Source organism: Rhizobium nepotum 39/7, assembly GCF_000949865.1.
GTDB lineage: Bacteria > Pseudomonadota > Alphaproteobacteria > Rhizobiales > Rhizobiaceae > Agrobacterium > Agrobacterium nepotum.
This window is the reverse complement of sequence record NZ_JWJH01000006.1, coordinates 1-115,102: the sequence shown is the minus strand read 5'-3', so window position 1 is coordinate 115,102 and position 115,102 is coordinate 1. Positions and strand designations below refer to the sequence as shown.

Annotated in this window: 101 protein-coding genes, 1 tRNA gene and 2 pseudogenes (1 of these 104 cut by a window edge); 47 read left to right on the top strand and 57 right to left on the bottom strand. The window is 59.4% G+C overall.

Features of this window, described 5'->3' with window-relative positions:
* Positions 1–309, bottom strand: partial view of a MaoC family dehydratase gene (locus RS75_RS07885; protein WP_045019022.1) — the 5' portion only. It extends 165 nt beyond the left edge of the window; only the first 309 of its 474 coding nucleotides appear in the window; it begins with the start codon at positions 307–309; its stop codon lies beyond the left edge, outside the window.
* 325 nt (positions 310–634) lie between these two features.
* Positions 635–1,738 (bottom strand): redox-regulated ATPase YchF, encoded by a 1,104-nt coding sequence (gene ychF, locus RS75_RS07880; RefSeq protein WP_045019020.1) that lies wholly within the window; start codon positions 1,736–1,738, stop codon positions 635–637.
* Positions 1,739–1,954: 216 nt separating this feature from the next.
* Between ychF and clpS the strand changes: the two genes are divergently transcribed.
* Positions 1,955–2,266 (top strand): ATP-dependent Clp protease adapter ClpS, encoded by a 312-nt coding sequence (gene clpS, locus RS75_RS07875; RefSeq protein WP_045019018.1) that lies wholly within the window; start codon positions 1,955–1,957, stop codon positions 2,264–2,266.
* A 5-nt stretch (positions 2,267–2,271) separates the two neighbouring features.
* On the opposite strand, the gene RS75_RS07870 is transcribed toward clpS, so the two are convergent.
* The 5 genes from RS75_RS07870 to RS75_RS07850 form a co-directional block, all read right to left on the bottom strand.
* On the bottom strand, positions 2,272–2,730 hold the full coding sequence (locus tag RS75_RS07870; RefSeq protein ID WP_045019015.1) for a GNAT family N-acetyltransferase: 459 nt from the start codon (positions 2,728–2,730) through the stop codon (positions 2,272–2,274).
* A 6-nt stretch (positions 2,731–2,736) separates the two neighbouring features.
* The gene (gene pth, locus RS75_RS07865; RefSeq protein ID WP_045019009.1) at positions 2,737–3,453 is read right to left on the bottom strand and encodes an aminoacyl-tRNA hydrolase; all 717 of its coding nucleotides are present in this window, start codon (positions 3,451–3,453) and stop codon (positions 2,737–2,739) included.
* Positions 3,454–3,571: 118 nt separating this feature from the next.
* Positions 3,572–4,285 (bottom strand): substrate-binding periplasmic protein, encoded by a 714-nt coding sequence (locus tag RS75_RS07860; protein WP_045019007.1) that lies wholly within the window; start codon positions 4,283–4,285, stop codon positions 3,572–3,574.
* A gap of 14 nt (positions 4,286–4,299) precedes the next feature.
* On the bottom strand, positions 4,300–6,687 hold the full coding sequence (locus tag RS75_RS07855) for an EAL domain-containing protein (protein WP_045019003.1): 2,388 nt from the start codon (positions 6,685–6,687) through the stop codon (positions 4,300–4,302).
* Positions 6,688–6,987: 300 nt separating this feature from the next.
* Positions 6,988–7,593, bottom strand: a complete 606-nt coding sequence (locus RS75_RS07850) for a 50S ribosomal protein L25/general stress protein Ctc (protein WP_045019000.1) — start codon at positions 7,591–7,593, stop codon at positions 6,988–6,990.
* A gap of 306 nt (positions 7,594–7,899) precedes the next feature.
* On the opposite strand from RS75_RS07850, the gene RS75_RS07845 reads away from it, so the two are divergent.
* The 3 genes from RS75_RS07845 (at position 7,900) to exaC (ending at position 12,740) form a co-directional block, all read left to right on the top strand.
* Positions 7,900–9,981 carry a putative bifunctional diguanylate cyclase/phosphodiesterase gene (locus RS75_RS07845; protein WP_045019196.1) on the top strand — a complete coding sequence of 694 codons (2,082 nt, stop codon included), beginning with the start codon at positions 7,900–7,902 and terminating at the stop codon, positions 9,979–9,981.
* Positions 9,982–10,089: 108 nt separating this feature from the next.
* Positions 10,090–11,049: a helix-turn-helix domain-containing protein gene (locus RS75_RS07840; RefSeq protein ID WP_045019194.1), complete on the top strand. Its 960-nt coding sequence runs from the start codon at positions 10,090–10,092 to the stop codon at positions 11,047–11,049.
* 173 nt (positions 11,050–11,222) lie between these two features.
* Positions 11,223–12,740: an acetaldehyde dehydrogenase ExaC gene (gene exaC / locus RS75_RS07835; protein ID WP_045018999.1), complete on the top strand. Its 1,518-nt coding sequence runs from the start codon at positions 11,223–11,225 to the stop codon at positions 12,738–12,740.
* A gap of 145 nt (positions 12,741–12,885) precedes the next feature.
* On the opposite strand, the gene RS75_RS07830 is transcribed toward exaC, so the two are convergent.
* Positions 12,886–15,153: a methyl-accepting chemotaxis protein gene (locus RS75_RS07830; RefSeq protein ID WP_045018998.1), complete on the bottom strand. Its 2,268-nt coding sequence runs from the start codon at positions 15,151–15,153 to the stop codon at positions 12,886–12,888.
* 188 nt (positions 15,154–15,341) lie between these two features.
* Between RS75_RS07830 and RS75_RS07825 the strand changes: the two genes are divergently transcribed.
* The 4 genes from RS75_RS07825 to RS75_RS07810 are packed head-to-tail and all read left to right on the top strand — an operon-like array spanning position 15,342 to position 18,810.
* Positions 15,342–16,181 carry a glycosyltransferase family 2 protein gene (locus RS75_RS07825; RefSeq protein ID WP_045019193.1) on the top strand — a complete coding sequence of 280 codons (840 nt, stop codon included), beginning with the start codon at positions 15,342–15,344 and terminating at the stop codon, positions 16,179–16,181.
* Between the two features lie 20 nt (positions 16,182–16,201).
* The gene (locus RS75_RS07820) at positions 16,202–16,489 is read left to right on the top strand and encodes a lipid-A-disaccharide synthase N-terminal domain-containing protein (protein ID WP_045018997.1); all 288 of its coding nucleotides are present in this window, start codon (positions 16,202–16,204) and stop codon (positions 16,487–16,489) included.
* Complete coding sequence (locus RS75_RS07815) at positions 16,464–17,972, top strand: ArnT family glycosyltransferase (RefSeq protein WP_045018996.1); 1,509 nt, start codon at positions 16,464–16,466, stop codon at positions 17,970–17,972. Before RS75_RS07820 ends, RS75_RS07815 begins: the two co-directional genes overlap by 26 nt.
* Positions 17,962–18,810, top strand: a complete 849-nt coding sequence (locus RS75_RS07810; RefSeq protein ID WP_045018994.1) for a phosphatase PAP2 family protein — start codon at positions 17,962–17,964, stop codon at positions 18,808–18,810. Before RS75_RS07815 ends, RS75_RS07810 begins: the two co-directional genes overlap by 11 nt.
* A 310-nt stretch (positions 18,811–19,120) precedes the next feature.
* Here RS75_RS07810 and RS75_RS07805 read toward each other — a convergent pair whose 3' ends face one another.
* The 6 genes from RS75_RS07805 to lgt form a co-directional block, all read right to left on the bottom strand.
* Complete coding sequence (locus tag RS75_RS07805) at positions 19,121–20,053, bottom strand: ribose-phosphate pyrophosphokinase (RefSeq protein WP_045018991.1); 933 nt, start codon at positions 20,051–20,053, stop codon at positions 19,121–19,123.
* Between the two features lie 219 nt (positions 20,054–20,272).
* Positions 20,273–21,013, bottom strand: coding sequence for a hypothetical protein (locus tag RS75_RS07800; RefSeq protein WP_045018990.1), 741 nt, complete (start codon positions 21,011–21,013; stop codon positions 20,273–20,275).
* 90 nt (positions 21,014–21,103) lie between these two features.
* Positions 21,104–22,255 carry a M24 family metallopeptidase gene (locus RS75_RS07795; RefSeq protein WP_045018988.1) on the bottom strand — a complete coding sequence of 384 codons (1,152 nt, stop codon included), beginning with the start codon at positions 22,253–22,255 and terminating at the stop codon, positions 21,104–21,106.
* A 1-nt stretch (position 22,256) separates the two neighbouring features.
* Positions 22,257–23,051, bottom strand: a complete 795-nt coding sequence (pgeF, locus tag RS75_RS07790; RefSeq protein WP_045018986.1) for a peptidoglycan editing factor PgeF — start codon at positions 23,049–23,051, stop codon at positions 22,257–22,259.
* 150 nt (positions 23,052–23,201) lie between these two features.
* Positions 23,202–24,302 (bottom strand): class I SAM-dependent methyltransferase, encoded by a 1,101-nt coding sequence (locus RS75_RS07785; RefSeq protein ID WP_045018984.1) that lies wholly within the window; start codon positions 24,300–24,302, stop codon positions 23,202–23,204.
* Between the two features lie 15 nt (positions 24,303–24,317).
* On the bottom strand, positions 24,318–25,130 hold the full coding sequence (gene lgt / locus RS75_RS07780; protein ID WP_045018982.1) for a prolipoprotein diacylglyceryl transferase: 813 nt from the start codon (positions 25,128–25,130) through the stop codon (positions 24,318–24,320).
* Between the two features lie 310 nt (positions 25,131–25,440).
* On the opposite strand from lgt, the gene RS75_RS07775 reads away from it, so the two are divergent.
* From RS75_RS07775 to RS75_RS07760, 4 genes are all read left to right on the top strand, one after another.
* A complete protein-coding gene (locus tag RS75_RS07775) occupies positions 25,441–25,704 on the top strand; it encodes an accessory factor UbiK family protein (protein ID WP_045018979.1) in 264 nt (87 codons plus the stop codon).
* Between the two features lie 431 nt (positions 25,705–26,135).
* Positions 26,136–26,636, top strand: coding sequence for a type III secretion system chaperone family protein (locus RS75_RS07770; RefSeq protein ID WP_006311131.1), 501 nt, complete (start codon positions 26,136–26,138; stop codon positions 26,634–26,636).
* Positions 26,637–26,638: 2 nt separating this feature from the next.
* A complete protein-coding gene (gene proC, locus RS75_RS07765) occupies positions 26,639–27,457 on the top strand; it encodes a pyrroline-5-carboxylate reductase (protein ID WP_045018977.1) in 819 nt (272 codons plus the stop codon).
* Positions 27,458–27,479: 22 nt separating this feature from the next.
* Positions 27,480–27,821: a tRNA-binding protein gene (locus tag RS75_RS07760; protein WP_045018976.1), complete on the top strand. Its 342-nt coding sequence runs from the start codon at positions 27,480–27,482 to the stop codon at positions 27,819–27,821.
* 80 nt (positions 27,822–27,901) lie between these two features.
* Here RS75_RS07760 and RS75_RS07755 read toward each other — a convergent pair whose 3' ends face one another.
* The 4 genes from RS75_RS07755 to RS75_RS07740 form a co-directional block, all read right to left on the bottom strand.
* Positions 27,902–29,281 carry an ATP-binding protein gene (locus tag RS75_RS07755; RefSeq protein WP_045018974.1) on the bottom strand — a complete coding sequence of 460 codons (1,380 nt, stop codon included), beginning with the start codon at positions 29,279–29,281 and terminating at the stop codon, positions 27,902–27,904.
* A 31-nt stretch (positions 29,282–29,312) separates the two neighbouring features.
* Positions 29,313–30,026: a response regulator gene (locus RS75_RS07750; protein ID WP_045019192.1), complete on the bottom strand. Its 714-nt coding sequence runs from the start codon at positions 30,024–30,026 to the stop codon at positions 29,313–29,315.
* Between the two features lie 2 nt (positions 30,027–30,028).
* Positions 30,029–30,571 (bottom strand): MarR family winged helix-turn-helix transcriptional regulator, encoded by a 543-nt coding sequence (locus tag RS75_RS07745; protein ID WP_045019191.1) that lies wholly within the window; start codon positions 30,569–30,571, stop codon positions 30,029–30,031.
* Positions 30,572–30,791: 220 nt separating this feature from the next.
* Positions 30,792–31,397 (bottom strand): DUF1236 domain-containing protein, encoded by a 606-nt coding sequence (locus tag RS75_RS07740; protein WP_045018972.1) that lies wholly within the window; start codon positions 31,395–31,397, stop codon positions 30,792–30,794.
* A gap of 232 nt (positions 31,398–31,629) precedes the next feature.
* Between RS75_RS07740 and RS75_RS07735 the strand changes: the two genes are divergently transcribed.
* Positions 31,630–32,274: an MBL fold metallo-hydrolase gene (locus RS75_RS07735; protein WP_045018971.1), complete on the top strand. Its 645-nt coding sequence runs from the start codon at positions 31,630–31,632 to the stop codon at positions 32,272–32,274.
* 90 nt (positions 32,275–32,364) lie between these two features.
* Here the strand turns inward: RS75_RS07735 and RS75_RS07730 are convergent, their stop codons facing one another.
* The 4 genes from RS75_RS07730 to RS75_RS07715 form a co-directional block, all read right to left on the bottom strand.
* Entirely contained in the window at positions 32,365–32,580 is a 216-nt protein-coding gene (locus RS75_RS07730) for a cold-shock protein (RefSeq protein ID WP_003494703.1), read from the bottom strand.
* Positions 32,581–33,023: 443 nt separating this feature from the next.
* Positions 33,024–33,926 carry a DMT family transporter gene (locus tag RS75_RS07725; RefSeq protein ID WP_045018970.1) on the bottom strand — a complete coding sequence of 301 codons (903 nt, stop codon included), beginning with the start codon at positions 33,924–33,926 and terminating at the stop codon, positions 33,024–33,026.
* A 155-nt stretch (positions 33,927–34,081) separates the two neighbouring features.
* The gene (locus tag RS75_RS07720) at positions 34,082–34,393 is read right to left on the bottom strand and encodes a hypothetical protein (protein ID WP_084686591.1); all 312 of its coding nucleotides are present in this window, start codon (positions 34,391–34,393) and stop codon (positions 34,082–34,084) included.
* 146 nt (positions 34,394–34,539) lie between these two features.
* On the bottom strand, positions 34,540–35,469 hold the full coding sequence (locus RS75_RS07715; RefSeq protein WP_045018966.1) for an EAL domain-containing protein: 930 nt from the start codon (positions 35,467–35,469) through the stop codon (positions 34,540–34,542).
* Between the two features lie 209 nt (positions 35,470–35,678).
* Here RS75_RS07715 and RS75_RS07710 point away from each other — a divergent pair, with 209 nt between their 5' ends.
* Positions 35,679–36,881 carry a pyridoxal phosphate-dependent aminotransferase gene (locus RS75_RS07710; protein WP_045019190.1) on the top strand — a complete coding sequence of 401 codons (1,203 nt, stop codon included), beginning with the start codon at positions 35,679–35,681 and terminating at the stop codon, positions 36,879–36,881.
* A gap of 217 nt (positions 36,882–37,098) precedes the next feature.
* Here RS75_RS07710 and RS75_RS07705 read toward each other — a convergent pair whose 3' ends face one another.
* Positions 37,099–38,208, bottom strand: a complete 1,110-nt coding sequence (locus RS75_RS07705) for a calcium:proton antiporter (protein WP_045018965.1) — start codon at positions 38,206–38,208, stop codon at positions 37,099–37,101.
* Between the two features lie 195 nt (positions 38,209–38,403).
* Between RS75_RS07705 and RS75_RS07700 the strand changes: the two genes are divergently transcribed.
* The gene (locus tag RS75_RS07700) at positions 38,404–38,670 is read left to right on the top strand and encodes a DUF2188 domain-containing protein (RefSeq protein ID WP_045018964.1); all 267 of its coding nucleotides are present in this window, start codon (positions 38,404–38,406) and stop codon (positions 38,668–38,670) included.
* A 109-nt stretch (positions 38,671–38,779) separates the two neighbouring features.
* Here RS75_RS07700 and RS75_RS07695 read toward each other — a convergent pair whose 3' ends face one another.
* Entirely contained in the window at positions 38,780–39,724 is a 945-nt protein-coding gene (locus tag RS75_RS07695) for a LysR family transcriptional regulator (protein WP_045018963.1), read from the bottom strand.
* Between the two features lie 90 nt (positions 39,725–39,814).
* Here RS75_RS07695 and RS75_RS07690 point away from each other — a divergent pair, with 90 nt between their 5' ends.
* Together RS75_RS07690 and RS75_RS07685 are read left to right on the top strand one after the other, a co-directional pair.
* The gene (locus tag RS75_RS07690; RefSeq protein WP_045018962.1) at positions 39,815–40,852 is read left to right on the top strand and encodes an NAD-dependent epimerase/dehydratase family protein; all 1,038 of its coding nucleotides are present in this window, start codon (positions 39,815–39,817) and stop codon (positions 40,850–40,852) included.
* Positions 40,852–41,232: a DUF6220 domain-containing protein gene (locus RS75_RS07685; protein ID WP_045018961.1), complete on the top strand. Its 381-nt coding sequence runs from the start codon at positions 40,852–40,854 to the stop codon at positions 41,230–41,232. The genes RS75_RS07690 and RS75_RS07685 overlap by 1 nt, the downstream gene beginning before the upstream one ends.
* Before the next feature lie 56 nt (positions 41,233–41,288).
* Here the strand turns inward: RS75_RS07685 and RS75_RS07680 are convergent, their stop codons facing one another.
* The 4 genes from RS75_RS07680 to trxB all read right to left on the bottom strand — a co-directional run bounded on the left by RS75_RS07680 (position 41,289) and on the right by trxB (position 45,317).
* Positions 41,289–42,401, bottom strand: a complete 1,113-nt coding sequence (locus RS75_RS07680) for an alkene reductase (RefSeq protein ID WP_045018960.1) — start codon at positions 42,399–42,401, stop codon at positions 41,289–41,291.
* Between the two features lie 127 nt (positions 42,402–42,528).
* A complete protein-coding gene (locus RS75_RS07675) occupies positions 42,529–42,819 on the bottom strand; it encodes an ArsR/SmtB family transcription factor (protein WP_045018958.1) in 291 nt (96 codons plus the stop codon).
* 602 nt (positions 42,820–43,421) lie between these two features.
* Complete coding sequence (locus RS75_RS07670; protein ID WP_045019189.1) at positions 43,422–44,318, bottom strand: LysR family transcriptional regulator VtlR; 897 nt, start codon at positions 44,316–44,318, stop codon at positions 43,422–43,424.
* Positions 44,319–44,342: 24 nt separating this feature from the next.
* The gene (gene trxB / locus RS75_RS07665) at positions 44,343–45,317 is read right to left on the bottom strand and encodes a thioredoxin-disulfide reductase (RefSeq protein ID WP_045018956.1); all 975 of its coding nucleotides are present in this window, start codon (positions 45,315–45,317) and stop codon (positions 44,343–44,345) included.
* Between the two features lie 251 nt (positions 45,318–45,568).
* On the opposite strand from trxB, the gene RS75_RS07660 reads away from it, so the two are divergent.
* Complete coding sequence (locus RS75_RS07660) at positions 45,569–46,036, top strand: Lrp/AsnC family transcriptional regulator (RefSeq protein WP_045018954.1); 468 nt, start codon at positions 45,569–45,571, stop codon at positions 46,034–46,036.
* 21 nt (positions 46,037–46,057) lie between these two features.
* On the opposite strand, the gene RS75_RS07655 is transcribed toward RS75_RS07660, so the two are convergent.
* Positions 46,058–47,110, bottom strand: a complete 1,053-nt coding sequence (locus RS75_RS07655; protein WP_045018952.1) for a glycosyltransferase family 4 protein — start codon at positions 47,108–47,110, stop codon at positions 46,058–46,060.
* A 146-nt stretch (positions 47,111–47,256) separates the two neighbouring features.
* Positions 47,257–47,733 (bottom strand): transcription elongation factor GreA, encoded by a 477-nt coding sequence (greA, locus tag RS75_RS07650; RefSeq protein WP_045016726.1) that lies wholly within the window; start codon positions 47,731–47,733, stop codon positions 47,257–47,259.
* A 455-nt stretch (positions 47,734–48,188) separates the two neighbouring features.
* Here greA and RS75_RS07645 point away from each other — a divergent pair, with 455 nt between their 5' ends.
* Positions 48,189–49,328, top strand: coding sequence for a GGDEF domain-containing protein (locus RS75_RS07645; protein ID WP_045018950.1), 1,140 nt, complete (start codon positions 48,189–48,191; stop codon positions 49,326–49,328).
* 108 nt (positions 49,329–49,436) lie between these two features.
* Here RS75_RS07645 and carB read toward each other — a convergent pair whose 3' ends face one another.
* Positions 49,437–52,925, bottom strand: coding sequence for a carbamoyl-phosphate synthase large subunit (gene carB, locus RS75_RS07640; protein ID WP_045019187.1), 3,489 nt, complete (start codon positions 52,923–52,925; stop codon positions 49,437–49,439).
* A gap of 156 nt (positions 52,926–53,081) precedes the next feature.
* A pseudogene (locus RS75_RS07635) lies at positions 53,082–53,345 on the bottom strand (LytTR family DNA-binding domain-containing protein); the annotation flags it as partial.
* 1 nt (position 53,346) lies between these two features.
* Here RS75_RS07635 and RS75_RS27525 point away from each other — a divergent pair.
* Both RS75_RS27525 and ypfJ read left to right on the top strand, forming a co-directional pair.
* Positions 53,347–53,502: pseudogene (locus RS75_RS27525) on the top strand (DUF2306 domain-containing protein); the annotation flags it as partial.
* Positions 53,503–53,598: 96 nt separating this feature from the next.
* Positions 53,599–54,531, top strand: coding sequence for a KPN_02809 family neutral zinc metallopeptidase (ypfJ, locus tag RS75_RS07625; protein ID WP_045018948.1), 933 nt, complete (start codon positions 53,599–53,601; stop codon positions 54,529–54,531).
* Between the two features lie 42 nt (positions 54,532–54,573).
* Here ypfJ and RS75_RS07620 read toward each other — a convergent pair whose 3' ends face one another.
* Positions 54,574–55,053, bottom strand: coding sequence for a DUF2938 domain-containing protein (locus RS75_RS07620; RefSeq protein WP_045018946.1), 480 nt, complete (start codon positions 55,051–55,053; stop codon positions 54,574–54,576).
* A gap of 377 nt (positions 55,054–55,430) precedes the next feature.
* Positions 55,431–57,521 carry a methyl-accepting chemotaxis protein McpU gene (gene mcpU, locus RS75_RS07615; protein WP_045018945.1) on the bottom strand — a complete coding sequence of 697 codons (2,091 nt, stop codon included), beginning with the start codon at positions 57,519–57,521 and terminating at the stop codon, positions 55,431–55,433.
* 335 nt (positions 57,522–57,856) lie between these two features.
* Here mcpU and RS75_RS07610 point away from each other — a divergent pair, with 335 nt between their 5' ends.
* Positions 57,857–59,254 carry an MATE family efflux transporter gene (locus RS75_RS07610; protein ID WP_045018943.1) on the top strand — a complete coding sequence of 466 codons (1,398 nt, stop codon included), beginning with the start codon at positions 57,857–57,859 and terminating at the stop codon, positions 59,252–59,254.
* A 39-nt stretch (positions 59,255–59,293) separates the two neighbouring features.
* Here RS75_RS07610 and carA read toward each other — a convergent pair whose 3' ends face one another.
* Positions 59,294–60,499 (bottom strand): glutamine-hydrolyzing carbamoyl-phosphate synthase small subunit, encoded by a 1,206-nt coding sequence (carA, locus tag RS75_RS07605; RefSeq protein WP_045018941.1) that lies wholly within the window; start codon positions 60,497–60,499, stop codon positions 59,294–59,296.
* A 338-nt stretch (positions 60,500–60,837) separates the two neighbouring features.
* On the opposite strand from carA, the gene RS75_RS07600 reads away from it, so the two are divergent.
* Positions 60,838–61,287, top strand: a complete 450-nt coding sequence (locus tag RS75_RS07600) for a GatB/YqeY domain-containing protein (protein ID WP_200893620.1) — start codon at positions 60,838–60,840, stop codon at positions 61,285–61,287.
* Positions 61,288–61,630: 343 nt separating this feature from the next.
* Here the strand turns inward: RS75_RS07600 and RS75_RS07595 are convergent, their stop codons facing one another.
* Both RS75_RS07595 and RS75_RS07590 read right to left on the bottom strand, forming a co-directional pair.
* Positions 61,631–61,966, bottom strand: coding sequence for a BrnA antitoxin family protein (locus RS75_RS07595; RefSeq protein ID WP_045018939.1), 336 nt, complete (start codon positions 61,964–61,966; stop codon positions 61,631–61,633).
* Positions 61,917–62,210, bottom strand: a complete 294-nt coding sequence (locus tag RS75_RS07590; protein WP_045019180.1) for a BrnT family toxin — start codon at positions 62,208–62,210, stop codon at positions 61,917–61,919. Before RS75_RS07590 ends, RS75_RS07595 begins: the two co-directional genes overlap by 50 nt.
* Before the next feature lie 196 nt (positions 62,211–62,406).
* On the opposite strand from RS75_RS07590, the gene dnaG reads away from it, so the two are divergent.
* The 3 genes from dnaG (at position 62,407) to RS75_RS07575 (ending at position 67,958) form a co-directional block, all read left to right on the top strand.
* Positions 62,407–64,392 carry a DNA primase gene (dnaG, locus tag RS75_RS07585; RefSeq protein WP_045018937.1) on the top strand — a complete coding sequence of 662 codons (1,986 nt, stop codon included), beginning with the start codon at positions 62,407–62,409 and terminating at the stop codon, positions 64,390–64,392.
* A gap of 393 nt (positions 64,393–64,785) precedes the next feature.
* Positions 64,786–66,840, top strand: a complete 2,055-nt coding sequence (rpoD, locus tag RS75_RS07580) for an RNA polymerase sigma factor RpoD (protein ID WP_045018935.1) — start codon at positions 64,786–64,788, stop codon at positions 66,838–66,840.
* A gap of 197 nt (positions 66,841–67,037) precedes the next feature.
* On the top strand, positions 67,038–67,958 hold the full coding sequence (locus RS75_RS07575) for a DUF930 domain-containing protein (RefSeq protein ID WP_045018934.1): 921 nt from the start codon (positions 67,038–67,040) through the stop codon (positions 67,956–67,958).
* Between the two features lie 44 nt (positions 67,959–68,002).
* On the opposite strand, the gene RS75_RS07570 is transcribed toward RS75_RS07575, so the two are convergent.
* Positions 68,003–70,555: an HWE histidine kinase domain-containing protein gene (locus RS75_RS07570; RefSeq protein ID WP_045018932.1), complete on the bottom strand. Its 2,553-nt coding sequence runs from the start codon at positions 70,553–70,555 to the stop codon at positions 68,003–68,005.
* A 251-nt stretch (positions 70,556–70,806) separates the two neighbouring features.
* Here RS75_RS07570 and RS75_RS07565 point away from each other — a divergent pair, with 251 nt between their 5' ends.
* Both RS75_RS07565 and RS75_RS07560 read left to right on the top strand, forming a co-directional pair.
* A complete protein-coding gene (locus tag RS75_RS07565; protein WP_045018930.1) occupies positions 70,807–71,232 on the top strand; it encodes a secondary thiamine-phosphate synthase enzyme YjbQ in 426 nt (141 codons plus the stop codon).
* Between the two features lie 150 nt (positions 71,233–71,382).
* The gene (locus RS75_RS07560) at positions 71,383–71,760 is read left to right on the top strand and encodes a hypothetical protein (protein ID WP_045018928.1); all 378 of its coding nucleotides are present in this window, start codon (positions 71,383–71,385) and stop codon (positions 71,758–71,760) included.
* 175 nt (positions 71,761–71,935) lie between these two features.
* On the opposite strand, the gene RS75_RS07555 is transcribed toward RS75_RS07560, so the two are convergent.
* Positions 71,936–72,679, bottom strand: a complete 744-nt coding sequence (locus RS75_RS07555; protein WP_045018926.1) for an SIMPL domain-containing protein — start codon at positions 72,677–72,679, stop codon at positions 71,936–71,938.
* 180 nt (positions 72,680–72,859) lie between these two features.
* Between RS75_RS07555 and RS75_RS07550 the strand changes: the two genes are divergently transcribed.
* A tRNA-Ile gene (locus RS75_RS07550) sits at positions 72,860–72,935 on the top strand.
* Between the two features lie 155 nt (positions 72,936–73,090).
* On the opposite strand, the gene RS75_RS07545 is transcribed toward RS75_RS07550, so the two are convergent.
* Both RS75_RS07545 and RS75_RS07540 read right to left on the bottom strand, forming a co-directional pair.
* On the bottom strand, positions 73,091–73,462 hold the full coding sequence (locus tag RS75_RS07545; protein WP_045018924.1) for a hypothetical protein: 372 nt from the start codon (positions 73,460–73,462) through the stop codon (positions 73,091–73,093).
* A gap of 214 nt (positions 73,463–73,676) precedes the next feature.
* Positions 73,677–74,309 carry an outer membrane protein gene (locus RS75_RS07540; RefSeq protein ID WP_045018922.1) on the bottom strand — a complete coding sequence of 211 codons (633 nt, stop codon included), beginning with the start codon at positions 74,307–74,309 and terminating at the stop codon, positions 73,677–73,679.
* A gap of 455 nt (positions 74,310–74,764) precedes the next feature.
* Between RS75_RS07540 and RS75_RS07535 the strand changes: the two genes are divergently transcribed.
* Both RS75_RS07535 and RS75_RS07530 read left to right on the top strand, forming a co-directional pair.
* Complete coding sequence (locus tag RS75_RS07535) at positions 74,765–75,217, top strand: hypothetical protein (RefSeq protein WP_045018920.1); 453 nt, start codon at positions 74,765–74,767, stop codon at positions 75,215–75,217.
* A 199-nt stretch (positions 75,218–75,416) separates the two neighbouring features.
* The gene (locus RS75_RS07530; protein ID WP_045018919.1) at positions 75,417–75,977 is read left to right on the top strand and encodes a dual specificity protein phosphatase family protein; all 561 of its coding nucleotides are present in this window, start codon (positions 75,417–75,419) and stop codon (positions 75,975–75,977) included.
* Positions 75,978–76,177: 200 nt separating this feature from the next.
* Here the strand turns inward: RS75_RS07530 and RS75_RS07525 are convergent, their stop codons facing one another.
* On the bottom strand, positions 76,178–77,437 hold the full coding sequence (locus RS75_RS07525; protein WP_045018916.1) for an AGE family epimerase/isomerase: 1,260 nt from the start codon (positions 77,435–77,437) through the stop codon (positions 76,178–76,180).
* Positions 77,438–77,616: 179 nt separating this feature from the next.
* On the opposite strand from RS75_RS07525, the gene metH reads away from it, so the two are divergent.
* Positions 77,617–81,390: a methionine synthase gene (gene metH / locus RS75_RS07520; RefSeq protein WP_045018914.1), complete on the top strand. Its 3,774-nt coding sequence runs from the start codon at positions 77,617–77,619 to the stop codon at positions 81,388–81,390.
* Positions 81,391–81,570: 180 nt separating this feature from the next.
* Here the strand turns inward: metH and RS75_RS07515 are convergent, their stop codons facing one another.
* The 6 genes from RS75_RS07515 to RS75_RS07490 form a co-directional block, all read right to left on the bottom strand.
* The gene (locus RS75_RS07515) at positions 81,571–82,614 is read right to left on the bottom strand and encodes a zinc-dependent alcohol dehydrogenase family protein (protein WP_045019178.1); all 1,044 of its coding nucleotides are present in this window, start codon (positions 82,612–82,614) and stop codon (positions 81,571–81,573) included.
* Positions 82,615–82,688: 74 nt separating this feature from the next.
* Positions 82,689–83,747, bottom strand: a complete 1,059-nt coding sequence (locus RS75_RS07510) for an ABC transporter ATP-binding protein (RefSeq protein WP_045018912.1) — start codon at positions 83,745–83,747, stop codon at positions 82,689–82,691.
* Positions 83,748–83,760: 13 nt separating this feature from the next.
* Entirely contained in the window at positions 83,761–84,543 is a 783-nt protein-coding gene (locus tag RS75_RS07505; protein ID WP_045018910.1) for an ABC transporter permease, read from the bottom strand.
* On the bottom strand, positions 84,540–85,424 hold the full coding sequence (locus tag RS75_RS07500) for an ABC transporter permease (RefSeq protein WP_045018908.1): 885 nt from the start codon (positions 85,422–85,424) through the stop codon (positions 84,540–84,542). Before RS75_RS07500 ends, RS75_RS07505 begins: the two co-directional genes overlap by 4 nt.
* A 205-nt stretch (positions 85,425–85,629) precedes the next feature.
* The gene (locus RS75_RS07495; RefSeq protein ID WP_045018906.1) at positions 85,630–86,736 is read right to left on the bottom strand and encodes an ABC transporter substrate-binding protein; all 1,107 of its coding nucleotides are present in this window, start codon (positions 86,734–86,736) and stop codon (positions 85,630–85,632) included.
* Positions 86,737–87,023: 287 nt separating this feature from the next.
* On the bottom strand, positions 87,024–87,902 hold the full coding sequence (locus RS75_RS07490; RefSeq protein ID WP_045018904.1) for a MurR/RpiR family transcriptional regulator: 879 nt from the start codon (positions 87,900–87,902) through the stop codon (positions 87,024–87,026).
* Positions 87,903–88,077: 175 nt separating this feature from the next.
* Between RS75_RS07490 and RS75_RS07485 the strand changes: the two genes are divergently transcribed.
* The 9 genes from RS75_RS07485 (at position 88,078) to RS75_RS07445 (ending at position 97,782) form a co-directional block, all read left to right on the top strand.
* The gene (locus RS75_RS07485) at positions 88,078–88,851 is read left to right on the top strand and encodes an N-formylglutamate amidohydrolase (RefSeq protein ID WP_045018902.1); all 774 of its coding nucleotides are present in this window, start codon (positions 88,078–88,080) and stop codon (positions 88,849–88,851) included.
* A gap of 208 nt (positions 88,852–89,059) precedes the next feature.
* Complete coding sequence (locus RS75_RS07480) at positions 89,060–90,574, top strand: amino acid permease (RefSeq protein ID WP_045018900.1); 1,515 nt, start codon at positions 89,060–89,062, stop codon at positions 90,572–90,574.
* A 63-nt stretch (positions 90,575–90,637) separates the two neighbouring features.
* On the top strand, positions 90,638–92,002 hold the full coding sequence (locus tag RS75_RS07475) for a glutamine synthetase family protein (RefSeq protein WP_045018898.1): 1,365 nt from the start codon (positions 90,638–90,640) through the stop codon (positions 92,000–92,002).
* A gap of 18 nt (positions 92,003–92,020) precedes the next feature.
* Positions 92,021–93,409 carry an aldehyde dehydrogenase family protein gene (locus RS75_RS07470; protein ID WP_045018896.1) on the top strand — a complete coding sequence of 463 codons (1,389 nt, stop codon included), beginning with the start codon at positions 92,021–92,023 and terminating at the stop codon, positions 93,407–93,409.
* Positions 93,406–94,551, top strand: coding sequence for an iron-containing alcohol dehydrogenase (locus RS75_RS07465; RefSeq protein WP_045018895.1), 1,146 nt, complete (start codon positions 93,406–93,408; stop codon positions 94,549–94,551). The genes RS75_RS07470 and RS75_RS07465 overlap by 4 nt, the downstream gene beginning before the upstream one ends.
* A gap of 9 nt (positions 94,552–94,560) precedes the next feature.
* Positions 94,561–94,944, top strand: coding sequence for a hypothetical protein (locus RS75_RS07460; RefSeq protein ID WP_045018893.1), 384 nt, complete (start codon positions 94,561–94,563; stop codon positions 94,942–94,944).
* Positions 94,945–95,105: 161 nt separating this feature from the next.
* Entirely contained in the window at positions 95,106–95,822 is a 717-nt protein-coding gene (locus tag RS75_RS07455; RefSeq protein WP_045018891.1) for a ParA family protein, read from the top strand.
* Positions 95,823–95,882: 60 nt separating this feature from the next.
* Entirely contained in the window at positions 95,883–96,530 is a 648-nt protein-coding gene (locus RS75_RS07450) for a TetR/AcrR family transcriptional regulator (protein WP_045018889.1), read from the top strand.
* A gap of 46 nt (positions 96,531–96,576) precedes the next feature.
* A complete protein-coding gene (locus RS75_RS07445) occupies positions 96,577–97,782 on the top strand; it encodes an MFS transporter (RefSeq protein WP_045018886.1) in 1,206 nt (401 codons plus the stop codon).
* Between the two features lie 90 nt (positions 97,783–97,872).
* On the opposite strand, the gene RS75_RS07440 is transcribed toward RS75_RS07445, so the two are convergent.
* The gene (locus RS75_RS07440; RefSeq protein WP_045018884.1) at positions 97,873–99,261 is read right to left on the bottom strand and encodes a L,D-transpeptidase family protein; all 1,389 of its coding nucleotides are present in this window, start codon (positions 99,259–99,261) and stop codon (positions 97,873–97,875) included.
* Positions 99,262–99,416: 155 nt separating this feature from the next.
* On the opposite strand from RS75_RS07440, the gene RS75_RS07435 reads away from it, so the two are divergent.
* The 3 genes from RS75_RS07435 (at position 99,417) to RS75_RS07425 (ending at position 101,100) form a co-directional block, all read left to right on the top strand.
* Entirely contained in the window at positions 99,417–100,244 is an 828-nt protein-coding gene (locus tag RS75_RS07435; RefSeq protein ID WP_084686587.1) for an aldose 1-epimerase family protein, read from the top strand.
* A 128-nt stretch (positions 100,245–100,372) separates the two neighbouring features.
* Positions 100,373–100,711: a TIGR01244 family sulfur transferase gene (locus RS75_RS07430; protein ID WP_045018880.1), complete on the top strand. Its 339-nt coding sequence runs from the start codon at positions 100,373–100,375 to the stop codon at positions 100,709–100,711.
* 47 nt (positions 100,712–100,758) lie between these two features.
* Complete coding sequence (locus RS75_RS07425; RefSeq protein ID WP_006310481.1) at positions 100,759–101,100, top strand: RidA family protein; 342 nt, start codon at positions 100,759–100,761, stop codon at positions 101,098–101,100.
* Positions 101,101–101,365: 265 nt separating this feature from the next.
* On the opposite strand, the gene RS75_RS07420 is transcribed toward RS75_RS07425, so the two are convergent.
* The 4 genes from RS75_RS07420 to RS75_RS07405 all read right to left on the bottom strand — a co-directional run bounded on the left by RS75_RS07420 (position 101,366) and on the right by RS75_RS07405 (position 106,135).
* Positions 101,366–102,130, bottom strand: a complete 765-nt coding sequence (locus tag RS75_RS07420) for a HugZ family pyridoxamine 5'-phosphate oxidase (RefSeq protein ID WP_045018875.1) — start codon at positions 102,128–102,130, stop codon at positions 101,366–101,368.
* A gap of 67 nt (positions 102,131–102,197) precedes the next feature.
* Positions 102,198–103,865, bottom strand: a complete 1,668-nt coding sequence (locus RS75_RS07415) for a thiamine pyrophosphate-binding protein (RefSeq protein ID WP_045018873.1) — start codon at positions 103,863–103,865, stop codon at positions 102,198–102,200.
* Positions 103,862–105,064, bottom strand: a complete 1,203-nt coding sequence (locus RS75_RS07410; protein ID WP_045018871.1) for a CaiB/BaiF CoA transferase family protein — start codon at positions 105,062–105,064, stop codon at positions 103,862–103,864. Before RS75_RS07410 ends, RS75_RS07415 begins: the two co-directional genes overlap by 4 nt.
* Before the next feature lie 99 nt (positions 105,065–105,163).
* Positions 105,164–106,135, bottom strand: coding sequence for an alpha/beta fold hydrolase (locus tag RS75_RS07405; protein WP_200893619.1), 972 nt, complete (start codon positions 106,133–106,135; stop codon positions 105,164–105,166).
* Positions 106,136–106,262: 127 nt separating this feature from the next.
* Here RS75_RS07405 and ettA point away from each other — a divergent pair, with 127 nt between their 5' ends.
* The 3 genes from ettA to metF all read left to right on the top strand — a co-directional run bounded on the left by ettA (position 106,263) and on the right by metF (position 109,984).
* The gene (gene ettA, locus RS75_RS07400) at positions 106,263–107,912 is read left to right on the top strand and encodes an energy-dependent translational throttle protein EttA (protein ID WP_045018869.1); all 1,650 of its coding nucleotides are present in this window, start codon (positions 106,263–106,265) and stop codon (positions 107,910–107,912) included.
* A gap of 163 nt (positions 107,913–108,075) precedes the next feature.
* Positions 108,076–109,089, top strand: a complete 1,014-nt coding sequence (locus RS75_RS07395) for an ArsR/SmtB family transcription factor (RefSeq protein WP_045018867.1) — start codon at positions 108,076–108,078, stop codon at positions 109,087–109,089.
* Between the two features lies 1 nt (position 109,090).
* Complete coding sequence (metF, locus tag RS75_RS07390; protein ID WP_045018864.1) at positions 109,091–109,984, top strand: methylenetetrahydrofolate reductase [NAD(P)H]; 894 nt, start codon at positions 109,091–109,093, stop codon at positions 109,982–109,984.
* A 465-nt stretch (positions 109,985–110,449) separates the two neighbouring features.
* Here metF and RS75_RS07385 read toward each other — a convergent pair whose 3' ends face one another.
* The 4 genes from RS75_RS07385 to RS75_RS07370 form a co-directional block, all read right to left on the bottom strand.
* Positions 110,450–111,676, bottom strand: coding sequence for a lytic murein transglycosylase (locus RS75_RS07385; RefSeq protein WP_045018862.1), 1,227 nt, complete (start codon positions 111,674–111,676; stop codon positions 110,450–110,452).
* A gap of 122 nt (positions 111,677–111,798) precedes the next feature.
* The gene (locus RS75_RS07380) at positions 111,799–112,578 is read right to left on the bottom strand and encodes a glycoside hydrolase family 25 protein (protein ID WP_045018860.1); all 780 of its coding nucleotides are present in this window, start codon (positions 112,576–112,578) and stop codon (positions 111,799–111,801) included.
* Between the two features lie 262 nt (positions 112,579–112,840).
* Positions 112,841–113,557, bottom strand: coding sequence for a class I SAM-dependent methyltransferase (locus RS75_RS07375; protein WP_045018858.1), 717 nt, complete (start codon positions 113,555–113,557; stop codon positions 112,841–112,843).
* Positions 113,554–114,804: a DUF3419 family protein gene (locus RS75_RS07370; RefSeq protein ID WP_045018855.1), complete on the bottom strand. Its 1,251-nt coding sequence runs from the start codon at positions 114,802–114,804 to the stop codon at positions 113,554–113,556. Before RS75_RS07370 ends, RS75_RS07375 begins: the two co-directional genes overlap by 4 nt.
* Positions 114,805–115,102 lie beyond the last annotated feature (298 nt).

The window sequence follows — 115,102 nt, the reverse complement described above, 5'->3', positions numbered from 1 at the left end:
AAGCGTGTCGCCCGCCAGAACCGGCTTTTTCCAGTCGACATAATCGATGCCGGGGCTGCCCTGCGAGGTTGAACTGGTGATGTAGCTCTCCGCCATCATCCGCATCAGCAGGGCGCAGGTGTGCCAGCCGGAAGCCGCCAGCCCGCCGAGAATGCTCTGGCGGCCAGCCTCTTCGGACAGATGCATGGGCTGGGGATCGAACTCGCTGGCGAATTCGATGATTTGTTCTGCGGAAATCGATTGCGGTCCGAGGGGGAATTCCCGCCCAACGGAAAAATCCTCATAGGCATATGTCGCGACCGGCGCCATGGTTTCCTCCCTTCGCACAGTCAATATCGCCGGCATCTAAAATGATTTTTCCCTTTACGTAAAGGTCAAATCGGGGGATGCGGGTACGGCGTAGGGAGATGTTATGGAGCGAGCTAGTGCGGCATGTCGCCTTCTCCGGGCCGGGGAGAAGGTCGCGACAGCGGATGAGAGGGCAAGCTCTCAGTCTACGGCTAACCTCGCCCCTCATCCGACCCTTCGGGTCACCTTCTCCCCGGCGGGGAGAAGAAACAAGCCGCAAGATCTGGGGCACTTCGATCAGCGCTTCAAAAGAAGCGGTGGAACCACCAACCGGCTCCAGTCCCGATCAGGTATTGAAACGGAAGTGGATGACGTCGCCGTCCTGGACGACATATTCCTTGCCTTCGTCGCGCCCCTTGCCGGCTTCCTTGGCGCCGACTTCGCCCTTGTAGGCGACGTAGTCGTCAAAGCCGATGGTGAATGCGCGGATGAAGCCGCGTTCGAAATCGGTATGGATGACGCCGGCGGCGGCGGGCGCTTTGGTGCCGCGCACGATCGTCCAGGCGCGCGTTTCCTTCGGGCCGACGGTGAAATAGGTAATGAGATCGAGCAGGTGATAGCCAGCGCGGATCAGTCGGTCGAGACCGGCTTCGGTAAGCCCCAGCGCCGAGAGGAATTCCTCGGCTTCATCGGCCGGAAGCTGCGCGACTTCGGCCTCGATCGCCGCCGAGATGATCACGCATTCGGCACCCTGTTGCTTTGCCATCTCTGCCACGGCCGCGGTGTGCTCGTTGCCGGACGATGCGTCGGCTTCCGAGACGTTGCAGACATAAAGCACCGGGTGCGACGTCAGGAGATTGAGGCCCTTGAGGATTTCGATTTCCTCGTCGGCCAGCGTCTTCAAAAGCAGACGTGCTGGTTTTCCGTCGTTGAGCAGCGCGATTACGGCTTCCATAACGGGCAGTTGGGCTAAGGACTCCTTGTCCTTGCTGGTGGCGCGCTTGCGCGTCTGCTCGACGCGGCGCTCCAGGCTTTCGAGGTCGGCGAGCATCAGCTCCGTCTCGATCGTGTCGGCATCGCCGACCGGATTGATGCGGCCTTCCACATGGGTGATATCGTCGTCTTCAAAGCAGCGCAGCACATGCACGACGGCATCGACTTCGCGGATATTGGCCAGGAATTTGTTGCCGAGGCCTTCACCTTTCGATGCGCCGCGCACCAGGCCGGCGATGTCCACGAAGGAAATGCGGGTCGGAATGATTTCCTTCGATCCGGCGATGGCCGCGAGCTGCTGCATGCGCGGGTCCGGCACTGCAACCTCGCCGGTGTTCGGCTCGATGGTGCAGAAGGGATAGTTGGCGGCCTGTGCGGCCGCTGTTTTCGTCAGCGCGTTGAAGAGGGTGGACTTGCCGACATTCGGCAGCCCGACGATACCGCATTTGAAGCCCATGGCTTAAAACCTGTCCGTTTGAAAGAATTCGTTGAGGAGCCTTTTGCGGAAAGGGCAGTGCAAGGTCAAGCCCGCAGGCCGATTTGGGCGGGCAAAGCCCCGCGAATGGCGCGGAATTTCACGCGAGCGCCGCGCCTGGGGTTGTCGATAGTGCAGTTGCGGCGCAATATATGCGGGGTCAAGCGACCGATCTTTCGTCATCACGGGGATTTTCCGATGAGTGACAGTCCTGTCGACCTCAAGCCCAAACCGAAAGTCAAACCGAAGCTGGAGCGGCCGAAGCTCTATAAGGTCATCCTGCTGAATGACGATTACACGCCGCGCGACTTCGTGACCCTAGTGCTGAAGTCGGTCTTCCACATGGGCGAGGATACCGGCCGCCGGGTGATGATGACGGCGCACCGCTTCGGCAGCGCTGTCGTGGTTGTCTGCGAGCGCGATATTGCCGAGACCAAGGCCAAGGAAGCGACCGATCTCGGCAAGGAGGCGGGATTTCCGCTGATGTTCACCACCGAGCCGGAGGAGTGATGGTTTTATGCCGAACCTTGACGGATCTGGAAACCGGTCTTGTTCTGCACGAAACCGCAGCTTTCGTAAAAGGCATGGACCTCCGGGCGCTGGCGGCCGGTCAGCAGCATCACCTTGTAGCAATTCGCAGTAAAGGCGACCTCGACGGCATGGCGCACCACTGCACGGCCATATCCCCGGCCACGATGGGTTTCCAGCGTCACCACGTTTTCAATGAGTGCATAGGGGCTGGCGGCGCGCGTCAGGTTCGGAACGACCAGAAGCGTGGCGGTCGCGACGGGTTTTCCGCCATCCGTTGCGAGAAACACGGTCAGGCCGGGCTGGTCGAGCATGGCGGTGAAAGCCGCGTTCGCCTCTTCCACCGTCAATTGCGGGTCGGATGGATTGAGCGCCCGATAAAGTTCAAGCAGGCCGGGCAGATCGCCGGGACCGGCTTCACGCAGGGCGACGGTCGCTGAAGACATAGCGATCTAATCCTTCTTGCCGAACATCCGCTTCAGCATTTCGGCCATTGGTCCGGTTTCCGGCAGCTTTTTCGGCTGGGCGCTGTTGCGCGCCTGATGGATGTGGGACTGCGCGGCGGGTTTGGCCGCCTTGGCCGGTTTTTCGGCATCCGGTTTGCTGCCCGTGGCAAGCGCCAGCTTGTTCATCAGCTGCGAATCCTCTCCCTTCAGCAGCATCGCGACGTTGTCGGCGATGGCGTCCAAAAGAGGATCGAGCCAGACCCGGTCGGCTTTGGCGAAATCGCCGAGCACATGGCCGTGCACCCGCTCCTTGTCGCCGGGATGGCCGATGCCTAGGCGCAGGCGGCGATATTCCTTACCGCAATGGGCATCGAGCGATTTCAGGCCGTTGTGGCCGCCATGGCCGCCGCCCGTCTTGATGCGCGCGCGGCCGGCGGTAAGATCGAGTTCGTCATGAATGGCGATGATGTCGGCCGGTGCAAGCTTGAAGAAGCGCATGGCCTCGCCGACGGACTCGCCCGACAGGTTCATGTAGGTCAGCGGCTTCATCAGCAGGACCTTTTCGCCATCGATCTCGCCTTCGGAAATCTCCGCCTTGAATTTCCTCGCCCATGGCGAGAAAGAGGGCAGGCGTTGCAACGCATCGAGCGCCATGAAGCCGATATTGTGACGGTTTCCCGCATATTGCGCGCCGGGATTACCAAGTCCTGCGATGATCTTCATGGGGCATGTCCGAGTTTTGCCTGACGATGCTGTTGTCACCACCCCGAAATCCGTCGGCTGTCAATCTATTTATGGACTTTGGGCCTTTTATGGATTTACGGGGAGGCGGAGCGACCGCTCAGGGGCTGACGAGATTGTAGCGGTCGAATATCCGCTGTTGCGTTCCATCGGCGATCAGCCTGTCCAGCCGGGCCTGCAATTTTGCGATGATCTCGTCGGGAACGCTTTTGTTGCACGCAAGACCCAGTTGTTGCCGCGACAGTGTCGTCACTTCCTTGAAGGTGTTCGCGGGCAGGCTTTTGAAGGTGCTTTCCGACATCGGCATCAGGTCGATGCGCCCGGCTTTCAGCTTGTGAAGCGTGATCTGGAAGTCCGCGCCAACATCTACATGCGGGAAACCGAGCGTTTCCAGAAGGGTTTCGGTATAGTCGCCGCGCTGGGTGCCGACCCGGTATTTCTTCGCGCCCTCCAGACTGGAGACATCGATATCCGCATTGTGGCGCGCCACGAGAATGTTGCGGTCGCTGTGGATCGGTGAGACCCATTTGAAAAGCTTTTCCCGTTCGCGGGTTCTCGCCGTGGCGAAAACGCAGTGCATGGCCTGCGTTGTGGCCAGCGCGATCGCCCGCGCCCAGGGCATGACGGCGACCTCGTATTCGGTGCCGGTTTCCTCGAGCACGATCTTGAGCTGGTCGATATAGACACCCCCGACACTGCCATCGCTGGCCTGCAGATTGTAAGGGGGGTAGACCTCGGTCGTGAGGAAAAGCTTGGCCGCGCCGGCCGGACTGGCGAGGGCAAGAAAGATCAGGCAAAAGCGGATCAATCCCATGGCTGCTCCGTGCCTCATGCTTGTCGCGCCGCAGCGAGGCCCGCGCCGGAAGCCGCGTTCAATGCGGCGATCAGCGCCTCGATGGGCTGCGGCCGCGCAAAATAATAGCCCTGTCCATAATCCGCGCCTATCGCTGCCAGAAGCGCCATCTGTTCTTCCGTCTCGACGCCCTCGGCGATGACGGCGCAATTCATCTTGTGCGAGATCGCGGCGATGCCTTCGACCAGCATGCGGCTGCGTTGCCTTATCTCAACCGTGTCGTCGCAGATCGAGCGGGTGAAGGACTGGTCGATCTTGACGATATCGACCGGAAAACGGCTGAGATAGCTCAGCGACGAATAACCCGTGCCGAAATCGTCCAGCGCGATGCGGCAGCCCAGTTGGTGAATGGCATTGAGGATCGCCCGGATTTGCGGATCGTCCTTCATGATGACGGCCTCGGTTATCTCGATGACCAGCCGTTTGGGAAGAATGCCGTGCCGGTGCAGCACGCCGGCGATCCGTGTCGGCAATCCCGGCTCGAATTGCAATGGTGAGAAATTCACCGCCACATAGGCTTGTTCCATGCCCGGCAGGAGTGACAGCCTGGCGAGATTGGCGATCGATTGATCGAGGATGAGATTGCCGATGCGATGGATGGTGCCGTTTTCTTCCGCAAGGTTGATGATGGCGGCGGGAGGAAGCAATCCCTTTTTCGGATGGTTGAGACGCAGAAGCGCCTCGAAACCCGCCGTTCGGCCGGTTGCAAGTTCTTGAATCGGCTGGAAATACGGCTCGAACCAGCCATCGGAAAGCCCCTGCGCGATATCCCGCTCCAGCTCCGCACGTTCGCGCGCCCGGTCCATGATCGAGCTGTCGAAAATCTGCGCGCCGTTCTTGCCCGTTCTTTTGCGGCTATACATGGCCATGTCGGCATTCTGCAAAAGTTCGGCCGCGCTGGAAGCGTGCAGAGGATAGACCGCCATGCCGATGCTGGCGCTGAGGCGGATGCTGTTGCCCTCAAACTCGAAGGGCGTGTCCAGTATCATGCAAATCCGCTCGCAGAACAGCAGGCCGCGTTCCTCGACCTTGTCGCCGGCCAGCAGAATGGCGAATTCGTCGCCGCCGAGCCGCGATGCGCTGTCCAGCGGCGTCAGCAGGGGTTCGAGCTTCAGCGTGAATTCCCGGAGAACCGCGTCACCTGCGGCATGGCCGAGATTGTCGTTGATGGCCTTGAACCGGTCGAGGTCGATGAACAGGCAGGCGAGCTCGCTGCCGTTCCTGTCCGCATCGCGGATTTGCAGGTCGAGAATGGCCTCGAAACCCTGACGATTGAAGAGGCCGGTCAGATGGTCGGAAATGGCCTGCTGGCGGTTGCGTTTTTCCGACTGGCGCAGTTCGGTCACATCCGTCATGACGCAAAGACATGTGCTCTGATGCGCGGCATCGCCGGACTCGAGGGCTTTTTCGAGGATGAGGGCGTCCATCACGCTGCCCTGCCTGCAATGAAACCGCACGGTGATGCCGGCATGTGCGGCGTCCGGCGCTTGTGACGCCGCCTTGCGTTGCTGGAACAGGGACCTGTCACCCGGGTGGATGAGATCGGCGAAGTTGAGGCCGAGTATTCTGGCGCGATCATAGCCGGTCGCCTGTACCCAGTAGTCGCTGACCGCCGCAATCCTGTCGTATCTGTCGAGCGAGAACAGCATGGCGGGCGTCCGGTTGTAGATTTCCGTCTTCCGCGCATGGGCATGTTTGATTTCCAGCTCTTCCTTTTCAAGCTGGGTCTGCATTTCGTTGAAGCTTTTCGCCAGCCTGCCGATCTCGTCCTTCGACCGCCAGTCGACGTGGTGGCGCGAACCGAGGCGACGGGTCGCCTCTATCGCTGCCGTGAGCCGCATCAGCGGGCGGATGACCATGAAGCGGTTGCCGGCGATGGCCGCAAGAACGGTGGTGAGGATGGCGAGGATGAAAATCGTGATGAATGCCAGTTCGGACCGGCTGAGGGAGGTAAGAAGGCCGATATCGTCGTAATAGACGGTCAGTTGCCCGACGGTGACGACCCCGTTCGTGCTCTTGTAGGTGACCTCCCGCGTCGTGGAGGACGCATCCTGAATGATGTCGCTACCGGCCGTCTGGACGATATCGAGCTGGCCGGAGGTATCCTTGACCTCGACCATCCGGATCACGGGGTCGGAAACGAGGGTTCCGGTAATCTGGTTTATGGTGTCGTCGTCGAGATCCCACAAGGGACGGGCAAGCGCCTGCGCATTTGTCGACAGCAGAATTTCAAGGTGATTGCGCTGGCTACGAATAGCCTCGTGATAGGAGAGCGTCAGCAAAAGCGTGAATAACGGGGCGACGACTGTAAGAAGCGCACCGGAAACAATCGCGATAAAGCGACTTTCGACGGAATGAGCCATGTTCGATTGCAGCTACCCTCTACCCCAGAATGACCGCGTTCGTTTTGCCATCCGGAGAGATCGGTGAGGTTTCCGGCGAAAGCCCTGTTCCCCACTATATTTTCTCAACCCGCCCGGTGTTTTCACGACAGCGCAACGAGCATCGTTTCATGGAATTGTTAATCGACGCTGAAGCGGGTCCCGCATGATGCACGCAGCGGCCGGTTTCTGTTTTTAAAGTTCATAAAAACTAAAAGGCCCGTTCCGAAAACGGAACGGGCCTCAAAGCTCAAATCTGTCCGGCCTTGCGGCCACAGATCATTATGCAGAAGCTTCGTCGGTTGCTTCTTCAGCAATGCCGCCAGCCGGAGCAACGATCGTTGCGATCGTGAAATCACGGTCGGCGATCACAGGCGTGATGTTCTTCGGCAGCTTCACATTCGAAATGTGAACGTTGTCGCCGATCTTCAGACCGGTGAGATCAACGGTGATGAATTCCGGAATGTCGTTGGCCGGGCAGTGGAATTCCACCGTGTGGCGAACGATGTTCAGAACGCCGCCGATCTTGATGTCCGACTTTTCTTCGTTTTCGAAGTGAACCGGAACTTCGACGTTGACGAGCGTGTTGCCCGTAACGCGCAGGAAGTCGACGTGCATGGTGAAGTCGCGGACCGGATCAAGCTGGTAGTCCTTCGGGAGGACCTTGATCTTCTGGCCGTCGACGTCGATTACCGCAACCGTCGTCATGAAGCCGCCGGCGTGGATACGCTTGGTTACTTCGTTGGTCGACAGAGCGATGGAAATGGGGGCCTGCTTGTCACCATAGATGACAGCGGGAATCAAACCGTTGCGGCGAAGTTCACGAGAGGACCCCTTACCAACTCGTTCGCGCGCCTCGGCCTTGAGCTCATACGATTCTTTGCTCATGGCAATTCCTTTCGAGGTTATATGGAGAGTTCATGCCAAACAAAGCGGCCTGAACTGGAGAGGCGCTTGCGCCATCCCGCCCGCGTTGCCTCCAAGGGTGTCTACACGGGTGCGGGCGCTATAATACAAACCGAAGATAAAGACAAGAGCGGCCCGTTTTTCGAGGGCACTGCGTTATAATTTCATTAGATTTGCCTAATGCATCCATGAATTGCAACTTTTAATATGTGCTTATCCATTCATATAAACCCGCTGCAAACCTGGCAAATGATAAGGCTGCCTGGAATTCCAATTGTGTAGATGATAATGTTAAAAGTTCTTCAGTGCCTCACCGTCGATCATGACTTCCGATACACCATAGCAGCGGTCTTCGTCTGCATGCTGGGAAGCTTCGTCACCATGCGTCTTTTTTCGAGAGCGCGTCTGGCGACGGGGTTGCAGAAGGTCAACTGGCTGTTTCTGGCCGGGGTCAATGGCGGCGCGGCGATATGGACCACCCATTTCGTGGCGATGCTGGGTTATGTCGCTGCCGGCGAGGTGGGGTACGATCCCTATCTGACGGGGCTTTCGCTTCTTATCGCCATTATCACGACGACCACCGGCTTTGCCATTTCCGCCTATGGCGGGCGCAGCGCTCTGGTGGAAGCGGGCGGGGCGATACTCGGTCTCGGTATTGCGGCCATGCATTATACCGGTATGGCCGCCTATCAGGTACAGGGCATGATTTTCTGGAACCAGGCCTATGTCATCGCCTCGCTGGTACTGGGAGCCGCGTTTGGCGCGATCGCGGTCAATCGCATTGCGCGGCCGATCAACCGGTTCTGCCAGTTCAGCGCGGTAGCGTTTCTCATCCTGGCCATCGCCTCGATGCATTATACCGGCATGGCCTCGATGTTGTTCGAGTTCGATCCACGCATCATCATTTCGGAAAATCTGCTGCCGCCGGCCATCATGGGTGGAAGCGCCATCGCGGTGACCCTTCTTCTGCTGGCGCTGGGGCTATCCACCTATGTCATCGACGCCCAGTCCACCCAGCAGGCGGTTGCCCGCTATCGCCATCTTTCGCTGCACGATCCGCTGACGGGCATTCCCAACCGGGCGGCATTTATCGAGCACCTCAATCGCCGCACGCGTCATGTCTCCATGGGTGCGCATACGGCGCTTCTGTCGATCGATCTCGACCGTTTCAAGGAAATCAACGACGTTCACGGCCACGCGGCGGGCGATGCCGTGCTGCGCGCCATCGCCGACCGGGCGAGTTCCGTTCTGAAAACCGGGGAGTTTCTGGCGCGCATGGGCGGGGATGAGTTCGTGGCGATGACCCATTCCTATTATACCCGTGCCGATGGTGCGGAATTTGCCCAGCGATTGATCGAGCAGATCAGCAAGCCCGTGGAATGGAACGGTCAGACATTTTCAGTGGGCGCGAGTGTGGGTATATCGATCCGCAATACCGGCTCCATCGATGCCGATACGCTAATGGCGCAGGCCGATGTCGCCATGTACCGGGCAAAAAGCGGGACATCGGACACGATCTGTTTCTACGACAAATCCATGGATGAGGCCGCGCGGGAGCGCAATGCGCTTGCCATAACCATGCGCAGCGGCCTCGCCAACAACGAATTCGAGCTATATTATCAGCAACAGAACGATACCAAGAGTGGCAGCATCGTTGGTTTCGAGGCGCTTTTGCGCTGGAAACATCCCGAGCGTGGCATGGTCTCTCCGGTCGAATTCATTCCGATTGCCGAACAGACCGGCTTTATCGTTGAACTGGGCGAGTGGGTTCTGCGGGAAGCCTGCGTGCAGGCCGCTCTCTGGAAGAAATCGCTTTCGATCGCCGTGAATGTCGCGCCGCAGCAGCTTGCGGACAATGATTTCCCTGACAAGGTCGAGAGAGTTCTTCAGGAGACGGGGCTTGCGCCGGAAAGGCTCGAGCTGGAAATCACCGAAGGCAGCATCATCGCGGATCATCGCCATGCGTTGGTCGCGATCCGCAAACTCAAGGCGCTCGGCGTCAAGATCGCCATGGACGATTACGGCACAGGCTATTCCTCGCTGTCTACCCTCCAGAGTTTTCCCTTCGACAAGATCAAGATCGACCGGGCCTTCATCGACGGCCTTTCGACCAACGTGCAGTCGGAGGCGATCGTTCGCTCCACGCTCATTCTGGCGCATAGCCTCAACATTCCGGTGCTCGCGGAAGGTGTAGAGACCAAGGCGCATATCGAGTTCCTGCGCCGCGAAGGCTGTCTGCAGGTGCAGGGCTTCTTTTTCGGTAGGCCCGGCCCTTTGAACTCTATCGCCAATCTCGTGGACGACACGTTTCTCTCGGCCGAAGACGAGCCGGAAGTCACTCTCGGGCAGCGTTATTTCAAGGCGGTATGATATTCAGGCGCAGCCTGAGGTTGCGTTGACAAATGCCGGCCGCGAAGTTTTTAGTTGAAACGTGAACGCTTCCAGCGCACCATCGCCGAAAAGCTTTGGGAGGAGCGAATGCCGACAGACATCGCCCATGCGGACCGCGTGTATGAAACAGCGCGCCAACGTTCCGCAGCCGCAAGTTCTCCGATTGTCGCTTCCTGGCGCCGCTGCATGGTCAAGCACCACCTTGCGCCGGAGGAAAACCGCAAACCGATCTTTCTCAGCGACTTCGAATTTCGCCGCGCCCGTGAAAGTGCCGCCGGCCTGATCGCTGAAAGCACCGATGAACTCGACCGTATTTTTCACAGCGTCGGCAAGGCCGGCTGCTGCCTGCTTTTGACCGATGCGCAGGGCGTTGCGCTGGAGCGCCGGGGTGCCGCCGGCGACGACCGCGATTTCCGGGCGCTCGGCCTCTGGTCCGGTGCGGTCTGGAGCGAGGCGAGCGTGGGCACCAACGGCATCGGCACGGCGCTGGTCGACGAGCGTTCTGTGGTGGTCTACCGCGACCAGCATTTTTTCACGTCGAACACGGAACTCTGCTGCACGACCGCACCCATTCGCGACCACACTGGCCGGGTGACTGGTGCTCTCGATATTTCCACCTGCCGCGACGACATCAACGAGATGACCTTTTCTTTCGTCACGCAGGCGGTGAGGGATGCGGCGCAACGTATCGAGGGCAATCTTTTCCGTCGGGCCTTTCCCGGCGCGCGCATCGTCGTCGTGCCGACCGGTTTCGGCGCCGCCCTTTCGCTGTTGGCCGTTGATCAGGACGATCTCGTTTTGGGGGCGACACGCGCGGCGCGTCTTGCGCTGAAACTGGACGACAATTCCATCGCGCAGGGGCTGCCCGCCGCCGATATTCTGCAGGAACAGCGTCACGATGGCGGCTCCGACCTTGCGGAAGCGGAGCGTTCGGCGTTGCGGCGGGTTCTATCGCGCACCAACGGCAATGTCACGCAGGCCGCGTCCCTGCTTGGTATCAGCCGCGCCACGCTTCACCGCAAGATGAAGAAACTCGCGGTGCATTGAGGTGACCTGAAACGAGATCCGGGCAAGATGGCCGGATCGGCGTGGGTTTGTCGCAGATGTGAGACAATGTGCGATGCGGAACCACGCCGTGCCACTACCCCCCACTGTCATCTAGGCCCACCTTCCTCCCATGCGGTCCGTCGCGGATCGTTTTCATCAGGGAGGATGAAATCATGAATATTCAGGTTCAGCAGAAAGCGGGCGAAGCGCCCTTCAAGCTGAAATACGGCAATTTCATCGGCGGCAAATGGGTGGAACCGAAATCCGGTCGCTACATGGACAATCTGTCGCCGGTGACGGGCCACAAGATTTGTGAAGTTCCGCGCTCGGATGCGGCCGATATCGAACTCGCACTGGATGCCGCCCACAAGGCGAGGGAGAAGTGGGGCAAGACGAGCGTTACCGAGCGCTCCAACATCCTGCTCAAGATCGCCCAGCGCATCGAGGACAATCTCGATCTCATCGCGCGGGCCGAAACCTGGGATAACGGCAAGCCGCTGCGCGAGACGACAAATGCGGATATTCCGCTGACGGTCGACCATTTCCGCTATTTCGCAGGCTGCATCCGCGCACAGGAAGGCACGATCGGCGAAATCGACAACGATACGGTCGCCTATCATTTCCATGAACCGCTCGGCGTTGTCGGCCAGATCATCCCGTGGAACTTCCCGATCCTGATGGCCGCGTGGAAGCTTGCGCCGGCACTCGCCGCCGGCAATTGCGTGGTGCTGAAGCCTGCGGAACAGACACCGGCGTCCATTCTGGTGGTGATGGAGCTTATCGAAGACCTGCTGCCGCCGGGCGTTCTCAACATCGTCAACGGCACTGGCATTGAAGCGGGCAAGCCGCTGGCGCAAAGCAAGCGCATCGCCAAGATCGCCTTCACCGGCTCCACCCCGGTCGGCAAGGAAATCATGCGTTATGCGGCCGACAACGTCACCAACATCTCGCTGGAACTGGGCGGCAAGTCGCCGAACATATTCTTTGCCGATGTGATGAACGAGGATGACGCATTCCTCGACAAGGCGCTCGAAGGTTTCGCCTTCTTCGCGCTCAATCAGGGCGAGGTCTGCACATGCCCGTCGCGTGCGCTGGTTCATGAATCGATCTATGACCGTTTCATGGAAAAGGCGATCAAGCGCGTTCAGTCCATCAGCCAGGACGATCCGCTCAATCCGTCGACCATGCTGGGCGCACAGGCCTCGCAGGAACAGTTCGACAAGATCATGCGCTATCTGGAGATCGGCAAGAAGGAAGGCGCCAAGGTGCTGACCGGCGGCGACCGCAAGACACTCACGGGCGACCTGAAGGACGGCTACTACATTCAGCCGACGGTCTTCGAAGGCAACAACAAGATGCGGGTTTTCCAGGAGGAAATCTTCGGTCCGGTCGTTTCCGTCACCACCTTCAAGACGGTTGAGGAAGCGCTCGAAATCGCCAATGACACGGTTTACGGTCTGGGTGCAGGTGTGTGGAGCCGCGATACCAATGTCGCCTATCGGGCGGGCCGGGGTATCGAAGCGGGTCGTGTGTGGACGAATTGCTACCACGTCTATCCGGCGGGCGCCGCCTTTGGCGGTTACAAGCAATCCGGCATCGGTCGCGAGACCCACAAGATGATGCTCGATCATTACCAGCAGACCAAGAACCTGCTCGTATCCTACAGCCCGAACAAGGTTGGCTTCTTCTGAGGTCCTCCCCGGAAGCCGGCGGCGGATCGCCATGATCGCAAGCCGCCGGTGTGCTCCCAGGGGCTTCGGCTCCTGGGAGCCCGGATCGAGTTTTCAAGCAAAATAAAAAGCCGGAGGTTCTGCCTCCGGCCTTTGTCGTTGCGGATTATGCCGCGTAGCGCTGGTCCCGCTGCCCGATAGCACTGAGCGAGAATTGGCCCACCTGTTCGGTGAGGCCATCCGCCTCGCTTGCCAGCGAGAAGGCAGCGGCCGTCGTTTCCTCCACCATCGCCGCGTTCTGCTGCGTCACATGGTCGAGTTCGTTGACGGATGCGTTGATTTCGCCAAGGCGGCCGGATTGTTCGCGCGATGCGGTGGCGATCGCGCCGATCTGGTCGTTGACCGACTGGATGCGTTTCTGGATCTGCTCCAGGCTTTCGCCGGTCTTCAGCACCAGCGCCACGCCGCTTTCAACATCGCCCGCGGAGGTGGCGATTAGCGTCGTGATGTCCCGTGCGGCGGCCGCCGATTTCTGGGCGAGTTCCCGCACTTCCTGCGCCACGACCGCAAAGCCTTTTCCAGCTTCGCCGGCACGGGCCGCCTCGACGCCGGCATTCAGCGCGAGGAGATTGGTCTGGAAGGCGATCTGGTCGATGACATCGATGATCTGGCGGATCTTGGACGACGAGGTCTCGATGCGTTCCATGGCGACGATGGCTTCCTTGACAACGGCCGTGGATTTGTGGGCGTCCTGCATGGTTTCCGCCGTTGCCTCGACGGCGACGTTGCAGCGCGAGAGCGAGACATTGACGGCCTGCGTCATGTCCCCAAGGGCAGCGGCGGCTTCCTCAAGGGCTGCCGCCTGACGTTCCGTACGCCGCGACAGATCTTCCGATGCGCTTTTCAGCTCGCCGGAGCCGGAGCGGATGGCATTGGCGCTTTCGCCGATGTTGGAAATCGTCGCTTCCAGCCCAGCGATGGAGTTGTTGAAATCGATCCGCAGATGGTCGAGCGACGGCACGAAGGATTTTTCGATGCGAAGATCGAGCCTGCCGGTCGCAAGATTGGCAAGACCGGTCGCAAGCGCGTCGACGGCTTCTTCCAGTTCCTCGGCGCTTCTTGCCTTTTCCATCTCGCGCTGGGCGCGTTCCTCGTCCAGTTCCTCGCTCTTGCGATGGGACTCGGTCTCCATGCGCTGCTTGTCCAGAATGCCCTGGCGGAAGGATTCCAGCGCACGCGCCATGGTGCCGATCTCGTCGCCACGGGAAACGGCCTTGATCTCGATATTGTTGTCACCGCCGTTCAGGCGTTCCATCAATCCGGCAAGGCCGGTCAGCGGCTTGGTCAGGCTGGCGGAAACGAAAATGCCGACCAGCGTCATGACGGCGAGAACCGCAAGTGTCGCAAGCGTTGCCCAGAAGGCCAGATCGTTGGCTGCCGCCAGCACCTTGCTTTCCTGCTGGCCGATTGCCAGAAGATGTTTCTGTCCGAAAACGGAGACCGGGCGATAGGCGTAAAAGATATTGCCCGCAGGTGTCTGCGCCATTACCGTTCCGGCTTCGCTTGCGCCCGAAAGGGCTGCGAGGCTTTCGGAAACAGCGGCATCCGCCCCGGCCGAGAGTACGCCCGCCCGGCGTTTGCCTTCGGCGCTCAGAAGAACGGCGTCGTCGATGGACTTGCCGGTTTCCTCAGGCGTTACCACTGCGCCGATGCGGTCGGGTGAAATGCGCATGATGACGGCGCCCTTACGCTGGAGCTGGCCCCAGTTCGAGACCGCGAGCGGCATGCCGATCATGGCTGCATCATCGGCACCGCCACCGCTGAACCCGGTGGTGCTGACGACACCGTCCTTGCCGGCTTCGATGCGATCGAACAATTCCTTGATCGCGCTGTTTTGCGGTTCCGCCACGTTGGTCAGGAAGTTCTTGCCCTTGGTCACGGAATAGATAATGAGACCCGCCTTGTCGACGACGTAGATGTCGCTGACCCGGGTATTGCGCCAGACGCTGGCAATGGCCGCGTTGATCGTGGCGTGGCGGATGGCGTAAAGCAGCCGCAATCCTTCGCCGTTGAAGGAAGCGCGCTCCTCCTCGGATACGCCCTCGCGGCGGAAAGCCTCGATGATCGCATCCTTTTCCGTCGGCACGACGGTGGTCATGGTTTCCAGCGCCTGTGCGATCGCAGCGTTCTGCGACAGCTCGGAAATGCTCTGTTCGACGCGCAGCGTATAGGCGTCAAGCTGTTTGGACTGGTTTCCCGCAACCGTCTCGAGCCTGATCTTGCTGGCGTCGATCAGGCCGGATTTGCCCATTTCGTAGGACAATAACCCAACGGCCAGGCACGAAACCAGCGTCGCGCCCGTGACGAGCGCTGCAAATTTGGCCTTGATTGACAATGATTTAGCTTTGACAGCAGTCGGATTTACACCCGGCATCCTGTTTCCTCCCCCAAAAAAACGTGGCCGTACCGTCGCAACAATTGTTTACGGTCACGTTAAAGGGCGAGGAATTGTATGATTATTTCCCGCATACCGTGAAAAAATCTCCGGCCTTCGCCGACGCGTTTTCCGTAATAAAACTGCAACAGAACAAGCGCATACCGAGCGAAGTTCAACGGCTGTTCATATTCATGCAAGCTTTCCGCGCTCCTGCTCTCGCCACTATCGATGATGTTTGCGGAACATCCGCAGACGGATATGACGGAGCGCCTTTGAGATCGACCCCGGATTTCGCCGTTATCGTGCCCATGCACAATGAGGAAGCGAGTGTTGAAACGCTCGTGGCGGAGATCGTTGCCTCCTGCAAGCCGGTCGGCCCGTTCGAGATCATCGTGGTGGACGATGCCTCCTCCGACCGCACGGCGGATGTGGCGCTTTCGCTCGCCGGGCGTTTTCCCATGCTGCGGCTGGTTCGGCACGACCGTCAGGGCGGGCAATCGGCGGCGATCCACAGCGGCGTGCAGGCAGCGCGCGCGACCATCATCTGCATGCTTGATGGAGACGGGCAAAACCCGCCGGACAATCTGCCGGCACTTCTCGCACCGCTTCTTGCCGCCAATTCTGAGAGCCGGCTTGCGCTTGTGGCCGGCCAGCGTGTCGGCCGGCGCGATACGCTTGGAAAACGTCTTTCGTCGCGCTTCGCCAACGGCTTGAGGGCGCGGATATTGAAGGACGGCACTCGGGACACAGGCTGCGGCCTCAAGGCTTTCCGCCGCGATGCCTATCTCGCCTTGCCCTATTTCGATCACCACCACCGCTATTTTCCGGCGCTGTTCAATCGCGACGGCTGGCAGGTCGCCCATGTCGACGTCACGCACCGGGCGCGCCTGCATGGCAATTCCCATTACACCAATATCGGCCGCGCGCTTGTCGGCATCCACGATCTGATCGGCGTCGCCTGGCTGCTGCGTCGGCGCAAGCGGGCAAGCTGGGCCGAAACCTTCAAAACGGAGACATCGCCGTGAATGTACCGGCCTTATGGTCCATGCTGCATGTGAGCAGCTGGAAGGAATTTCTGTGGGTCTGCACCGGCTTCATGGGCCAGATGTTGTTCACCATGCGTTTTCTGGTTCAGTGGATTTCGTCGGAACGGGCGAACCGTTCGGTCATTCCCGTGGCCTTCTGGTATTTTTCCCTCGGCGGCGGTCTGGTGCTGCTGTTATACGCGATCTGGCGTCGCGATCCGGTTTTCATTATGGGGCAGGCATCCGGCCTCTTCATTTATGCCCGAAATCTCTGGCTGATCCATGCAGAACGCCGCCAGCATGCATGAGGGCGCAGTCCTGCCCCATGCGCAGGCGAGCGAGCAGCGGCAATGGATGACGCTTGCGCTTGCGGCAATCGTGCTCGTCACGGTGCTGCGCGTCCTCGGGCTTGCCTTCAACCGCACCGATCTTTTCGTCGATGAGGCGCAATATTGGCTGTGGGGCCGCGAGATGGCGTTCGGCGCCTATTCCAAGCCGCCGCTGATCGGCTGGATCATTCGCGCTGCCAGCATTCTGAGCGGCGGCGAGAGCACCTTCGATGTGCGGCTGGCCGCACCGATCATTCATGGTGTGGCGGCAGCGGGGATTCTTGCGCTTGGGCGCATGATATACGATGCAAAACTCGCTTCGCTGGCCGCTGTCGTCTATCTGACGCTGCCCGCCGTGACGCTCGGCAGCCTGTTGATCTCGACCGATACGCCGATGATGCTGTTCATCGTGCTGTCGATGATCTGTGCGCGCAAACTGGCGCAGGCGCGCGCCGCCGGCACATCTGCGACGCTCTGGAGTATCGCGCTCGGTCTCTGTTTCGGCCTCGGGCTGATGTCGAAATATGCGATGATCTATTTTCTGCCCTGCTTCATCGCCGCTGGATGGCTTTGCGTGGGCTGGCGCATCCGTTGGCGTGATGCCGGTATCGCGGCTCTTGTCTGCGCCGCCGTCATCGCTCCCAATCTGTGGTGGAACGCTGCGCATGATTTCATGACCGCGCGCCACACGGCGGATAATGCGAATTGGCATGGCATTCAGCTGAAAATCGGTCCGGCGCTCGAGTTTTTCTTCTCGCAGGCGGGCGTTGTCGGGCCGTTCGTTTTCGTCGGCATGATCATTGCGACGTTCCGGGCGAAAACCGCCGAAACCCGGGCGCTGGTCGCCCTTTCTGTGCCGATCGTGCTTCTGATTACCGCACAGGGGTTGATGTCGCGGGCGCTCGCCAACTGGGCGGTGGGGGCCTATGCGGCGGGTGTGCTTCTGGCGGTGCCGGTCCTGGCATCCCGGCGCTGGCTCACCGTTTCCACCCTTGTGCTCGGCGGTATCGTCGCTATCGCGCTGCCGCTGATGACGATCGCCGGAACGGAATTGCGCCTGCCGAGCGGCGAACTGGCGATGAAGCGTTATCTTGGCCGCTCGGAGCTGGTGTCGACCGGCTTCGCACGGGCACGAGAGGTTGGAGCGGATGCTATCGTTGCTTCCGATCGCTCCATTCTGGCCGAGCTTTTCTACCAGCTGCGGGACGAGAAGCGGATCATGCTGCGCGCGCTGCCCGAAACCGGCGTCCCTTCCAGCCACTATGCACTGCTCTACCCGCTAGAATCCGGCGAGGCGACAAATCCCGTGTTTCTGGCAACTGCTGATGGCCTGCCGTCTTGCCTTGCCGGCGAGACGCCGCTTTCGCGCTGGGTCGCCGGGCCGGGCTTTCTGGAAGGCAAGGAAATCGGGATCTGGCGGCTGCCGTCGCAATGCATTCCAGGGGCGGCCAATGGACAATGATCTTTCGCATATGCGGATCACGATCTGGGTGACATTGGCCACATTGGCGCTGGTCATCCTGTTCGCGACCTTCCCGTCCATCGATCTTGGCTTTTCCGCGTTGTTCTTTTCTCCTGATGGGAACCTGTGGTCCGGCCGCGAGCCGCTTCCCGAGTGGTTGCGGGATACGTTGCGCGAGGGAACGGAACTGGCAACTCTTCTGGCCTTCATCCTCCTGATCGGCAACCTCCGGCTCGGCTCCTTGCAACGCACCGGCTGGCGTGTCTGGGCCTTCCTCTGTGGACCTGTGGTTTTGTGTGCCGGACTTCTGGTGAACGGGGTGCTGAAGGCCAATGTCGGGCGCGCCCGGCCATTCAGCGTCAGCGATTTCGGCGGGCATCAGCTTTTCACGCCGCCTTTCCAGTTCAGCACGCAATGTTATTCGAACTGTTCGTTTTCCTCCGGGGAAACGGCGCTCATAGCCAGTTTTTTCCTGCCGCTTTGCGCGCTTGTCTGGCACCGCCTGCAATGGGGCGGGCGTCTTGTCATCGGCGGCACCACCGCCGGAGCCATCATCCTCATGTCGGGCCTGCGTATTGCCGCCGGCGGGCATTTCCTGAGTGATGTGGTGATGTCGGTACTATTTTCCGCGCTGACGACGCTGTTTCTTTATCGGGTGCTGGCGATTGCCCGTCACCGTCAGCTCTTCACCGGCGATGCCGTTACGGCCGATGCGACCAGCCTGTGGCGCAATGGCAGCCATGCTGTCCGCGCCCGTGTTCGGCGCTGGTGGCCGAAAATCAAGGCTGCGGCCACACGCCTGCAACGGCCTCCGGATGCGGGCGCGGCGTCTTCCTGAGCCGCAGTTAAGCGCGTTGCGGCTGATGCGGCCCCATATGGTTAGAATTTGATGGCGAACGTTGCGAATTATCTCGACGTCATCCTTGGGCTTGTCCCAAGGATCTAAACACGCCGATAAAATCAAGACGTTGCAGATCCTCGGGACAGGCCCGAGGATGACGGAGGAGTGGTTTTCGGATTTTGCCGCCATCCGGCACCTGCGTCCGGCAGACCGAGCTTGAAAATGCGCCTCCGTTTGCCCGGCCGCGCATTTCTCCCGTCCATAATCGATCCCGGTTCCCGGTTGGATAAACGGGACCGAGGGCGTATCAGTCGAACAGGCCGGAAACCGACTGTTCCTGCGCGGTGCGGTTGATCGCCTCGCCCAGAAGGCCGGCCGTGCTGATCACGCGGATATTGTGTGCGGACTGGACGCCGGTAGTGGGCTGGATGCTGTCGGTGATGACGAGTTCGCGCAGCTTCGAGGAGGCCACGCGGGCAACCGCGCCGCCGGAAAGCACACCATGCGTGATATAGGCGGTGACGCTGGTCGCGCCCTTTTTCAGCAGTGCTTCCGCCGCGTTGCAGAGCGTGCCGCCGGAATCGATGATATCGTCGATCAGGATGCAATCTTTTCCGGAAACATCGCCGATGACGTTCATGACTTCGGATTCGCCCGGACGATCGCGGCGTTTGTCGACGATTGCCAGCAGACAGTCCAGACGCTTCGACAGGGCGCGGGCGCGGACCACGCCGCCGACATCAGGCGAAACGACCATGACGTTGTTGGTGTCGTAGTGGTCCTTGATATCGCGGGCCAGAATGGGGGCTGCGAAGAGGTTGTCTGTCGGAATATCGAAAAAGCCCTGGATCTGACCGGCATGAAGATCGAGCGTCAATACGCGGTCAGCACCGGCTTCGGTGATCAGATTGGCGACGAGTTTGGCGGAAATCGGTGTGCGGGGGCCTGCCTTGCGGTCCTGACGGGCGTAACCGAAATAGGGGAGCACCGCCGTGATGCGCTTTGCCGAGGAGCGGCGCATGGCATCGATCATGATGAGCAGTTCCATCAGATGATCGTTTGCCGGAAACGATGTGGACTGGACGAGAAAAACGTCCTCGCCGCGCACGTTTTCACTGATTTCTACGAAAATTTCCTGGTCAGCAAACCGCTTTACGGTGGCATTTCCGAGAGGTACGTTGAGATACTTGCAGATCGCTTCGGCAAGGTGCCGGTTCGAATTGCCTGCGAAAACCTTCATTGCGGCCGCCTGTTTCCATGCAATCGCCTTGCGCCACGGGAAAGTGTTGCCGTAACCAAGCGTCGTTCAAGGGGAGGAACGTCCGGCTGCAAAACCTTTGCCGGACACACCTTGTTGCCATGCGCGCCTTAATAGCGTTGTTGCTTCCGATTGCAAGAGGACTCAGTGCTTTCGCAATGATTTTCATGAAATCTCTGTGACTTCTCCCGTCGTTTCATCTCATCCCCTGTGAGACTGCTTCCATGACGAATACTCGTTGAGTGTTTTTGCGGCGATATCCTGCATGACCCTGTCGGTCACGGCGGCCCATGGATCGCTGCCTTTGGCGGCCACCGCTTCCTGTCCCTGCAGGCGGTGAAGCCTGGTTCCATTGGCATCCAGAATGTCCCAGACGTAAACGACATTGACCTTGCCGCCATCGGCGAAGGCGGAGAAATATCCTTTCAGGATGTTGTCGGCCGAATTGTCGTTGGAGGCGCGGATGGTCAGACCCTTTGCCCGCGCTTCGGCACCCAGTTGCCGCGAAAGCGGCGTGACGGCCTGAACGGGCGCGCCGATGATCGGCAGGAAGCGGATGGAATTGCCGGAAGCGGCAGGCGCAAGTGCAGCCGTCTGCTGCGAGGGCGGCGGCTGACTGTTGCCGGGGGAGCGGGATTGGCCGGGAGACTGGTTCTGGCCAAGCGGCTCGCCATACTGGTTGCCGTTGGAAAGCGCCTGTGCCTGCGCCTGCAAGGAGTTCTGCGGCGCATAGGCGGGCACGGAAGATGCGGTTGCCGGCGCGCCCGCAGGCGCGCGGTCGGCTGCGGCGGCCATCTGGTCGAGATCGCCCTGCGTCACCGGTGTCGATTGCGAGCCATTGTGACCTACATTCACCTGCGGCGTCAGCGCCTCCGTGGTGTTGCAGGCCGACAGGGCCAGCACCAGCGCCGGAATGACGAGGAAAAACCCCGTCCGGCTCATGCGATGTTCTCTCTCATGTCCCGCTCCTTCTTGCCCAAGGTGGCGGCAATGTAGGGCTGGTTTTCCCGCTCTGTCAAACCCGGTGGCGATTTAAGCTGTGAGAAGATCGAGGCTGTGACGGGAGAGCGGCTCCGGCGCGCCGTCCGTGGTCAGATAGGTCCGGCCGAGTGTCATGGCTGTGCCGGAATCGGAATCCATCACGATCATGTGCACGAACAGCGTCATGTCGCGTGTGATCTCCTGCGGATTGCCGGCGTGGAACATCTGATGCTCCATCCAAGACGGGGAGAAACGCGCGCCCAGCGAATAACCACAGGAGTTCAGCCGGTGGCGGGTCAAGCCGCGTTCGTCCATGACGCGGGCATGCACGTCGAAGACATCGCCGAAGGTCTTGCCCGGCTGCAAAACGTCCTCGATGGCGGTGAGGTTTTGCAGGCAGGCGCTGTAAAGCTCCTTCTGGCGGAAATCCTGTTCGCCGATCACCACCGTGCGCATCATCGCGGCATGGTAATGGGCGCTGACACCGGCCCATTCCAGCGTCAGCTGATCCTTGGCATCCAGCCTGCGGCGACCGGCCTTGTAACGGCACAGCAGCGCATCTGCGCCGGAACCGATGATGAATTCATTGGCGGGATAATCGCCGCCGCCGGCCAGAACCGCACCCTGCATCGCCGCCAATATCGCGGCTTCGTCCGCGCCCGGCTTGATGAGTTCCAAAGCCGCGTCCAGAGCATCGTCGGCGAGCCTGCCTGCATTCTTCGCATAAGCGATCTCGGCGGGGCTTTTGGTGAGGCGCAGGTTGCTGACCAGATAGGAGGCGTCGATCATCTGGCAGAAGCTGGCGAGCTGATTATCCAGCAGGCGGGCGACGCGTCCGGTCATGCCGTGGGTGTCGTATTCCACGCCGATCTTGGCACCCAGGAGATCGAGATCGCTGAGGAGGTTTTTAAGATCGAGCGTCGGGTCGGCATTGGGCCGGTCGACCCAGATGAGAATATTGTCGATCGTCGAGGTGTTACGGGCCTGCCGCATGTCCGCCGAACGGGTTAGAAGCGTCATGGAGCCGTCCGATTTGACCACCAGCGTCTGGAAGAAGCAGTAGCCAAACGTGTCGTAACCGGTCAGCCAGTACATGCTCTCCTGGGCGAAAAGCAGAATGGCGTCCAGCTTCTCCTCGGTCATTTTGGCAATCAGCCGTTCGCGGCGGGCATCGAATTCCGAAAGCTCGAAATGCAGGGCCATGTCAGTCCTCCAGAATTGCGATTGCGGAAATCTGCCGCCCATAATCGGGTTCGGCCCGGTGGGTCGTGCGGCGGTAGGAGTAGAAGCGGTCCTCGTCGGGATAGGTGCAGAGGCCGAGGTTTTCCGCCCTCACGCCCGCGTTGACCAGACGATCCACCGTAAATTGCTTGAGGTCGAACAGCGCATGTCCGCCTTTGTCAGAGGCGGTGAAATAGGCCGCATAGGCGGGATCGAAATCGGTGAAGCGCGCCACATATTCCGGCCCGACTTCATAATTGGCCTGACTGATGGAGGGGCCGAGCGAGGCTGTGATGCGTTCGCGATTGGCGCCCAGTTTCCTCATGGTCTCGATGGTGTTTTCGAGCACGCCGAACAATGCGCCCTTCCAGCCGGCATGGGCGGCACCAACAACGCCCGCTTCGGCGTCAGCAAAAAGAATCGGGCCGCAATCGGCGCTCAGCACGCCGAGCACGAAACCCGGCGTCGCCGTCACCATCGCATCGGCCTGCGGGCGGCTGCCGTCATAGCTTTCATCGACCACGAGCACGTCGGGGGAATGGATCTGGTGCACGGTGGCAAGGCGTTCTGCCGAAACACCGAACCATTGCGTGACGCGACGGCGGTTTTCATGCACCAGCTCCGGTTCGTCTTTCGAGCCAAGGCCGACATTGAGGCCCTCGTAAAGCCCCTGCGAGACACCGCCCTGCCGGGTGAAAAAACCGTGGCGGACGCGGTTTTCACTCAAGGCGGCGAGCAGGGGGCTCTGGATCGGGAGCGGCAGCGTTTCGTTCTGCATGGTGCGGGAGTTCCTTGGAGAATGTCGCTGTTGCCAGTGGGATGCGTTAAGCAAGATGTTTCCTGGTGCCGCGGCGTTGCGCGACGTTTGTCTGATGCAGTGCGTCTGCTTCGTTCTGGGGCCGATGTTGGCCCAGAGGTGATTGCACTGTCAATCCACCGTGCGAAACGGCAGGAGATGGAGTGCGGGACTTGAAACGGCGATGACCTTGAAAAGTTCCCCCATCTTGCCGGCTCCTTCGCCGGCGAGGCGGTTGACTGCTTCGGCGATTTCAAGCGTCTGGTCGGGTGTCGCCTTGGCGGCAAGAGCGGCTGCCCGCTCCTTGAGGCCGAGACCATAGAGAAAGTCGCCTTGCCGCAGGGTGCCATTGACGTGCACGCCGGTTGCCTCGGCTGTCCTGACGAGGCTTTCGAAATCGACATGACTGGTCAGATCGGCTTGCCCTGGATGCGCAAGCGGCGGGTCGAAGGCGTGGTCGCGCATGGCCTGCAATGTGTCGCCAAATCCGGCGACCAGATGGCCGTAATCGATGGCGAGCGCCGTGCCGCCATATGCGGACAGGCGCTGGCAGATAGCCGTCATCACGGCCTCACGGGCGGGTGAAATCTCGAATATGGTGCCCAGCGGCTGCTGCTCGGGCAGGGGCGGCAGCAGTGACGGATCGATGCTGGCAAGCCCCGTCGAGAAGACGAGTTCGCCATTTGCATCGAGGCTGACGACGCGTTCGCGAAAACCCTGCGGCGTCCTGACGAATTGCCGGATGGGGATGGCGTCGAAAAGCTCGTTGGCGACGACAAGCAGGAAACCTTCCGGCACATCATCGAAACTTTCGTGCCACGCCAGCCGGCCGCCATGCGGGGCGAGCGTTTCTTTCTGGATGGTCGAAAGGCGAGGGCTGGTCTCCACCAGATGCACCCGCATCGTCTCGTAAAGAGGCGGGGCGATGCGGCGGATGACACGCAGCATGTCGGACATCATGGTGCCGCGGCCGGGACCGATTTCCACCAGCCGGGTCTCTGTGGGCGCGCCGTGCCGCTGCCAGGCATGGACCACGAAAACGCCGAGCATTTCGCCGAAAAGCTGGCTGACCTCCGGCGCGGTGATGAAATCGCCCGAACGGCCGAAGGGTTCTCTGCTCCGGTAATAACCGTGCTCAGGATCGGCGAGGCAAAGCGAGAAGAAATCGGTGACGCTGAGCGGACCGTTGAGCCGGATAAGGGATTTGATGCGTTGCGCAAGCGGTGTCGTCATGGCAGGTCATACCGCTTAGGCGCTTTGTTTCGTGCGGCGTGCACGCAGGACCGCCCAGAGGCCCAGAAGGAACATCGGCGTCGAGAGCACCATGCCCATGGTCAGCCAGTTGCCGGCGAGATAACCGATCTGGGCATCCGGCTCACGGAAGAATTCCACGAAGATACGCGACAGCGCATAACCGCAGACGAAGATGCCGGTGACGATGCCGGGTGTTTTCAGCGCCTTGAAGGCGTAGATGGCCACCGCCAGAATGGCGACGAGCACGACGCCTTCGAGGCCCGCTTCGTAAAGCTGGCTCGGGTGTCGCGCAAACGGACCGCCGGTCGGGAACACGACCGCCCAGGGAACGTCGGCGATACGGCCCCACAATTCGCCATTGATGAAATTGGCGATGCGGCCGAACAGCAGGCCGATGGGCGCGACGGCTGCGACGACGTCGAACATGCTCCAGACCGGGATGCCGTTCTTGCGGGCAAAGAGGATCATGGCGGCGGTCGTGCCGATCAGTCCGCCATGGAACGACATGCCGCCGTTCCATATTTCGAGCGCCCTTATGGGATTGGCGGCGACGGCGCCAAGATCGTAAAACAGGATGTAGCCGATACGCCCGCCAAGCACGATGCCGCCGGCCGCCCACAGGATGAAATCGTCAAGATGCTGCACAGAGATCGGGGACGTATCGTTTGGCCAAAGGCGAGCCGTCAGCGTAAGGCGGCGGGCATAAAACCAGCCGAGCATGATACCGGCGACATAGGCGATGCCATACCAGTGGATCGCCAAGGGCCCGATGGACAGGGCAATCGGATCGATGTTCGGAAATGGCATGATGGCAAGTTGGGTGGGAGCGGCTAACAATCCGTATATTCCGTCATCGTTGCTGGGCGGACAACGGAATGATCCATTGCCTCAAAGGGGCCGGGCGATGATGCTCACCGGTCTCCCTGACGCCAAGGAAAATGGCGATTGCCGCAGCGGCGGTCAAGGTGATTCTTTGGGAGGGGCTTCGAGACGCGGAAGGCCATCGCCACGGCTTGCGATTTTTCGATTTCGCTTGCAAGGCGGCTGTCGAGTGCCTACCTGAAAGGCATCAACAGCAGGGAAGGAATGCTCCCTGAACCGACGAAGGAACAGCGCCATGAGCACGACAGGCACCAATCGTATTCTGGATGAATTCGCCAAGCTGATGACCGATGCGGCGGGCGCGGCGCAGGGCGTGCGCAAGGAAGCGGAAGCGGCCTTTCATGCGCAGACGGACCGCTGGCTGAACAGTCTGGACGTGGTACGCCGCGAGGAATTCGAGGCCGTGCGCGAAATGGCCATCAAGGCGCGCGATGAAAACGATGCGCTGCGCGCCCGCATCGAGGCTCTGGAAGCGAAGCTTTCGGCCGCCAAGGACTGATTCTGTAGCGCTTTTTCCTGACCGGTCCCGGATCGCTTGCGATTCCGGGACTTTTTGTTTGTGGGTCATGTGGCCCGAAATTATTCCCGGTCGATCCGGATCGGCCTCTATCGTTAATTTTTTGAGGCCTGTGGACACTGCCAAAAAACGCAATTGCCAGAGTCGGTTATGTATCTCGCCTGAGGTGATGGGGGAGAAGATATCCACTGCTCAAAAAGCAAAAATGGCGCCTGAGGGGTGGCAGCAGGACTCGGCCATTATACACTGATTTTAAATGATGATTCGAAACGAACCTGGTAAGCTCCACACAGGGTGAATGTGTTAACTCTGTTGGTGTCGGGCAATCGTCTCAAGTATTGAATCCGGTTTGTGTGTGCGTTTTGTGCCCGGCGTTCAAAACAGAACATCCATACCGGATGAGAAGGTGCCGCATGAGCCTGATAGAATTTGAAATTGAGCGCCAGTCCAATCCCGTGGACATGATCGAGATTGTCGCCGCCTCGAACGACTGGTCGTTCGAGCGTTCCGGCGAAGACGAGATCGCCATGACGGTGGCTGGCCATTGGGCCGATTATCACGTTTCCTTTTCGTGGATGGAAGACTTCGAGGCGCTGCATCTGGCCTGTGCCTTCGACATCAAGGTGCCCGACCAGCGCGTCAATGAAGTCATTCGCCTGCTGTCGCAGGTCAACGGCCAGGTGCTGATGGGTCACTTCGATCTGTGGCGGCAGGAAGACGTGGTGATCTTCCGCCAGTCCCTGCTTCTGGCTGGTGGCGCCGAACCGAACAACCAGCAGGTGGAAGTGCTGCTTTCCAGCGCGCTTGAGGCTTGCGAACAATATTATCAGGCATTCCAGTTCGTCGTCTGGTCGGGACTGGATGCGAAAAGTGCAATTGAAGCGGTCATGTTCGAGACCGTCGGAGAAGCTTGAGCATGGTCTACAAGGCTTCCGGTCCGCTCGTCCTCGTGGGAGCGGGCAATATGGGCGGCGCTCTGCTTTCGGGCTGGCTGAAAAAAGGCGTGGCGGGATCGCAGGTGGTCGTTATCGATCCGCGTCCCTCCGATGCCATGCGCGCGACGATTGCGGAGGCCGGCGCCATGCATAGCGAAAGCGTGCCTGCTGGCGTCAAGGCTGGCATTCTTTTCGTGGCGGTAAAGCCGCAGATGATGGAGGCCGTACTGCCTTCTCTCAAGCCCTTGCTGGGTTCAGATACCGTCGTCGTTTCGATCGCGGCCGGTACCACCATCGGGACTTTCCTCTCGCATTTCGGTGCGGTTGCCGCCGTACGGGCGATGCCGAACACACCCGCCATGGTGGGTCGCGGTGTGACGGGGGCCTATGCCAATGAGTTGGTGACGCCGGCGCTCAAAGCCGTGGTGGACGGGTTGCTGAAGGTCAGCGGTCCGGTCGAATGGGTGGAAACCGAAAGCGATATCGACGCGGTGACAGCGGTTTCGGGAAGTGGCCCGGCCTATGTTTTCTATCTGGTGGAATGCATGGCGGAAGCCGGCCGCAAGGCGGGTCTGCCGGCTGACATAGCCATGCGCCTGGCGCGCGAAACCGTGGCCGGTGCGGGCGAGCTGCTGCATCAGTCCCCAGACGAGGCGGCGCGCCTGCGCCAGAACGTGACCTCACCGGGCGGCACGACGGCCGCCGCACTTTCAGTGCTGATGGCCGAAGACGGCATGCAGCCCCTGTTCGACAAGGCGATCGCTGCGGCGAAAAAACGCGCCGAAGAACTGGCTGGTTGAAGCGGGTTGGCAGGAGCGGGACATGAGCGGTGAAATTTCCTATGCCGATTTCGAGAAGGTCGATATTCGCGTCGGCACTATTGTCGAAGCGGAGCCTTTTCCGGAAGCGCGCAAGCCTGCAATCAAGGTGAAGATCGATTTCGGACCGGAGATCGGCATCAAGAAATCTTCGGCGCAAATCACGGTGCATTATACGCCGGAAAGCCTTGTCGGTCGGCAAGTGCTGGGCGTGGTGAATTTTCCGCCGCGTCAGATCGGCCCGTTCCGTTCCGAGGTTCTGACGCTGGGTTTTGCCGACGGCAACGGCGACATCGTGCTTGCCGCCGTCGAGCGGCCGGTGCCGAACGGCGAGAAGATGTGCTGAGAGAGCACCTCTTTCCGCTCTACCTTTTGGTTTGAATACCGGATTTTCCGAAGACTGCGCTACGCTTCCGGTCCGGTGTTCTACGCCGGTATTTTCACGACCACCCGCAATCCGCCCATCGGGCTGTCGTGCAGCGACACGTCGCCGCCATGACTGCGGGCGATGTCGCGGACGATGGAGAGGCCGAGCCCCGTGCCCGAGGCGTTTAGGTTGCGCGCCTCGTCCAGCCGGAAGAACGGCTTGAAGACATCTTCCCGTGCCGTTTCCGGAATGCCCGGCCCGTCATCATCGAAGGTCATGACGATGGAGCGCGGCGCCTTGCGGATGTCGACATGGAGTTTGCCGGCATAGCGCCGTGCATTCTCCGCCAGATTGGCGACGAGGCGGGAGAGGGCGTTGGGACGCGCGATGATCCGTTCGATATTATAAAGCTCGTAGCTGAATTTCTTGCCGTGCAACTCGAAATCATGGTCGATTTTTTCCAGAAGCTCCGGAAGCTCCAGCGTGCCGACATCCTCCTCGACATCGGTGCGGGCAAAGGTGAGATAGGCCTCCAGCATCGACTGCATGTCCTCGACATCCTTGTCCAGACCCTCGATGTCCGGATTGTCACCCGCCAGGGCAAGTTGCAGCTTGAAGCGGGTGAGGATGGTGCGCAGGTCATGGCTGACGCCGTTCAGCATGGCGGTGCGCTGTTCCATTTGCCGCTCGATGCGTTCGCGCATCAATATGAAGGCGAGACCGGCCCGCCGCACTTCGTCCGCGCCGCGTGGGGAATAGGCGCTGATCCTCTGGCCCTTGCCGAAATCCTCGGCTGCCTTGGCAAGCGCCTCGATGGGCTTGATCTGTCCGCGCAGGAACAGGATGGAAATGGCGATCAGGACCAGCGATGCGCCAACCATCCAGACAAGGAAGATATGGGTGTTGGAGGCATAGGCCGCGCTGCGGCTGGTGAAGACGCGCAGCGTCTTGTCCTCAAGCTGGACGCGGATTTCGACCAGCGAACCATTGCCATAGGTATCGATCCAGAACGGCCGGCCGATTTGCTGGGTCAGCTGACTGGCGAGGATCGTATCCAGAATGGAAAATAATGGCTCGGGCCTGGGGGCCGGTAAATCCGCCTTCGGTTCGATATAGACGCTGAGACCCAGCTTCTCGCGGGCGATGCGGATAACGCGCTGATAGTCGTCTTCTTCCTCATCGGTTTGCAGAAGCTCGATGATCGCGGCGATATCGCGCGTCACGGCGGAGGAGAGGCGCTCCGTCACCAGCTGCCAGTGGCGCTCCATGAAGACGGCGGCGACGATGCCCTGAAGCAGGATCATCGGCAGGATGATGATAAGCAGTGAACGTGTGTAAAGCCCGGTGGGCAGCCAGTGGCGAAGCGATCTGCCGAACATGCGCCAAGCCTTCGCTATGCCGCTTCTTTTAACCGTGCTCAGAAAATCGAGGCTCGCCATGCCGTCAGCCCGCCTTTCGTTGGTGCTTGTGTCAGTCCACGCTCAGCCGGTAGCCGATGCCGCGTACCGTTTGCAGATAGACCGGGTTGGCAGGGTCGTCCTCGATCTTGCGGCGAAGGCGGTTGATCTGCACGTCGATGGTTCTTTCGCCCACTTCCGATTCCGCTTCGACCAGTTCGTGCCGTGGAATGGTGTCGCCGGCGCGCAGCGCAAAAAGCAGCATGATCTCCTGTTCGCGATCCGTCAGGCGGATCGTTTCAGGGCCGCGTCGCAATTCCTTTTTGGGAATGGAGAAGCTGTAGGGGCCGAACATGATCTGCTCGATCTTGGGCGTATCGGGCGAGGTGTTGCGCCGCAGGATATTGTTGATGCGCAGGACAAGCTCGCGCGGATCGAACGGCTTGGCGAGATAATCATCCGCGCCGGCCTCCAGCCCCTCGATGCGGGAATCCGCTTCCGAGCGGGCGGTCAGGAGAATGACCGGCACGGACTTGTTCTCGTTCAGCGAGCGGGTGAGCGAAAGCCCGTTTTCCCCGGGCATCATGACATCGAGAATAAGGAGGTCGAAACGGATGCCGATCATCTTGCGCCGGGCTTCGGCCGCATCTGCGGCGACGGTAATGCGGTATCCCTTGTCGCTCAGAAAGCGTTGCAGAAGATTGCGAATGCGGGCGTCGTCATCGACGATCAGCAGGTGGGCAGCATCGTCATCCGTCGGTGGAAGCTTTGTCGTCGCTGTGGCCATCGTCATTCACCTTCCGCCGGTGCCGGGCTGCGCATCTGTGCCAGAAACTGACGGATGCAGGCGCGGGCGTCGGGTCCAAGCCCTTCCAGCGCGCGGTCGATCCGCCGCGATTGCGGCTCGCTCAGCGCCAGCGCCAGTTCGCGCCCCGTCAGCGTCGGATAGAGCCTGCGCTGTCGGCGGTCTTCGGGGCCTGCCATCTGGCGGATATAACCGTCGTCGATCAATTGCTTGAGTACGCGGGCAAGGCTCTGTTTGGTAATCTGCAGGGTGTCGAGCAGATCCGCCACCGTCATGCCGGGCTGCCTGCTGACGAAATAGACCACTCGGTGGTGCGCCCGTCCATATTCCAGTTTCGAAAGAATGACATCGGGATCGGAGACGAAATCGCGATAGGCGAAAAACAGCGCCTCTATCGTGTCGAAGTCGATCTTGCCGTCGTCAACCTTCGGGAGTGCTGGCTTCGGAAGTGCCGGTGTCTGCCTGGTGGCTGCGGTTTTGAGCGATTGCGGTGGCACTGCGGTTCCTTCATATTCTGCGGCTGACATACGTCGATGCGCCAATATTCTGTAAACATAGCCGAAAATGCGTCCGCTCGGGAGAATGCCGCTGATCATTTTCTGTTGCGGTGGATAATATGCTGCGGGTGCCGGTGCAACTGGAAACCTGAGTGGCCTTACCGCAAATAGAAAAGAGCGCGGCAAGCCCGCGCTCTTCATTGGTTTGATGCCGTCGTCATCGATCCGACGGTGAGAATACCGGTTGCCTCTACTGATAGACGTAGACGATCCGGTGCGTCGATGGTTCGACCAGAACCGGCACGTCGTTCACCCGGACATAACGATACTGGTAGTCCGGAATTTCGACGAGCCGTGTATCGGAGGGCAGGGTGCTGCCGACGACCACATCGCCATCGAAGGTGATGGTGTCCGCAGGGTGCTCATCCATGTAAGTTATCACCGATTCCGGTGGAGTAATGTCCACATCGCCGACACGACCGAGGTTCGGGTCGCCGGGATTGGGTTCGGCCTGCACGCTCGACGTTTTCTCGTATGTCACAACCGGCACGCTGAGTTCCGTGCGGCGCTCCTCGAGAATGACGGGAGAGCCTTCATACAGGACGTTCAGGTACTCGGCGTGCGCCCAGCCACGCAGACCGTTGACCTGAATGCGGCACCAGCTGCTGCCTTCCATGCAGCCATCCAGAACCGCATTGCTGCCGCGGGTGGCAAGCCCGACTTCGGGGTAATCTTCACCGGGGCCTGAGCGAATGGAAACATCCGATGCGGTGGTGGCGACCATGGCGGCGTTTGCAAAACCGGCCATCAGGGCGAAAGCGCCGCCAGCCATGAGCATTTTTAGCGTCTTGTCCATGTGTCTCACTCCTTTCAAGACTGGAACTAAAACGTGATAGCCACCCGGGCGTTCCACATTTTTCGGGAAAACTCACTATCCCGGCCGAAATATTTCCATTATCTCATTGAATTTTATCGATTTTTTAAAGATGACTGAGGTTCCTGAAAAGCAACACCTTTTCCGTCGCCATTGTGCCGGAACCGGTCGCAGGCTATAGGAGGCCAGATTGTCAGACAGGGAGACGCGGGATATGGGAAAATTGCAGGCGGGCATTATTCCGGTCACGCCGTTCGAGCAGAACTGCACCATTCTCTTCGATGAGGACACGAAGGAAGGCGTCGTCGTCGATCCCGGTGGGGATGTGGATGTCATTCTTCAGGTGGTTTCCGAAAACGGTATCACGCTCAAGGAAATCTGGCTGACGCACGGCCATCTCGACCACGCCGGCGGTGCCAAAGAACTGCGCGAGAAGCTCTCGCTGCCGGTGATCGGCCCGCATGAGGACGACCGGCCGCTGCTCGAGAGGATCGAGACGCAGGCCGAAAAATACGGCATCAGCGGTCTTCAGAACGTTTTGCCGGACAAATGGCTGAATGAGGGCGACAGGGTTTCCTTCGGGGAGCATGTGTTTGAGGTCTACCATTGCCCGGGCCATGCCCCTGGCCACGTCATCTATTATAATCGCGACCAGCAATTCGCCCATGTCGGCGACGTCCTGTTTGTCGGTTCGGTGGGGCGCACGGACCTTCCCGGCGGAAACCATGAGCAATTGATGGCGTCCATTCGCGACAAGCTGCTGCCGCTCGGCGATGAGGTCGGTTTTATTTGCGGCCATGGCCCCGGAGGTCGGCTGGGCGAAGAGCGGCGGACCAACCTCTATCTCAAGGGAATCTGAGTTTCCGGCGCATATGATGCGGATCGACCAGACACAAAAAAACCCGGCATTCCTGCCGGGCTTCAACTAGAAATGAAAGTCGTTATAGGGTTAGCCAGCAATCTGCAGATTGACTGCTTTCGGGCCCTTGCCGCGACGATCCGGTTCCGTGTCGAAGCTCACTTTCTGATTTTCTGAAAGTCCGGACAGGCCGGAAGCCTGTACAGCAGAGATGTGAACAAAGATATCAGCGCCACCATTGTCTGGCTTGATGAAGCCGAAGCCTTTGTCTGTGTTGAAGAATTTTACGGTGCCAGTTTCGGCCATGCATCAGGTCCTTTTCGCTCCGCCCGCGTTCAGCTACAGGCAGCATTACAGTTTTGCCCCGCAAGGGCGTTGGCAGGCAGTTCTTGACTATTGAGAAAAAGGACCTTCACAGCGGGAAGTAATGGCGTTCTCATCCAACGTTTTTCGTCCCACCGCCCGAGGTTTATAGCGTCCCCGGTGCGCAAAATTATAGGCCTTCCCATGCTCGCAAATTGCCCGAACGGCGGTAGATTGCTGCGTTTATAGAAAATTGGCAAGCAAAAGTTTTCGCGGGCTTTTTGTCAGATAAAAACCTGCGGTAGAATTAACGTGCGTAGTCGCACATTTTTTCTGCATATTTGGTAATTGATGAAATAATTGCCGGTCGCGTTCGGTTTTCGCGGTAAAATTTTGAATGCGGGGGCGAGATTTTTCCTGAAAAGAGAAAAATCGGTTCTTTCGCCTCAGGTCGTTCCAGCGATGGTTTTCTGCCGCTTGCGCGCCAGTTCCGGCACCAGTTCCACGATCAATATGGCGACGAAAATGATCACGCAGCCGATATAACCGGCGCTGGAGATGGTTTCTTTCAGAAACACAGACGCCAGCAAAGCGCCGAAAAGCGCCTCTGACGAGAGAAATATCGCAGCCTGCGGCGCCGTTGTATAACGCTGGGCAACGACCTGCAGGACGAAGGCGAGCCCTGAAGATACGAGGCCGACATAGAGAATTTCCGCCAGCGATCCCTCTATGGACGCCATGCTGATGGGTTCGACCGCAAGGCCGATCATGCAACTCAGGAGAGAGCAAATTGCGAACTGGGTGCAGGAAAGCGCCAGTGGCCGCCCGCTCTCGGAGACAAAGCGTCCAGCGAGCGTGATCTGGATCGCCCAGAAGAAGGCGCAGATGATGCTGAGAATATCGCCCCGTGTCAGCGTCTCGAACGCACCGCCGGAAAGCAGGAATATGCCGCCTAGCATCATCAGGGCGCAGGGCCAGATGATCCAGTGGGGATGGCGCCGGTAAAGGACGACGGCGATAACGGGCACGAAGATGACGTAAAGCCCGGTCAGGAAGCTGGAATTGGTGACGGTCGTGGTCAAAAGCCCGACCTGCTGGGTGGTGGCGCCGCCGAACAGCGCGAGGCCCACGAGGATGAAGCCGCCGATTTCCTGGCGGCGCGGCGCAGACTTTTTCGAACGGGTTTCCATCATGGCGAATGGCGCCACGGCGATTGCGGCAATGGCGAAACGCAGGCCGACGAACCAGAACGGGCCGATCGAGGCCATGGCGGAGGATTGTGCGACGAAGCCGCCTCCCCAAATTGCTGCGGCGAGCAGAAGCAGCATATTGGCCTGAATACGCGTCATGATTGGCACCAGCACAGCGGGGCCAGGGGGATCACTCCGTCGCGGCCCTGGCAATTCGGGGATTTTTTGAAATGTCGAACCACGATTTTAGGACGACGGTTTCCCGGGTGCTTTAGCAGCAACATGCCGACGCCGCAAGTCGAGGACAGCGCCGCTTATTTGTAGCGGCGGGCCTCGTCCTTCAGGCTTCTTCGGGTGAGTATCAGACCACCGATGCCGAGGCCTATGAAGGCCGCGACCGAAAAGACGATGAGCAGCAGGTGCCCGCCTGCCTGCGAGGTTGCCGCCACCTGCGGAATGGCGGATGTGTGCAGGGTGTCGACCGCCTGAATGGCGGCATCGGCCGAGGTCGCGATCCCGGCGGCCATGGTGACGACGACAAGAAAGGCTGCAATTGCCATCCAGAGAGAAAACAGCGTTCTTTGCGTCCTTAACCTTTCAACCGAAGTCCTGTCGTTGGTAAACATGGCGATCGCCTCTTGTCGCTGTTGTCGAAGGACAAAAGAGGCTTCGAAATGGACGGCTTGGAGACCGAATTCAGGCGTTCCGCAGCATTTATTGCGGCGATATTGTGGCGGAGCCGGTTGCGGGCCTGTTTCGCTCTAAAAGGGCGTCAAAGGCCGCGTTTTCCAAAGGTTCTGATCTGGCGCGGGGTATGCGGCTCTGCGGATCGTTCTTCCCGCACAAATGCCGGTGACGTTGCGCTCCTGTCCGACCTTGGCAGAGGGGAGAAATAGCCGCTGCCGAGTTCCGGAAAACGTGTGTCGAAACTTGTCGGCGCGAGTTCAGGTTTTGCCAGCGCGTAACCCTGCATCAGCAGGACGCCGACTTCCTCGCAGATATCCACCTGCCAGCCGGTTTCCAGCCCTTCGAACACCGGCTCTATTCCATCGTCACGGAACTGGCTGACGATGACGCGCAGAAGGGCGGCGCCCGCCGAATTCTGCATGAAATCGCGCACCCAGCCCGCTTCGAATTTCACATAGTCGGGCTTGATGAGCTTCACCCGGTCAATGTCGGAATCGCCGGCACCATAATCATCCAGCGCCACGCGAAAGCCGATGTCATGCATATGGTAGGCGAAGTCGGCCACCATCTGCGTGTCGGACGCTTTTTTCTCCGAGATTTCGCAGACGATGCGGTCCGCCGTCATGCCGGCCTCGTGGGCGGTAAGGCGCATGCGCTCTACCTCCTGGCGCATCTTGGCCGGCGTCTGGAACAGGCCCGGATGGAAGTTGACGAAGATGCGGGCGCGGGACCGATTGAGCCTGCCGGTATTGAGAATGTGGATCGTGCGCAGGATGCTGTCGATATTCTCGATATCGTCCGGCTCCACCAGCGAGAAAAATTCACCCGGCGTTACCGGCTCGCCGTTGCGGTGGGGACGCACCAGACCCTCGAAGGAATCGATGTCGAGTGTGCCGTTCATCGTTCGGCGAAAGATGGGCTGCAGGGCAGATTTCAGGTTGAAGGTGCTGTAGGCCGTGGACCATGTGCCATCGACCTCACGGACAAGACTGGAAAAGATGCTTTTAGGCGCCATTTTTCCACCAGCTATAGAGAGACGACCTCTAGCTGATGATTTTAGCGCATCAAGCGTTACTTCCGGGTTAAGGAAGGTTTAAATTCTTCTCCATGCCACATATGCTGCTTTTGACCTTGAAAGACCGCCTGTCTTTCGACATAGAAAATGCCGCAGAAGACAAGTTTTCCTGCCTCTGCCGATGTCAACCACAACAGGACCGATTAAAAATGGCCTTCCTTGCCGACATTCTCTCCCGCGTAAAGCCATCCGCCACCATCGCCGTTACCCAGAAAGCCCGCGAGCTTAAAGCGAAGGGCCGCGATGTGATCAGCCTTGGCGCCGGCGAGCCGGATTTCGATACGCCTGAAAACATCAAGGAAGCCGCCATCGACGCCATCAAGCGCGGCGAAACGAAGTACACGCCCGTTTCCGGCATTCCGGAACTGCGCAAGGCCATCGCCGACAAGTTCAAGCGCGAAAACGGCCTGGACTACAAGCCGGAGCAGACGATCGTCGGCACCGGCGGCAAGCAGATCCTTTTTAACGCCTTCATGGCCACCCTCAACCCGGGTGACGAAGTCGTCATTCCCGCACCTTACTGGGTCAGCTATCCGGAAATGGTCGCCATTTGCGGCGGTACGCCGGTTTTCGTCGACACCACGCTTGAAGACAATTTCAAGCTGAAGCCGGAAGCGCTTGAAAAGGCGATTACGCCGAAGACCAAGTGGTTCGTTTTCAACTCGCCTTCCAACCCGTCCGGCGCTGCCTATTCGCATGACGAGCTGAAGGCGTTGACGGACGTGCTGGTCAAGCATCCGCATGTCTGGGTGTTGACGGATGACATGTACGAGCACCTGACCTATGGCGATTTCAAATTCGTCACGCCGGTCGAGGTTGAGCCTTCGCTCTATGACCGAACGCTGACGATGAACGGCGTTTCCAAGGCCTATGCCATGACCGGCTGGCGTATCGGCTATGCGGCCGGCCCGCTGCCGCTCATCAAGGCCATGGACATGATCCAGGGCCAGCAGACCTCGGGCGCCAGCTCGATTGCGCAATGGGCGGCTGTCGAAGCGCTGAACGGCACGCAGGATTTCATTCCGGCCAACAAGAAGATTTTCGAAGGCCGTCGTGATCTCGTCGTCTCCATGCTCAACCAGGCCAAGGGCATCAATTGCCCGGCACCGGAAGGCGCATTCTACGTCTATCCGTCCTGCGCCGGCATGATCGGCAAGACCGCGCCGTCGGGCAAGGTCATCGAAACGGATGTGGATTTCGTCTCCGAGCTTCTGGAAGCCGAAGGCGTCGCCGTCGTGCAGGGATCGGCTTTCGGCCTCGGCCCGAACTTCCGCATTTCCTACGCCACTTCGGAAGAGCTGCTTGAAGAAGCCTGCAAGCGCATCCAGCGCTTCTGCGCCGATTGCCGCTGATCGGTTGATACGATCTTGAAGGAAGCCCGGCAGCGATGCCGGGCTTTTTTGTTTCAAAGTCCCGCAAGCTCTCTGCCGTCATGCTCGGACCTGTCCCGAGCATCTGCAACGCCAGATTTATTTGGATGTGATTAGATCCCTGGGACAAGCCCAAGGATGACGTTGTGCGGGAGGGCAGCGTTGTCATCACCCTCGGCCCGGCAGCTTACCGGGCTTTTTAAAGCCCGAGAAACAACAGCATAATGAAGGTGGCGAAGAGGATGAAATGCGTCATCCCCTCGATCGCGTTGGTTTCGCCGTCATTTAAATTGATGGCGGCCGCGATGAGGGTGATGAAGACCATGACGGTCTGGACCGGTGTCATCGCCATCACGAATGGCTGGCCGGTGTAAAGCGCGATGCCCTCCATCACCGGCACCGTCAGGATTACCGTTGAGAGCGAGGCGCCCATGGCGATATTGACCACGGCCTGCATGCGGTTGCGCAATGCGGACCTGAGTGCGGTCAGGATTTCCGGCGATGCAGAGATCGTCGCGACCACCACTGCCATCAGCGCTGGTGGCGCGCTTGTGCCTTCGAGGCTCTCGCTTAAGAAGGCGGCCATGAATTCCGCCAGCACGCCGATCAGCACCACGCCTGCGATGATGAGACCGATGGAGAGGGATGCGCTGCCTTCCTCTCCCTCTTCTTCCGCATGGCTGTCGGATGGTTGACCATCCGGGCGCGCCTTGCGCGGATAGGCGTAGCTGAAGAAATAGCTGTGTGTGCCGACCTGCATTTTGAGAAACAGGGCATAAAGCGCGATCATGGCGACGATGGTGAAGGCGGAATAGACGTGCCAGCTTTGATCGGGAATGAATTCCGGCACGATCATCGAGATGCCCATGGCGGTGAGGATCATGACGCCGTAGGTCTTGCCGGAATCGTCATTATAGGGCTGCTCGCCGTGGCGAAGGCCGCCGAGCAGGGCGGCCAGGCCCAGAATGCCGTTGATGTCGATCATCACGGCGGAATAGATCGTGTCGCGCACCAGGGTCGGCGAACTGGATTCGCTCATGATGATGGCGAGGATCAGCACTTCCACCGCCACCGCCGAGAGTGTCAGGATCATCGTGCCATAGGGGTCGCCGACTTTGGTCGCCAGGATTTCGGCGTGATGCGCAACCCGCACCGACACCAGAATGATCATGCCGATGAGCGCGATCGCAGCAATGAGCGAGGCCGTTTTGCCGGCCTCGAATACTGCATGTTCGGCCATGTAGGCGACGATCGCCGCAGGTATGGCCAGGAGCAGCATGCGCTCCTGTTTCAAAATAGACCCCACCATCGATTTCCCCTCTCCTGACAATGTGAGGCTGTGACGTATCGTCGTGAAGATCAAGCAGGATTTGCGCTTGAGTGCTTTTGGTAGGATAGTGATGTCGTCTGGACATGCTGCTCGTGCCGCGGTGTCCCCCTCGGGTGCAATGCTTGAAGCGCGGTTGTGGTTGCCATGTCACCTACTGAAACAGGAGGAACATGCATGACCAAAGTGGTATATGAAATCGTCGAACATGACGGGGGCTTCGCTTACCGCATGAACGGCGCTTATTCCGAAACATTTCCGTCCTATGCCGATGCCGTCGAGGCCGCGCGCATCGTTGCCGCCGAACAGCAGGTGGGCGGCGATGACGAGGAAATCAGCTATCAGGACGAGCGCGGCCAGTGGCATGAAGAATATAGCCAGGGCGGCGATCGGCCGGAGGCGGAGGTGGTCGACAAGGTTTCGCCTCCCGCCAGGCCGTTTTGATGAAGGGTTTCAGCATTTCCGGTGAAAACGGCATCATCCTCCATGCTTCGCCGGTTTGTTTCATGCAAGTGCGGACGCAAGGTCGCGCGGCATCGATGGCGCAATGACGTCAGCGCCGTTGTGGCGGTGCGCCCGGATCGGTTTCCTTGAGATGGGCCTTGAGGCCTTCGACAAGGGCGCTGAACAGGGCACGGCATCGCGGCGAGGTCTTGAGATTTTCATGCATCGCGACCCAGGTGTGCAGCGGGATGTCGATTTTCGGAAGGACCTGGACAAGCCGAGGGTCCTTGCGCGCCAGACCGATCTGACAGACGCCGATGCCCGCGCTGGCGCGGATCATGGCAAGCTGAGCAAGATTGCTATCGGCGCGGATTGCAAAGGAAATTTCTTCCGTGTCCGGTATCTCCGGATCGATTGAACGCATGCGCTGCACGGCCGCGCGAATGAAGGGCGTCTTGCGGTCGAAACCGATGAGGCGATGATCTTCAAGGTCGCCCATGTCTTTCGGAGTGCCGGCTTTCGCCAGATAGTCGCGCGTCGCGTGAAATCCCAGACGGAAATTGCCGATATAACGCATCACGATCGCATCCTGCTGCGGTTCGGTCATGCGAATGGCGATATCGGCCTCGCGCCGCAAAAGATCTTCCAGCGAATCGGAGAGCGAAAGCTCGATTTCAAGCCGGGGATGAACCTCCTGCATGGCCGTAATGATCGGCGGCAGCATTTCCACGCCGATGATATCCGAGGCGCTGATGCGCACCGTGCCTTCGATCTTGCCGACTTCGCCGGAGGCGGCGCGCATGAGGGCTGAGGCCGTCGCTGCCAGATTTTCCGCATAGGGCCGGAGCGCCAGTGCGGCTTCCGTCGGCATCAACCCGTGCGGCGAGCGGATGAACAGCGGAAAGCCAACGGTTTCTTCCAGCGCGCTGATGTGGCGCCCAGCCGTCGGCTGGGTGATGCCGAGTTCGCGGGCAGCGGCGGAAAGCGAGCCGTCACGCAGCACGCTGAGGAAGGTCCGGTAAAAATCCCAACTGACATTGCGGCTTTTGAACATAAGATTTTGTATAGCTGTTCCACTTATTTCGACAATTTCGTATATCGCCTGATGGGTCGATACTCCAGCCCACAGGAAGGAGTGACCACCATGATATATGAAAATCAGGCAAATACAGCAGGGAATGACCAGCCTCTAGCCTTGATCATCGGGGCGAATGGCGGTGTCGGCAGCCATGTTTCGAAGATGCTGCTGCAGCGCGGCTGGCGGGTGAGGGCGATGACACGACAACCGGTGTCGACCGACGCCACCGATGGCGTCGAGCGTGTGACTGGTGACGCCATGAACCGGCAGGATGTGGTGACGGCGGCAAACGGCGCCAAGCTCATCGTCCATGCGGTCAATCCTCCGGGATATCGCAACTGGGACAAACAGGTGTTGCCGATGCTTGACAACACCATTGCCGCCGCCGAGGCCTGCGGGGCGAGGATCGTGTTTCCGGGCAGCGTCTATAATTTCGGCTCTGACGCTTTTCCGCTCTTGACGGAGGACAGTCCGCAAAGGCCTTTCACCCGCAAGGGCGTCCTGCGCGTGGAAATGGAGCGGCGGCTGAAAATGGCGTCGATGCGCGGCGTGCCCGTGCTGATCGTCCGTGCCGGGGATTTTTTCGGCCCGGATGCGAAAAACAACTGGTTTTCGCAGATGCTGGTGCGGCCGGGCAAGCCGGTCCGCAGCGTTCAGAACCCGGCACATCCCCACGCGGGGCATCAATGGGCCTATCTGCCTGATGTTGCGGAGACGATCGGACGGCTGCTTGATCGCTCGGACGAGCTTCAGACTTTTGCCGTCTACCACATGGAGGGTGTCTGGGATTTCGACGGGTTGGAACTGGTCGCGGCAATCGAGCGCGTGGTGGGCCATCCGGTCAAGATGCGGCAGCTTTCCTGGTGGGCCATGGGGCTGGCCGCGCCTTTCATGCCATTGTTCCGTGAAGTCCTGGAAATGAAATATCTCTGGCAGATGCCGATCCGGATGAGCAATCGCAAGCTTGTGGATTTTCTCGGGGCGGAACCGCAAACGCCGATCGATGTTGCGGTAGCGGCGACACTGGCGAGCCTCGGCTGCCTTGAACAGGTGCCGCAACCGGCGAACCTTCGTCGTCCGGCCGATGCCGGGAGTAGGGTGTGATGGTGACAACGGTGAATGGATTGTCCCGCATGTTTGCAGCGATTTCGGCAAGCGTGCCGGTGCTGATTTTCGCGCAGGTGCTGCTGGCCGGACTGTCGATCTATTATGACGGATCGCTGCTTTCGATCCATAAGGGGCTTGGCATTTTCATTGCCACTCCCATCGTGTCGCTGGTGGTCTTTGCCTTGCGCTACGATAACCTCCGGCCGAACCTTGGCCGCGCATTGGTGCTGCTCGGCCTCTACTGTCTTCAGGTGGCGCTGATGAGCATCGGCCGGGAAACGGGCAATGGCTTTTTGCAGGCGCTGCATGTCGCCAATGCGTTCGTCATGGGCGCATTTTCCGATTTTGCCGCGCGGCAGGCGCGAAGCCTGCGTTAAAACAGCGAAACGCCGCACCGCTGTGGAGCGGTGCGGCGTTTTGGATTTATCACTTATCAGCCAAGCGCCGGATAGTCGGTATAGCCTTCGGCCCCGCCACCATAGAAGGTCGGCTGGTTCGGCTCGTTCAGCGGCGCATCGTTTTCAAAGCGGCGCACCAGATCGGGATTGGCGATGAAGGCCTTGCCGAAGGCGACGGCATCGACCTTGCCGCTTTCAACGGCTTCGATTGCGCTTTCACGGTCGTAACCATTATTGGCGATCCACAGCCCCTTGCCGCCGGCGTTGCGATAAGCGGCTTTGAAGGCGGCGTAATCGAAGGGCTTGTCGCCCTGCTTGAAGTCGCGCGGACCACCCGTCGCACCTTCAACGACATGGATGAAGGCGAGACCCCGCTTGCCGAGTTCTTCCGCCACGTAATTATAGAGCGGCTGCGGATCGGCCTCGAAAATATCGTTGGCGGGGGTGACGGGGGACAGGCGGATGCCGGTGCGGCCCGCGCCGATCTCTTCGGCAACCGCATCCACTGCTTCCAGCAGAAAACGGGCGCGATTTTCGATCGAACCGCCATAGTCGTCGGTGCGCTGGTTGGTGCTGGATTTCAGGAACTGCTCGATCAGATAGCCGTTGGCGGCATGGATTTCGACGCCGTCGAAACCGGCCTCAAGTGCTGCGCGTGCACCGGTGCGGTAGTCTTCGAGGATAAGGCCGATATCGTCAATGGTCAGCGCACGGGGTTCGGAGGTTTCCGCAAAGGTGCCGGTGCCATCATCATTGATGATATAGGTCTTGGACTTGGCCGGAATGGCGGAAGGGGCGACGGGCTGGCCGCCATGTGGCTGGAGCGACGTGTGGGAAATACGCCCGACATGCCATATCTGCGCGACGATCTTGCCGCCTGCCGAATGCACGCCATTCGTGATCTTTTTCCAACCCTCGACCGCTTCCCGCTTGTAGAGGCCCGGAACGTCCGCATAACCCTGACCCTGCTGGGAAATCGGCGTGCCTTCCGTGACGATCAGCCCGGCTGTTGCGCGCTGTTCGTAATAGGTGGCGTTGAGGTTGTTGGGAATTGCCCCCGGCGAGCGGTTGCGGGTGAGGGGAGCCATGACGATACGGTTGGCGAGTGCGATATCGCCGGCCTGTGCCGGTTCGAAAAGACTGGTCATGCGACTTCACTTTCTGGTCGGTTGGCAAAATTGCGCGGCTGGCGCGCTGTCTTTTTGTCTGGGCATCGGAGAGAAAACCGCCTTGCAGCTTTCGGTCCGACGCCCCGGTCTTATAAGCTTGGGAGGCTCAAAGATTGGCTTGCAGATAATTGCGGAAGGCGTCGATGGTTTCCTCGTCGCGTTCGAAAAACACCCATTGCCCGACTTTCTTCGACCTTATCAGGCCGGCCGCCTGCAAAACCGCCAGATGTGACGACACCGTCGATTGCGACAGGCCGCTGATCTGGAACTGGTTGGCGCATACGCCCATGCTGAGCGGATGGTCTTGGCAGAAGTGACTTTCCGGGCTTTTCAGCCATTCAAGGAACTTCAGCCTTGCAGGATGTGAAAGGGCTTTGAGGATTTCCTCCGGGTTCATCAGCGTTTCTCTAATATCTGGTGTTTCCGATATTTATATCGATGATTTACGATATACAATTCACGTCTCCGTGAGGGCCTTATCGGCGGCGACGAAGCGTCTTCCAAAAAAGAAGGCCGCTGGATTTCTCCGCGGCCTGATAAGTTTGAAGGTTAAAACCTCCAGAGGGGAACAGCTGTCGCGTGCATAGGCAAGCGTGACAGCTAACTAAAATATGGGAGCGGCAAGAATACAAAACAAGGTTGCATCGTGCGATATTTCGCCAAATTGGAGAAAATTCTTGCGGGTAAAAAAAGAGGGCCGCCGGATAGATCCAGGGCCCTTTAAGTGTGAAGGTTAAAAACCTCCAGAGGGGAACAGCTGATGCGGTGGAACTGGGAGGAAAAGCCACCGTGTGCATCAACTGAGAGCGATATGGTGCTTTTTTGTGCACGAAACAACTCTTCTTTGTGCAGGTCAGGCATGCGCTTGATGCAGGTCTAGATATTTCCGGTATATTTTATGTGCAAAGCTGGAGAGCGGCATCTATGTGCCGCTCTCACGCACCATTGTGCAAGTTATTGAATTTAAACAATTATATCCGCTCGTCGGCTATTTAAACGTCAGAAGTTCCAGTTCCGTGCCTTGGCAACGACGAAATCCCGGAAGACTTTCAGTTTTGCAGCGTTTTTCATCTCGTCGGGATAACAGAAGTAGGTATCGAACGAGGGAATATCGGCGGCAAGCGACAGCTGAATCAGTCCCGGGTCGCGCCCGACGATATAATCGGGCAAACAGGCGATACCTATCCCCAGAAGGCAGGCGCGCTTGATCGAGGTCTGGCTGTTGATCTGCAGATGTGGAATGCGCGTGTTGTCCGACGAGCGCCCCGCATTTTCCAGCCAGTTGACATCGAGCAGGTAGTTGGGCGCCGGTTCGCCGAAGGAGATGATGCGGTGATTGTCCAGATCCTCGATCGACTGCGGCTCGCCATGGCGGTTGATATAGGAGGGCGCCGCATAGACGTGCATGTGGACCGTAAACAGCTTGCGCTGGATGAGGTCCGATTGCTGCGGCTGGCGCAGGCGGATGGCGCAATCGGCGTGCCGCATGTTCACATCCAGCTCCTCATTGTCGAGGATGAGCTGGATCGACATTTCCGGATAAAGTTGCAGGAATTCCTGCACCTTGTCCGTCAACCAGCCCTGGCCGAGACCGACGGTCGTCGTCACGCGCAGCTTGCCGCTCGGCTTCTCCGTCGTTTCGGTCAGCTGCATCTTGACGGTTTCAAGCTTCAGCAGCACGTCATGGGCGGTGCGATAAAGCAGTTCGCCCTGCTCGGTGAGGATCAGACCTCGGGCATGACGGTGAAACAGCTTGACGCCGACATCCTGTTCCAGCGCGCTGACCTGACGGCTGATGGCCGACTGGGACAAATGCAGCTTGTCGGCAGCGTGGGTAAAAGACCCCGCTTCGGCTGCGGCATGAAAAATGCGCAGTTTATCCCAGTCCAATGGCATTGCCATGCCTATCCTGCCTTTCGGTTATTCCGCTGCTACCGCGAGCGGTTGTTGCGCGGTGAGATACCGTTCTGCTTCAAGGGCTGCCATGCAGCCCATGCCGGCGGCGGTGATTGCCTGGCGGTAAATATCGTCGGTGACGTCGCCGGCCGCGAAAATACCTTCCACGTCGGTCGCCGTGGAATCGGGTGCGGTCCACATGTAACCATTATCCTTGAGCTTCACCTTGCCGTTGAACAGTTCGACCGCCGGCGCATGGCCGATGGCGACGAAGACGCCGTCGATCGGCGTGTCGCTGATCGCACCGGTCTTGGTGTCACGCAGCCTCACGCCCGAGACGGAGGGCGGCATGGGCGGCTTGGCGGGTGCGCCGGTGATTTCGGCGATTTCCGTGTTCCACAGGATCTTGACGTTTTCCTTGGCGAAAAGCCGTTGCTGAAGGATCTTCTCCGAGCGGAAGCTATCGCGGCGATGCACGACGGTCACTGATTTCGCGATATGGGCGAGATAGAGCGCTTCTTCCACGGCGGAGTTGCCGCCGCCGACCACGATCACATCCTTGTTGCGATAAAAGAAACCATCACAGGTCGCGCAGGCCGAAACACCGAAGCCCTGAAATTGCTGTTCGCTCTCAATTCCGAGCCACTTTGCCTTGGCGCCGGTGGCGATGATCAGCGTGTCGGCGGTCCAGACCTGACCGGAATCGGTCTTGACCACGAAGGGGCGCGTGTTGGTTTCGACTTCGGTCACGAGGTCGCTGACGATTTCAGCGCCCACATGCGTTGCCTGTTTCAGCATCTGGTCCATCAGCCAGGGCCCCTGGATCGGATCGGCGAAGCCTGGATAGTTCTCGACATCGGTGGTGATCATCAGCTGGCCACCCTGTTCCATGCCGGCAATCAGCACGGGTTTCAGCATTGCGCGGGCCGCGTAGATCGCAGCCGTATACCCGGCGGGACCAGAGCCTATGATCAATACCTTGGTATGGCGGGCAGACATGGAAACATTCCTTTCAATAGCGGGGCCTTTCGGCAGCAGAGCCTTCCAGCCGCAAGACGGCGGACAGGCCACAACCCCTTCGTTGGCAGGTATTTAAGGTTGTCTAGTGCCTTTATTCAAGGGCAGCCTTGCGTTACCAACAAGGCAGTTGTGGATGCGCGCGCAATTTTGTGACCAGCCGGCGGCATATTGTTGCGAATCCCGTACCAAATAGTACAAGGAAGTTCTCCAGCTAAACGAGGAACTTCTCCGTGACCAGCGTCGAACTCGATGCCATCGATCTGAAAATCCTGCGCGAATTGCAGCGTGACGGGCGCATGACCAATGTGGAGCTGGCCGAACGGGTCGGGATTTCCGCTCCGCCCTGCCTCAGGCGCGTCCGCAAGCTGGAAGAAGCTGATGTGATCGAGGGGTATCACGCCATGTTGAACGCGCCGAAGCTGGGTTTCGATCTCGTCGCCTTCTGCATGGTCGGTCTCAAGCGCCAGTCGGACAGCAATCTGAAAGCCTTTGCGGCGGCGACGGGTGGATGGTCGCTGGTGCGGCAGGCATGGATGGTGTCCGGCGAAAGCGATTTCCTGCTGCATTGCATCGCCAGAAACCTGACCGAGTTCCAGGATTTCGTCATCGAGGTTCTGACCGCGGATGAAAACGTCGATACGGTGCGCACCATGCTCACCATCCGTCAGGTCAAGCGCGTCGGTCTCGTGGAGATCTGAACGGCGACGCCTTGCCGCCGCTTACCCGCGCAGCACGTCGTAGATCGTGCCGAGGCTTGTCGCCTCTTTTTCCAGCGGGAATACATTGCGCACATGCGCAAGCCCGGCACGGGCATGGTCCCTGGCGAGGGCCGGGTCGGCAAGATAGGGTTTTATCGCATCCCGCAGGGATGGGTAGTCGCCGGCTTCGACGACCATGCCGGTCTCGCCCCTGACGATCATCTCCTCATAGGCCCCGGCATTGCTGGCGACGACGGCCGTTTCCGAAGCCATGGCTTCGAGCGGCGTCAAGCCGAAACCCTCGTTGCGCGACGGCGCGACGTAAAGCGTCAGCCGCCGGTACCAGGGCTTGATGTCGTCCACTTCGCCTTGAAACACGATGCGGTCCGAGAGGCCGGCGGCTGCGACATCGGCTGTGAGCTTATCGGCGAAGGCTTTGTGTTCCGGGGTTACGCGGCCGGAAACGACCGCCGTCCATTCGGGGTGGGCGGGCAGAAGCTCGATCATGGCGCGCACGAAAAGGTCGGTACCCTTCTGGTGGCGCACCCGTCCGAAACAGCCGATCAGATACTGGCCCGGCAGGCCGGTCGAGGCGATCGTGTCTTCGGGACCGTTTCCCGGATGAAACAGGTCGGTATCGACGCCGTGCATGACAACACTATGGGGAACTTCCAGAAACGAGCCGGAACGGCCGCTTGTCGCGACCACCGCATCCATCTTCGAAATCAGAAAGCGGGTATAGGCCGAATGCCGCCTTTGCGCGGCCGAGGTGAAGAGCAGCTTCACCTTCATGCGCAGCACATCACGCATAAAAATGCCCGGCAGCATTTCCAGATTGCGGCGGGCGTGCCATATGCGCGGGCCGCCGAGCGGACCGTTCTGCCAGAGCCGCCACAGATCGCGGAAACGCACATGCGGCAGATGCTGGGGCAGGCCGGGTCCGATGACGGCTACCTTCTGCCCCAGCCGGTTTTGCACCGGGATAAGCTGGACGATGGTGGAGGTGACGCCGGAGAGCCGGCGTTTGAAGTTCGGCGCAAGCACCTGCACATCTTTCAGACTGGCGTGGGGCAAGATGGGCTTCCGTCTTTGCGGCAGATTCGAAGTGCTAGAGCGTTCTTGTGCAACGTCGTTTCGGACGCAGAGCGCTCCAGGGCGCGTTCAGTTCGATACGTCGGAAAGCAATGCGCCCGCAGCGGGCGCATTGCATTTGAGGGCAATCAGCCCCACTGCACCGCGAGAATCTCGTAACCCTTGGCGCCGCCGGGAGCGTTGACTTCAATGCTGTCGCCGACTTCCTTGCCGATGAGGGCGCGGGCGATGGGCGAGGAAATGGAAATACGGCCAGCCTTCACATCGGCTTCCTGGTCGCCAACGATCTGGTAGGTTCTTTCCTCGTCGCTATCCTCGTCGATCAGCTTCACAGTGGCGCCGAATTTGATCTTGGAACCGGACATCTTGGACAGGTCGATGACTTCCGCGCGTGCGGTCAGATCTTCGAGTTCGGTGATGCGGCCTTCATTGTGGCTCTGTGCTTCCTTGGCAGCGTGGTACTCGGCATTTTCCGAAAGGTCGCCATGGGCGCGCGCTTCCGCAATTGCCTCGATGATACGGGGACGCTCCTCCTGCTGACGAAAGCGCAGCTCCTCCTGCAGCTTGATGAATCCACCGTGCGTCATCGGTACTTTTTCTACCATTTTTTTATCCTTCGCAGTCCTGTCGCTTTACTTGCAGACACAAAAAGAAACAGGTTCCGGAGAGGAACTCCGGAACCATGTCAAAATCACAACTGAGCCGACTATATCAGAAGACGGCAGGGAAATGCCAGCAAATTTGAAACAGGTATATTTCTAATTTAATTCAAATAGTTAGATGGAACGTTTGATCTCTTTCGAGGGGACATAGAGTGAACATGACCATTGGGAAGGCAGCGCGCAACGGTTGGCCATCTTTTCCAATGCGGCGAAATACGATGTGTCCTGCGCTTTCAGGGCATGCCGAGATCTCCGGGGGCACCGCCCCGCAGAGCGAATGGGCATATTCCCAATGTTGGAGTAATATTTTAATGTCTATTAAATTTGGAATTTTATTGTATTTTTATACTTCATAATTTAATTGTGTCGTTTCAATTTATCTATTGCGTGGGCATGTTATGTTTGGCGAACTCGATCTTACGACCGTCATATTGATGCAAAAATGTTCTTACATCGTCGGATTGTTGAGTTTCATCTACCTCAAATTGACAAATCGCGGTTTGCCTGGCCCGGCTGTTCTTGCTGCTGGCTTTGCAGCGATGGTAATCGGCTCGACACTTGCCGGTTACGGTGAATGGGGAATGGTTTCGCCCGCCTTATGGCAGCTCGGCAGCGTCGTCTTCGGTATTGCGGGTTATTCGCTGATCTGGCTCGGTCTGAAAATCTTGTGCGATGGACGTTCGCCCGTAAAGTGGACCGTTTTCGTTACCTGCGTCATCGCCATGATGGCGATTGTCGTTGCGCAGCAAATCGCTGACAATAACGCGTTTCGCGCGGCCCTGTTCAACGGTTGCGCGGCTCTGGCCTATCTTGCGGGCGCGGTCGTTTTTCTCGCCAACTGGCGCAAGGAGCCGCTTCTTTCCCGGCTGGCGCTTGCGGCTATCACGGGCATTTCCGGGCTCATATCGCTGTTGGTGATGAAAAGCATGCTTTTCCCCGATTATGCCAGCATCAATATCGTCGATGCGTTCTTCTTCATCATCACACTGAACTTCGCAATCGCCCTGTTCGTGATGATCCTGGTGGCCGAGCGCTCCGAGCGGAAATTGCTGGTTCTCGCAAACACCGATCCGCTGACGGGCGTCAAGAACCGGCGTTTCTTTTTCCAGGCCATGCCTGCGGTGCCAAATCCTGCGGATGCCGCCATGTTGCTCGATCTCGATCATTTCAAGGCGATCAACGACCGTTTTGGCCACGCCGTCGGCGATAGCGTTCTTCAGGAAGTGGCGAAGCGAATCGGTGGCAGCATACGCGGCGGTGACGTGCTGGCGCGTTATGGCGGCGAGGAATTCATCATCTTCCTGCCGGGCGCCGGCGTTCAGAAAGCCTGCATGATCGGCGAACGCATTCGCGATGCGGTTGCGATAACCGAGGTCGATTGCGGCAGTTTGCGCGTCGGCGTGACGATCAGCATCGGCGTCGCGATCAGCGGCGAGATGCGCTGCGATCTCCAGACATTGGCGGAAATGGCGGACCGCGCCCTTTACCGCGCCAAGACCGAAGGGCGCAATTGCGTGCGCGAGGCTATGGCGGCGTAAGCTTCAGGGTCCTTTATGTGGCAAAGCAAAACGCCGCAGGCATGGTGACCTGCGGCGTTTCAATTGTCTTCACTACCGGAAAACCTTGAGGTTTTCCGCGCCGGAAGCTTACTGGAAATAGCTCTGCAACGGCTTGACTTCGAGGTTGCCGGCCTTCAGCGCCTTGATGGCAAGGGCTGCTGCTTCCGCACCGGCCATCGTGGTGTAATATGGCACCTTCTGCATCAGCGTCGCGCGGCGCAGCGACTTCGAGTCCGAAATCGCCTTGTTGCTGTCGGTGGTGTTGATGACGAGGTGGACCTGACGGTTGCGAATGGCGTCCTCGATATGCGGACGGCCTTCCTGCACCTTGTTGATCTTTTCGGCATTGACGCCCTGTTCGGCGAGGAAACGCTGGGTGCCGCCGGTTGCCAGTACCTTGAAGCCGCTTTCCACGAGAATGCGAATGGCCGGCAGGACGCGTTCCTTGTCGTCGTCGCGCACCGATACGAACACCGTGCCGGAGCGCGGCAGATCGACGCCCGCGCCGAGCTGGCTCTTGGCGAAAGCCAGCGCGAAATCGGTGTCGAGGCCGATGACTTCGCCGGTCGAGCGCATTTCCGGGCCAAGCAGGATATCGACGCCGGGGAAGCGCGCGAAGGGGAAGACGGCTTCCTTGACGGCGATGTGCTTCAGGTTGCGCGGATCGGGTTTTGCGCCATAGGCGGCGATTGCCGCGTCAAGCTTCTCACCCGCCATGATGCGGGCGGCGATCTTGGCGATCGGCGCGCCGATGGTCTTGGCCACGAAAGGCACGGTACGCGAGGCGCGCGGGTTGACCTCGAGAACGTAGATCGTGCCATCCTTGATGGCATATTGCACGTTCATCAGGCCGCCGACATTAAGCGCCTTGGCAAGCGCCGTTGTTTGGCGTTCCAGCTCGTCGAGGGTCTCCTCGCTGAGCGAACGCGACGGCAGCGAGCAGGCCGAGTCGCCCGAATGGATGCCGGCCTCTTCGATATGCTCCATGATGCCCGTGACGAAGACGTTTTCGCCATCGCACAGCGCATCGACGTCCACTTCGACGGCGTTGGTCAGGTAGCTATCGAACAGAAGCGGGTTCTTGCCGAGCAGGGTATTGATCTGGCCGGTCTTGTCGTTCGGGTAACGCTGCTTGATGTCCTCAGGTACGAGGCCCGGAACCGTATCGAGCAGATAGGTCTGGAGCTGGCCTTCCGAATGGATGATCTGCATGGCGCGGCCACCCAGAACGTAGGAGGGGCGCACGACCAGCGGGAAACCGATTTCGGAGGCGACGAGGCGCGCCTGCTCGACCGAATAGGCGATGCCGTTATTCGGCTGGGCAAGATCGAGCTTCATCAAGAGCTTCTGGAAGCGGTCGCGGTCTTCGGCAAGATCGATCATATCAGGCGCGGTGCCGAGGATCGGGATGCCGTTCTTTTCCAGCGCTTCGGCAAGCTTCAGCGGGGTCTGGCCGCCGAACTGCACGATGACGCCGACCAGCTCGCCGCGCTCCTGTTCGGCGCGCAGGATTTCGATCACGTCTTCGGCCGTCAGCGGTTCGAAATAGAGACGATCGGAGGTGTCGTAGTCAGTGGAAACCGTTTCCGGGTTACAGTTGATCATGATCGCTTCGAAGCCGGCATCCTTCAACGCGAAGGCGGCATGGCAGCAGCAATAATCGAACTCGATGCCCTGGCCGATGCGGTTTGGGCCACCGCCGAGGATGACGACCTTTTTGCGGTCGGAGACCTGTGCTTCGGAGCGCGCGGCGCCAACGAAGGGAACTTCATAGGTCGAATACATGTAGGCGGTGGGCGAGGCGAATTCGGCAGCACAGGTATCGATGCGCTTGAACACCGGGCGAACATTGAGGCTGTTGCGCAGTTCGGCCACTTCCTTCGGGCGCTTGCCGGTAAGGCTTGCAAGGCGGGCATCGGAGAAGCCCATGGCCTTCAATGTCCGCAGGTTTTCAGCGTCCTGCGGCAGGCCATGTTCGCGGATGCGGGCTTCCATATCCACGATCGCCTTGAACTGGGCGATGAACCAGGGATCGATCTTCGAGTTTTCGTGAACTTCCTGCTCCGTCATGCCCATGCGCAGCGCCTGTGCGACCATGCGCAGGCGATCCGGCGTCGGGGTGCCGATGGCGGCGCGTATGGCGTTCTTGGAGCCTTCGCCTTCCTCGAAACCGGGGATTTCGATTTCATCGAGACCGGTGAGACCGGTTTCCATGCCGCGCAGCGCCTTCTGCAGCGATTCCGCGAAGGTGCGGCCAATGGCCATGACTTCACCGACCGACTTCATGGCGGTGGTGAGGATCGGCGAGGCGCCGGGGAATTTCTCGAAGGCGAAACGCGGGATCTTGGTGACGACGTAGTCGATCGACGGTTCGAACGAGGCAGGCGTCGCGCCGCCGGTAATGTCGTTTTCCAGCTCGTCAAGTGTGTAGCCGATGGCGAGCTTGGCGGCGATCTTGGCGATCGGGAAGCCGGTTGCCTTGGAAGCCAGCGCCGAGGAGCGCGAGACGCGCGGGTTCATTTCGATGACGACGAGGCGGCCGTCCTTCGGGTTGACGGCGAACTGCACGTTCGAGCCGCCGGTCTCAACGCCGATCTCGCGTAGCACCGCGATCGAGGCGTTGCGCATGATCTGGTATTCCTTGTCGGTCAGCGTCAGCGCTGGCGCAACAGTGATCGAGTCGCCCGTGTGGACGCCCATCGGATCGATGTTTTCGATGGAGCAGATGATGATGCAATTGTCCGCCGTGTCGCGGACCACTTCCATCTCATATTCCTTCCAGCCGAGAACCGATTCCTCGACCAGTACTTCGGTGGTCGGCGAGGCGTCGAGGCCGCCGGAGACGATGTCGAAGAATTCCGAGCGGTTATAGGCAATGCCGCCGCCGGTGCCGCCAAGCGTGAAGGAGGGGCGAATGATGGCGGGCAGGCCAACATGATCAATGGCCTGTGCAGCAATTGCAATCGCATGCGCCATGTAGCGCTGCTTGCGGTCGGTCTCGCCAAGGTTCCACTGGTTTTCAAGATCGTCCAGCGCCTTGTCCAGATCGGCACCGGAAAGCTTCGCCTTGAGTTCGGCGCGGGCGGCTTCGTGCTTCTTGCGGTCGGCGTCCTTGATCTCTGTCGCATTGGCGAGCATGGACTTCGGCGTTTCGAGGTTGATGCGGGCCATCGCTTCGCGGAACAAAGCGCGGTCTTCTGCCATGTCGATGGCTTCGGGCTTCGCGCCGATCATTTCCACGTTGTAGCGGTCGAGAACGCCCATGCGCTTCAGGGAAAGCGCGGTGTTGAGCGCCGTCTGGCCGCCCATGGTGGGAAGCAGCGCGTCCGGGCGTTCCTTGGCGATGATCTTGGCGACCACTTCCGGCGTGATCGGCTCGACATAGGTCGCGTCGGCAAGGCCGGGATCGGTCATGATCGTCGCCGGGTTGGAGTTGACCAGAATGACCCGGTAACCCTCTTCCTTCAGCGCCTTACAGGCCTGCGTGCCGGAATAGTCGAATTCACATGCCTGACCGATAACGATCGGTCCTGCGCCAATGATGAGGATGGACTTGATATCTTGGCGCTTCGGCATGGCTCTCTCGTTCCGCGTTTTGGTTGCGCAAAACACCAGCCAGGGTGAAAAATCACCGGCCGGGGCGCGCAATTCAAAGTTTTCAGGCTAGAAGCGGCTTATAGGCAAATGTTTTTGAGAACGGAACCCCATAAATTCCGGAATCGACAGAAACTCTTAACGGATAGTGGAACGCGCGGCGAAACGGGCCTGCACCGCCGTATTATGGGAGCAGCTGACGGGGATTTCCGAGCCGTCTCTTGTCACGACATGCAGACGACCCGCCTGTTTACGCAACGAGGCGACGTCGGCATCGGCAATCCAGTGGGAACGATGCACCTGCAAGCCTTCCGTTTGGCCGATTTCCTTCATCGCATCGGCAAAACGCAACAGCACCAGCTGACGTCCTCGCGTCGTTACCAACTCGGTGTAGTGATCCTTCGTGATCGCCGGGGGCTTCACCTTCGTTCTGGGGCGCATCATGCACGAGATTGTTTTCGGTGACGGTAAGCCCGGTTTCGTGGTGCTTTTCGCCGGTGTTCTCGTATTTGCCCTGCTGTTTTTGACCGTCTTCAGGCAAAGGCGGAGAACCGCCTGAGCGAATGCGCTCACCTCCGCTTTCTTCCGGAACAAGATGTACTATAGTGCCTTATAAGGTTGCCTGTTGAGGCGACGTTTGCGGGGAGATCAGATCATGGAATGGAGAGGGCGCCGCCAGTCGGACAATATCGAGGACCGGCGCGGCATGTCGGCCGGATCGGGGCCTTCGGGTACCGATCCGTTTTCCCGTGGCGGAATGCGCGTGCCGATCGGGCGTCGTGGTGGCGGCATCGGCATTGGCGGAATTCTGCTGATCCTTCTGATCAGCTGGGTTCTCGGCATCAATCCGCTCACGCTGCTTTCAGGCGGTGACATTTCGCTGGATGGCGGCGGCACAACGCAGCAATCCGGCAGCCAGCAAGCGGGCGCACGTCCGCAAGGTCAATCGGCCGACGAGACGACGGCTTTCGTGCGCACGGTGCTGGCCGAGACCGAGGATACGTGGAGCGGCATTTTCCAGTCCGCCGGACAAACCTATGAAAAGCCGACGCTGGTTCTATTTTCGGGACAGGTCTCGTCTGCCTGCGGATATGCTTCGGCCGCCAGCGGCCCGTTCTATTGCCCTGGTGACCGCAAGGTCTATCTCGACACCGCTTTCTTCGCAGAACTGGACAAGCGTTTTGGCGCGGCCGGTGATTTTGCGCAGGCTTACGTGATTGCGCATGAGGTGGGCCACCACATCCAGAACCTGACCGGCGTCCTGCCGGAGTTCAACCGACGCCGCCAGTCCATGAGCCAGGTGGACGCCAACAAGATGTCGGTCAAGGTAGAGCTTCAGGCGGATTGCTATGCGGGCATCTGGGGAAAGTTCACGGAACAGAAGGGCATTCTGGAAACCGGCGACCTCGAGGAAGCACTCACCGCCGCCCACCAGATCGGCGACGATACCCTGCAGAAGCAGACTCAAGGATATGTGGTGCCTGATAGTTTCAACCACGGCACCTCGGCGCAGCGCATGGAATGGTTCAAGCGCGGCTTCCAGAATGGTCGTGTCGAGGATTGCGACACCTTCTCGGCGAATATCTGAGGTCAAACAGACGAGGGGGCTTTTGAGGCCCCCTTTTTTTGTTCAGCGCATCAGCAGCGCCACGGCATACATGCCGAGTGCGAAGACCGTGTGCGCAACAAGGTTGAGAAAGCGGACCTTGTTGGGGTTCGGCGTTTTCGATGCTGCCCAGCCGATGCCAAGCCCCGGTTGCAGCAGGAACCAGCCGGCACCGACCGTGATGATGCCGACGATCCATGGCTGGATGAAGGACGGCGCGGAAAACCACGAGGCCGGCACTATCAAAGCGAGAACGACGCCGTAGAGAATGCCGACGGCATAATGCGAAACCCAGCCGAGCGCCAGTTCGTGCTCGTAAGGTGCGGCCGTGGCGATGCTGTCGTGAAATATCCTGCCCTTTGGCACATGCCAGAACCAGCGGCCGACCGGCGCCCAGTTCGGGGCGGACTGGCCGAAAAACCGGTGCAGCACGATTGCCCATATATCCATAAACACGGTGCCGCCAATGCCCATGGCAATGCCGCGCCAAATCAGTTCCAGCATAGATCCCTCCGAAAATCATGATCGATCAAGCTCTACCGGATCGAGCCGGGAGAGAGAACCGGGTATCGTTCGCGCGGCAAATAAAAATGGCCGGATAGCTCCGGCCATGGGGGAGGTTGAAACCTCTCGTCCGTCATCCTCGGACTTGACCCGAGGATCCATCTCCCGGCGCACCATGGATCCTCGGGTCAAGCCCGAGGATGACGTCGCGCGTGTAGAGACCTAGAGCACGTCCAGTTTAAACGGAATCGTTGGACGTGTTCTAGCTCTTTGTTTTTACGCATTTTCCGGACGTAAAACCGCTACGCACTTTTACTGGAAATGCTCTAGCCGATGCAGCGATGGTCGGGTCGCTCCGGCCAGCTCTGTCCTTGCTATCACGCAGCACGCCCATATTCCGCCTGCCGCCGCGTTGCCGTGGTGAGCTGGAATTGCGCGAGCAGCTCGTTGAGCGCCGCCGCTTCCGAGGCGAGACCATGGCTTGCGGCTGTCTGTTCCTCGACCATGGCGGCGTTCTGCTGGGTGCCCTGATCGATGGTGTTGATGGCGGTGTTGATTTCCTGAAGTCCGGTCGACTGTTCGCGCGACGACGTCACGATGGCGTCGATGTGGCGGTTGATCTCCTGCACTTCGCGGACGATGGTTTCCAGTGCCTTGCCGGCATTACCGACGAGATCGACGCCGGACTGCACCTGTGATGTCGAGGCGTTGATCAGCGTCTTGATCGCTTTGGCCGCATTGGCGGAGCGCTGGGCAAGCTCGCGCACTTCCTGTGCGACGACGGCAAAACCCTTGCCAGCCTCACCAGCGCGGGCGGCTTCGACACCGGCGTTCAGTGCAAGCAGGTTGGTCTGGAAGGCGATTTCGTCGATCACGCCGATGATATTGCTGATCTCCGACGATGATTTTTCGATGCCTTCCATGGCGCGGACGGCGTCTTCGACGATGATGCCGGACTGTTCGGCATTGTTGCGCGTACGGTCGACGAGACGGCCTACCTCTTCGGCACGGCGGGCGGAATCCTTGACCGTCGTGGTAATTTCCTCAAGCGCTGCCGCAGTTTCCTCCACGGAGGCTGCCTGCTGCTCGGTGCGCTTGGCCAGATCGTCGGCGGACTGGCGGATTTCTCCAGCGCCGGCATCGATTGCCCGTGCGTTCTGGCCGACGGTGCTCAAGGCCGCATTCAGTTTGGCGACGGAATTGTTGAAATCGTCGCGCAGGCGGTCGATGCGGGTCACGAATGGCGTCTCGATGCGGTAGTTGAGGTCGCCATTCGAAAGATGCGCCAGTCCCCTGGCAAGCGAATCGACCGCGAACTGGATGTCGGCCGCGTCTTTCGCCGCCAGTCTTTCGCGGTCGTTGCGCTCCTGTTCGGAAAGTGTGCGGTTCTGTTCGGCGTCCCCTTCGAGACGCAGACGTTCCGTGGCGTTCGATCTGAAAACAGCGACTGCCGCGGCCATCGAGCCGATCTGGTCGCTGCGTTCCTGACCCGGAATGACAACGTCAAGATTGCCGGCGGCCAGGCCTTCCATGGCTGATGTCATCTGCGTGACGGGGCGAACGATGAAGCGGGAGAGAACGGTTGCGAGCAGGACAATCATGATCGCTGCCGCAAGAACCGTGGCGATGGTTGCCGCGAGGCGAAATTGGCCGACCGCGCTATAGGCGACGTCGGAATCGACGACGAAACCGAGATACCATTCGACCGAGGGCAGGCCGGCGACGGGAATGAAGCTGGTGATCTTGCCCTTGCCGTCGATTTCGGTTTGCAGGATTGCAGACGAAATCGCCGGCGTGTCGACCGTAAAGAGATCGGTGAGCCGCTTATCGACGAATTTCGCATCCGGATGGATGAGGATCTTGCCGTCCCTGTTGACGAGGAAGGCGTATCCGTCCTTGCCGGCATCGACCGCCTTGATCATAGCGACCAGGGAATCCAGCGAGAAATCGCTGCCTGTGACGCCCGCCAGCTTGCCGTTGACGGAAACGGGAATGGCAGCGGTGATGACGAGGCCGCCGGTCGATGCGTCGTTGTAAGGTTCGGTCAGCACCGGCTTGCCGGCCTTGACGGCGTCCAGATACCAGGGGCGCTTGCGCGGGTCATAACCTTCCGGCAGCGGCAATCTCGGAAATGTTGTGAAACTGCCATTTTCGGCGTTGCCGAAATAGGTGGACATGAATTGCGCCGTCAGCACGTCGTTCTGCAGGAACTGCACCTTGGCGTCGTCTTCGGGAAGCTTGGCGAGCGTCTTTGCCACGGTGTCGGTCAGCATGATGCGGCCGTTCAGCCAGTTGGCGATGCTTTGGGCGGCCTGTTTACCGGAAGAATCGATGTTTTCCGTCACGGCTTCCGTCGTCACCCGGTGCTGGAGACTGTCGATGTAGAAAGAGAATCCCGCAAAGGCGGCGACGACAAGCGATGACGCCGCAAACAGGATGCGCGTCATGAGATTGGTTTTTTTGGGCAAGCTACACGTCCTTGGACCAGATGCGCCGGTTCGGCTCATCTTGAAAAATGATGGGAAAGACATGCCTCAATGGCGGGTATATTCTGCATCATGCAGCTTACGGTTTGAAAGAACTACGCGATATTCTAATAGGTAAAGGGAAATGGTAAAATTCGGCTAAATTTGTTTGATGTCCTGCCATTTCAGCCGATATCCAGCCAATGCCGCAGGATGGCCGTTCTGCATAAATTTTGATCATTGATCTGCAAAGGTTGCGTGCAGGAAGGGAATATTTTATTCATCACCTGCTGCCGTTGCGCAATTCGCGGCAATGGCCAAGATTCAGGTGAATTACAATGTCTTCGTCGATTGTTGCAGAAACCGTTCCCTCCGGATCGGGGTCGTGGTTTTCGCATTTTCGGGCTACGCTTGCGCTGGGCATCCCGCTGGTGGGGGCGCAGCTCGCACAGCTTGGTATACACACCACGGATATGGTCATCGTCGGCCAGCTGGGGGCTGAAAAGCTGGCAGCCATGGTGCTGGCCGGGCAGTTCTTCTTCGTCGTCTTCATTTTCGGCTCGGGATTTTCCGTGGCCGTGGTGCCGATGGTGGCGCAGGCCTACGGGCAGGGGGATGCGACGGCGGCCCGCCGCTCGCTGCGCATGGGCATGTGGGTGGCGATCGCCTACTGGCTGCTCACCTTGCCGATATTCTTCAATGCAGAGCGCATTCTGATTTATCTCGGGCAAAACCCCGATGTAGCGGCGCTGACCGGCCATTATCTCGCCATCGCCAAGTTCGGCCTGCTGCCGGCGCTGCTTTTTTACGTGCTGCGCGGGCTAGTCAGCGCCATCGGCCGTGCGGGCATCATTCTCTATGTCACCATCATCATGCTGGTGATGAACGGTTTGATGGCTTACGCGCTGGTGCTGGGGCATATGGGACTGCCGGCGATGGGCATGAACGGTGCGGCCGTGGTTGCCGTCATCGTCAACGCCTTCAGTTTTATCTTCATCGTCGCTTATGTGCAGACGCGTGAGGAAACCAAGAAATATGAACTGTTCGTGCGCTTCTGGCGGCCGGACTGGCATGCGCTTTGGGACGTGCTGCGCCTTGGCCTGCCGATCGGCATCACCATTCTTGCGGAAGTAACGCTGTTTGCCGCCGCTTCGATCCTGATGGGTCAGATCGGCACCGTGCAACTGGCGGCGCATGGCATTGCGCTGCAGCTTGCCTCCATCGCCTTCATGATTCCGCTCGGCCTGGCCCAGGCGGCAACCGTTCGCGTGGGAATAGCGCGCGGTCAGGGCGATTTCAAAAACCTCGTGCGCGCCGCTATCATGATCTATGCGATTGCATGCGGCATCGCCATTTGCGGCGGCATCCTGTTTGCGGCATTCCCGGAATTCCTGGCGAAATGGTTTCTTGACGCAAAGTTGCCGGAAGCGGCGGAAGTGCTTGCCTATGCCAGCAGCCTGGTGGTGATCGCCGGTATTTTCCAGCTTGTCGATGGTATTCAGGCCGTGACGGCAGGCTTGCTGCGCGGGCTGAAGGATGCGCGCATTCCAGCGATACTGGCCCTTATTTCCTATTGGCCGATCGGGCTGGCGCTTGCCTGGACCATGGCCTTTCCGCTCGGTTATGGCGGGCGCGGTGTGTGGTTCGGCTTCGTGATCGGCCTTTCGACGGCAGCCGTTCTGCTGACCGTGCGCTTCGTCCTTCTGGTGAAGCGCGAAATGAAAACGGCCCGCTAAAAAGCGGGCCGCATATTCTTCCTGATTGTCCGAAGGTTATCAGCGCTCGGCGAGCGCTGCCTCACCTTGTCTCTCGCGCAGCAGGTTAACGAAGCGGCGGAAGAGATAGTGGCTGTCCTGCGGGCCGGGCGATGCTTCCGGATGGTGCTGGACGGAGAAGACCGGCTTGCCCGTGATGCGCAGGCCGCAATTGGTGCCGTCGAACAGCGATGTGTGAGTTTCCTCGATACCATCAGGCAGCGACTTGGCGTCAACAGCAAAGCCGTGGTTCATGGAGACGATTTCCACCTTGCCGGTGGTGAAGTCCTTGACCGGATGGTTGGCGCCGTGATGGCCCTGATGCATCTTTTCGGTCTTGGCGCCGACGGCGAGGCCAAGCATCTGGTGGCCGAGGCAGATGCCGAAGATCGGCAGATCGCTTGCGATGAGGTTCTGGATGACCGGCACGGCATATTCGCCTGTTGCGGCCGGGTCTCCCGGACCGTTGGACAGGAACACGCCGTCCGGCTTCAACGCCAGGATGTCTTCGGCCGATGTCTGGGCCGGAACCACGGTGACCTTGCAGTCAAGACCGGCGAAGAGGCGCAGGATGTTGCGCTTGACGCCGAAATCGACGCAGACGACGTGATACTTGGCGTCGGCTTCACTGAGCGTGCCGTAACCCTCGTTCCATACCCACGGCGTTTCCGTCCAGGTGGAGGATTGCCCGGATGTGGCTTCGATGGCGAGGTCGAGGCCGACGAGACCGCTCCATGCCTTTGCTTCCGCCTTCAGCGCCTCGATATCGAAGACGCCGTTCGGATCATGCGCGATCACCGCGTTCGGCGCGCCGTTTTCGCGGATCCATGCCGTCAGCGCGCGCGTGTCGATGCCGCAAAGGCCGATGACGCCGCGGGTCTTCAGCCAGGTGTCCAGATGTTTGGCGGCGCGGAAGTTCGACGGGTCGGTGATGTCTGCCTTGAAGATGACGCCGACCGCGCCGCGCCGGGCGGCGGGCGTCAGGTCTTCGATGTCTTCCTCATTGGTGCCGACATTGCCGATGTGCGGGAAGGTGAAGGTGACGATCTGGCCGAGATAGGACGGATCGGTCAGGATTTCTTCATAACCGGTCAGCGCGGTGTTGAAGCAGACTTCGGCCTGTACCTTGCCGGTTGCGCCGATGCCCGTTCCCTCGATCACTGTGCCATCGGCAAGAACAAGCATTGCGGTCGGTTTGCGGGTAGTCCAGGGCGCTGTCTCGGTCATCTCGTTCCGTTTCTGCCGCTTCGCACCCCGCCTCTTGAAAGGCAGGGGGAGAGGGGCCATTTTTTGTGCAGGCTTCGTGACATAAAGGGGCGCGCGATAAACTCGCGTTCCGACCCTTCGTTAAAATCTCGTGCAGGTGCCGGAAAATAACGAAAGCTGCTTAAACGGTCAACCGCAGGCTCAAGATTTACGCGGAATTAAACCTTCGCACATTCAAGGGCTTATGCATTTGATTTGCTTGAGCGGGTTTGCTCGGTTATGTCGTTTCGAAAAATAAGGTGGAAAGTTTCCCTGTAGATATGCTGCGGAATGCACTTTCCCAAGGAGAAGAAGAAATGATGCGCGACACGTTCGCTAATACTCTGAAAGACGCGCTGAAGGCTCGCGATACCCGACGCACATCGACCGTGCGTCTGATCCAGGCAGCCATAAAGGACCGCGATATCGCCAATCGCGGCGTGGGCAAGGACCCCGTCAGCGACGACGAAATCATGCAGATTCTGACCAAGATGGTGAAGCAGCGGGAGGAGTCCGCCACCATCTACGAAGGTGCCGGCCGTCCCGAGCTTGCCGCGCAGGAGCGCGAGGAAATCGTCATCATCAAGGAATTCATGCCGGAAGAGATTCCGGCCGAGAAAGTGCGTGAACTGTGTCAGGTCGTCATCACCGAAACCGGCGCCTCCGGCCTGCGCGACATGGGCAAGTGCATGAATGCGCTGAAAGAACGCTATCCCGGCCAGATCGACTTCGCGAAGGCTTCCGGCGTCGTCAAGGATTTGCTGAAGTAAGGGCTTGCTGGAGCAGGCTTCTGCCGTTCAGAAAAAGTAAAGGCAGGGTAGCCATGGCTACCCTGCCTTTTTGCTGCCGACGAAGGTGCATTTCGGCGGATCAAAATGCGGTCCCGCGCAGGCTTTTTTCGGGGGACGTGCCTGCGGGCGTCAGCAGCTTTATGGGAATGCTCAAGCGCTGCCTTTAAATATGTTTTATATCGCCGCGACGGGCGGCTCAAATTACAAAAACATAATTTTTAGTGATGCTGCGCTGCCATAAATTTGCCCCAAGCGGGCGGCAGCAGGCGATCTGCGGCCTTCTGCCCGTTTGCAGAAAGCGATCGCCAATTGTTCCGGGCCTTTAACCTTGCCGCTTCTTCTGCTGTTCATGCACATAGTGACGCAGAACGGCATTCATGCGCGTCTGATAGCCTTTGCCGGTGGATTTGAAGAAGTCCACGACATCCTGGTCGACGCGGATGGAGATGGATTTTTTCGCCGTGGGGAAAACCACTTCGGCCTTCGACCAATCGATGTCCTCGAAGCCGGCCCAGTCCGGATCGTCGCGCACGGCGCGTTCGATATCTTCATCGGTCATGGCATCGACACGCGCCCAGTCGCTCTCGCTCTTCTCGCCGCGAGCCCGCTTAGCGCGTATTTCGTCCAGGGTTGTTCGCGTAATAGAGTTGTTGCTCATTTTTTCGCGCCGCGCGCACCGATATGACCCGGCATGTCTCGCCTCGCATCGTGTAGATGACGGTTATCAGGCGCTCCATGAAAGGACAAATGGCGCGTATGCGAACCTCTCCGTTTTGGTCGGCCGATATTTCGATATGTGGTTCATACAGTGCCTCGACTGCATCCTCAAAATCGATACCGTGCTTTTGAATGTTAATCTGTCGCTTATTTTCATCCCATTCGAAGGAAATGAAATCTTTCATCACGATATCCATGAGCTACCTACAACTGATTTCAGCTCATAAGCACTCATACACCGTGTATGTATATACGGTCGTATATTCATCTGTATATACACCAATGTCAACGCGCCTGTGAATATCGGGTATTGTTTGCTGAGTGTTTTGTATTGCGGCTTTTATGCGCTTATATGAAAGACTGGCCTCGAACAGGTAACCCATGCGCTTTTCCAATTCTTTTCTCGATGAGATACGCGACCGCGTGAACATCTCCGATGTGATCGGCCGACGTGTGTCCTGGGACAAGAAGAAGACCAACACGCCGCGGGGCGATTATTGGGCCTGCTGCCCGTTTCATGGGGAAAAAAGCCCGAGTTTCCATTGCGAGGACCGCAAGGGGCGATACCATTGTTTCGGCTGCGGTGTTTCCGGCGATCATTTCCGGTTTCTGACCGATCTTGAGGGCTTGAGTTTCCCCGAAGCGGTACAGCAGATCGCCGACATGGCCGGCATTTCCATGCCGCAGCCCGATCCGCAGGCCGAAAAGCGCGAACGCGAGCGTACGTCGCTTCAGGACGTCATGGAAATGGCGACGCTGTTCTTTCAGGATCAGTTGCAGACGGCCCTTGGCGCGCGGGCGCGAGCCTATCTGCGCGATCGTGGGCTGACCGGGCGCACCATCGAGACGTTCAGGCTCGGTTTTGCGCCTGATAGCCGCAATGCGCTGAAGGAGCATCTGGCGAGCAAGGGTGTGGCGCGTGAACAGATGGAAGCCTGCGGGCTGGTGGTGCATGAAAACGTGCCGGTCTCCTATGACCGCTTCCGCGACCGCATTATGTTCCCCATCCTGTCGTCGCGCGAAAAGGTGATTGCTTTCGGTGGCCGCGCCATGGCGGCGGATGCCGTGGCCAAATATCTGAACTCCAACGAGACCGAGCTTTTCCACAAGGGCAACGTTCTTTACAATTTCGCCCGCGCGCGCCGGGCCTCGCAGGCTTCCGGCGGCACCGTCATTGCCGTCGAAGGTTACATGGATGTCATCGCGCTCTATCAGGCGGGTGTCGAGAATGTGGTGGCGCCGCTCGGTACGGCGCTGACGGAAAGTCAGCTCGATCTTTTATGGAAGATGTCGCCGCAGCCGGTTCTCTGCTTTGATGGCGACGGTGCGGGCATTCGCGCCGCCAACCGCGCGGCGGATCTGGCCCTGCCGCATATCAAGCCGGATCGCTCCGTCAGCTTTGCGCTTTTGCCTGATGGCAAGGACCCGGACGATCTCGTGCGGCTGGAGGGGCGTGCGCCATTCGATCGGGTGCTGTCCGAGGCAAAGCCGCTCGCCGCGATGATCTGGAGCCGCGAGACGTCGTCGGTTACGTTCGATACGCCTGAAAAGCGCGCCCAGCTTGAAAGCCGCCTGCGGCAGATCGTTGCCGTGATCGGCGACGAGGCGGTGCGACGTTTTTACCAGCAGGATGTGCGCGACAGGCTGAATGCCTTCTTCCAGCCGCGTTTTCAGCAAAGCGGATCGCAGGGCGGAAATTTCCGCCGCGATGGCCAGCAGGGGAACGGGCGCGGCTTCCAGCGAAACGCTCCCGGACGGGGCGGGGCGATGACCGCGCCGACCAGCAGCATCTCGGACCGGCTGACGCAGTCGGGTCTGGTCAGGGGACATCAGACCAAACCTTCGCTGAGGGAAAGCGTTCTCGCCATCACCATCGTCAACCACCCCGAACTGCTGCTCGAGGAATATGACGAGATCGCCGCGATCGATTACGAGAACCGCGATTTGCAGCGCCTGTGGTCGACGGTGCTGACCTTTGCGGCGGAAAGTGCAGCGGACATATCGCGGGCAGGGCTGATCGAGCGCCTGTCGCTGCAGGGTTTCGAGGTGCTTTTGAAAACCATGGACCAGCAGGTGCGCAATGCGCGCCTGTGGACGGCCACAGAACAGGCGGCGCTGGAAGATGCGCGCGAGGGATATGTGCAGGCGCTTTCCTTGCATAAAAGGACGAAATCGCTGCTCTGGCAGAAGCGGGAGCTGGAACGGGAAATCGGCGAGGCGACCGATGACGAGCGCGGCACGCTTCTGGTGCGGGCGCTGGCCGAGGTTCAGCTGGAAATTGGCCGTATGGAAAATCAGGAGGCGATCATCGATGGTTTCGGGGTCATGTCCGGCCGTGTGAAGGGACCGGCCTTCGGTCACGGCTAAGTGCTGCAGGCAAGAATTGAAAGACGTGTGGGGTTGCCTTTTGCGGCAGGCGACCTAAATAGGGGAGTAGTCTGGTGATAACCCGCAAAATGCGGCCTTTTTTAAGAATTTCCGTGGCTGTCTCGCCCTCAAAGGCTTGACGGGGCGGGAAATAGCGGGAATCACCATTTCAGGAATAGTAAAGTGGAATGAGCCTTGGCGGATAGAAATTGCATGAGCAAGCATTTCCGGGTGCACTGTCTTTGCATTCTATCTGAGGCTGCCGTGGTTAATCGGCAATTAAAGATCACTCCGTTAGGTGTCTGACAGTGATTCGCTGATCAGCCGGATGCTCGAAAGGCGGACGGCGATGCGGCGGAACAGGTGTTAGCGTCAGGGAAAGCGACGAGATAGATGGCAACCAAAGTCAAAGAAAACGAAGAAGCAGAAAACGAACGCGACGGTGCGACGGACGGTCCGCTTCTCGATCTTTCGGATGACGCGGTCAAAAAGATGATCAAGGCCGCCAAGAAGCGCGGCTATGTGACGATGGACGAGCTGAATTCCGTCCTGCCGTCCGAAGAGGTGACCTCCGAGCAGATCGAAGACACGATGGCGATGCTGTCCGATATGGGCATCAACGTTATCGAGGACGAGGATGCCGAGGAAGCGCCGAGCGAGGCCGAAAGCGACGATTCCGATAATGAAGAGTCCGAAGGCGGCGAACTGGCACCTTCCAGCGGCACCGCGCTTGCGACCGCGAAGAAGAAAGAGCCGACCGACCGCACCGACGATCCCGTGCGCATGTATCTGCGCGAAATGGGTTCCGTCGAGCTTCTGTCGCGCGAAGGCGAAATCGCCATCGCCAAGCGCATCGAGGCTGGCCGCGAAACGATGATTTCGGGCCTTTGCGAAAGCCCGCTGACGTTCCAGGCGCTGATCATATGGCGCGACGAACTGAACGAAGGCACGACGCTGCTGCGCGAGATCATCGATCTCGAAACCACCTATTCCGGTCCGGAAGCCAAGGCTGCACCGCAGTTCCAGAGCCCGGAAAAGATCGAGGCTGACCGCAAGGCCGCCGAAGAAAAGGAAAAGACCCGCAGGCTGCGTTCGCCGACCGGTGACGAAGATGTGACTGATGTGGGCGGCGATGGCCTTCCGCCGGAAGAGGAAGAAGAGGACGACGACGAGTCCAATCTTTCGCTTGCCGCGATGGAAGCCGAACTGCGCCCGCAGGTCATGGAAACGCTTGATACCATTGCCGACACCTACAAGAAGCTGCGCAAGCTTCAGGACCAGCAGGTCGAGGCTCGCCTTGCCTGCACGGGAACCCTGTCTTCCGGTCAGGAGCGTCGCTACAAGGATCTCAAGGACCAGTTGATCACGGCGGTGAAGTCGCTGTCGCTGAACCAGAACCGTGTCGACAGCCTTGTCGAGCAGCTTTACGACATTTCCAAGCGTCTGATGCAGAACGAAGGCCGGCTGCTGCGCCTTGCCGAATCCTACGGCGTCAAGCGCGACAGCTTCCTTGAGCAGTATCACGGTGCCGAACTCGATCCGAACTGGATGAAGTCGATTGCCAATCTGGCCGCACGCGGCTGGAAGGAATTCGCGCGCGAGGAAAGCAACACGATCCGCGAAATCCGTCAGGAAATTCAGAATCTCTCGACGGAAACGGGCATTTCGATTGCTGAATTCCGCCGCATCGTTTCCATGGTGCAGAAGGGTGAGCGCGAAGCGCGTATCGCCAAGAAGGAAATGGTTGAGGCCAACCTGCGTCTCGTGATTTCCATCGCCAAAAAGTACACCAATCGTGGCCTGCAATTCCTCGATCTCATTCAGGAAGGCAATATCGGCCTGATGAAGGCGGTGGATAAGTTCGAATATCGCCGTGGTTACAAGTTCTCGACCTATGCGACATGGTGGATCAGACAGGCTATCACCCGTTCGATCGCCGACCAGGCGCGCACGATCCGTATTCCGGTTCACATGATCGAGACGATCAACAAGATCGTTCGCACCTCGCGCCAGATGCTGCACGAGATCGGCCGCGAGCCGACACCGGAAGAGCTGGCGGAAAAGCTGGCCATGCCGCTTGAAAAGGTGCGCAAGGTTCTGAAAATCGCCAAGGAGCCGATTTCGCTCGAAACCCCTGTGGGTGACGAAGAGGATTCGCATCTCGGCGACTTCATCGAGGACAAGAACGCTCTGCTGCCGATCGACGCCGCCATTCAGGCCAACCTGCGCGAGACGACCACCCGCGTTCTGGCCTCGCTGACCCCGCGTGAAGAACGTGTTCTACGCATGCGTTTCGGCATCGGCATGAATACCGACCATACGCTGGAAGAAGTCGGCCAGCAGTTTTCGGTCACGCGCGAACGTATCCGCCAGATCGAGGCGAAGGCGCTGCGCAAGCTGAAACATCCGAGCCGCTCCAGAAAGCTCAGAAGCTTCCTCGACAGCTAAGCTTTCCGCTTCCTTTAAAATTGAACCCGGTCAGTCACCTCTGGCCGGGTTTTTTGTTTCACGCACTGGCGATCTCTGCGACAAGCCTTATGTGTGAAAATAAAGCGTTCCGTTTTTGCCGGAAATGCTCAGGTTCGATCTGGTTCGATGACATGCAACAGGTTTCAGCAAGCAGATGGCGTGGGAAGGGATGGGCTGTGCCCATCTCCGTGCTGCTGCATCTGGCCGTCGTTGCGATCTTTCTTTTCGAGTTGCCCAAAGGGATAACCGAACCGCAGGAACCGGAAAGCATCAGCGTCGATCTGGTGCCGCCGCCCGAGGAGAAGAAGGCGGAAGAGCAAAAGCCGCCCGCCGCAGAGGAGGCGAAAGAGGAAAAGCCGCAACCTCCACCGCCGCCACCGCCACCCCCGGCGGAAGAAGCAAAACCTTCGCCGCCTATGCCGGCGACGCTGCCGGCTATCGCCATGAGGCCGGAGGAGACGCAGGCGGATCCCGAGGACAAACCGGGAAAGGCGGAGGAAGCGGAAAAGACAGAGCCTTCCAAGGAGCCAGAAAGCCAGCCCGAGAAGACCGCTGAGGACAAACCCGCGCCAGCCGCCGCCAATAGCGATCTCCAGGCTTCCGCCGAGCAGGGAGAAATTGCGGTCTCACCCGTCAAGGAGGAGATTGAGCGGGAACAGGCAGCGGTGCCGCAGGCCAAGCCGACTGATGAAAAACCTGCCGAAGTGGCTAAAGAGAAGCCCGCGAAGCTTCCCGCCGCCAAGCAATTGTTGTCTTCGTCGCTGCTGTCTCCGGCCCAGAGACGCCAGATGTTCGGCGATCTGCCGCCGCGTCGCCGTGTCGTGCAGCTTTGCAGTACGGAAGCTCTGGCGCAAATTCAGGGTGCGGGATTTGCTGCCCGTGGCATGATACCCTATTCGGACACCGGGGGCAGGATTTCCGGTAGCTCGATCGACGCTTCCGGCGGCGCGTTCAACATCGGCAATACCTGGCATGATGTTTCGTTCCAGTGCGAAGTCGATCTGGACAATTACGCGGTGACGGAGTTCCGGTTTAAAATCGGCAATGCCCTAACTCCGGATGAGGCGAAAAAGCGGGGCTTTACGCGGTTTCAATGAGGGCGATGTCGAGGTTGGGGAAGTCTCGTTTTCCTGAAGGACGCTCACGCCCTCTCCCTGTCGCCCACCAGCAGCCCGATGCCGGCCATCAGCGCGTCCTCGTCGTAAGGCTTCCTGATAACCGGCACATTGCCGAATTCGTCCGGCACCATGCTGGCATCGGCATAGCCGGTGGCGAAGAGGAAGGGGATGCTGCGGCGGTGCAGTTCGCGCGCGACGGCGATGGACGTGTCGGAGCCGAGATTGATGTCGAGGATAGCCACATCCGGCACATAGTTCTTCAGTTTTTCGATGGCCATTGCCGAAGATGTCGCGGTTTCGATCGTCTTGATGCCGTTGTCCTCCAGCATGTTCTCGACATCCATCGCGATCAGCATCTGGTCTTCGACGAGCAGTATTTTCAACGACTCCTCCCCGTTGGAACGCCTGGGCTGCTGCACGGCTTCATCCTCGGTCTTCGTGTCGGAGACAGTTATTGCCGCCGAGATATGGCGGGAGGGTAGGAGCATTTCCGCCTCCAGGCCATCCGGCAAATATCGCATGGTGCTGCGTCCGCCCAGATCGTAAGGGATGCTGCGGCTGATGAGCGCCGTGCCGAAACCGGCGCGTGACGGTGTGGGCAGTCTGATGGGCAGAATTTCCCGCCACCGCATTTCGCAATCGCGGTTCTCGTTGATTTCCCAGCGCACCTGCAATTGTCCGCCGGTCTGCGAAAGCGCGCCGTATTTTGCCGCGTTCGTCGCCAGTTCATGCAAGACCAGAGCCATGACGGAGAATGCGCGCGAATCGAGCGTCACCTGTGGTCCGGCAAGATCGACGATCGTCTCGGGCGAGCGATGCGGTGACAGCTCGGCATCCAGCAGATCGCGCAGCGCCCCGCCGCCTTCACCGCGAATGATCTGGTCATGGGCAAAGGACAATGCCTGAATACGGCCCTTCAGCGCGTTGACGTATTCTTGCAGGGTTTTACCCTCCTGCGAGGGCGTGCCGACCAGTGATTTGATGATGGCGAGAACGTTCTTGACGCGGTGGTTGAGTTCCTCGTTCAGCATGCGCTGGCGCACTTCCGCGCGCTCCCTTTCGCCGGCCATCAGCTCGCTGTGATGGAATGCGACCTCGACCAGCGCTATTCTGGCCGCTTCGGCGATTTCCCGGTCCGCTTCGGACCATGGCTGCGCCTGAAGGCGGACGGTTTCCTTCCAGATCGCAAAGCTCTTGCGCGGGGTGAGGCGATCGCCCAGCGAGCCGGTCGCGTAGGATTTTTCCGGATTGCCGCCCCAGTTCAAATTTTGCACGATCTCCCTGCGGAAAAACAGCAGATAGTCGTTCTTGACCTGCGACAGCGGAATGGCGAGCATTCCGGCTGCGGTACCGGCATAGATTTCCGCTTCGGGTATGGCTTGCGAGATGGCATGGGTGGCCCAGACCTTTCCTTCGCTGGCCGAGGCGACGAAGCGCGCCAGCCTTGGAATGGCGTCTGGCGGCGGCGTTGCGCCGTGGCCGTGCCAGTTGTTTCCGACCCAGAGCCCGACGCCGTCGCATGGCATGAGCTCGGCAAAATCCTGGAAACTGTCGATCAGCAGTTCGCCTATGTTGTTGTGGTGGGCAGCAAGGCGCAGAAAGCGATCGAGAGCGGCATGGGCGTGATTGACGGTATCGAACCGGCGCTTCTGCTTGAGGACTTGCAAATGCATGGAGAAAAACTCGCCGAACATTTCGGCGGCGATCCTCACCGGCATTGTCAGAACGCGGGGCGAATAATGGTGGCAGGCGATGAGGCCCCACAAGGCGCCATCGACGATCACCGAAATCGACATGGAGGCCGCGACACCCATGTTGCGAAGATATTCGCAGTGGATGGGCGAGACGCTGCGCAAATGCGCGAATGACAGATCGAGCGGTTCGCCCGATGCATCGATGGCGGGCAGCACGGGAACCCGCGCGCCACTGGCATCGGAGATGATGCGTAGCGTGTTCCTGAGATAGAGCGAACGGGCCTGCTGGGGTATGTCGCCCGCTGGAAAATATTGCCCGAGGAAGCTTTCCAGTTCCGGCTGCTTTGCCTCCGACACGACCTTGCCGGCCCCGTCTTCCTCGAAACGGTAGATCATCACCCGGTCGTAACCCAGGGTCGCTTTTACCAGCCGGGTCGTTCTCGATATCAGACTTTCGACACTGTCGGCCTCGCGGATGCGATCCACCATCTTGCGTGCGGTGCCGAGCGGCTGCATCTCGCTTTGCGACGGTTCGAATTCGATGATCGTTGTCGCCTTGTAGCGGTGGAGCGAAATATCGAAGCTGCGGCCGTCGCCCATTTCCGTGGCGGGCAGCATTGCGGGGCGCGCGGTTCTGCCGGTTACAGTGAGCGCGTTTCGAAGTTCGTGGACAAGGTTTTTACCGAGCACCTCTTCGGCGGTCCTGCCGTTGATATCGCCATCGAATCCCAAAAGGTCACGACAGTTTTCCGAATGCCGCAGGATCATGCGCATGGCGTTGTCGCAGGCGATCAGGCAACCATGCGGCTGAATATAACCTGGAATGTGGATGGGTTCGCGGTCGCAATTGGTAAGATCGACAGGATAGTCAGTGGATGCCATGAATCAGTCTTTCGCACCCTGTATCTGTCTTGCGCTGAAAATATCCTGTTCGTCCCGAGACGGAAAAGCCTGAATAATTCATTCTGGTATTGCCAACCCTTCCCCGTTTTCTGCAACCGTGACGCCGGTTTTCCGTTCTGTTACAGCCCGCCGTCATGTGGTCCCCGTACCCCTTTTGTCATCGGGTATAATTGAACATCGTACAACGTTGGCAACCGCCAATTTGTTCCGAATTATCTGAAGGAAAAAATGTGCCGCAGAAGAAAATGACCATCACCACCGCCCATGGGCAGGGCCTTTACGAGTTCACGTCCGAGGCCGAGCGTTTTGTGAGGCAAGCGGACATCGACAAAGGCCTGCTGACCGTCTTCGTCAGGCACACATCCTGCTCCCTGCTTATTCAGGAAAATGCCGATCCGGATGTCAGGCGCGATCTGACGACATTTTTTTCCCGCCTCGTGCCACCTTCGGACGACGCCTCCATGCGCTGGGTCATCCACACGCTCGAAGGTCCTGACGATATGCCCGCCCATATCAAGTCGGCCCTGACGGCGGTTTCCATCGGGGTGCCGATCAGTGGGGGCAGGCTCGTTCTCGGCACATGGCAGGGCCTCTATCTTTTCGAACACCGCGACCGGCCGCACCGCCGCGAAGTCGTTCTGCATATCTCCCCCTGATTCCCGTCAAAAGTCGCGCGTTTTCCCGTTAATATCCATGAACGTCTGCTGAACATGCGGTTCTGCCCGCGTTCAGGCGGAGGGGTCTAGGGTCTCGTCAATCGCCGGGGGAAGTTCCCTGCCGGCGCAGAAACAAACGGAGTGAGCTCGATGTTCAGCACTTTTGCAAAAGCCGGCCTGGCGGCCCTCATTGCCCTCGGCGGAATTTCCGCCACCGCTCCAGCTGCTTCGGCTGGCTCGGATGTTCAGTTCAGAGTTCAGGTTCAGGATGGATACGGCCATGACAGAGGTCGCGGTCCGGGCTGGGGTCGTCCCGATCGTCCTGGTCCGGGTTGGGGCCGTCCTGATCGCCCGCGTTACGGTTGTTCGCCGCAGTTTGCGGAAGAAAAGGCAAGCCGCATGGGTCTTCGCCGCGCTCGCGTTGTCGACGTATCGCCGCGCCGCGTCGTGGTTGCAGGCTTCGACCGTCGTGGCCGTGACCGCGTCGTCTTCGCCAATGAGCGTGGTTGCCCGGTAATCCGCCGCTAAAACGGTCGATATTGATCCGCCGAAATCCCCCGCCCTTTGGGTGGATCAAAAAAACGCCCCTCCTTGTCCGGAATGACAGGCGAGGGGCGTTTCATTTTGAGCATCGCCCACGCGGGCACTTGCGCACAGCTCTCGGAAAATGGGGCGACGGGCAATGCCGCCGCCCTGGTCGGCTTTACTGGTCGAGAGCGAAGGTGACGTTGATAACCACGCTGTAGCTGTTCTCACCCGAAGCGATCGGCACGCTGTCGGCCTCCTTCGCCATCGCGGCGCGCATCATGCCCTGCGGCACCGGCATCGGGCGCTGCATGTTCTCGCTGATCTGGATGACGCGGCCAAGCTTCACGCCCGCCGCTTCCGTCAGCGTCTTCGCCTTGGTCAGTGCATCGGCAACGGCCTGTTTGCGGGCCTCGGTCACCGTTGCCTCCGGCTTGTCATTGGTGAAGGTGATATCGCCGCCCTGGTTGATACCGAGCTTGACGGAGGTATCGAGAATCTCGCCGAGCTTCTTCAAGTCGCGCACGCGCACGGTCAGCCCGTTGGACACCTGATAACCGGTAATTTCCGGGGCGACATAAACGCCGTCCTTGGGTTCATAATGCTTGTAAAGCGGCTGCACGGAGAAATTGCTCGTCTGCAGATCGCGGTCTTCGATGGCGGAGGCTTTCAGCGCCTTCAGAACCTCGGCGAGCGCCTTGGAATTTTCCGTAAGCGCCGCAGCCGCCGTTTCCGCCTGCTTGACGACGCTGAAGGACAGGATCGCCATATCGGGGGCGATCGCCGCCTGGCCTTCGCCGGAAACACTGATGGTGGCTTCGCGCGGGGTGGCTTCCTGCGCAAGGACATTACCGGCAAGCGGCATCGTTGCCACTGCGGTCAATGCGGTAAGTGCGAAAAGGCGGGCCTTTATCGTCGTCATGGCGTTTCCTCGTTGATTGTGTCCCTTGAGAGGGTATTGCCTTAGATTGTGAAGCTAATACGGCAGCGGCAGTTTGCGATAGCATCAATGGCTTGTCGGGCTGTAAAAATTACGTTAGAGCGTGACCCACCGGATTCGAACCATTGCGAAGCCGGTGTTTCGGATAACTTGTTCCGATAAGGGCCTGTAGCTCAATGGTTAGAGCCGGCGGCTCATAACCGCTTGGTTGGGGGTTCGAGTCCTCCCGGGCCCACCATTTTCTCATGTTTCGAATGAATGAACGAAATTCCGCACAGCGAATCGATACTTCATTGATCATCGCCGTCGTCGAAACTTTTGCCCATCCAACAAAAAATCCGACCAGCCATTCAGACTGATCGGATCATTCATCGCGAATTTTCAGCTATGTGGTCAGTTGCAGACCCGCATGCTTTCGGTGTGCCAGCCGCCGTCATAGGAATTGGGGACGCGGCGGTCTTCGAACCAGCAGCGCGGTGGGGGCGGCGGTGGCGGTTCGTAGTAGCGGGGGCCGCCGTTGCCGTTGGCGATTGCGCCGCCGATCAGGCCGCCGATGACGCCTGCGGCCAGTCCGCCGGCGATTGCTGCGCCGTCATTGTGGCGACGATGTTCGCGGTAGGGCGGTGGGGGCGGGCCGCCACGGTCGTAACCACGGTCATAGCGCGGACGATAGGGATAGTCCTGCGCGGCAGCGGTGCCGTAGGATGCGAAGACGCTGCCGGTGGCGACCAGCGCGGCAATTGTGGAAAGAATTATCTTTTTCATCGAGGGCTACTCCATAAGCCTGCGTCGGGAGATAGAGGCTCATTATGCCCGCATGATGGCATGGGTCTGCTGAACGGTCTGTGAATGTTTCATTTTTGCGGGGTTCATATCTTTCGCGCCGCTAAAATTGATGAGCGAAACCGGTGCGGTCTTCCGGCCAAGAAAAAGCCCGGCGGATTGCCGGGCTTTTTATGTCGACGCTGGTCGGTCGGGATCAGAACTTCACACCGATGCCCACCTTGACGGTGTGCTGGTCTAGATCGGTGTTGATGCCGAAGATATCCTTGTCGCCGAAATCATTGTAGCGATATTCCAGCCTGCCGAACACATTGTCGGTGAAGGCATAGTCCAGACCGGCACCGACAGTATAGCCGTTGAAGGTGGTGCTGTCCTTGCCGCTTCCGGGCGTTTCGATGAAACCGCGCGTGGCCGTCCAGCCGGCGGCCCCGTAGATCAAGGCCCGGTCGAACGCGTAACCGACGCGGCCACGAACGGAACCCTGCCAGTCGGTGCCGACGTTCACGCCGGCATAGTCATTGTCGTTCCAGTTATAATCGACGTCACCCTCGATGCCGAGAACCACATTATTGTCGAACTGATAGTTGTAACCGGCAAAAGCGCCCAGAATGCCGCCATCGAAGCTATCCGACACGACGGGGCCGCCGGCCGAAAAATCGCCATTCGCCCAGCCCGCACCGCCTTGAATACCAAGATAGGGACCAGACCAGGTGAAGACCGGCAAGGTTTCCTGTGCGACCGGAGGCGCCGGCGTTTCGTAGACGGCATCCGCAGCCATTGCGGTGCTGGCCGACAGGGCCAAGAGTGACGTTACGATCAGCGTTTTCATCGTTATTCTCCCTGAGCTGACTGACCACTATAACATATATTAGGTTCATTTAATATGGGTTGGGGATCGGCGGTTCCAAGGGGCATGGTGTCCCTTTGTGTTGCCGGTCGTCTTGCCCGTATCGCGACGTATTTTACCGCCCCGCCATGCTGTTCTGATGCGTCGAACGCCTCCGGCGGCGTTTGGTTCCCTTCGCCGTTTCGTCCAGGTTGCGGTGGCGCGACGGGCCGGAGTCACGCTTGGTTGTCTTGACAGCAGGGGGCACGACCATAGAGTTGTGCATGTCCGCAGCAATGCCGGTGCTTCGCCGTTCCAGTCATCCGTATATGAAACGGCATGGAGCGGCAGTTGAGACGGTGCTGTTACGACGTCGGGAAAGGACGGTCGTTGCGGGCAAGAATGGGCAAGGGAGGACAGGATCGCATGCGGGTCAGTTTTTATGGGGGAGGGGCTACGTGATTGTCGGAGCCGTTCTCAGTGCCATTCTTCTTCTCACCCTCATCGCTTTTCCGCGGCATCTCAAACCCGTCGTTATCTGCCTGTTGCTGATCTGGACGGCGACTGCCGCCTTCGTCATCTATGACTGGCGGCGCGGCAGCCAGCGGCTCGACCATGTCATTGCAACAGCAGGCTTCGACGCAGCGTGCACCGACACGGCTGCGCCCATTCGCGTCAGCTTCCGCAACGACAACGACGTCGCCATTCAGCGCCTGACCTATACGCTCGAAGGGTTCGAGCCGGCCTTCCGCGCCTCCGTCGCCTTCGATCCCTATCAGGTGAGCGAAAGGCGGATCGAGGCCGGAGAGACTTTCGCCGCATGCCGCGCGTTCCGGCTGCGCAACAATGAAAGGGTGGACCCACAACGGCTGGAATGGCGCGTTAGCGTCATTTCCGCAGAGTTTGACTGAACGATGCTGTTCTTCCGGCTATCACGGCATTTTGAAGATTTCCGCGCCGCTGCTGAAAATCCTTGCACCGCAAGGTGTTCTTAAAGATGCTCGCGTCCTTGCCGGCCGTGCTGCGGCGGCTTTGGCTGGCGCGGGACTTGTTTTCGCCGGGTTGCGATGCCAACTCCCAACCGTCCGATGAATCTTGCGGGTTGATGTCTTGCGTATTGTTCTGAAGTTTCTGAAAGTCACCGCCATCGGTCTTGTCGCCCTGCCGGTTCTGGCGGGTGCGCATATGGGCATCGGCCAGCTGACCGGAAATTTCCACGAGGTCATTCCCGGCGAACTTTACCGTTCGGCCCAGCCGAGCGGCAAGGACATCACGGCCTATGCCAAAACCTACGGTATCAAGACCATCATCAATCTGCGTGATGAAAAGCGCGAAGGCTGGTATGACGCCGAGAGCCAGGCGGCGAAAAGCAACGGCGTCCGGCTTGTCGATTATCCGCTGAGTTCAAGCGAAAAGCTCCCGGTGGAGGAAGCGGAAATGCTGGCGGCGGTGCTGCGCAACGCCGAAAAGCCGATCCTTATTCATTGCGAGCACGGCGCCAACCGCACCGGGCTTGCATCCGCGATCTATGTGGGGGCCGTGGCCGGCAGAAGCGAGGCCGCCGCCGAGTTTCAGCTTTCGCCCTATTACGGCCATGTGCCGATCCCCGGTATCGGGCGGTATGAAATGTATCAGTCCTGGGACGATTTCGAGGAAACCATCGGTTTTTGAGGGTGGCCCGTGAGGTCTTTTCAGGTTGCGGAAGCTGAGGCCGTTGGCCTCACACGCGACGTCATCCTCGGCCTTGTGCCGATGATCTATCCACGTCGCGCCCAGCAGACAGGTTGCAGATGCTCGGGACAGGCCCGAGCATGACGGAGGAGAGGTTCTCGAACCTCGTCGTCAGCAGCCTCTGCCTCCCGCAACACTCCTCAATAAAGTCCGCCGCTTTCCTTGATTACTTTCGTCAGGCTTCCCGTTGCCGGGAAAAGCGGGATGAGGCAAGCCTGAAGCGCGTGGTAGATATCGCCCTTGCCGGGAAAGAGTGTGTGGGCGGGAACCAGATTTTCCGTCAGTTCCTCATGCCAGCCGCCATTGTCGTGGTCGATGAAGTTGTTGGAAATTGTGCTCCAGATGCGGCGGTAGCTGTCTTCGTAGAACTCGTCCGCCGGCAGGTTTTCGTTGAGGAAGTGGGCTGCACCCGCCGCCTCGCACATGGGCCACCAGAGCTTCGCCGTCTTGTCGGGATTGTCGTTCCAGTCGAGCGTATAAAAGAAGCCGCCCTTTTCCCGGTCCCAGCCAAGCGTCATGGATTGTACGAAAAGCGATTTCGCCGCCACCGGCATCCAGTCGTGGCGGCGCTGCCCCAGCACCCACAATTGCAGAATGAGACGCGCCCATTCCAGCCAGTGGCCGGGGGTGGAGCCGGAGGGGCGGAACATTTCGTTGCCGCGATACTCCTTGTCGAGTGTCCAGTTCTCGTCGAAATGCTCCGGCACGCGGAAATCCAGCTCGCCGGCGCGGCGGCGAATGACGAGGTCGGCGATGCGTTCGGCCTTGGTCAGGTAATTGCTGTCGCCGGTCGCCTCATAGGCCGCCATCAGCGCTTCCGTCAGGTGCATGTTGGAGTTCTGGCCACGATAGTTGTCGATGGGCGACCAGTCGCGATTGAACTCCTCGGCGATCGCGCCGTGTTTCTCTTCCCAGAAGCGGGTTTCCAGAACCTCGGTAACGTCGGCCAGCATCCGGTCGGCAAGCGGGTGGCCGACGGTCTTGGCGGAGGAGGCGGCCAGCAGCACGAAGGCATGGCCGTAACCCTGCTTGGTGGCGTCAAACGGGCCGCCATTATTGACCTGCCAGAAATACCCGCCGTGCTCGCTGTCGCGATGCTTGTTCCAGAGGTAGGTCATGCCATGGTCAACGATATCGCCGCAGCCGGGACGTCCGAGCAGATGGCCGATGGAGAAGCAATGCACCATGCGTGCCGAGGCATGGATGCCGCGCACGGGATCGTTTTTTTGCAGCGGTGCGCCCTTGGGGTCGAGATCGAAGAAGCCGCCGGCCGGGTTGACGGCGCGGTATTGGAAGAAGTCGAAAAGGCCCTCGGCCTGTTTGACCAGCCATTGGCGATGCCACGGCAGGGCGTTCCAGTTCCGGTTGTTATGGTCGTCCTCGGGCATTTCGTCCTCCATACGGTTTACTGCTTCGGCTTATATCCTTGCCGTATAAACCTGTCATCTGCCCGTGAAATTTCGTAGTCTGCGGCAACGGCGCAAAGTCATGTCTGTCCCTTGAAGATATATTGACATAAACATATCTTTATGTGACTTGACGAGTTGCTATCTTGCAAATCGAAATGAGGAGTGTGCCCGTGTTTGACGATCTGTTCGGCCCTGAAGGGGCAAAGCGCGACGGCGCGGAAATCTTGCAGGCGTTGCGCGATGCCGCGAGCGAACGCATCCTCATTCTCGACGGCGCGATGGGTACGCAGATCCAGGGGCTGGGTTTTGATGAAGACCATTTCCGGGGCGACCGTTTCATCGGCTGCGCCTGTCACCAGCAGGGCAATAACGACCTTCTTATCCTGACCCAGCCGGACGCCATCGAAGAAATCCATTATCGTTACGCCATGGCCGGCGCGGATATTCTCGAAACCAACACGTTTTCATCGACGCGCATCGCGCAGGCCGATTACGAGATGGAAAATGCGGTCTACGATCTCAACCGCGAGGGCGCGCAGATCGTGCGACGCGCTGCGATCCGCGCCGAGCGCGAGGATGGTCGCCGTCGCTTCGTGGCGGGAGCCATCGGCCCGACCAACCGTACGGCCTCGATTTCGCCTGACGTCAACAATCCCGGTTACCGCGCCGTCAGTTTCGACGATCTGCGCATTGCCTATGGCGAGCAGATCGACGGCCTGATCGACGGCGGCGCCGACATCATCCTGATCGAGACGATTTTCGATACGTTGAACGCCAAGGCGGCGATCTTCGCCTGCGAGGAGCGTTTCGAAGCCAAGGGTATCCGTCTGCCTGTCATGATATCAGGCACGATCACCGACCTTTCCGGCCGCACGCTTTCCGGCCAGACGCCTTCGGCGTTCTGGAACTCGGTGCGCCACGCCAACCCCTTCACCATCGGCCTCAACTGCGCGCTGGGTGCCGATGCGATGCGCCCGCATCTGCAGGAACTTTCGGACGTTGCCGATACTTTCGTCTGCGCCTATCCGAATGCCGGTCTGCCGAACGAATTCGGCCAATATGACGAAACGCCTGAGATGATGGCGCGTCAGGTGCAAGGTTTCGTCCGAGACGGTCTCGTCAACATCGTCGGCGGTTGCTGCGGCTCCACGCCGGAGCATATCCGGGCGATTGCCGAAGCCGTCAAAGGCTACAAGCCGCGCGAAATCCCCGAGCACAAGCCGTTCATGTCGCTTTCGGGCCTCGAGCCTTTCGTGCTGACCAAGGACATTCCCTTCGTCAATGTCGGCGAGCGTACGAATGTTACTGGATCGGCCAAGTTCCGCAAACTCATCACCGCCGGCGATTTTACGGCGGCGCTTGCGGTTGCCCGCGACCAGGTGGAAAACGGCGCGCAGATCATCGACATCAACATGGATGAAGGCCTGATCGATTCGGAAAAGGCGATGGTGGAGTTTCTGAACCTCATCGCCGCCGAGCCGGATATCGCCCGCGTGCCTGTCATGATCGACTCGTCCAAGTTCGAGATCATCGAAGCCGGTCTGAAATGCGTGCAGGGCAAGTCGATCGTCAATTCGATTTCGCTGAAGGAAGGCGAGGAGAAGTTTCTCCAGCAGGCGCGGCTCGTCCATAATTACGGTGCGGCGGTTGTGGTCATGGCCTTTGACGAGGTCGGGCAGGCGGATACCTATCAGCGCAAGGTGGAGATCTGCGCGCGCGCCTATAAGCTGCTGACCGAAAAGGCGGGCCTGTCGCCGGAAGACATCATCTTCGATCCGAACGTCTTTGCGGTGGCCACCGGTATCGAGGAGCACAATAATTACGGCGTGGACTTCATCGAGGCCACCAAGACCATCCGCGAGACCATGCCGCTCACGCATATTTCCGGCGGCGTCTCCAACCTGTCCTTCTCCTTCCGCGGCAATGAGCCGGTGCGTGAGGCGATGCATGCCGTGTTCCTCTACCACGCCATTCAGGTCGGCATGGATATGGGCATCGTCAATGCCGGGCAGCTTGCGGTTTACGACAACATCGATGCGGAACTGCGCGAGACCTGCGAGGACGTGGTGCTGAACCGCCGCGACGATGCGACGGAGCGACTGCTTGAGGTAGCCGAACGTTTCCGTGGCACGGGCGAAAGGCAGGCGAAGGTGCAGGATCTGTCCTGGCGCGAGCTTTCCGTCGAAAAGCGGCTTCAGCATGCGTTGGTCAACGGTATTACCGAGTTCATCGAAGCCGATACGGAAGAGGCGCGCCAGCAGGCCACCCGCCCGCTGCATGTCATCGAAGGGCCGCTAATGGCGGGCATGAACGTGGTCGGCGACCTGTTCGGTTCCGGCAAGATGTTCCTGCCGCAGGTGGTGAAATCCGCCCGCGTCATGAAGCAGGCGGTTGCCGTGCTGCTTCCCTACATGGAAGAGGAAAAGCGCCTGAATGGCGGCTCCGAGCGGAGTGCTGCCGGCAAGGTGCTGATGGCGACCGTGAAGGGTGACGTGCACGATATCGGCAAGAACATTGTCGGTGTCGTTCTCGCCTGCAACAATTACGAGATCATCGATCTCGGCGTCATGGTGCCGACGACGAAAATCCTGGAAACGGCGATTGCCGAGAAGGTCGACGTGATCGGCCTTTCCGGTCTCATCACGCCGTCGCTGGACGAGATGGTGCATGTGGCGGCCGAAATGGAGCGGCAGGGTTTCGACATCCCGCTTCTGATCGGCGGCGCAACGACGAGCCGGGTGCATACGGCCGTGAAAATCCATCCGCGATACGAGCAGGGCCAGGCGATCTATGTCACCGATGCCTCGCGCGCGGTGGGCGTCGTCTCAGCACTTCTCTCCGCCGAGCAGAAGCCCGCTTATATCGATGGCATCCGGGCCGAATATGCCAAGGTGGCGGAAGCCCATGCCCGCAACGAGCGCGAAAAGCAGCGACTGCCGCTTTCCCGTGCCCGCGAGAATGCGCACAGGATCGACTGGTCGACCTATAGCGTCGTCAAGCCGCAATTCTTCGGCACCAAGATATTCGAGACCTACGATCTGGAAGAGCTTTCCCGTTACATCGATTGGACGCCGTTCTTCCAGACCTGGGAGCTGAAGGGTCGATATCCGGCGATCCTTGATGACGAAAAGCAGGGCGAGGCGGCGCGGCAGCTCTTCAGCGACGCGCAGGCGATGCTGAAGAAGATCATTGAGGAAAAGTGGTTCCGGCCGCGGGCGGTAATCGGCTTCTGGCCCGCCAATGCGGTGGGCGACGATGTCAGGCTGTTCACGGATGAAAGCCGCAGGCAAGAACTGGCGACCTTCTTCACGCTTCGCCAGCAGCTTTCCAAGCGCGACGGACGCCCGAATGTGGCGCTCTCCGATTTCGTGGCGCCGGTCGATAGCGGCGTTGCCGATTATGTCGGCGGCTTCGTGGTGACGGCGGGCATCGAGGAAGTGGCGATTGCCGAACGGTTCGAGCGGGCCAATGACGATTATTCGTCCATTCTCGTGAAAGCGTTGGCCGACCGTTTCGCGGAAGCCTTTGCCGAGCGCATGCATGAGCGGGTGCGCAAGGAATTCTGGGGTTACGCGCCGCAGGAGGGGTTTGGCAGCGATGAGCTGATCAACGAGGCCTATGCCGGCATCCGCCCCGCGCCCGGTTATCCGGCCCAGCCCGATCATACCGAAAAGAAAACGCTGTTCTCCCTGCTGGACGCCACCAATGCTGCGGGCGTGGAGTTGACGGAAAGCTATGCCATGTGGCCGGGCTCCTCCGTCTCCGGCCTCTATATAGGCCATCCCGAAAGCTATTATTTCGGCGTCGCCAAGGTGGAGCGCGATCAGGTGCAGGACTATGCGCGCCGTAAGGATATGCCGGTGGAAGAGGTAGAGCGCTGGCTCGGACCGGTGCTCAACTATGTGCCGGTGAGCGGCGCTGAGAAAATCGACAGCGCGGCTTGAGGTTTCAGGCACCGTTGTTGCAAATGAAAAAGCGCGGGTTTGCCCGCGCTTTTTTGTGTTCCGCCGGCGAGTGTCCGTTTTATTTGGCGGCCCGGACATTCGGAAGCAGGAACGTCTGACCTACGCCGAAGATCGTTAAATCTCAAACTGCTGACACGACCGATCGGAGTGCTTCGGCAGCTATTCGAACCGGTCGATGATGCTGATGCCGCTTTCCTGGAAACTGTTCATGGCGGGCAGGGCGGTGATGGCATCGGAAAGCGTGATGTGGCGGCCGATCAGTTTTTCGGGCGCAAGCTTGCCGCTTTCGATCATTGCCAGCATATCCTCGTAACGCCATGCCTGCATGCCGTGGCTGCCGTAAATCTCCAGTTCGTGGGCGATCACCCGGGCCATGGGGATGGCGGGCATGGCGTGATCGGCCAGCATCAGCCCCACCTGCACATGGCGACCGCGTCGGCGCAGGTTGCTGATGGAGTTGCAGCATGTCTGCGGGTGGCCAAGCGCGTCGATCGAGACATGGGCGCCGCCGCCGGTTATCTCGCGCACCGCCTCGGAAACATCGGCAACCGAGCGGCTGTTGATGGTGGCGGTTGCGCCGAGCTGGCGCGCAAGTTCGAGCTTGTCTTCCGCGATGTCGATGGCGACAACCTGTGCACCGAGGCCCGCGCCGATCATGATGGCGGAGAGGCCGACGCCGCCGCAGCCGTGAACCGCCAGCCATTCGCCGCCCTTCAGGCGTCCCTGATCGGTCACGGCCCGGAAGGAGGTGGCGAAACGGCAGCCGAGACCGGCAGCAGTGGCGTAACTCATTGCATCAGGCAGATGCACGAGGTTCTGGTCGGCGTAATCGATAGCGACATATTCGGCGAAGGAGCCCCAATGGGTGAAGCCGGGCTGGAACTGTGTCTCACACACCTGCTGATTACCGGAGCGGCATTCCTGGCAATGGCCGCAGCCGGAAACGAAGGGAACGGTGACACGGTCGCCGGTTTTGAAGCGGGTAACGTTCTTTCCGACTGCTGCGATAACGCCGGCGAATTCGTGGCCCGGAACGTGCGGCAGGCGAATATCCGTGTCGTGACCCATCCAGCCGTGCCAGTCGCTCCGGCACAGGCCGGTCGCCTTCACCTCGATGACCACACCGCTATCGGTCGGCTCGGGATCTGGCAGAGATGCGACGACAGGGGTCTCGCCGAACAGTTCGTAGAAAAGCGCGCGCATCATGCCCTCACATCATTGGTAGCGGGTTCGAATTATACCTGCTCTACCTGCTTCCGCCGATTGAGAAAAGCGATTTAATCTTTGATCACCATAAGATCACCGGCCGCGAATTTAAGCGTTACTTGCTCGCCAAGGGTAGGCGGGGCAGTGCCTGGATCGTTGAACATATCGAAAGACAAGGTCGAACCGCCGAGATCGAGACGCGTGCGAATGACCGAGCCGAGGAACTGGCTTGAGGTGACGATACCGGAAATAGCGACGTCGCCCTTCGCATCGACGCCGAGAGCGCCTGCTTCCGGGCGCAAGGCGAGGGTGATTTTTTCACCGTTCGCGGCCTCGACCGGCTTGTGCAGGGTGATCTGCTGCTCTCCGACACGGATGGTATTGGTTGAGGAATCGATGACGGTGGCGTCGATGAGGTTCAGTGTGCCGACGAAGGAGGCGACAAAACGGGTCGCTGGCTTGTTGTAGATGTCGAAGGGCGAGCCGATCTGGTCGGCGCGGCCGGAATTCATGACGACGATACGGTCGGAGATCGACAGCGCCTCTTCCTGATCGTGGGTCACGAAAATCGTGGTGATGCCAAGTTTCCGCTGGATCTGGCGGATTTCTTCGCGCAGCGAAACGCGGATTTTGGCGTCCAGCGCGGAGAGCGGCTCATCCAGCAGAAGCACTTCCGGCTTCGGGGCCAATGCGCGGGCGAGCGCCACGCGCTGCTGCTGGCCGCCCGACATCTGATAGGGGTAGCGGTCCGCGAGATGTTCCAGATGGATGAGCTGGAGCATTTCCTTCACGCGTGCATCGATCTCGGCTTTCGGCTTGCCGGCGACTTTGAGGCCGAAGGCGACGTTCTCGTAGACATTCATGTTCGGGAACAGCGCATAGGCCTGAAACACCATGCCGATATTGCGCTGGTTGGGTCTACGCGTCGTCTGGTCCTTGCCGTTGATGACGATCGATCCACCGGTCGGGATTTCGAAACCGGCGATCATGCGCAGCACGGTGGTCTTGCCGCAGCCCGATGGTCCGAGAAAGGAAACGAACTCGCCCTTCTCGATGGCCATGTCGAAATCATGCACGACCTGCACGGAGCCGAAGGATTTCTTGATATTGCTAAGTGTCAAAAAGCTCATGAAAATCTTGTCCTCAGGCCTTGGGAGGCGCGCCCTTGTGGTAGCGTGAAACGAGTTGGATCAACCCTAGGCAACCCCAGGTGATGCCGAAGGAAATCACGGCAAGTGCCGCCGGTTCATAGGCGCGGTTGGCGCCAAGCAGCTGCATATAGGGACCGAAGGCCGGGCGGTTTAAAAGTGCCGCCATGGTGAATTCACCGATGACGATGGCGAAGGTTAAAAATGCGCCCGACAGGACGGCGACCAGTACATTCGGCAGGATGATGCGCGACAGGATGGTCGTCCAGCCTGCGCCAAGGCTTTGGGCGGCTTCCGTCAAGGTCGCGACATCGATGGTTCTGAGACCTGTGTCGACGGCTCGATACATGTAGGGCAGAGCGAGTATGGCGTAACCGAACATCAGAAGAAGGTTGGTGCCGAAGGTCGTGCCGGTCAGCGGCAGCCAGCTGGAGGTGTTGTATAGCCTGATATAACCGAAAACGATGACGATGGCCGGGATGACCAGCGGCAGCAACGTTATGAACTCGATATAGGGGCGCAGGTGCGGCAGTTTCAGGCGCACCCAATAGGCCGTCGGCACCACCAGCAGAACACCGAACACGATGGTGAACAGCGCCATCACTACCGAATAGCTGAAGGTTTCCTGAAAACGCGGGTCGGAGAGCACCTTGCCATAGGCGTCGAAGGAATATTCGCCACGCCGCATTTTCAGCGAGAAGTTGGTCATGCCGATCAGCGGCAGGGCGAAATAGAGAAGGCCGAAGACTAGCGCGCCCCAGGCGAAGAACTTCTTCATTTGAGCCACCTTTCGCTGCGGGCGCGCAGCCAGATATAAAGCGCATTGGCGATGCCGGTCACGACGATCATGCCGAAGGCGAGCGCGTAACCGAGATGCGGATTGCCGAGAACGTCGCCGCGGATCTGCGCGAAAAGCAGGATCGGCACGATGTTGAGCGAGGAGCCGGTGAGCGCAATTGCGGTGGCCACAGCACCAAAGGCATTGGCAAACAGCAGCGACATGGTGCCGAGCAACGATGGCAACAGGATGGGGAAGGCCACCATGCGCCAATATTGCACGCCGGTCGCGCCGAGGATTTCCGCAGCCTCGCGCCATTCGCGCTTCAGCCCGTCAAGCGCCGGGGTGATGATGAGGATCATTAGCGGTATCTGGAAGAACAGATAGGTGACGGTCAGGCCCCAGAACGACAGGATGTTGAAGCCGAGGAGTCTCAGATCAATACCGATCTGTGTCTTCAGGAATACGGTGAGGAGGCCGACAGGGCCGAGCGTGGCGATGAAGGCGAAGGCGAGCGGCACACCGGCAAATTGCGAGGCGACGCCCGAAAATGTGAGGAGTGGCCCGCGGATACGCTGCGGCAATCCGCCGAGAACGACGGCCGCGGCGACGGCAAAGCCGACCAGGCAGCCGAGGGCTGCCGAGGCGAGGCTGATCTTGATCGAAATCCAGTAGGCCGCGAGGATGGAAGGTGTGAAAAGCCCCGCGATGTTTTCGAGCGTAAAGCTGCCATCGGGGCGCTGAAACGCGCCGATAACGATCTTCATCGTCGGCAGGATCAGAAACAACAGAACAAAAACGGCAAATGGTACGACGCCTATCCAGTTAAGCGGCAACTTCCTGCCCGCATCGGATGGTCCGCCGGTGTTGGTTGATGGCATGCCTTGTCCCCAAACGCCGTTTTCAAAACGGTCTGTCTATAAAGGTCTTTAACTATAGCACGTCCGGTTGAAACGGTACCGTCGGAGGCGCTCTCGATCTTTGTTTTGCGCATTTTCCGGACATAAACCGCTGCGCATTTTTACTGGAAATGCTTTAAAAGAAGCACCCCGGCTTTTTGACCGGCCGGGGTGCGTTTTCAACAGTTTACTTCACGTTCGCGCCGACGACGCTGTCCCAGCCGCCGGTAACGGCCGCCTTGTTGGCGTCGACTTCCTCGAGTGTCGGGAAGATCGCCTTTTCATAGGCTGCTGCCGGCGGCAGGCTGTCGATCAGTTCCTGCGGAACCTTGCCGGCCTTGACCATGGCGTTGAAGCGGATCGGGTGGCAATAGCCCTTCAGCCAGCCAAGCTGACCGTCGTCGGAATAGAGGTGTTCCATCCAGAGCTTGGCAGCGTTCGGATGCGGGGCGTAGGCGGAAATGCCCTGAACGTAGACGCCGGCCAGAACGCCTTTTTCCGGAACCACGACTTCCGTGGGCGGGTTGTCGTTTAGCGTCTTCTTCCAGGAAAGCGCGTTATAGTCCCAGGCGACGATGATCGGGGTAGCACCCTGCGCCAGCGTTCCTGCCTTGCCGATGACCGGCAGGAAGTTACCGGCCTTGTTGAGATCGGCAAAATATTTCAGGCCAGCTTCGCCGGCTTCCTTGCCGGATTTTGCACCCGATGCCAGACCGGCTGCAAGAACGCCGAGGATAGCCTGGTTGGAAGCGCGCGGGTCGCCGGCAAGTGCCACCTGACCGGAATATTCCGGCTTCAGCAGGTCGGCCCAGTCCTTCGGCACGTTGGTGACGAGGTCCTTGTTCACGAACATCGACATAACGCCGTAATAGTCGCCGTACCAGTAACCGTCGGCATCCTTGACGTTATCGGGAATTTCGTCCCAGGTGGAGACCTTGTAGGGCTGCAGCAGGCCTTCGGCCTTCATCTGCGGGCCGAAGGCGAGACCGACGTCAACGACGTCAGGAGCCTGCGGACCCTTGTTGTCCTTGTTCGCCTTCACCGCTTCGACTTCATCGGCAGAGCCGGCGTCGGGGTTCAGTTCGTTGACGGTGATTTCCGGATATTTCGCCTTGAAAGCGGCGATGACCTCGCCGTAACCACACCAGTCGTGCGGCAGCGCAACGGTGGTCAGCATGCCTTCCTTCTTGGCGGCGGCGATCAGTTCGGCGCTCGGCGCAGCAGCAGCGATCGCGGTGGAGGCCATTACCAGAGCGGTGGTGGCAGCAAGCAGTCGACGGCAATGAGAGATCACTTTTTTCTCCTCTTCGTGTTCTCGTATTACGGACGCTGATACGGATTCTGGATGAAGCTAATGTGACGGCCGGATTGCAATTTATTTATCCGGATTCCGCCACTTTACGCCCATTTTCCGCCATCGCCCGGCTTTGTGCCTGCAATTGCGGGTAATCCCATCATCATTCGTGTTGGCCAGATATGTTCCCCAGCTTGTTTTTATCCTGCTTTATCGCGCTGGTAGCGATTTCAGGTATCCAATCAGCCGGCGGTTTCCGCGTCAAGCACTGTGCCGGCTACTGATGTTCATGTCCGATCCGGCCTGCGGAACAGGCGTGTCTGCTCAAACAGGCCTTCCAGCGCGTTCATTCGCTCCCTGGTTTCATCCCAGGTGCCGCTTTGCACCGCTTCGATCAGTGCTTCGACGACAAACAACGTGACGACCGAGGAATCCCATGCCGAGGGCGCCTCGATCCTGACGCGGAAGGTGTGCAGCGCGTGGCGCGCCACCGGCGACGTCCATTGATCGGTAAAAAGAATGATCTGTACGCCGTTTGCCTTTGCCACCTCGGCGAGCGTCGTCATGTCGTGCTCGTAGCGGCGGATGTCGAAGATGACAAGCACATCGCCGGCGCTCATGTTCAGCATATATTGCGGCCAGGCGCTGGAGTTCGACGACATCAGCGTCGTCTTCGGCCGGATCACCTGCATATGGGTGAAAAAATATTCGGCGATCGCGCCGGTGATGCGCCCGCCGACGAAATAGATGCTGCGTTTGCGGTCCGAGAGCAGCTTGGCCGCATTGTCGAAGACGGCGGTGTCGAGATCGCTCAGCGTGTCGCGCAGATTGCCGGTGATGGCATCGGCGAAGCGGTTGAGAATGTGCAGGCCCGGCGCATTGGTGGCCCAGCGGTCATGTTTCGCGATCGGGCCGGAGATCGTCGCTTCCAGTTCCTGATGCAGGTGGGCCTGAAATTCCGGATAACCTTTGTAGCCGAGTTTCTGCACCATGCGCGCCACGGTCGGCGTCGAAACGCCGGCATTTTCGGCAATGGTGGTGATGCTGCCGAGACCCGAGACGGGGTAGTTGCCGAGCAGGCTCTCCGCCAGCCGTTTTTCCGAACGGGTCAGCTCGGCGTAGTGAGCATGAATGACATCCGACACGGTGGCCGTTGTGCTGCGCAAATTTTTCCCCTTCCGGTCTTTCTGCCGGTGTATCCGCTGAAATAAACATCTGCGCCAGCTACAGAGTCAATGGGCGAATGAAGAGAAAATTTCAAAATTCCATTTGACACCGACCATAATGTGAAGAATTCTTTTCTTCATTGGCGGAAATAGCGGTTCGGGGCGGGATGCGTGCATGACGGTGCGTTCACGGTTTTTCACAGAGGCGGAAGGGCAGGCTGTCGGCGTCGAGAATGCCGCCGCGAAGGGCGATGTCATTCTCGTCTGCGAACACGCCTCTGCCACCATCCCGCAAAAATTCGGTACGCTCGGTCTTTCGCAGGACGTGCTTTCGAGCCATGCGGCCTGGGATCCGGGTGCTCTGGCCGTTGCCAGGCTGCTTTCGCAAAGCCTCGAGGCGACGCTGGTCTATCAGCGATTTTCGCGGCTGGTCTATGATTGCAACCGTCCACCCGAATCACCTTCCGCCATGCCGGTGAAAAGCGAGATTTACGATATTCCCGGCAATCTCGATCTGAGCGAGGCGGAGCGGTTCGCCCGTATCTCGGCACTTTACGTGCCGTTTCACGACCGTGTCAGCGAGATCATCGCCGAGCGACAGGCCGCAGGCCGCAAGGTGGTGGTGGTGACCGTTCACAGCTTTACGCCGGTCTATCACGGAAAATTCCGCGAGGTGCAGATCGGCATCCTGCACGATACCGACAGCCGAATGGCCGATGCGATGCTGGCGGGCGCTGAGGGTTCTGCGCTGACGGTCAGACGCAACGATCCTTACGGTCCGGAAGACGGTGTGACGCATACGCTGCGGCTGCACGCGCTACCGGACGGACTTTTGAATGTGATGATCGAGATCCGCAACGATCTGATCGCCAATGAGGGAGACCAAGCGGCAATTGCCGGGTTTCTCCACGAGCTTATGGGGAAAGCGCTCTCATCAATCGATGAGTGAGGGAGCAAGGGCGGCCGATGGTGAAAACACCGGGGCCGACCGTCAATGAGACTGCCGCCATTCGATAAAAGCCGGAACGGCACGAAGCGGCAGGGGAACAGCAGATGCGTGCGGCGCAGCGCGGGAAACTTCCCGGGCGATGCCGGAAACTGGGGCACAATCGGCCAATAACGGCTGACTGGCTTTTTTCTTATCAGGAGAGAAGGGCATGGACGGTTCATCATCAGGCGTCAGCTACAAGAAGGCTGATGCATCCTATTTCGAAAAACGCGGACTATCCCGTTACGCGGGCGTTTGGTCGTTGTGGGCGCTTGGCGTCGGCGCGGTCGTCTCCGGGCATTTTTCCGGATGGAATTTCGGTTTCTCCACCGGCGGCTGGGGTGGCATGCTGGTTGCCGGCATCATCATCGCTGTCATGTATCTCGGGCTGACATTCTCCATTGCGGAAATGAGCCCGGCGCTGCCCCACACGGGCGCGGCCTATTCCTTCGCCCGCACCGCCATGGGGCCGTGGGGCGGGTTTGTCACCGGACTTTGCGAGAATGTCGAATATGTTTTGACGCCGGCGGTCGTCGTCACCTTCATCACCGCTTATGTGAATTCTATTCTCGGGTTGGATCCCGCCTATTCGCCATTCGTCTGGATCGCTTTTTACGCGATGTTCCTTGCCCTCAATGTCTTCGGGCTGGAGCTTTCCTTCAAGGTTACGCTGGTCATCACACTGATTTCGCTCGGTGTTCTCGTGTTCTTCTGGATCAGCGCCATTCCGAACATGGATTTCTCGCGTTATGCGCTGAATATCGGCGTCGGGCCGGATGGCAAGGCGGTGGAGTTGCCGGAGGGCGGCGGTTCCTTCTTCCCCTTCGGTTTTTCCGGTGTTCTCGCCACGCTGCCCTTTGCGGTCTGGCTGTTTCTGGCCATCGAGCAGCTACCGCTTGCGGCTGAAGAATCGGTCGATCCGAAACGCGACATGCCGAAGGGCATCATCCTCGGCATGGTTACGCTGATGGTCTCGGCCTTCATGATCGTGCTGCTCAATCCGTCCCTGCCGGGCGTCGGCTCTTTCCATCTCAGCTCCTCGCTCGAACCGCTGCTGGATGGCTTCAAGGCAATCTACGGCGATGGCGGCGTGGTGCTGCTCGGTCTCGTGGCGCTTACCGGCCTGATCGCCAGCTTCCATACGATCCTCTATGCGCAGGGTCGCCAGATCTATTCGCTGTCGCGTGCGGGCTACTTCCCGACCGTGCTGTCGATCACCCATTCGAAATACCGGACGCCATACGTTGCCAACATCGCCGGCGCTCTCGTCGGTCTTGCGGTCATGCTTGTCATCTGGTTCTCGCTGGGTGCGGAACAGGGCGGCAGCATCATCGGCAGCGTTCTCCTCAACATGGCAGTGTTCGGCGCCATGTTCTCCTACATCCTACAGGCGATTTCCTTCATTCTGCTCAGGAAAAACCTGCCGCATATCGAGCGGCCGTTCCGCTCGCCCTTCGGCATTCCGGGTGCAGTATTGACGGTTATCATCGCCATTGTGACGCTGCTCTATCAGATCCAGGATCCGAACTTCACCAAGGGTGTGTTGTGGGTCGCCGTATGGTTTGCCGTCGCGATCGCCTATTTCGCCTTTGTCGGACGCCATCGCCTCATCCTGTCGCCGGAAGAGGAGTTCGCGCTGGAGCACAAGCAGGCTGCCGTTGCAGCAGCGGGTGCGAAGGCCTGATGCTCGAACAAACGGGCGGCCGCATCCCGGCCGCCCTTCCATATTAAAAGGGAACGGACGAAAATGACGAGCTATACATTTGACGCGCTTAAAATGGATGTCGCCGAAGGGCGCATCGACACGGTTCTGGCCTGCCTTGTCGACATGCAGGGGCGTCTGATGGGCAAACGGTTCCAGGCGGAGTTCTTCGTCGAAAGCGCCTTTGAAGAAACCCATAGCTGCAACTATGTGCTTGCCACCGACATGGAGATGGAAACCGTTCCCGGTTACAAATCCTCAAGCTGGGAAAAGGGATACGGCGACTACACGCTGAAGCCCGACCTTTCGACGCTCCGTAAGGTGCCGTGGCTGGAGGGAACGGCGCTAGTGCTGTGCGACGTTCTGGATCATCACACCCACGAAGAAGTGCCGCACTCGCCGCGTGCGCTCCTGAAAAAGCAGGTGGCGCGGCTGGAGGCGATGGGGCTGAAGGCCTATATGGCGACGGAGCTGGAATTTTTCCTGTTCGACCAGACCTTCGACGCGGCGCGGGCCAGCGGCTACAAGGACCTGAACCTCGCCAGCGGCTACAACGAGGACTACCATATCTTCCAGACGACCAAGGAAGAAGACGTCATGCGGGCGCTGCGCAAGGGCCTGCAGGGTGCCGGAATTCCGGTCGAGAATTCCAAGGGCGAGGCGTCTCCCGGCCAGGCTGAGATCAACGTGCGTTATGCCGAGGCGCTGACCATGGCCGACCGGCACGCCATCATCAAGAACGCCACCAAGGAAATCGCCTGGTCGAAGGGCAAGGCGGTCACTTTCCTCGCCAAGTGGAACTACAATGCCGCCGGCAGTTCCTCGCATATTCACCAGTCGCTGTGGAGCCTGGACGGCAAGCCGGCCTTCCTCGACAAGGACGGCGAACACGGCATGTCGGATGTGATGCGGCACTATGTTGCCGGGCTTCTGGCGCATGCCAGCGACATCACCTATTTTCTGGCGCCCTATATCAATTCCTACAAGCGGTTCATGGCCGGCACGTTTGCGCCGACCAAGGCGATCTGGAGCCTCGACAACCGCACGGCGGGATATCGCCTGTGCGGCGCGGAAACGAAAGGCATCCGTATCGAATGCCGCGTCGGTGGCTCCGATCTCAATCCCTATCTCGCCATGGCAGCCTTGCTTGCGGCGGGCATTGACGGCATCGAAAATAAACTCGAACTTGAGCCCGCTTTTGTCGGTGACGCCTATGGCGGCAAGGACGTGCGCGAGATACCCAAGACATTGCGCGACGCCACCGCCTTTCTGGACGGATCGAAAATGCTGCGCCAGGCCTTTGGCGACGATGTGATCGATCATTATGTCCACGCCGGAAGGTGGGAGCAGGAAGAATACGACCGCCGCGTGACCGACTGGGAAGTGGCACGCGGTTTCGAGAGAGCCTAATCATTACGGGAAAACATCATGACCATGATCCAGAATATCTCGCCCATCGACGGCTCGGTTTACGCCGAGCGGGAGGCGATGTCGCTGGAAGCGGCGCGCGCCGTCGTTTCGAAAGCGCGCAAGGCGCAAAAGGACTGGGCACGGCGTCCGCTTGAGGACCGCGTTCAGCTGGTTCTGAAAGGTGTGGCGCGCCTTAACGAAATGGTGGCCGAGGTGGTGCCGGAACTGGCCCATATGATGGGCCGTCCGGTTCGTTATGGCGGCGAATTCAAGGGCTTCAACGAGCGTTCCAACTACGTCGCCTCCATCGCGGCCGATGCGCTGGCACCGCTCGTCATCGAGGAAAGCGGCAATTTCGAACGCCGCATCGAGCGCGAGGCGCATGGTGTGGTCTTCGTCATCGCGCCATGGAACTATCCTTACATGACGGCGATCAACACCGTCGCGCCCGCCCTGATGGCCGGCAATACGGTGATCATCAAACATGCGGCGCAGACGCTGCTGGTGGGTGAGCGCATGGTGCGGGCGTTCGTCGAGGCGGGCGTGCCGGAAGATGTTTTCATCAACGTCTTCCTCGACCATGCCACGACCTCGGCGCTGATTTCCGAAGGCCTGTTCAATTTCGTCAATTTCACCGGTTCGGTGGAAGGCGGGCGGGCAATCGAGCGCGCCGCTGCCGGCACCTTCACCGGGCTTGGCCTTGAACTCGGCGGCAAGGACCCTGCTTACGTGATGGAGGACGCCGATCTCGACGCCGCCGTCGATACGCTGATGGATGGCGCCACCTTTAATTCCGGGCAATGCTGCTGCGGCATCGAGCGCATCTACGTCAACGAAAATCTCTATGACGAATTCGTCGAGAAGTCCGTGGCATGGGTTTCCAACTACAAGCTCGGCAATCCGCTGGAACAGGAAACCACTCTTGGGCCGATGGCCAACAAGCGTTTCGCCAAGGTGGTGCGGGCGCAGATCGCTGACGCCGTTTCGAAGGGTGCCAAGGCACTGGTCGATTCGACGCTTTTCCCCGCCGATGACGGCGAGGGGGCCTATGTCGCGCCGCAAATCCTCGTCAATGTCGATCATTCCATGGAATTCATGACCGAGGAAACCTTCGGCCCCGCCCTTGGTATCATGAAGGTCAGGAACGACGACGAAGCCATCGCGCTGATGAACGACAGCAAGTACGGCCTCACCGCCTCGCTCTGGACGCAGGATGCGGTGCGCGCTGGGCGGATCGGCCGCGAGATCGAAACCGGAACCGTGTTCATGAACCGCGCCGACTATCTCGATCCCGCCCTTTGCTGGACCGGCGTGAAGGAAACGGGCCGTGGTGGCTCGCTCTCCATTCTCGGTTTCCAGAACCTGACCAGACCGAAATCCTACCATCTGAAGAAAGTCACGACATGAACATCGTCGCCAACTGGAGCTATCCCACCGCCGTCAAGCTTGGCCGTGGCCGGATCAGGGAACTGGCGGAAGCCTGCAAGACGCTCGGCATCAGGAAGCCGCTTCTCGTTACGGATCGCGGCCTTGCCAATATGGCGATCACCGCCCACGCGCTTGATGTGCTGGAAGAGGCCGGCCTTGGCCGGGCGATCTTCGCCGATGTCGATCCGAACCCCAACGAGATCAACATGGAAGCCGGTGTCAAAGCCTATCGCGATGGCGGCCATGACGGCGTCGTCGCCTTCGGTGGCGGTTCTGGTCTCGATCTTGGCAAGACCATCGCCTTCATGGCCGGGCAGACGCGTCCGGTCTGGGATTTCGAGGATATCGGCGACTGGTGGACACGCGCTGATGCCTCGAAGATCGCGCCGATCGTCGCTGTTCCGACGACGGCGGGCACCGGTTCGGAAGTCGGCCGCGCCAGCGTCATCACCAATTCGCAGACCCATGTGAAGAAAATCATCTTCCATCCGAAGCTTTTGCCCGGCGTCGTCATCTGCGATCCGGAACTGACGGTCGGCATGCCGAAGGTCATCACGGCGGGCACGGGCATGGATGCCTTCGCCCATTGCCTCGAAGCCTATTCGTCACCGTTCTTCCATCCGATGAGCGCCGGCGTGGCGCTTGAGGGCCTGCGTCTCGTCAAGACCTTCCTGCCGCGCGCTTACAAGGACGGCACGGATATCGAGGCGCGCACCAATATGATGGCGGCGGCGGCAATGGGGGCGGTCGCCTTCCAGAAGGGTCTCGGGGCAATCCATTCACTCTCGCACCCGATCGGCGCGGTCTACAACACCCATCACGGCATGACCAATGCGGTGGTGATGCCCGCCGTGTTGCGCTTCAATCGCCCGGCCATCGAAGACAAGATCGCCCGCGCTGCCGCCTATCTCGGCATTACCGGCGGTTTCGACGGCTTCTACGCCTATGTGCTGGAACTGCGCAAGGAACTGCACGTGCCTGAAAACCTGACCGCCATGGGCATCAAGCCGGACCGCATCGATGAACTGGCGGCGGAAGCGATCAAGGATCCGAGCTGCGGCGGCAATCCGGTGCCGATGACGCTTGAGAATACCAAGAAATTGTTTGAGGACTGCTTTTAAAGGGTAGTTATGGCAGCCATGAGATTTTCAGTTTTTTCGCCATTGCTCGCAGTGGCGTTTTTAAGCCTGCCCCTTGTGGCGCAGGCCGCTTCTTTCAAGGAACTTTCCGGTCAGGGTTACAAAGTCGGAGCTCTGTCGAGCAATAAGGCGGGAATCCAGGGATGGAATTTGTCCAGGGGCTCAGACCGCTATTTCTGTGAAATGCGCGCGACTATGGCGTATTCTGGAAAGAATGGCATTGTATCCTTCACCAGCGCCGGACGCATGATTACGCTTGATCGTGCAACCGTTGAGAAAAGGCTGGGCAGTTCCCTGAATTTGCCAAAGTACGAGGATCTAAAAGCCGGCCGCCTGCGTGCGGACGATGTGGGTTCCTGCCGAAAGCTGACGTAATCAATCAGATGACAAAAGCCCGCGATTTATCGCGGGCTTTTTGTTGTCCCCACAAACGTTCTTAGTCTTTTCTTAACCATGTTCGTTAAGGTTATGGAAAGCACCATGATTGGTTCGGTGCGTGAATGAGCATGAAACGGCTCTGATCATCAGGGGATATCATGCCTGTCATTACTTTTGCCAACACCAAGGGCGGCGCGGGAAAAACCACTGCCGTGCTGCTTCTGGCAACCGAACTGGCCCGCAGCGGCCACCGCGTGACGGTGCTGGATGCCGATCCACAATTGTGGATTTCCCGCTGGCACGAATTATCAGGCGAGATCGAAAATCTCTCGGTGATTTCGCATGTGACGATGGCCTCCCTCGAGGGCCATATCCGCGAAAACAATGCCAATACCGACTGTTTCATCATCGATCTGCCGGGAGCGAAAAACCCGCTTCTGACCATGGCGCTCGGAATTTCCGATCATGTGCTGATACCGGTTCAGGGCTGCGCCATGGATGCGCGCGGGGCTGCCGAGGTTCTGGACCATATCGAATTCCTGAACCGCAAGATGGGCAGGGCGATTGCCCATTCCATCGTTTTGACGCGGGTCAACGCCATGGTGGCGACACGCTCCCTGCTTCTCGTCAAAATGCTGCTGGCTGAAAAGAACGTTTCGGTTCTCAACACCGCGATCGTGGAGAGGGCCGCCTATCGCGATATTTTCGATTATGGCGGCACGCTTCTCTGTCTCGACAAGGACAAGGTCAGCAATGTCGACAAGGCGTCGGGGAATGCGAAAGCATTCGCGGACGAGGTGCTCGGTCTTTTGCCGAAACGCCTGTTGAGGCTCGGCATGCAACCCGCACGCCTTTTCACCCGCAAGGCTGCTTAAACGACGCTCCCATGCCCGGGCCTTTTTCGGTGCGGGCATTATTATTCGCTTGATTTGGAAATGATCGTTTCCTATATGTTGATCATGACCGATATCACCCACGCCAATTCCCCGGAACAACGCCATCGCGGCAGGCCGCGTGAGTTCGATATCGAACGCGCTCTCGATGGAGCGATCCGCGTTTTTTCCAGACGCGGGTATCACGCCACGTCCGTTGGCGATCTTACCGAGGCGATGGAGCTGGCGCAGGGCAGTCTCTATAAAGCCTTCAAGGACAAAAAGGCCGTCTTCATCGCCGCGATGGAGCGCTATAGAGTTTTGCAGACGCAGCGTTTCGAAGCCGCTATCGCCGGATACGACACCGGTTATGAGCGACTGAAAGCGGGCCTGATGTTCTATGCGGAACGGTCGCACGGGGCCGTCGGCTCCGAAGGGTGCCTCGTCGTCGGCGCAGCGGCCGACCTTGCCGCCTTGGATGACGACATTGCGGTCGTGGTCGGGCGCGCCGTGAAGGCGAGGGAGCGGATCGTTGCCCGCCTTGTGGCGGAGGGGCAAAAAGACGGTTCGGTGCCTTCGAAAACCAATCCCGACGATCTGGCCAGAGCGATGTTGTGCATGATGTACGGCATGCGCGTGGTGGGAAAGACCGGCCGCAGCTTGGAAGAGATGACGGCCGTGGTGGATATCGCCATGAAGCTTGCCGAGTGATTTTGCAGCTATTTAGGAAATATACGTTTCCATATTGGAGAAAATGATGACGACGCGTGTAGTTGATGGAGAGGATGTTTACGAAACATCCATTTCCCCGGCCCTGACTTTTCTGCTGGCAACTGCCTGCGGATTGATTGCGGCCAATCTTTATTATGGCCAGCCCCTTGCCGGTATCATCGGCGCGGAGCTTGGTCTTTCTGCCGGCGCAACCGGTCTGATCGTTACGCTGACGCAGATCGGTTACGGCGTCGGCCTGCTGTTCGTCGTGCCGCTGGGCGATCTGGTTGAGAATCGCAGGCTGGTCGTCAGTTCCGTTTCAATGGCGGTTCTCTCGCTGGTGGCGGCGGCTTTTGCGCCGCATGCGGCACCTTTTCTGATTGCCGCCTTTCTGGTTGGCGTCAGTTCCGTGGCGGTGCAGGTCATCGTTCCCTATGCCGCCCATATGGCGCCGCATGCCATTCGCGGGCGGGTGGTCGGTAATGTCATGAGCGGGTTGATGGTCGGCATCATGCTGGCAAGGCCAGTTTCCAGCCTCTTGTCGGAAGTGGTTTCCTGGCGCGGTGTCTTCCTGACATCGGCGGCCGTCATGGCAATTCTCGCCATTGTCCTCTACCGCCTTTTGCCCGTTCGAGTGCCTGAGGCAAGGTTGGGTTACGGCGCGTTGATGGCCTCCATGGGCAGGCTTGCCGCCCATACGCCCATCCTGCGACGCCGGGCGATCTATCACGCTTTCCTCTTTGCCGCGTTCAGCCTGTTCTGGACCACGACGCCGCTTTATCTGAGTGGACCGCATTTCAATCTCAGCCAGGGTCAGATCGCGCTGTTTGCCCTTGCCGGTGCTGCCGGTGCCGTTGCCGCGCCGATTGCGGGGCGCATGGCTGACCGGGGCTGGACCTATGTGGCAACCTTCGCCGCCCTCGTGGCGGTGGCGCTGTCATTCGCCGTCACGCATCTTGCACCCGAAGGATCGCATCTGGCGCTTGGCATTCTTGTCGTCGCGGCCATCGTTCTGGATTTCGGCGTCACCACCAATCTGGTGCTCGGCCAGCGTGCCATCTTCACGCTCGGGGCGGAATTCCGCAGCCGGCTGAACGGCGTCTATATGGCGACGTTTTTCATGGGTGGGGCAATCGGGTCTGCCGTAGGCGGCTGGGCCTATTCCGTTGGGGAATGGGCTGCGGCTTCTTGGATCGGCTTTGCGCTGCCGGTGGCGGCCCTGCTTTATTTCCTCACCGAAAAGCGCGGATAGTACTTTAAAAAACGGGAAGAGGCGGGCGACAAGATTGCCTCCGTCATACCGGACCCCGGATCAAGTCCGGGGTGACGGTGTGTGTTCAATCTATTCCGCGAATTCGACCACGACGCCGGGGCGGACCATTTTCGCCAGCTCCGTCGCATCCCAGTTGGTAAGACGGATGCAGCCGTGGCTGTTGGTCTTGCCGATCTTCGACGGTTCCGGCGTGCCGTGGATGCCGTAGGTCGGCTTCGACAGGGCGATCCAGACCGTGCCGACAGGGCCGTTCGGGCCTGGCGGGATTTGCAGGATCTTGTCGTTCTGGCCCTGCCTGAAGTTGATCTTCGGATTGTAGGTGTAACCCGGATTGAGCGCGACGCGCTCGACCGTGTGCGTGCCGCTCGGCGAGGGTGTGTCCGTCGAGCCGATGGTGGCCGGATAGGCGGCGATCAGATTGCCGTCCTGACCGTAAGCGAAGACCTGCTTGATGCCCTTATGGGCGACGATTCGGGCCACCTGGCCTTTTTTCGTTTCACCGGGATTGACGACCTTGATGATGGTGCCGGGCACGGAGAAATCGATGCCGCGGTTCAGTTCCTTCAAGTAGGTCTCATCCATATGGAAACGTTCAGCCAACGCCTCCGAAGTGGAGGTGAAGGAGAGCGCGGGCAGTTGCGACTTTTGGGCATAGTCGTCCGGAATGGATGCGACATAGGGGCCGGCGGCATCGGCCGCGGTAATGGTGTAATCGACGATCGGCATGCCGCCGGAGGCGCGCAATCGCTCCAGAATGTCGTCGGAATTGTTCGGGTCGAGCTTTTCGCCCGTCATATCCTGCCAGGCGGCAATCGCCTTGTTGACGTTGTCGCCCATCTTGCCGTCGATCACGCCGGGCGAAATGCCCTCACGGTCGAGGAAGGTCTGAAGTGCGACGATCTCCTGCCGGGAGCGGTTGACCGGCGTGGTGACGGGCGTGTGGCGCTCGATCAGATGCTCCGGTTGCGGAACGGCTGCCGTGGTGCTTTCGCCCGGCATCGTCTGGTCGAGCGGCGCGCTTTCAACGGCGCCGGGGCCGGGAACCGAGCCGGTGTAGACGTCGTCGCCGGAACCGTTGCCGCGATATTCGCGGTAGTCACGCACGCTGCCATTGTCCTGATAGCCGTAATCGCGTTGCGGCTCACGATACTGGCCGCCGGGGGCGGGGGGATAATAGGTGGTGTCGCGCTGCTGCGCCTGCTGCCGTTGCTGATAGCCGGAGGGCATTTCGGTGGCCAGCAGATTGCCGTAGCGGTCGTAAAATACGGTGCGGCCCATATTGTCGCGGCTGATGACGATATCGCTGCGTTGGGGCATAAAATCGAGCACGCGGCCGTCCGGGGTCACCAGAACCGGTTGCTCATAACCATAACGCTGCTGCGCGCCAGCCTGTAGCGGGGCGAAAACCGCCGCCAGGGCAACTGTCAGACCCAGAGCTGCGTTAAGAAACTGTTTCACGATTCTGCTGTCCTTACTTCGTTCACCGATAAACACACCGCAATCTTGACCCTATTGTGAAAAAGGTGAATTCACGGTTAATGCAATCTTAATTTACGTCACGATTAGTAGCGTTTCCGTGATTCATGCGTTTTTATCGCCACAGGGAGGTTGTTTTGCGCTCGTTTCAGGCTGGCAGATCGCCACGCATTTTCCTCGATGAAACCTCCGTCTTCGATATTGGCTCCTGTGTCGTCGATGGCATCGATATCGCGCCCGGCCGCGCCATTCCCGACGATGGCGATGCGCGCATCGACCATTCGCTGGAAGGTTTCCTGTTCACCTGCGGTCCCGATCATATTCGCCATCCCGAGCCGATTGACGGTGACGGGCGTCGATATCCGTTGCATGGGTCGTTCTCCGCGCATCCTGCGAAAATAACGGCCTTCGAGCTTCATGAGGCAAATGCGCTGGCACGGGCCGAGGTTCCCGTCCAACTTGCCGATGGCGGCACGGCCCTTCTGGAACGCACATGGCGGATCGACGGCGAAAGCGGCGAGGTCAGCCTTGATGACAAGATCATCAACACGAGTTCGCGACCGATCCCGGTCTTTCTCATGTATCACATGAATGTCGGCGCACGTCTCTTTGACGATGCCGTTCGGCTTGAGGGCGCGATGCTGGATGGCGGCGGCCACGGCTGGCGTTTTGGCGATGAGCCGGGCACGGTATTCTGTGTTTCCGCAGGTAACGACGAGTGGGCGTCGCTCGCGCTTGGTCCGATTGCTGCGATCGGCGGCAAGACGCTGAAAGTGCGCTTCAGAACGGAGACGTTGCCCTATCTGCAGATGTGGCGGAACCAGCAGGACCCGGCCAATGTGCTCGGCATCGAGCCGGTTTCGCATCGCTGGGTGGATCGCAGCGAGCTTGAGGCTGCCGGCGAGTTCAATATGCTGGAGCCGGGCGAAAGCCGCTCCTATGGCTTGCGCTTTTCCATTCTCTGAATGACCTGCCGAATGAGGTCACGCATCATTGACGCAAGGGTTTTGAGCCCTTACATCGGATGCGGATTTCAGACGGTGGCGAGAGCGTGCCAGCGGCGCGCAGGCGCCGGTTTCAGCGGAGGCATAACATGGATATCAGGCGTATAGACGACGAATATTCGGTCACGGGACAGATCAGCGTTGCCGATCTCGATGAGGTCAAGGCGCTCGGCTTCAAGTCGATCGTCTGCCACCGCCCGGACGGCGAAGAAGAGGGCCAGCCGCTTTTCGCCGATATTGCCGAGCGTGCCGAACAGCTGGGCCTCACCATCGTGCATGTGCCGGTCGGCCGTTACGGCGTCGACGCCGATGCCGTTGCCGGCATGGTGGATGCGCTGGACGAATTGCAGCGCCCCATGCTCGGCTATTGCCGTTCCGGCGCACGCTCGACCGCGATCTACGAAAAGACCCATCACCTGCGCGGCTGATCCCGCGCATCATTCGATTTTGCAATGCCAATCAACAGGAGTTTTCCATGACCATCAAGCGTATCGAACCGGGCAAGCGCATGAGCGGCGCCGTTGTTCACGGCAACACCGTTTATCTGGCCGGCCAGGTTGGCGAAGGTACTGGTGTGACCGAACAGAGCAAGTCGGCGCTGGCTGAAGTCGACCGCCTGCTGGCCGCTGCCGGCTCCGACAAGTCGAAGATCCTGCAGACGATCATCTACCTCTCCGACATGTCCACTTTCGGCGAAATGAACGCCGTCTGGGAAGGCTGGATCGACCCGGCAAACCCGCCGGCCCGCGCCACCAGCGAAGCAGCACTTGCGACCCCGGACTACAAGGTTGAGTTCATCGTGACGGCTGCTCTCTGAGCAACGGTTGATTTGTGAGAAAAGGCCGGGTTGCGGAATGCAGCCCGGCCTTTTTTGATGAGCAAGGTTTAAAAATTCTGCTCCGTCATGCCGGGCTTGACCCGGCATCCAGCACGGCGCGTCTGCACCGTGAAAAGAGTCCTACGCGATCAAGGACTTGATCGCACTGGACCCCGGATCTGGTCCGGGGTGACGGCGGGCGATGACACGGCCCACAAATTACAAGGAGAAGTGATACTCCTTGATTTTGAATCGCTTGCACCCTTCACTTCAACGGCTGGGCTAGTGCCTTCTCAAGCTGCTCCAACGTCGCCACTCGTTCCGAAAACCACAGCCGCGCCAGATCGTTGGCTGTGGCGAGGTCGATGCCATCGGGGTCGATGCAGGTGATTGTCCAGCGCCCCGTTTTGGCACCGGCGAGAACGGCCAGTCGCGACGCCTCGCCCTTGATGGCGTTGAGGCGTGCCACCTCATCCGCTACCACCGCCATCAGTTCTTCCGCGCCGGAAAGGTCAGTGCGCAGATCGGCGGCGGTGATGTTGCTGGCGTTGCGGGCCGGGCCGCCGTTGATCTGCACGCCTTGCGTCCGTAGCCGGTAAAACCTCGTGTCGGGAAGGGAGAGATAGAGTTTCGCCTTGGGATAACGGTCGATGTAGCGCCGTCTGGCGAGAGACACGTCATCGGCGTCCATCAATTCAGCCTTGCCCACCAGTGTCAGCCGCGGCAACGTCAGCGCGTCGCCCTTGCCGAAGGGGGCGAGTGTCAATGAGATGCGCGGATCGGCTTCCATGTTGCGGGCATGCAGTGTCAGGCCCGCCGCGAAAAAGTACGGGGTACCATCAGGCTCGATGCCGATATTGGTGGCGGTCGTATAGGGATAGCCGCTTTGCGGATCGAGCGTCGCGAGCGCCGCCGTTCGAGATGTGTGTAGGACATTGCGGGCCACGCGCACCGCCTCGAAAGGCGCACCGGCCGAAGGCTCGATCTTTGCGCCGCGTGGGGTGATGACGGGAAGGGCTGCATCCGGCATGTCGTTTCCTAACCTGTATGTTCTAGTCAGGATTTACACCATGCCGGAGCCATGTCCATGAGCAATATCAGCTCCGGTTTCTGATCTGGGTCAGCGTGCGGGTAGGGGTAATTGCTTCGGCATCCAGCTTCACCTCGATGATGGCGGGCTTGCCGCTTGCCCGCGCCCGCTCATAGGCGGCGGCGAAGTCTTGGGTTTTTTCCACCGTTTCACCGTGGCCGCCATAGGCCTTGGCAAAGGCTTCGAAATCGGGATTGACGAGATCGGTGGCGCTGACGCGGCCGGGATATTCCCGTTCCTGATGCATGCGGATGGTGCCGTAGGTGCCGTTATTGACCAATACCGTGATGATCGGCAGACCGTAACGCACGGCGGTGATGAATTCCTGTCCATGCATCATGAAACAGCCATCACCGGCAAAGCAGATCACCTCACGCTCAGGAAACAGGTGCTTGGCGGCGACAGCCGCCGGCAGGCCGTAACCCATCGAGCCGGAAGTCGGTGCCGATTGCGTGTTGAAGCGGCGGAAGCGGTGGAAGCGGTGCACCCAGGTTGCGTAGTTGCCCGCGCCATTGGTGAAAATCGCATCATCGGGCACATTTGCTTCGATCCAGTCCATGATCGGACCCATCTGCACCGCGCCGGGGCCGGTTTGCGGCGGTGTGGACCAGGTGAGGTAAGCCGCGTGCATGGCGGCGGTGCGTTCCGCCCAAACGGGGCTGTCGGAAAGCGTGACGGAGGAAAGGGCCGCGACGAAATCATCCGGTGACGCGCAGATCGCGAGATCGGGACGATAGACGCGGCCAAGCTCTTCGGCTTCCGGATAGATGTGGACGAATTTCTGCGACGGATAGGGAATGTCGAGCAGCGTGTAGCCGGAGGAGGGCATTTCGGAAAGACGCCCGCCGAGCAATACCACGAGGTCGGATTCCTTGATCTCCTTCGTCAGCTCCGGGTTGATGCCGATGCCGACATCGCCCGCGTAAGATGGGCTCAAATGATCGAACAGCATCTGGCGGCGGAAGGAGCAGCCGACGGGTAGTTTGTTCTTTTCCGCAAATGCCTTGAAGCCTGCGACGCTTTGCTCCGACCAGCGCGTGCCGCCGATGATGAAGACGGGGCGCTTCGCTTCGCCCAGCATTTTGGAGAAAGCCGTGATCTGCGACGGGCCGGGATGTGCCTCGACCGGGGTATAGGGTTTTGCCTCTGGCGCTTCGACCTCTTCCACCAGCATGTCTTCGGGAAGCGTCAGGACCACCGGGCCGGGCCGGCCGGAGGTGGCGACGGCGAAGGCGCGGGTGACGAATTCGGGAATGCGGCGCGCGTCGTCAATTTCACCAACCCATTTTGCGAATTCGGTGAAGGCGCGGCGGTATTCCACCTCCTGAAAGGCCTCGCGCTCGCGGGCTTCGCGCTGCACCTGGCCGATGAACAGGATCATCGGAATGGAATCCTGTCTTGCGATATGCAGCCCAGCCGAGGCGTTGGTCGCGCCCGGTCCGCGCGTCACCATGCAGATGCCGGGTTCGCCGGTCAGCCGGCCCCAGGTGTCTGCCATCATTGCGGCGCCACCTTCCTGGCGGCAGACCACAGTCTCGATGCCGCTTTCATAAAGCGCATCCAGCACGGCCAGATAGCTTTCGCCGGGAACGCAGGAAACGCGGGAGACGCCATTGGCTTTCAGCGCTTCGACGATCAGTTCTCCGCCGGTTCTTTTCATTCCGGTTGCTTTCATGGCGTCGTGGTCCTTTCGATGGTTTCCAGTTCGGCCAGCACTTGCGCTTGATGCTCGCCGAGTTTCGGACTGGGGCGTTCGTAATGCAGCGGGGTTTGCGACAGCACGATGGGAGTGCGGACGCCGGGAATGACGGTGCCGTCTGCCGCTTCAAGATCGACGCGTAAGGCCCGCGCCTGAATTTGCGGATCGGCGAACATGTCTTCAATGGAATTGATCGGCCCGGCCGGCACGGCATTCTGTTCGCAGGCGGTCAGGAGATCGCGTTTTTGCCATTTCAGCGTTTCGGTGGAAACGATCCGCTGCACCTCGGCCTTGTGCGCCACGCGCGCTTTGTTGGTGGCGAAACGTTCGTCATTGGCGGTCGCCTCGATGCCGAGGATCTTGCAGAGACGGCGGAACTGGCCGTCATTGCCGACCGCAAGGATGAGGAAACCGTCTTCTGTCGGCATCACTTCGTAGGGCGAGATATTCGGATGGGCATTGCCGAGCCTGACGGGGGCATTTCCGGAAATCAGGTAATTCATATTCTGGTTGGCGAGCACGGCCGATTGCACATCGAGAAGCGCCATATCGATCTGCTGGCCTTCGCCTGATCGCATGGCGTGGATCAGTGCGGCCTGAATGGCGGTGACGGAATAGATGCCGGTGAAGATATCGGCAACCGCAACACCCGCCTTCATCGGCTGGCCGTCCGGTTCGCCGGTGATGGACATGAAACCGGACATGCCCTGCACGATATAGTCGTATCCGGCGAAATCGGCATAGGGCCCGGTCTGGCCGAAGCCGGTGATGGAGCAATAGATCAGCTTCGGATTGAGAACCTTCAGGCTCTCATAATCGAGGCCGTATTTGGCGAGCCCACCGCGCTTGAAATTCTCGATGACGACATCGGCGGTGCGCACGAGACGCCGCACCAGCGCGCAGCCTTCCTCCGTCTTGAGATCGGCGACGATGGAGCGTTTGCCGCGATTGGTGGCGTGGTAATAGGCGGCGGAGAGGTTTTCGCCATCGGCGCTTTCAACGAAGGGCGGTCCCCATGTGCGGGTATCGTCGCCGCCGTCTGGATTTTCGACCTTGATGACATCCGCGCCCATATCGGCCAGCATCTGTCCCGCCCAGGGACCGGCCAGAACACGCGCCAGTTCAATGACGCGAATGCCGGAGAGCGGCGGTTTCCTGTTCGGCATTTCGGTCATCTGTCCCCCGGTGTTTTCTGCTTGCCGGTTATAGACGTCTCCCCGCATGGCCGCATGTGATTTTATCTCATGGACTTATTCCGTTTCGGCAAAGGCCCGTCAGTCGCCGACGACGCGGCCGCACCAGGCGGCGAAGTCCGCAGCCACGGCCTGCCAGCCGATTTCGTTCAGGGTTTCGTGCCGCATGCCCCGATAGATCGTGTGTTCGACATGGCTGAAACCGGCTTCACGAAAGCGATCGGCAAGCCAGACGATCTCCTTGCCATCATTGGTGGCGGCGTCCTGATCGCCGCTGACGAGAAGAAGCGGTAGCGCCTTCGGCAGGCGTTCGATCAGCTTCGGCGCGCGATAGGATAGTTCGAAAACATCCTGCCACAGGGAGACGCTGGCCTCGAACTGGCAGAGCGGATCCTCCACATAGGCGTCGACCGCTGCCTTGTCGTGGCTCAGCCAGTCCGCATGGGTGCGCTTTTCCGGCATCCTGGCGTTCCAGACACGGAAGGTCGCTTTCGGCAGGATGGCGCTCGGCACATCAGAGCCTTTCAGCATTTTTTCAAGGCGCAGCACGACCTGCGCGACGCGGCCCATGATGCCGGGATTGAGGTTGGAATTCCAGATGGACAGGCCATCGAAGGCGTCGGGATGGCTGACGGCGGTGTTGAGCGCCACGAGGCCGCCCATGGAATGGCCGAACAGGATGACCGGCAGGCCGGGATGCCTTTCACCGACCATCCGGCGCATCGCCATGACATCCGCGACGACCTTTTCCGCGCCGTCCTTCCAGGCGAAGCGGCCGATCGGCGCATCCGTCGCCTTCGTGCGGCCGTGGCCGCGATGATCGTGGGCGTAGACCTCGAAACCCTGCTTTGCCATGACGTCGGCAAAACGGCGGTAACGGCCGGCGTGTTCCACCAGGCCGTGGCAGATCATCAGCACGCCGCGCGCAGGGGAAAGGGCCGAGGGCTGGTGGCGAAAGGCGATGGATGCGCCGGACGGGGCGTCGAGCCTCTCGATCCGGCTGAACGTCAAGTCGTCCGTCGTCTCATTCATGATTGCGCCTGTCTCCGCCATGGTGTCCCTTGTCATAATCATGGGGTCATAATCGTGCCAGAGGTTGCCCCAAGGTCCTATTTACCCTACATAGCGGCAAATTTCCCGATACGTACTCTTTAAAATCCGATGTGGAGCATTCGCTACAATGGCACGTCAATTCATCTATCACATGGCCGGGCTGAACAAGTCCTATGGCGCGAAGAAGGTTTTGGAGAACGTCCATCTCTCCTTCTATCCCGACGCCAAGATCGGTATCCTCGGCCCGAACGGCGCCGGTAAGTCCACCGTCTTGAAGATCATGGCCGGTCTCGACAAGGAATATACCGGCGAGGCCTGGCTCGCCGAGGGCGCGACGCTCGGTTATCTCGAGCAGGAGCCGAAGCTCGACGAAAACAAGACCGTGATGGAAAACGTCATGGAAGGTGTGGCGAGCAAGACGGCGATCATCGATCGCTACAATGAACTGATGATGAACTATTCCGACGAAACGGCGGATGAGGGTTCAAAGCTTCAGGACATTATCGACAGCCAGAACCTCTGGGATCTGGAAAATCAGGTCGAAATGGCCATGGACGCCCTGCGTTGCCCGCCCGGCGACTCCGCCGTGGGCGGCCTTTCGGGTGGTGAGCGTCGCCGTGTGGCGCTTTGCAAGCTGCTGCTTTCGCAGCCCGACCTGCTGTTGCTCGACGAACCGACCAACCATCTTGACGCCGAAACCATCGCCTGGCTCGAAAAGCACTTGCGCGACTATCCCGGCGCCGTGATGATGATCACCCACGATCGCTACTTCCTTGACAACGTCACCGGCTGGATTCTCGAACTCGACCGTGGCCGTGGCATTCCTTACGAAGGCAACTATTCGGCCTATCTGCAGGCAAAAGCCAAGCGCATGCAGCAGGAATCCCGCGAAGACGCCTCGCGCCAGAAGGCGATCAGCCGCGAACAGGAATGGATCGCTTCCAGCCCCAAGGCTCGCCAGACGAAGTCCAAGGCGCGTATCCGCGCTTATGACGAGCTGGTGGAAGCGGCTGAAAATCGCCGTCCCGGCGACGCGCAGATCGTTATCCCGGTCGCCGAGCGTCTGGGCCGCGTCGTTATCGAGGCGGAAAACCTCACCAAGTCCTATGGCGATCGGGTTCTGATCGAAAACCTCACCTTCAAGCTGCCTCCGGGCGGCATCGTTGGGGTCATCGGTCCGAACGGCGCGGGTAAGACCACCCTGTTTCGCATGATCACGGGTCAGGAACAGCCCGATAGTGGTTCGGTTACCGTTGGCGAGACCGTGCACCTCGGTTACGTCGACCAGAGCCGTGACACGCTGGCGGGTGATAAAACCGTCTGGGAAGAAATCTCCGGCGGCAACGACATCATCAAGCTCGGCAAGTTCGAAACGAACTCCCGCGCTTATTGCGGCGCCTTCAACTTCAAGGGCGGCGACCAGCAGCAGAAGGTCGGCAACCTTTCCGGTGGCCAGCGTAACCGCGTGCACCTCGCCAAGATGCTGAAGGCGGGTGGCAACGTTCTGCTGCTCGACGAACCGACCAACGACCTCGATACCGAAACGCTGGGAGCGCTCGAAGAGGCGCTGGAAGCCTTCGCTGGCTGCGCCGTTATCATCAGCCACGATCGCATGTTCCTCGACCGTCTGGCCACACACATCCTCGCTTTCGAGGGCGACAGCCATGTGGAATGGTTCGAAGGCAACTTCGAAGACTATGAAAAGGACAAGGTCCGCCGCCTCGGCCCGGAAAGCATCAAGCCCGGCCGCGTCAGCTACAAGCGCCTGACGCGCTGAGCCTTTTCCGCATTCCTTCAAAAAGGCCCGCCCCAAAAGCGGGCCTTTTCTCGTGCAATAAATGCTGACGAAGGGAAGGGCGCGGCAAATTGCGCTTGCATCCAACGCCACATCGACATAAAGATATCTTTATATCTTGATTAGCTTGCGAGGTGCGGCAGACGTGGCGTTCGGTTTGGACAAATTGGTGGATCTCTTGAAGGCGGCTGGCGAGCCGACGCGCTTTCGGCTGCTGGCGCTTCTGGCTGCCGGCGATCTGACCGTCACCGATCTTACCGAAATTCTCGGCCAGTCGCAGCCCCGCATTTCCCGTCATCTCAAGCTTTTGACGGAAGAGGGCTTGATCGAGCGTTATCAGGAAGGCGCCTGGGCCTATTTTCGCCTGCGGCAGGATGGCGAGCCCGCCGTTGTCATCAGGCAGCTGCTTGGCGCCGCATCGCCTTCCGACGCCGTTCTCCAGCGCGACAGCGAGCGGCTCACCACCGTCAAGCGGGTGCGGGCGGAGCGGGCGCAGGATTATTTCAGCCGCAATGCTTCGGCCTGGGACGAATTGCGCCGCCTGCATGTCAGCGACGAGGCCGTGGAAGGTGCGCTGCTGAAGCTGGTGGGAACCACTCCGATCGATTCGCTTCTCGATCTCGGCACGGGCACCGGCCGTATCCTGCAGCTTCTGAGCGGCATCTATCGCCGGGCGATCGGGGTCGATGCCAGCCGCGACATGTTGTCGGTGGCGCGTGCCAATCTCGACAAGGCGGGCGTCGTCAATGCATCCGTTCGTCATGGCGATATTCTCAACCTGCCGCTGGAGGGCCAGGATTTCGATCTGATCGTCATCCATCAGGTTCTGCATTTTCTCGACCAGCCGGAGATCGCGCTTTCCGAAGCCGCGCGCATGCTGCGTCCGGGTGGCCGGTTGATCGTCATCGACCTTGCGCCGCATTCCTTCGAACATCTTCGTGACGAGCATGCGCATATCCGGCTCGGCTTTTCGCATCCGCTGATGGAAGAGTGGCTGAAAAAGGCAGGCCTCGCTCTGGACCGTGCCGTCGATCTTCATTCTGAACGGGCGTCCGATGAATCTCTTGACGTCACGATATGGGTTGCCCGCGACCAGCGGCTGCTGATGGCAGACGATGTGGTGCAAGAGGCCGTTTTACTCGCTGCCGGGAGGGCATGATATGTTGAGGTCGGAAACCGCGCGCCGAGAGGGCGATATCCGGTTGTCTTTCGAATTTTTTCCGCCCAAAAATCCCGAGATGGAAACCCACCTCTGGGAAACGGTCGCCGAGCTGAAAAAATGGAATCCTGATTTCGTTTCCGTCACCTATGGCGCTGGTGGATCCACCAAGGCGCCGACGCTGGATGCGGTGCGCCGGATGATCGGTGACAGCCATCTGGCGACCGCCGCGCATCTGACCTGCGTGGACGCCAGCCGTGACGACGTGCATCAGGTCGTCGAAGAGTTCCGCAATGCGGGCGTTCGCCATTTCGTGGCGCTGCGCGGTGATCCCTCGACCGGTATCGGCACGGATTACAGGCCGCATCCGCAAGGATATGAGAACGCCGCGGCTTTGGTGAAGGGGCTGCGCGAGATCGGCGATTTCGAGGTTTCCGTTTCGGCCTATCCCGAAAAGCATCCCGAAAGCGCCAGCGACGCGGTCGATATCGATATGCTGAAGCGCAAGGCGGACAATGGCGCGACGCGTGCGCTGACACAGTTCTTCTTCGATAACGACGTGTTCGAGCGGTATATGGACCGGGTCACGGCGGCCGGAATCACCATTCCGGTGGTTCCGGGCATCATGCCGATCCAGAACCTCACCCAGCTCAAGCGTTTTGCCGGGCGCTGCGGCACCAGCGTGCCCGGTTTTCTGGATGAGCGTTTTGCGGGTTATGACGACGACCTGGAAGGGCGCGCCCGTGTCGCTGCGGAAGTTGCCGCCGAGCAGATTGCGGACTTGCAGCGGCGCGGTATCAACGAGTTCCACCTCTATACCATGAACCGCGCGCCGTTGGTCGATGCGGTGCTTGAAAACCTCGGGCTGGAGCGCCTGCGCCGCAGCGCCGCCTGATTTCAGATATTCCATTTCCGACATGAAAAAAGCGCAGGTCCGACAGGACCTGCGCTTTTCAAACTTGTGTCATCTACGGTTCTTATCTGCGTTTGGTCTTCACGTCGTGTCAGATGAAAAGCATCATCGCTACGAACAAAAACGCCAAACCGACTGCCAAGGCATTGAGAGATTTTGTAAGTCCCATGGGTGCCTCCTGTTGTTGACAGGTTTGATAATATGACCGTTTTGTGGCAGTTGAAAAGCGGTTTTTGTGACGCGGTGCAGCATGGTTTGGTGCTGTTTAGAAAAGCAATTTCTGTAATAACTTGAAAAGAAAAGATTATTTTTCTATCACGCAGTGCTTCATACGTTTAAAAAAAGTAAATGACCGGGGTGTTATCCCCAGTCATCCGGTCGAGATTAACAGACTATGCCTTGATTCCGGCGGATAGATTAAAGGCCGGAAGGTGCCGTTAAGACTGGTTAAAGCGCCTGGAGAAGGCCCTGGGAAGGCCAGCCGTCCGCCGGTATTCCGAGGCGCTGCTGTTCCTTCTGGATGGCGATGCGGGTGCCGGAGCCGAGAATGCCATCCACCTTGCCGACATTGTGTCCGTGCGCTTCGAGTTTGGTCTGAAGTTCCTTCATCGTCGTGTCATCGAAGCCCGGCTCCGGATTGCCCTTGTTGTAGACCGGCGAACCCATCAGGCGGGTGGCAAAATAGGCAGCCGAGGTCGTGTAGATGAACGACTGGTTCCATTCCAGATAGATGTTGAAGTTGGGATAGGTGATGAATGTCGGTCCCTTGCGGCCCTGCGGCATGATGAGGGCTGCGGGTAGGGACGCGAAATTTTTGTTGCCGTCGCGCGGAGCCACGCCAAGCGCGAACCAGTCGCCAGCGGTCAGCGAGCCGCCGAGGCCGGATTTTTCCCAAGGCAGGTTTTCCGGTACGGAGACTTCCTGAATCCAGGGTTCGCCCTTCTTGAAGCCGAGGTGCTGGATGAACTTCGCCGCCGTCAGGATCGCATCCGGCGCGCTGTTCTTGACGTTGATATGGCCATCGCCATCACCGTCGACGCCGAAGGCGATGATGTCCTTGGGCAGCATCTGCACCTGGCCGATTTCACCGGCCCATGCGCCCGTGTTGGCTGCGGGATCGAGATCGCCGTGCTGGACCATTTCGATGAGCGCCAGCAATTGCGGACGGAAAAGTTCCGGGCGGCGGCAATCGTGCGAGAGGGTGACGAGCGCGTTGCGCGTATTGAAATCGCCCTGAACGGCGCCGAAATCGGTCTCCATGGCCCAGAAGGCGGCGATGATGCCGGCCGGTACGCCGAATTCGTTTTCGGCGCGGGCAAAGGTTGATGAGAGTTCCTGAAGCTTCTTGCGGCCGATATCGAGACGGGCCTGGCTGACGGTGCGCTGGGAGAATTCCAGGAAGGTCTGGCGGAAGACACCCTGCGCTCGGTCACGCGAAAGCACCTTCGGATCGATCTGCGCGCCGGCCAGCGCCTTTTCGATGGCAGCGGCCGGAACGCCCTTGGCAACGGCCTCTGCTTTCACACCCTCGAGAAATGCGCCGAGATCGCCGCCGCAGGTAACCTGCTTTGGATCGTCAGGCGAGGCTACTGGCGGCGTGGCAAGGGCGGAGCCGGTGGAGAGAAGCGACAAAGCGGCGGCAAAAACGATGCTGCGCGACCGAAACGTGGGCATGGGAATTTCCTCAATAGGTTGTTAGCCCGCTTTACCCCTATGTTTGCGACAAAAAAACGGGTCGAGCGATCTGCCGGTGCGGAAGAACGCCGATTTTTCGAATGTGTTGCTTCTTCGCCGTTTTATTTGGCGGAAGCGATCCATTTCCGCCAGTTTTTCTCGCTGCCGGCGAAGACATTGATGTCGGTCGGGCCATTGACGCCGGGTACGACGCCGGTCGCGGTATATTGCCAGAAGGCCCATTGCCGGTCTTCGTAAATCTTGGCGGGATGCGCGGCGACAGAGCGCACCCAGAAATGGTAATTCTTGAACTGGCCGACGAGATTATCGCGGTGGAAATCGACCGAGGTGTAGATGATCGGGCGCTTGCCGTAATGGGCCTCGAGGCGGTCGAGGAAACGCTGCATCTCGGCGCGAACCACGCCCGGCGCCGGGCGCGTCTTGCAGGTGGGGGAGGAGGGGTTCCATTCCACGTCGAGAACCGGCGGCAGGGTGACGGCTTCTTTCGGCACGTTGCTGATGAACCAGTCGGCCTGAGCGTCCGCCGTCGAGCAGAAGTAATAGAAATGATAGGGCGCGTGCAGAATATCCGCCGACGCCGCACTGCGCCAATGGTCGCCGAATTTCGGATCGATGCGGTCAGATCCTTCCGTCGCCTTGATGAAGACGAAGGAGACGCCGGATTTGCGCACGCTCCGCCAGTCGACATCGCCATTCCATTTGGAGACGTCGATGCCGTGGACCTCATGGCGATGCGGGTTGTTCGTGCCGAAATCCTGCGGGTCGGTATCGGAGAATTTCGGCTTGGAAACAGACGCGGTTTCAAGCAGGTCGTAACTCGTGGACGTGCAGCCGCCGATCAATAGCAAAGCCGACAAAAGTGCCGATAAACGCAGCCGCATTGGAACCCTAATGATTATTGTTGCCCACCCCGCGACCGTAAACCGGCGCGCCGCATCTCCCGATTTACCCATAACATGGTAAACAAGCGGTTATGGCAAGGGGTGGCAGCCCTCTTCAGCTTCGCAAACGGCTGCAAAGGAAGCGATTTTCGGTTTTTTCGGCGCGAAAAATGTCTGGATGGCCTTTGGCCGGGAAGGCAAGAATCGTGTTTGGCAGCGCCTGCCGGCTTTCGCAGGGGGCAGGGCGCTGTGTCATCGAGAATCAGGCGTCGGCCAGGATGCGCTTGACGTTCGGCTGCACTTCGGCGAGCGGCAGCGTGATGACGGCCCGCCAGGCGTAACCCCGGGCGATCTCCTCGAATTCGAGATTGCCGTCAAAGCGGCCTGCCATGTTGGCCAGAACGTAGCGGAGATTGGTGCGGGGCGTGACGTGAAAACGGGTAAGCCATGCCTGCAACAGCGCGCGGAACCACTTCGGCAATTGTTCCTGCTGGCCGAAATCGACAATATGCAAGGAGCCGCCGGGCTTCAGGGCCGCCAGCGCCTGTTCGATGGCCTTTTCCCAATCCGGTATCATCGATAGCGCATAGGGGATCATGACGCGGTCGAAACCGTCGGACTGGCCGAATTCGGAAGCGCGGAAAGCGGTGGCGTCGGCGACGCGCAGAATGGGGCGTTGCGCCTTGCCGGTAAAATTCTCGGATGCGGTCAGCAGCATCTCGGCGGAGATGTCGAGGCCGAACAGTCTTGCTTCCGGAAATTTCCGGCTCGCCAGCAAGAGGTTGCGGCCGGTGCCGCAGCCGACTTCAAGCAACGTGCCGCCTTTGGGCACATCGAGGCCGGAAATGGTTCTGTCGCGGCCTAAAAGGTAATATTTGCGGGTAATATCGTAGATGTGCCGCTGGTGGCGATACATGCGGTCCATCAGGCTCGCATGCGCGGCATCCGCAAGGCCTACATTCTCGCCGATGGTCTTCATGCCATAGCCCTCTGATAGATATGGAAACCGCCATAGATGGCCGAACGGTCCAGGGCGTTAAGCTCGCTGGAGCGCTCCTCGAGATAGATCCACTGGTTGCGGATATCGGCCGAGAGCCGGCCTTCGATCACGCTCTTCTCGGCGGCGGTACGGAAGATGACACGGGCGCCGGAAGCGGCGGTGCGGCTGATCTGCGACCACAATTCGTTGAGCTGCGCGTCCGTCATCCAATCCTGCGCATCAAGGAGAATGTAGCGGTCGACGGCACCTGCCGGCTTTTTGGAGAGAAGCTCGGTATAGGTGGCGTGATGGACAGCAACACGGGCGGTATTGTTGCGGATCGTCTCGTAATATTCCGGCTTGAGATAAGCGGGCAGGGCGCCCTCATGCGGCTCGGGATAACGGCGCGCGAAGGCCTGCCAGGCGAAATAATTGTCGCTGAGCGGGAAATTGCAGGCGAGCTTTTCCAGCCGCTCCTTAAGCACGGAGGCAACCGTGCCGTCGTTGGAAAGGCTTGCCAGCTCGCCATATTGCCGGGGCGGAATACCGAGACCGAACAGCGAGCTTTTCCGCTTCGTAAGCCAGCGCACCACCGGCTTGTCAAACAACGGCGCGACCTTGCTGTCGAAAAACTGGCGCTGTTCGTCAAGCGTGCGGCTATTGGCCATTTCCGTGAGCTTGACGCCGTGCAGGCGGGCCATCAGGTGGCCGGCGCCGATGAAACGGCCGAGCAGTCCGGTGCGATAGATGTTTCTGTCGAATACCGAGATACGACGGCGACCGGAAAGGGTGCGCTTCGACCAGTAGGCCTTGGTCGTGGCGTCGAGGTGGTCGGCGATGAAAAGGTCGTAGCCATGGCTGTTGCTGCGCGTATTGGCGCGGCCGAACTGTCGCACGACGTCCTGATGGGCAGGAAGGTGGCGGAACGCGGCAAGCTTCAGCTTGTTGAGGGCGATGTGATGCGGGTTCAAATCCACGACATCAATGCTTGCCGGGTTGCGGGAGAGGTAAGCCAGCATGTTGCAGCCGCCCGAGCCGATGGTGACGATGCGGTGGCCTTCGCCAAGCTCCATCGCTTCCATGTCGATTTCCGGGTCTTCCCAGATTTGCGGATAAACCAGACCGGAAAAAAGAACCCCGAAGAACCGTTCGGAAAAACCGCTTTTCGAGAGTGCCTTGTGCTGAAGCAATGCGGACTTCAGTTTCGTGTTCTTGCCGAAGCCGGTCTTGGGTGCCGCACTCGTCATATGTTCACCTCTCACTCGATTGAGAGGCGTCTACAGTCATGACGCTACAGTTTGATGACAGGGGTGGTGGGTGCAAGCAACGAATCGAAAAGACAGCGTGAAACCAGTCGGTGTCTCAGTCTGTCGGCAAAATTCTCGTCATACGCGACGTCGTCCTCGGACTTGACCCGAGGACCCATAACCCGTTGAAATCGTGGATCCTCGGGCTTGTCCCACTACTGTCCGGTTTAAATCGGCTCCCAGTTGAACTGCATCTGGCGGAGGTCTTTTGTTGTTTCGGGCGGTGGTTTTGCGAGTT

Excerpts from the sequence above, each read along its gene's own strand:
- RS75_RS07475 (WP_045018898.1), top strand. The coding sequence starts at position 90,638 with ATGACGAGCTATACATTTGACGCGCTTAAAATGGATGTCGCCGAAGGG.
- ypfJ (WP_045018948.1), top strand. The coding sequence starts at position 53,599 with ATGGAATGGAGAGGGCGCCGCCAGTCGGACAATATCGAGGACCGGCGC.
- clpS (WP_045019018.1), top strand. The coding sequence starts at position 1,955 with ATGAGTGACAGTCCTGTCGACCTCAAGCCCAAACCGAAAGTCAAACCG.
- RS75_RS07465 (WP_045018895.1), top strand. The coding sequence starts at position 93,406 with ATGAACATCGTCGCCAACTGGAGCTATCCCACCGCCGTCAAGCTTGGC.
- RS75_RS07485 (WP_045018902.1), top strand. The coding sequence starts at position 88,078 with ATGACGGTGCGTTCACGGTTTTTCACAGAGGCGGAAGGGCAGGCTGTC.
- RS75_RS07840 (WP_045019194.1), top strand. The coding sequence starts at position 10,090 with ATGCCGACAGACATCGCCCATGCGGACCGCGTGTATGAAACAGCGCGC.
- RS75_RS07510 (WP_045018912.1), bottom strand. The coding sequence starts at position 83,747 with ATGAGCTTTTTGACACTTAGCAATATCAAGAAATCCTTCGGCTCCGTG.
- ettA (WP_045018869.1), top strand. The coding sequence starts at position 106,263 with ATGGCACGTCAATTCATCTATCACATGGCCGGGCTGAACAAGTCCTAT.
- RS75_RS07645 (WP_045018950.1), top strand. The coding sequence starts at position 48,189 with ATGTTTGGCGAACTCGATCTTACGACCGTCATATTGATGCAAAAATGT.
- RS75_RS07460 (WP_045018893.1), top strand. The coding sequence starts at position 94,561 with ATGGCAGCCATGAGATTTTCAGTTTTTTCGCCATTGCTCGCAGTGGCG.
- RS75_RS07750 (WP_045019192.1), bottom strand. The coding sequence starts at position 30,026 with ATGGCCACAGCGACGACAAAGCTTCCACCGACGGATGACGATGCTGCC.
- proC (WP_045018977.1), top strand. The coding sequence starts at position 26,639 with ATGGTCTACAAGGCTTCCGGTCCGCTCGTCCTCGTGGGAGCGGGCAAT.
- RS75_RS07570 (WP_045018932.1), bottom strand. The coding sequence starts at position 70,555 with ATGGCATCCACTGACTATCCTGTCGATCTTACCAATTGCGACCGCGAA.
- RS75_RS07745 (WP_045019191.1), bottom strand. The coding sequence starts at position 30,571 with ATGTCAGCCGCAGAATATGAAGGAACCGCAGTGCCACCGCAATCGCTC.
- carA (WP_045018941.1), bottom strand. The coding sequence starts at position 60,499 with ATGACCGAGACAGCGCCCTGGACTACCCGCAAACCGACCGCAATGCTT.
- RS75_RS07670 (WP_045019189.1), bottom strand. The coding sequence starts at position 44,318 with ATGCCATTGGACTGGGATAAACTGCGCATTTTTCATGCCGCAGCCGAA.
- RS75_RS07820 (WP_045018997.1), top strand. The coding sequence starts at position 16,202 with ATGCTGCATGTGAGCAGCTGGAAGGAATTTCTGTGGGTCTGCACCGGC.
- RS75_RS07695 (WP_045018963.1), bottom strand. The coding sequence starts at position 39,724 with ATGTTCAAAAGCCGCAATGTCAGTTGGGATTTTTACCGGACCTTCCTC.
- RS75_RS07560 (WP_045018928.1), top strand. The coding sequence starts at position 71,383 with ATGTTCAGCACTTTTGCAAAAGCCGGCCTGGCGGCCCTCATTGCCCTC.
- RS75_RS07725 (WP_045018970.1), bottom strand. The coding sequence starts at position 33,926 with ATGACGCGTATTCAGGCCAATATGCTGCTTCTGCTCGCCGCAGCAATT.
- RS75_RS07505 (WP_045018910.1), bottom strand. The coding sequence starts at position 84,543 with ATGAAGAAGTTCTTCGCCTGGGGCGCGCTAGTCTTCGGCCTTCTCTAT.
- RS75_RS07700 (WP_045018964.1), top strand. The coding sequence starts at position 38,404 with ATGACCAAAGTGGTATATGAAATCGTCGAACATGACGGGGGCTTCGCT.
- RS75_RS07705 (WP_045018965.1), bottom strand. The coding sequence starts at position 38,208 with ATGGTGGGGTCTATTTTGAAACAGGAGCGCATGCTGCTCCTGGCCATA.
- RS75_RS07425 (WP_006310481.1), top strand. The coding sequence starts at position 100,759 with ATGACCATCAAGCGTATCGAACCGGGCAAGCGCATGAGCGGCGCCGTT.
- RS75_RS07595 (WP_045018939.1), bottom strand. The coding sequence starts at position 61,966 with ATGAGCAACAACTCTATTACGCGAACAACCCTGGACGAAATACGCGCT.
- RS75_RS07685 (WP_045018961.1), top strand. The coding sequence starts at position 40,852 with ATGGTGACAACGGTGAATGGATTGTCCCGCATGTTTGCAGCGATTTCG.
- trxB (WP_045018956.1), bottom strand. The coding sequence starts at position 45,317 with ATGTCTGCCCGCCATACCAAGGTATTGATCATAGGCTCTGGTCCCGCC.
- RS75_RS07480 (WP_045018900.1), top strand. The coding sequence starts at position 89,060 with ATGGACGGTTCATCATCAGGCGTCAGCTACAAGAAGGCTGATGCATCC.
- RS75_RS07470 (WP_045018896.1), top strand. The coding sequence starts at position 92,021 with ATGACCATGATCCAGAATATCTCGCCCATCGACGGCTCGGTTTACGCC.
- dnaG (WP_045018937.1), top strand. The coding sequence starts at position 62,407 with ATGCGCTTTTCCAATTCTTTTCTCGATGAGATACGCGACCGCGTGAAC.
- RS75_RS07810 (WP_045018994.1), top strand. The coding sequence starts at position 17,962 with ATGGACAATGATCTTTCGCATATGCGGATCACGATCTGGGTGACATTG.
- RS75_RS07445 (WP_045018886.1), top strand. The coding sequence starts at position 96,577 with ATGACGACGCGTGTAGTTGATGGAGAGGATGTTTACGAAACATCCATT.
- RS75_RS07500 (WP_045018908.1), bottom strand. The coding sequence starts at position 85,424 with ATGCCATCAACCAACACCGGCGGACCATCCGATGCGGGCAGGAAGTTG.
- RS75_RS07755 (WP_045018974.1), bottom strand. The coding sequence starts at position 29,281 with ATGGCGAGCCTCGATTTTCTGAGCACGGTTAAAAGAAGCGGCATAGCG.
- RS75_RS07600 (WP_200893620.1), top strand. The coding sequence starts at position 60,838 with ATGCGCGACACGTTCGCTAATACTCTGAAAGACGCGCTGAAGGCTCGC.
- greA (WP_045016726.1), bottom strand. The coding sequence starts at position 47,733 with ATGGTAGAAAAAGTACCGATGACGCACGGTGGATTCATCAAGCTGCAG.
- RS75_RS07610 (WP_045018943.1), top strand. The coding sequence starts at position 57,857 with ATGTCTTCGTCGATTGTTGCAGAAACCGTTCCCTCCGGATCGGGGTCG.
- RS75_RS07710 (WP_045019190.1), top strand. The coding sequence starts at position 35,679 with ATGGCCTTCCTTGCCGACATTCTCTCCCGCGTAAAGCCATCCGCCACC.
- RS75_RS07540 (WP_045018922.1), bottom strand. The coding sequence starts at position 74,309 with ATGAAAACGCTGATCGTAACGTCACTCTTGGCCCTGTCGGCCAGCACC.
- RS75_RS07375 (WP_045018858.1), bottom strand. The coding sequence starts at position 113,557 with ATGAAGACCATCGGCGAGAATGTAGGCCTTGCGGATGCCGCGCATGCG.
- carB (WP_045019187.1), bottom strand. The coding sequence starts at position 52,925 with ATGCCGAAGCGCCAAGATATCAAGTCCATCCTCATCATTGGCGCAGGA.
- RS75_RS07735 (WP_045018971.1), top strand. The coding sequence starts at position 31,630 with ATGGGAAAATTGCAGGCGGGCATTATTCCGGTCACGCCGTTCGAGCAG.
- RS75_RS07450 (WP_045018889.1), top strand. The coding sequence starts at position 95,883 with ATGATCGTTTCCTATATGTTGATCATGACCGATATCACCCACGCCAAT.
- lgt (WP_045018982.1), bottom strand. The coding sequence starts at position 25,130 with ATGCCATTTCCGAACATCGATCCGATTGCCCTGTCCATCGGGCCCTTG.
- RS75_RS07870 (WP_045019015.1), bottom strand. The coding sequence starts at position 2,730 with ATGTCTTCAGCGACCGTCGCCCTGCGTGAAGCCGGTCCCGGCGATCTG.
- RS75_RS07555 (WP_045018926.1), bottom strand. The coding sequence starts at position 72,679 with ATGACGACGATAAAGGCCCGCCTTTTCGCACTTACCGCATTGACCGCA.
- RS75_RS07370 (WP_045018855.1), bottom strand. The coding sequence starts at position 114,804 with ATGACGAGTGCGGCACCCAAGACCGGCTTCGGCAAGAACACGAAACTG.
- RS75_RS07730 (WP_003494703.1), bottom strand. The coding sequence starts at position 32,580 with ATGGCCGAAACTGGCACCGTAAAATTCTTCAACACAGACAAAGGCTTC.
- RS75_RS07775 (WP_045018979.1), top strand. The coding sequence starts at position 25,441 with ATGAGCACGACAGGCACCAATCGTATTCTGGATGAATTCGCCAAGCTG.
- RS75_RS07830 (WP_045018998.1), bottom strand. The coding sequence starts at position 15,153 with ATGCCGGGTGTAAATCCGACTGCTGTCAAAGCTAAATCATTGTCAATC.
- RS75_RS07690 (WP_045018962.1), top strand. The coding sequence starts at position 39,815 with ATGATATATGAAAATCAGGCAAATACAGCAGGGAATGACCAGCCTCTA.
- RS75_RS07430 (WP_045018880.1), top strand. The coding sequence starts at position 100,373 with ATGGATATCAGGCGTATAGACGACGAATATTCGGTCACGGGACAGATC.
- RS75_RS07800 (WP_045018990.1), bottom strand. The coding sequence starts at position 21,013 with ATGAGCCGGACGGGGTTTTTCCTCGTCATTCCGGCGCTGGTGCTGGCC.
- RS75_RS07590 (WP_045019180.1), bottom strand. The coding sequence starts at position 62,210 with ATGAAAGATTTCATTTCCTTCGAATGGGATGAAAATAAGCGACAGATT.
- RS75_RS07525 (WP_045018916.1), bottom strand. The coding sequence starts at position 77,437 with ATGGAGGACGAAATGCCCGAGGACGACCATAACAACCGGAACTGGAAC.
- RS75_RS07855 (WP_045019003.1), bottom strand. The coding sequence starts at position 6,687 with ATGGCTCATTCCGTCGAAAGTCGCTTTATCGCGATTGTTTCCGGTGCG.
- RS75_RS07770 (WP_006311131.1), top strand. The coding sequence starts at position 26,136 with ATGAGCCTGATAGAATTTGAAATTGAGCGCCAGTCCAATCCCGTGGAC.
- RS75_RS07815 (WP_045018996.1), top strand. The coding sequence starts at position 16,464 with ATGCAGAACGCCGCCAGCATGCATGAGGGCGCAGTCCTGCCCCATGCG.
- metF (WP_045018864.1), top strand. The coding sequence starts at position 109,091 with ATGTTGAGGTCGGAAACCGCGCGCCGAGAGGGCGATATCCGGTTGTCT.
- RS75_RS07850 (WP_045019000.1), bottom strand. The coding sequence starts at position 7,593 with ATGAGCAAAGAATCGTATGAGCTCAAGGCCGAGGCGCGCGAACGAGTT.
- RS75_RS07410 (WP_045018871.1), bottom strand. The coding sequence starts at position 105,064 with ATGACCGAAATGCCGAACAGGAAACCGCCGCTCTCCGGCATTCGCGTC.
- RS75_RS07860 (WP_045019007.1), bottom strand. The coding sequence starts at position 4,285 with ATGGGATTGATCCGCTTTTGCCTGATCTTTCTTGCCCTCGCCAGTCCG.
- RS75_RS07380 (WP_045018860.1), bottom strand. The coding sequence starts at position 112,578 with ATGCGGCTGCGTTTATCGGCACTTTTGTCGGCTTTGCTATTGATCGGC.
- RS75_RS07675 (WP_045018958.1), bottom strand. The coding sequence starts at position 42,819 with ATGAACCCGGAGGAAATCCTCAAAGCCCTTTCACATCCTGCAAGGCTG.
- RS75_RS07415 (WP_045018873.1), bottom strand. The coding sequence starts at position 103,865 with ATGAAAGCAACCGGAATGAAAAGAACCGGCGGAGAACTGATCGTCGAA.
- RS75_RS07455 (WP_045018891.1), top strand. The coding sequence starts at position 95,106 with ATGCCTGTCATTACTTTTGCCAACACCAAGGGCGGCGCGGGAAAAACC.
- RS75_RS07720 (WP_084686591.1), bottom strand. The coding sequence starts at position 34,393 with ATGTTTACCAACGACAGGACTTCGGTTGAAAGGTTAAGGACGCAAAGA.
- RS75_RS07680 (WP_045018960.1), bottom strand. The coding sequence starts at position 42,401 with ATGACCAGTCTTTTCGAACCGGCACAGGCCGGCGATATCGCACTCGCC.
- exaC (WP_045018999.1), top strand. The coding sequence starts at position 11,223 with ATGAATATTCAGGTTCAGCAGAAAGCGGGCGAAGCGCCCTTCAAGCTG.
- RS75_RS07420 (WP_045018875.1), bottom strand. The coding sequence starts at position 102,130 with ATGCCGGATGCAGCCCTTCCCGTCATCACCCCACGCGGCGCAAAGATC.
- RS75_RS07795 (WP_045018988.1), bottom strand. The coding sequence starts at position 22,255 with ATGGCCCTGCATTTCGAGCTTTCGGAATTCGATGCCCGCCGCGAACGG.
- RS75_RS07515 (WP_045019178.1), bottom strand. The coding sequence starts at position 82,614 with ATGCGCGCGCTTTTCTACGAACTGTTCGGCGAGACCCCTGTCGTCGCA.
- pth (WP_045019009.1), bottom strand. The coding sequence starts at position 3,453 with ATGAAGATCATCGCAGGACTTGGTAATCCCGGCGCGCAATATGCGGGA.
- RS75_RS07805 (WP_045018991.1), bottom strand. The coding sequence starts at position 20,053 with ATGAAGGTTTTCGCAGGCAATTCGAACCGGCACCTTGCCGAAGCGATC.
- pgeF (WP_045018986.1), bottom strand. The coding sequence starts at position 23,051 with ATGCAGAACGAAACGCTGCCGCTCCCGATCCAGAGCCCCCTGCTCGCC.
- RS75_RS07760 (WP_045018976.1), top strand. The coding sequence starts at position 27,480 with ATGAGCGGTGAAATTTCCTATGCCGATTTCGAGAAGGTCGATATTCGC.
- rpoD (WP_045018935.1), top strand. The coding sequence starts at position 64,786 with ATGGCAACCAAAGTCAAAGAAAACGAAGAAGCAGAAAACGAACGCGAC.
- RS75_RS07405 (WP_200893619.1), bottom strand. The coding sequence starts at position 106,135 with ATGGCGGAGACAGGCGCAATCATGAATGAGACGACGGACGACTTGACG.
- RS75_RS07845 (WP_045019196.1), top strand. The coding sequence starts at position 7,900 with ATGTTAAAAGTTCTTCAGTGCCTCACCGTCGATCATGACTTCCGATAC.
- RS75_RS07740 (WP_045018972.1), bottom strand. The coding sequence starts at position 31,397 with ATGGACAAGACGCTAAAAATGCTCATGGCTGGCGGCGCTTTCGCCCTG.
- RS75_RS07385 (WP_045018862.1), bottom strand. The coding sequence starts at position 111,676 with ATGCCCACGTTTCGGTCGCGCAGCATCGTTTTTGCCGCCGCTTTGTCG.
- RS75_RS07785 (WP_045018984.1), bottom strand. The coding sequence starts at position 24,302 with ATGACGACACCGCTTGCGCAACGCATCAAATCCCTTATCCGGCTCAAC.
- ychF (WP_045019020.1), bottom strand. The coding sequence starts at position 1,738 with ATGGGCTTCAAATGCGGTATCGTCGGGCTGCCGAATGTCGGCAAGTCC.
- RS75_RS07620 (WP_045018946.1), bottom strand. The coding sequence starts at position 55,053 with ATGCTGGAACTGATTTGGCGCGGCATTGCCATGGGCATTGGCGGCACC.
- RS75_RS07545 (WP_045018924.1), bottom strand. The coding sequence starts at position 73,462 with ATGAAAAAGATAATTCTTTCCACAATTGCCGCGCTGGTCGCCACCGGC.
- RS75_RS07715 (WP_045018966.1), bottom strand. The coding sequence starts at position 35,469 with ATGGCGCCTAAAAGCATCTTTTCCAGTCTTGTCCGTGAGGTCGATGGC.